Source organism: Shinella lacus (assembly GCF_010994755.1).
Lineage (GTDB): Bacteria > Pseudomonadota > Alphaproteobacteria > Rhizobiales > Rhizobiaceae > Shinella > Shinella lacus.
On record NZ_WHSB02000007.1, the window covers coordinates 111,391 to 222,716 of the forward strand.

108 protein-coding genes and 1 tRNA gene (1 of these 109 running past the window's edge) are annotated in these 111,326 nt (G+C 64.1%); 59 read left to right on the plus strand and 50 right to left on the minus strand.

Going from position 1 to position 111,326, the window contains the following annotated elements; all coding sequences use genetic code 11:
- Positions 1–232: 232 nt before the first annotated feature.
- The 3 genes from GB927_RS19395 to GB927_RS19405 are packed head-to-tail and all read left to right on the plus strand — an operon-like array spanning position 233 to position 3,407.
- Positions 233–1,723 carry a leucyl aminopeptidase gene (locus tag GB927_RS19395; RefSeq protein ID WP_256118855.1) on the plus strand — a complete coding sequence of 497 codons (1,491 nt, stop codon included), beginning with the start codon at positions 233–235 and terminating at the stop codon, positions 1,721–1,723.
- Between the two features lie 7 nt (positions 1,724–1,730).
- Positions 1,731–2,180, plus strand: a complete 450-nt coding sequence (locus tag GB927_RS19400; RefSeq protein WP_256118856.1) for a DNA polymerase III subunit chi — start codon at positions 1,731–1,733, stop codon at positions 2,178–2,180.
- A gap of 18 nt (positions 2,181–2,198) precedes the next feature.
- Entirely contained in the window at positions 2,199–3,407 is a 1,209-nt protein-coding gene (locus tag GB927_RS19405) for a DarT ssDNA thymidine ADP-ribosyltransferase family protein (RefSeq protein WP_256118857.1), read from the plus strand.
- Positions 3,408–3,483: 76 nt separating this feature from the next.
- On the opposite strand, the gene GB927_RS19410 is transcribed toward GB927_RS19405, so the two are convergent.
- Positions 3,484–4,410: a Gfo/Idh/MocA family protein gene (locus GB927_RS19410; RefSeq protein ID WP_256118858.1), complete on the minus strand. Its 927-nt coding sequence runs from the start codon at positions 4,408–4,410 to the stop codon at positions 3,484–3,486.
- A 247-nt stretch (positions 4,411–4,657) separates the two neighbouring features.
- Between GB927_RS19410 and GB927_RS19415 the strand changes: the two genes are divergently transcribed.
- Both GB927_RS19415 and GB927_RS19420 read left to right on the plus strand, forming a co-directional pair.
- The gene (locus GB927_RS19415; RefSeq protein ID WP_256118859.1) at positions 4,658–5,233 is read left to right on the plus strand and encodes a TRAP transporter small permease subunit; all 576 of its coding nucleotides are present in this window, start codon (positions 4,658–4,660) and stop codon (positions 5,231–5,233) included.
- Entirely contained in the window at positions 5,230–7,011 is a 1,782-nt protein-coding gene (locus GB927_RS19420; protein WP_256118860.1) for a TRAP transporter large permease, read from the plus strand. The genes GB927_RS19415 and GB927_RS19420 overlap by 4 nt, the downstream gene beginning before the upstream one ends.
- A gap of 90 nt (positions 7,012–7,101) precedes the next feature.
- Here GB927_RS19420 and GB927_RS19425 read toward each other — a convergent pair whose 3' ends face one another.
- Positions 7,102–8,208 carry a TRAP transporter substrate-binding protein gene (locus GB927_RS19425; protein WP_256118861.1) on the minus strand — a complete coding sequence of 369 codons (1,107 nt, stop codon included), beginning with the start codon at positions 8,206–8,208 and terminating at the stop codon, positions 7,102–7,104.
- A 254-nt stretch (positions 8,209–8,462) separates the two neighbouring features.
- On the opposite strand from GB927_RS19425, the gene GB927_RS19430 reads away from it, so the two are divergent.
- On the plus strand, positions 8,463–9,305 hold the full coding sequence (locus GB927_RS19430) for a GNAT family N-acetyltransferase (protein WP_256118862.1): 843 nt from the start codon (positions 8,463–8,465) through the stop codon (positions 9,303–9,305).
- Positions 9,306–9,311: 6 nt separating this feature from the next.
- Here GB927_RS19430 and GB927_RS19435 read toward each other — a convergent pair whose 3' ends face one another.
- The 5 genes from GB927_RS19435 to GB927_RS19455 all read right to left on the minus strand — a co-directional run bounded on the left by GB927_RS19435 (position 9,312) and on the right by GB927_RS19455 (position 14,432).
- Entirely contained in the window at positions 9,312–10,139 is an 828-nt protein-coding gene (locus GB927_RS19435; RefSeq protein ID WP_256118863.1) for a polysaccharide deacetylase family protein, read from the minus strand.
- An 85-nt stretch (positions 10,140–10,224) separates the two neighbouring features.
- Positions 10,225–12,111 (minus strand): ABC-F family ATP-binding cassette domain-containing protein, encoded by a 1,887-nt coding sequence (locus GB927_RS19440; protein WP_256118864.1) that lies wholly within the window; start codon positions 12,109–12,111, stop codon positions 10,225–10,227.
- Between the two features lie 54 nt (positions 12,112–12,165).
- Positions 12,166–13,245: a GGDEF domain-containing protein gene (locus GB927_RS19445; RefSeq protein ID WP_256118865.1), complete on the minus strand. Its 1,080-nt coding sequence runs from the start codon at positions 13,243–13,245 to the stop codon at positions 12,166–12,168.
- Between the two features lie 194 nt (positions 13,246–13,439).
- Positions 13,440–13,724: a hypothetical protein gene (locus GB927_RS19450; RefSeq protein ID WP_256118866.1), complete on the minus strand. Its 285-nt coding sequence runs from the start codon at positions 13,722–13,724 to the stop codon at positions 13,440–13,442.
- A 198-nt stretch (positions 13,725–13,922) separates the two neighbouring features.
- Complete coding sequence (locus tag GB927_RS19455; protein WP_256118867.1) at positions 13,923–14,432, minus strand: DinB family protein; 510 nt, start codon at positions 14,430–14,432, stop codon at positions 13,923–13,925.
- Positions 14,433–14,566: 134 nt separating this feature from the next.
- Between GB927_RS19455 and GB927_RS19460 the strand changes: the two genes are divergently transcribed.
- Both GB927_RS19460 and ndk read left to right on the plus strand, forming a co-directional pair.
- Positions 14,567–15,268 (plus strand): glutathione S-transferase family protein, encoded by a 702-nt coding sequence (locus GB927_RS19460; RefSeq protein ID WP_256118868.1) that lies wholly within the window; start codon positions 14,567–14,569, stop codon positions 15,266–15,268.
- A gap of 115 nt (positions 15,269–15,383) precedes the next feature.
- Complete coding sequence (gene ndk / locus GB927_RS19465; protein ID WP_050742909.1) at positions 15,384–15,806, plus strand: nucleoside-diphosphate kinase; 423 nt, start codon at positions 15,384–15,386, stop codon at positions 15,804–15,806.
- A gap of 72 nt (positions 15,807–15,878) precedes the next feature.
- Here ndk and GB927_RS19470 read toward each other — a convergent pair whose 3' ends face one another.
- The 3 genes from GB927_RS19470 to GB927_RS19480 form a co-directional block, all read right to left on the minus strand.
- The gene (locus GB927_RS19470) at positions 15,879–17,288 is read right to left on the minus strand and encodes a hypothetical protein (protein ID WP_256118869.1); all 1,410 of its coding nucleotides are present in this window, start codon (positions 17,286–17,288) and stop codon (positions 15,879–15,881) included.
- 62 nt (positions 17,289–17,350) lie between these two features.
- Entirely contained in the window at positions 17,351–17,851 is a 501-nt protein-coding gene (locus GB927_RS19475; protein WP_256118870.1) for a hypothetical protein, read from the minus strand.
- Positions 17,848–18,402 carry a CGNR zinc finger domain-containing protein gene (locus GB927_RS19480; protein ID WP_256118871.1) on the minus strand — a complete coding sequence of 185 codons (555 nt, stop codon included), beginning with the start codon at positions 18,400–18,402 and terminating at the stop codon, positions 17,848–17,850. The genes GB927_RS19475 and GB927_RS19480 overlap by 4 nt, the downstream gene beginning before the upstream one ends.
- Before the next feature lie 66 nt (positions 18,403–18,468).
- Between GB927_RS19480 and GB927_RS19485 the strand changes: the two genes are divergently transcribed.
- Positions 18,469–19,365: a branched-chain amino acid ABC transporter permease gene (locus tag GB927_RS19485; RefSeq protein ID WP_256118873.1), complete on the plus strand. Its 897-nt coding sequence runs from the start codon at positions 18,469–18,471 to the stop codon at positions 19,363–19,365.
- A 63-nt stretch (positions 19,366–19,428) separates the two neighbouring features.
- On the opposite strand, the gene GB927_RS19490 is transcribed toward GB927_RS19485, so the two are convergent.
- The 6 genes from GB927_RS19490 to GB927_RS19515 all read right to left on the minus strand — a co-directional run bounded on the left by GB927_RS19490 (position 19,429) and on the right by GB927_RS19515 (position 24,231).
- Positions 19,429–19,893: a molybdenum cofactor biosynthesis protein MoaE gene (locus GB927_RS19490; RefSeq protein WP_256118874.1), complete on the minus strand. Its 465-nt coding sequence runs from the start codon at positions 19,891–19,893 to the stop codon at positions 19,429–19,431.
- Positions 19,894–19,896: 3 nt separating this feature from the next.
- Positions 19,897–20,151: a molybdopterin converting factor subunit 1 gene (gene moaD, locus GB927_RS19495; protein WP_256118875.1), complete on the minus strand. Its 255-nt coding sequence runs from the start codon at positions 20,149–20,151 to the stop codon at positions 19,897–19,899.
- A 1-nt stretch (position 20,152) separates the two neighbouring features.
- Entirely contained in the window at positions 20,153–20,737 is a 585-nt protein-coding gene (gene pgsA, locus GB927_RS19500; RefSeq protein ID WP_256118876.1) for a CDP-diacylglycerol--glycerol-3-phosphate 3-phosphatidyltransferase, read from the minus strand.
- Positions 20,738–20,880: 143 nt separating this feature from the next.
- Positions 20,881–21,354 carry a hypothetical protein gene (locus GB927_RS19505; protein ID WP_256118877.1) on the minus strand — a complete coding sequence of 158 codons (474 nt, stop codon included), beginning with the start codon at positions 21,352–21,354 and terminating at the stop codon, positions 20,881–20,883.
- A 67-nt stretch (positions 21,355–21,421) separates the two neighbouring features.
- Positions 21,422–23,470 carry an excinuclease ABC subunit UvrC gene (uvrC, locus tag GB927_RS19510; protein ID WP_256118878.1) on the minus strand — a complete coding sequence of 683 codons (2,049 nt, stop codon included), beginning with the start codon at positions 23,468–23,470 and terminating at the stop codon, positions 21,422–21,424.
- Positions 23,467–24,231, minus strand: a complete 765-nt coding sequence (locus GB927_RS19515; RefSeq protein WP_256118879.1) for an SDR family oxidoreductase — start codon at positions 24,229–24,231, stop codon at positions 23,467–23,469. The genes uvrC and GB927_RS19515 overlap by 4 nt, the downstream gene beginning before the upstream one ends.
- Positions 24,232–24,589: 358 nt before the next feature.
- Here GB927_RS19515 and GB927_RS19520 point away from each other — a divergent pair, with 358 nt between their 5' ends.
- The gene (locus GB927_RS19520) at positions 24,590–25,231 is read left to right on the plus strand and encodes an outer membrane protein (protein WP_256118880.1); all 642 of its coding nucleotides are present in this window, start codon (positions 24,590–24,592) and stop codon (positions 25,229–25,231) included.
- A 58-nt stretch (positions 25,232–25,289) separates the two neighbouring features.
- Here GB927_RS19520 and GB927_RS19525 read toward each other — a convergent pair whose 3' ends face one another.
- From GB927_RS19525 to GB927_RS19535, 3 genes are all read right to left on the minus strand, one after another.
- Positions 25,290–25,880, minus strand: coding sequence for a glutathione S-transferase family protein (locus GB927_RS19525; RefSeq protein ID WP_256118881.1), 591 nt, complete (start codon positions 25,878–25,880; stop codon positions 25,290–25,292).
- 14 nt (positions 25,881–25,894) lie between these two features.
- A complete protein-coding gene (locus tag GB927_RS19530; RefSeq protein WP_256118882.1) occupies positions 25,895–26,617 on the minus strand; it encodes a ribonuclease T2 family protein in 723 nt (240 codons plus the stop codon).
- Positions 26,618–26,694: 77 nt separating this feature from the next.
- A complete protein-coding gene (locus tag GB927_RS19535) occupies positions 26,695–27,555 on the minus strand; it encodes a 23S rRNA (adenine(2030)-N(6))-methyltransferase RlmJ (RefSeq protein WP_256118883.1) in 861 nt (286 codons plus the stop codon).
- Positions 27,556–27,612: 57 nt separating this feature from the next.
- On the opposite strand from GB927_RS19535, the gene GB927_RS19540 reads away from it, so the two are divergent.
- The 4 genes from GB927_RS19540 to creD all read left to right on the plus strand — a co-directional run bounded on the left by GB927_RS19540 (position 27,613) and on the right by creD (position 34,274).
- Positions 27,613–29,772, plus strand: a complete 2,160-nt coding sequence (locus GB927_RS19540; protein ID WP_439655516.1) for a molybdopterin-containing oxidoreductase family protein — start codon at positions 27,613–27,615, stop codon at positions 29,770–29,772.
- A 20-nt stretch (positions 29,773–29,792) separates the two neighbouring features.
- Positions 29,793–30,389: an NUDIX domain-containing protein gene (locus tag GB927_RS19545; RefSeq protein ID WP_256118885.1), complete on the plus strand. Its 597-nt coding sequence runs from the start codon at positions 29,793–29,795 to the stop codon at positions 30,387–30,389.
- Between the two features lie 378 nt (positions 30,390–30,767).
- On the plus strand, positions 30,768–32,558 hold the full coding sequence (gene aspS, locus GB927_RS19550) for an aspartate--tRNA ligase (protein WP_256118886.1): 1,791 nt from the start codon (positions 30,768–30,770) through the stop codon (positions 32,556–32,558).
- 279 nt (positions 32,559–32,837) lie between these two features.
- Positions 32,838–34,274 carry a cell envelope integrity protein CreD gene (gene creD / locus GB927_RS19555; protein ID WP_256118887.1) on the plus strand — a complete coding sequence of 479 codons (1,437 nt, stop codon included), beginning with the start codon at positions 32,838–32,840 and terminating at the stop codon, positions 34,272–34,274.
- A 66-nt stretch (positions 34,275–34,340) separates the two neighbouring features.
- Here creD and GB927_RS19560 read toward each other — a convergent pair whose 3' ends face one another.
- The gene (locus tag GB927_RS19560; protein ID WP_256118888.1) at positions 34,341–35,537 is read right to left on the minus strand and encodes an aq_1923 C-terminal domain; all 1,197 of its coding nucleotides are present in this window, start codon (positions 35,535–35,537) and stop codon (positions 34,341–34,343) included.
- Positions 35,538–35,749: 212 nt separating this feature from the next.
- Here GB927_RS19560 and parC point away from each other — a divergent pair, with 212 nt between their 5' ends.
- The gene (gene parC / locus GB927_RS19565; protein WP_256118889.1) at positions 35,750–38,002 is read left to right on the plus strand and encodes a DNA topoisomerase IV subunit A; all 2,253 of its coding nucleotides are present in this window, start codon (positions 35,750–35,752) and stop codon (positions 38,000–38,002) included.
- A gap of 18 nt (positions 38,003–38,020) precedes the next feature.
- On the opposite strand, the gene GB927_RS19570 is transcribed toward parC, so the two are convergent.
- The 3 genes from GB927_RS19570 to GB927_RS19580 form a co-directional block, all read right to left on the minus strand.
- Positions 38,021–38,938 (minus strand): DMT family transporter, encoded by a 918-nt coding sequence (locus tag GB927_RS19570; protein WP_256118890.1) that lies wholly within the window; start codon positions 38,936–38,938, stop codon positions 38,021–38,023.
- Between the two features lie 14 nt (positions 38,939–38,952).
- Positions 38,953–39,723 (minus strand): arginyltransferase, encoded by a 771-nt coding sequence (locus GB927_RS19575; RefSeq protein ID WP_256118891.1) that lies wholly within the window; start codon positions 39,721–39,723, stop codon positions 38,953–38,955.
- 145 nt (positions 39,724–39,868) lie between these two features.
- Complete coding sequence (locus tag GB927_RS19580) at positions 39,869–40,333, minus strand: RDD family protein (RefSeq protein ID WP_256118892.1); 465 nt, start codon at positions 40,331–40,333, stop codon at positions 39,869–39,871.
- A 130-nt stretch (positions 40,334–40,463) separates the two neighbouring features.
- On the opposite strand from GB927_RS19580, the gene GB927_RS19585 reads away from it, so the two are divergent.
- The gene (locus tag GB927_RS19585; protein ID WP_256118893.1) at positions 40,464–40,985 is read left to right on the plus strand and encodes a hypothetical protein; all 522 of its coding nucleotides are present in this window, start codon (positions 40,464–40,466) and stop codon (positions 40,983–40,985) included.
- 35 nt (positions 40,986–41,020) lie between these two features.
- On the opposite strand, the gene hemB is transcribed toward GB927_RS19585, so the two are convergent.
- Positions 41,021–42,037: a porphobilinogen synthase gene (hemB, locus tag GB927_RS19590; RefSeq protein ID WP_256118894.1), complete on the minus strand. Its 1,017-nt coding sequence runs from the start codon at positions 42,035–42,037 to the stop codon at positions 41,021–41,023.
- 155 nt (positions 42,038–42,192) lie between these two features.
- Between hemB and GB927_RS19595 the strand changes: the two genes are divergently transcribed.
- From GB927_RS19595 to GB927_RS19630, 8 genes are all read left to right on the plus strand, one after another.
- Positions 42,193–42,630, plus strand: coding sequence for a DUF6163 family protein (locus GB927_RS19595; RefSeq protein ID WP_256118895.1), 438 nt, complete (start codon positions 42,193–42,195; stop codon positions 42,628–42,630).
- A gap of 130 nt (positions 42,631–42,760) precedes the next feature.
- Positions 42,761–43,273: a transcriptional regulator LdtR gene (gene ldtR, locus GB927_RS19600; RefSeq protein WP_256118896.1), complete on the plus strand. Its 513-nt coding sequence runs from the start codon at positions 42,761–42,763 to the stop codon at positions 43,271–43,273.
- Between the two features lie 289 nt (positions 43,274–43,562).
- Positions 43,563–44,885 (plus strand): L,D-transpeptidase family protein, encoded by a 1,323-nt coding sequence (locus GB927_RS19605; protein ID WP_256118897.1) that lies wholly within the window; start codon positions 43,563–43,565, stop codon positions 44,883–44,885.
- A 193-nt stretch (positions 44,886–45,078) separates the two neighbouring features.
- Positions 45,079–46,377, plus strand: coding sequence for a serine hydroxymethyltransferase (gene glyA, locus GB927_RS19610; protein ID WP_256118898.1), 1,299 nt, complete (start codon positions 45,079–45,081; stop codon positions 46,375–46,377).
- A 66-nt stretch (positions 46,378–46,443) separates the two neighbouring features.
- Positions 46,444–46,923, plus strand: a complete 480-nt coding sequence (nrdR, locus tag GB927_RS19615) for a transcriptional regulator NrdR (RefSeq protein ID WP_256118899.1) — start codon at positions 46,444–46,446, stop codon at positions 46,921–46,923.
- Positions 46,924–48,021: a bifunctional diaminohydroxyphosphoribosylaminopyrimidine deaminase/5-amino-6-(5-phosphoribosylamino)uracil reductase RibD gene (gene ribD, locus GB927_RS19620; protein WP_256118900.1), complete on the plus strand. Its 1,098-nt coding sequence runs from the start codon at positions 46,924–46,926 to the stop codon at positions 48,019–48,021. It begins immediately after the preceding gene.
- Positions 48,021–48,638 (plus strand): riboflavin synthase, encoded by a 618-nt coding sequence (locus GB927_RS19625; protein ID WP_256118901.1) that lies wholly within the window; start codon positions 48,021–48,023, stop codon positions 48,636–48,638. Before ribD ends, GB927_RS19625 begins: the two co-directional genes overlap by 1 nt.
- 132 nt (positions 48,639–48,770) lie before the next feature.
- Positions 48,771–49,907, plus strand: coding sequence for a GGDEF domain-containing protein (locus tag GB927_RS19630; RefSeq protein WP_256118902.1), 1,137 nt, complete (start codon positions 48,771–48,773; stop codon positions 49,905–49,907).
- A 6-nt stretch (positions 49,908–49,913) separates the two neighbouring features.
- Here GB927_RS19630 and GB927_RS19635 read toward each other — a convergent pair whose 3' ends face one another.
- A complete protein-coding gene (locus GB927_RS19635; RefSeq protein WP_256118903.1) occupies positions 49,914–50,417 on the minus strand; it encodes a cupin domain-containing protein in 504 nt (167 codons plus the stop codon).
- Positions 50,418–50,615: 198 nt separating this feature from the next.
- On the opposite strand from GB927_RS19635, the gene ribH reads away from it, so the two are divergent.
- The 4 genes from ribH to GB927_RS19655 all read left to right on the plus strand — a co-directional run bounded on the left by ribH (position 50,616) and on the right by GB927_RS19655 (position 55,129).
- Positions 50,616–51,077 carry a 6,7-dimethyl-8-ribityllumazine synthase gene (gene ribH / locus GB927_RS19640; RefSeq protein ID WP_256118904.1) on the plus strand — a complete coding sequence of 154 codons (462 nt, stop codon included), beginning with the start codon at positions 50,616–50,618 and terminating at the stop codon, positions 51,075–51,077.
- On the plus strand, positions 51,074–51,556 hold the full coding sequence (gene nusB / locus GB927_RS19645; protein WP_256118905.1) for a transcription antitermination factor NusB: 483 nt from the start codon (positions 51,074–51,076) through the stop codon (positions 51,554–51,556). The genes ribH and nusB overlap by 4 nt, the downstream gene beginning before the upstream one ends.
- Positions 51,557–51,570: 14 nt before the next feature.
- Positions 51,571–52,797, plus strand: coding sequence for an MFS transporter (locus GB927_RS19650; RefSeq protein ID WP_256118906.1), 1,227 nt, complete (start codon positions 51,571–51,573; stop codon positions 52,795–52,797).
- 196 nt (positions 52,798–52,993) lie between these two features.
- On the plus strand, positions 52,994–55,129 hold the full coding sequence (locus tag GB927_RS19655) for a sodium-translocating pyrophosphatase (RefSeq protein ID WP_256118907.1): 2,136 nt from the start codon (positions 52,994–52,996) through the stop codon (positions 55,127–55,129).
- 73 nt (positions 55,130–55,202) lie between these two features.
- On the opposite strand, the gene GB927_RS19660 is transcribed toward GB927_RS19655, so the two are convergent.
- Positions 55,203–55,685, minus strand: a complete 483-nt coding sequence (locus GB927_RS19660) for an outer membrane protein assembly factor BamE (RefSeq protein ID WP_256118908.1) — start codon at positions 55,683–55,685, stop codon at positions 55,203–55,205.
- Positions 55,686–55,838: 153 nt separating this feature from the next.
- On the opposite strand from GB927_RS19660, the gene GB927_RS19665 reads away from it, so the two are divergent.
- The 7 genes from GB927_RS19665 (at position 55,839) to GB927_RS19695 (ending at position 60,561) form a co-directional block, all read left to right on the plus strand.
- Positions 55,839–56,393 (plus strand): ubiquinol-cytochrome C chaperone family protein, encoded by a 555-nt coding sequence (locus GB927_RS19665; protein WP_256119080.1) that lies wholly within the window; start codon positions 55,839–55,841, stop codon positions 56,391–56,393.
- Positions 56,394–56,414: 21 nt separating this feature from the next.
- Positions 56,415–56,966 carry a YceD family protein gene (locus GB927_RS19670; protein ID WP_256118909.1) on the plus strand — a complete coding sequence of 184 codons (552 nt, stop codon included), beginning with the start codon at positions 56,415–56,417 and terminating at the stop codon, positions 56,964–56,966.
- A gap of 117 nt (positions 56,967–57,083) precedes the next feature.
- Positions 57,084–58,142 (plus strand): phosphate acyltransferase PlsX, encoded by a 1,059-nt coding sequence (gene plsX / locus GB927_RS19675; protein ID WP_256118910.1) that lies wholly within the window; start codon positions 57,084–57,086, stop codon positions 58,140–58,142.
- A 1-nt stretch (position 58,143) separates the two neighbouring features.
- Positions 58,144–59,115, plus strand: a complete 972-nt coding sequence (locus tag GB927_RS19680; protein WP_256118911.1) for a beta-ketoacyl-ACP synthase III — start codon at positions 58,144–58,146, stop codon at positions 59,113–59,115.
- Between the two features lie 99 nt (positions 59,116–59,214).
- Positions 59,215–59,553: an integration host factor subunit alpha gene (locus tag GB927_RS19685; RefSeq protein ID WP_256118912.1), complete on the plus strand. Its 339-nt coding sequence runs from the start codon at positions 59,215–59,217 to the stop codon at positions 59,551–59,553.
- Between the two features lie 176 nt (positions 59,554–59,729).
- Complete coding sequence (locus GB927_RS19690; RefSeq protein ID WP_256118913.1) at positions 59,730–60,260, plus strand: MerR family transcriptional regulator; 531 nt, start codon at positions 59,730–59,732, stop codon at positions 60,258–60,260.
- Positions 60,261–60,366: 106 nt separating this feature from the next.
- On the plus strand, positions 60,367–60,561 hold the full coding sequence (locus GB927_RS19695; protein WP_256118914.1) for a hypothetical protein: 195 nt from the start codon (positions 60,367–60,369) through the stop codon (positions 60,559–60,561).
- Positions 60,562–60,616: 55 nt separating this feature from the next.
- On the opposite strand, the gene GB927_RS19700 is transcribed toward GB927_RS19695, so the two are convergent.
- Complete coding sequence (locus GB927_RS19700; RefSeq protein ID WP_256118915.1) at positions 60,617–60,829, minus strand: hypothetical protein; 213 nt, start codon at positions 60,827–60,829, stop codon at positions 60,617–60,619.
- Between the two features lie 561 nt (positions 60,830–61,390).
- Here GB927_RS19700 and GB927_RS19705 point away from each other — a divergent pair.
- Positions 61,391–61,467: transfer RNA gene (locus GB927_RS19705), tRNA-Pro, on the plus strand.
- A 119-nt stretch (positions 61,468–61,586) separates the two neighbouring features.
- The gene (locus tag GB927_RS19710) at positions 61,587–61,838 is read left to right on the plus strand and encodes a GlsB/YeaQ/YmgE family stress response membrane protein (RefSeq protein ID WP_256118916.1); all 252 of its coding nucleotides are present in this window, start codon (positions 61,587–61,589) and stop codon (positions 61,836–61,838) included.
- Between the two features lie 58 nt (positions 61,839–61,896).
- Here GB927_RS19710 and GB927_RS19715 read toward each other — a convergent pair whose 3' ends face one another.
- From GB927_RS19715 to GB927_RS19735, 5 genes are all read right to left on the minus strand, one after another.
- On the minus strand, positions 61,897–63,051 hold the full coding sequence (locus tag GB927_RS19715; protein WP_256118917.1) for a glycosyltransferase: 1,155 nt from the start codon (positions 63,049–63,051) through the stop codon (positions 61,897–61,899).
- A complete protein-coding gene (locus GB927_RS19720) occupies positions 63,048–64,289 on the minus strand; it encodes an O-antigen ligase family protein (RefSeq protein ID WP_256118918.1) in 1,242 nt (413 codons plus the stop codon). Before GB927_RS19720 ends, GB927_RS19715 begins: the two co-directional genes overlap by 4 nt.
- Entirely contained in the window at positions 64,286–65,851 is a 1,566-nt protein-coding gene (locus GB927_RS19725) for an undecaprenyl-phosphate glucose phosphotransferase (RefSeq protein WP_256118919.1), read from the minus strand. The genes GB927_RS19720 and GB927_RS19725 overlap by 4 nt, the downstream gene beginning before the upstream one ends.
- Positions 65,852–65,930: 79 nt before the next feature.
- Complete coding sequence (locus GB927_RS19730) at positions 65,931–67,097, minus strand: glycosyltransferase family 4 protein (protein ID WP_256118920.1); 1,167 nt, start codon at positions 67,095–67,097, stop codon at positions 65,931–65,933.
- A gap of 5 nt (positions 67,098–67,102) precedes the next feature.
- On the minus strand, positions 67,103–67,678 hold the full coding sequence (locus tag GB927_RS19735) for a polysaccharide biosynthesis/export family protein (RefSeq protein WP_256118921.1): 576 nt from the start codon (positions 67,676–67,678) through the stop codon (positions 67,103–67,105).
- A 218-nt stretch (positions 67,679–67,896) separates the two neighbouring features.
- Here GB927_RS19735 and GB927_RS19740 point away from each other — a divergent pair, with 218 nt between their 5' ends.
- Positions 67,897–70,170, plus strand: coding sequence for a GumC family protein (locus GB927_RS19740; RefSeq protein WP_256118922.1), 2,274 nt, complete (start codon positions 67,897–67,899; stop codon positions 70,168–70,170).
- 6 nt (positions 70,171–70,176) lie between these two features.
- On the opposite strand, the gene GB927_RS19745 is transcribed toward GB927_RS19740, so the two are convergent.
- Positions 70,177–71,442 carry a GNAT family N-acetyltransferase gene (locus GB927_RS19745; RefSeq protein WP_256118923.1) on the minus strand — a complete coding sequence of 422 codons (1,266 nt, stop codon included), beginning with the start codon at positions 71,440–71,442 and terminating at the stop codon, positions 70,177–70,179.
- Between the two features lie 174 nt (positions 71,443–71,616).
- Between GB927_RS19745 and GB927_RS19750 the strand changes: the two genes are divergently transcribed.
- Positions 71,617–72,063 (plus strand): NUDIX hydrolase, encoded by a 447-nt coding sequence (locus GB927_RS19750; RefSeq protein WP_256118924.1) that lies wholly within the window; start codon positions 71,617–71,619, stop codon positions 72,061–72,063.
- 4 nt (positions 72,064–72,067) lie between these two features.
- Here the strand turns inward: GB927_RS19750 and GB927_RS19755 are convergent, their stop codons facing one another.
- The gene (locus tag GB927_RS19755; RefSeq protein ID WP_256118925.1) at positions 72,068–72,286 is read right to left on the minus strand and encodes a DUF2842 domain-containing protein; all 219 of its coding nucleotides are present in this window, start codon (positions 72,284–72,286) and stop codon (positions 72,068–72,070) included.
- A gap of 111 nt (positions 72,287–72,397) precedes the next feature.
- On the opposite strand from GB927_RS19755, the gene GB927_RS19760 reads away from it, so the two are divergent.
- Positions 72,398–73,477 (plus strand): COX15/CtaA family protein, encoded by a 1,080-nt coding sequence (locus tag GB927_RS19760; protein WP_439655517.1) that lies wholly within the window; start codon positions 72,398–72,400, stop codon positions 73,475–73,477.
- A 12-nt stretch (positions 73,478–73,489) separates the two neighbouring features.
- Here the strand turns inward: GB927_RS19760 and argC are convergent, their stop codons facing one another.
- The 5 genes from argC to GB927_RS19785 all read right to left on the minus strand — a co-directional run bounded on the left by argC (position 73,490) and on the right by GB927_RS19785 (position 77,205).
- Positions 73,490–74,422, minus strand: coding sequence for an N-acetyl-gamma-glutamyl-phosphate reductase (argC, locus tag GB927_RS19765; RefSeq protein ID WP_256118927.1), 933 nt, complete (start codon positions 74,420–74,422; stop codon positions 73,490–73,492).
- A gap of 94 nt (positions 74,423–74,516) precedes the next feature.
- Positions 74,517–75,470 (minus strand): agmatinase, encoded by a 954-nt coding sequence (speB, locus tag GB927_RS19770; protein WP_256118928.1) that lies wholly within the window; start codon positions 75,468–75,470, stop codon positions 74,517–74,519.
- Positions 75,471–75,600: 130 nt separating this feature from the next.
- Positions 75,601–76,077 (minus strand): 30S ribosomal protein S9, encoded by a 477-nt coding sequence (gene rpsI / locus GB927_RS19775; RefSeq protein WP_256118929.1) that lies wholly within the window; start codon positions 76,075–76,077, stop codon positions 75,601–75,603.
- A 2-nt stretch (positions 76,078–76,079) separates the two neighbouring features.
- Entirely contained in the window at positions 76,080–76,544 is a 465-nt protein-coding gene (gene rplM / locus GB927_RS19780; RefSeq protein WP_256118930.1) for a 50S ribosomal protein L13, read from the minus strand.
- Positions 76,545–76,773: 229 nt separating this feature from the next.
- On the minus strand, positions 76,774–77,205 hold the full coding sequence (locus tag GB927_RS19785; protein WP_256118931.1) for a PaaI family thioesterase: 432 nt from the start codon (positions 77,203–77,205) through the stop codon (positions 76,774–76,776).
- 138 nt (positions 77,206–77,343) lie between these two features.
- Between GB927_RS19785 and GB927_RS19790 the strand changes: the two genes are divergently transcribed.
- Complete coding sequence (locus GB927_RS19790) at positions 77,344–78,165, plus strand: enoyl-CoA hydratase (protein WP_256118932.1); 822 nt, start codon at positions 77,344–77,346, stop codon at positions 78,163–78,165.
- A 5-nt stretch (positions 78,166–78,170) separates the two neighbouring features.
- On the opposite strand, the gene GB927_RS19795 is transcribed toward GB927_RS19790, so the two are convergent.
- The gene (locus GB927_RS19795; protein ID WP_256118933.1) at positions 78,171–79,007 is read right to left on the minus strand and encodes an EamA family transporter; all 837 of its coding nucleotides are present in this window, start codon (positions 79,005–79,007) and stop codon (positions 78,171–78,173) included.
- A gap of 251 nt (positions 79,008–79,258) precedes the next feature.
- On the opposite strand from GB927_RS19795, the gene GB927_RS19800 reads away from it, so the two are divergent.
- From GB927_RS19800 to GB927_RS19815, 4 genes are all read left to right on the plus strand, one after another.
- A complete protein-coding gene (locus tag GB927_RS19800) occupies positions 79,259–79,696 on the plus strand; it encodes a CoA-binding protein (protein WP_256118934.1) in 438 nt (145 codons plus the stop codon).
- Positions 79,697–79,764: 68 nt separating this feature from the next.
- Positions 79,765–80,193 (plus strand): CoA-binding protein, encoded by a 429-nt coding sequence (locus GB927_RS19805; protein WP_256118935.1) that lies wholly within the window; start codon positions 79,765–79,767, stop codon positions 80,191–80,193.
- 104 nt (positions 80,194–80,297) lie between these two features.
- Entirely contained in the window at positions 80,298–81,581 is a 1,284-nt protein-coding gene (locus tag GB927_RS19810; protein WP_256118936.1) for an O-acetylhomoserine aminocarboxypropyltransferase, read from the plus strand.
- A 51-nt stretch (positions 81,582–81,632) separates the two neighbouring features.
- Positions 81,633–81,977, plus strand: coding sequence for a cupin domain-containing protein (locus tag GB927_RS19815; protein WP_256118937.1), 345 nt, complete (start codon positions 81,633–81,635; stop codon positions 81,975–81,977).
- Here GB927_RS19815 and GB927_RS19820 read toward each other — a convergent pair.
- Positions 81,974–82,453, minus strand: a complete 480-nt coding sequence (locus GB927_RS19820; protein ID WP_256118938.1) for a MarR family winged helix-turn-helix transcriptional regulator — start codon at positions 82,451–82,453, stop codon at positions 81,974–81,976. The two genes, GB927_RS19815 and GB927_RS19820, sit on opposite strands and share 4 nt — an antisense overlap.
- Before the next feature lie 108 nt (positions 82,454–82,561).
- Here GB927_RS19820 and GB927_RS19825 point away from each other — a divergent pair, with 108 nt between their 5' ends.
- Positions 82,562–83,362: an SDR family NAD(P)-dependent oxidoreductase gene (locus tag GB927_RS19825; protein ID WP_256118939.1), complete on the plus strand. Its 801-nt coding sequence runs from the start codon at positions 82,562–82,564 to the stop codon at positions 83,360–83,362.
- A gap of 148 nt (positions 83,363–83,510) precedes the next feature.
- On the opposite strand, the gene GB927_RS19830 is transcribed toward GB927_RS19825, so the two are convergent.
- On the minus strand, positions 83,511–84,761 hold the full coding sequence (locus GB927_RS19830; RefSeq protein WP_256118940.1) for a cytochrome P450: 1,251 nt from the start codon (positions 84,759–84,761) through the stop codon (positions 83,511–83,513).
- A gap of 98 nt (positions 84,762–84,859) precedes the next feature.
- On the opposite strand from GB927_RS19830, the gene GB927_RS19835 reads away from it, so the two are divergent.
- Positions 84,860–85,108 (plus strand): type II toxin-antitoxin system Phd/YefM family antitoxin, encoded by a 249-nt coding sequence (locus tag GB927_RS19835; protein WP_256118941.1) that lies wholly within the window; start codon positions 84,860–84,862, stop codon positions 85,106–85,108.
- Positions 85,105–85,491, plus strand: coding sequence for a type II toxin-antitoxin system VapC family toxin (locus tag GB927_RS19840; RefSeq protein ID WP_256118942.1), 387 nt, complete (start codon positions 85,105–85,107; stop codon positions 85,489–85,491). Before GB927_RS19835 ends, GB927_RS19840 begins: the two co-directional genes overlap by 4 nt.
- 2 nt (positions 85,492–85,493) lie before the next feature.
- Here the strand turns inward: GB927_RS19840 and ggt are convergent, their stop codons facing one another.
- Positions 85,494–87,248, minus strand: a complete 1,755-nt coding sequence (gene ggt, locus GB927_RS19845; protein WP_256118943.1) for a gamma-glutamyltransferase — start codon at positions 87,246–87,248, stop codon at positions 85,494–85,496.
- Between the two features lie 272 nt (positions 87,249–87,520).
- Here ggt and GB927_RS19850 point away from each other — a divergent pair, with 272 nt between their 5' ends.
- The 6 genes from GB927_RS19850 to GB927_RS19875 all read left to right on the plus strand — a co-directional run bounded on the left by GB927_RS19850 (position 87,521) and on the right by GB927_RS19875 (position 95,893).
- Entirely contained in the window at positions 87,521–88,153 is a 633-nt protein-coding gene (locus tag GB927_RS19850) for an ATP-dependent Clp protease proteolytic subunit (protein WP_256118944.1), read from the plus strand.
- 26 nt (positions 88,154–88,179) lie between these two features.
- Positions 88,180–88,545, plus strand: a complete 366-nt coding sequence (locus tag GB927_RS19855) for an MmcQ/YjbR family DNA-binding protein (protein ID WP_256118945.1) — start codon at positions 88,180–88,182, stop codon at positions 88,543–88,545.
- Between the two features lie 264 nt (positions 88,546–88,809).
- Positions 88,810–90,087, plus strand: a complete 1,278-nt coding sequence (gene clpX, locus GB927_RS19860) for an ATP-dependent Clp protease ATP-binding subunit ClpX (RefSeq protein WP_256118946.1) — start codon at positions 88,810–88,812, stop codon at positions 90,085–90,087.
- A 416-nt stretch (positions 90,088–90,503) separates the two neighbouring features.
- The gene (gene lon, locus GB927_RS19865) at positions 90,504–92,927 is read left to right on the plus strand and encodes an endopeptidase La (protein WP_256118947.1); all 2,424 of its coding nucleotides are present in this window, start codon (positions 90,504–90,506) and stop codon (positions 92,925–92,927) included.
- Between the two features lie 204 nt (positions 92,928–93,131).
- Positions 93,132–93,407 carry a DNA-binding protein HupB gene (gene hupB, locus GB927_RS19870; RefSeq protein ID WP_023516583.1) on the plus strand — a complete coding sequence of 92 codons (276 nt, stop codon included), beginning with the start codon at positions 93,132–93,134 and terminating at the stop codon, positions 93,405–93,407.
- Positions 93,408–93,697: 290 nt separating this feature from the next.
- On the plus strand, positions 93,698–95,893 hold the full coding sequence (locus GB927_RS19875) for an esterase-like activity of phytase family protein (RefSeq protein ID WP_256118948.1): 2,196 nt from the start codon (positions 93,698–93,700) through the stop codon (positions 95,891–95,893).
- Positions 95,894–96,009: 116 nt separating this feature from the next.
- Here the strand turns inward: GB927_RS19875 and GB927_RS19880 are convergent, their stop codons facing one another.
- Positions 96,010–96,471 carry a MarR family winged helix-turn-helix transcriptional regulator gene (locus GB927_RS19880; protein WP_256118949.1) on the minus strand — a complete coding sequence of 154 codons (462 nt, stop codon included), beginning with the start codon at positions 96,469–96,471 and terminating at the stop codon, positions 96,010–96,012.
- Positions 96,472–96,730: 259 nt separating this feature from the next.
- Here GB927_RS19880 and GB927_RS19885 point away from each other — a divergent pair, with 259 nt between their 5' ends.
- From GB927_RS19885 to secD, 4 genes are all read left to right on the plus strand, one after another.
- On the plus strand, positions 96,731–97,999 hold the full coding sequence (locus tag GB927_RS19885; RefSeq protein ID WP_256118950.1) for a metallophosphoesterase family protein: 1,269 nt from the start codon (positions 96,731–96,733) through the stop codon (positions 97,997–97,999).
- Between the two features lie 4 nt (positions 98,000–98,003).
- Positions 98,004–101,474, plus strand: coding sequence for an ATP-binding protein (locus GB927_RS19890; RefSeq protein ID WP_256118951.1), 3,471 nt, complete (start codon positions 98,004–98,006; stop codon positions 101,472–101,474).
- A gap of 144 nt (positions 101,475–101,618) precedes the next feature.
- Positions 101,619–102,041, plus strand: a complete 423-nt coding sequence (locus tag GB927_RS19895) for a hypothetical protein (RefSeq protein ID WP_256118952.1) — start codon at positions 101,619–101,621, stop codon at positions 102,039–102,041.
- Positions 102,042–102,150: 109 nt separating this feature from the next.
- Entirely contained in the window at positions 102,151–104,688 is a 2,538-nt protein-coding gene (gene secD / locus GB927_RS19900) for a protein translocase subunit SecD (RefSeq protein ID WP_256118953.1), read from the plus strand.
- A gap of 36 nt (positions 104,689–104,724) precedes the next feature.
- Here the strand turns inward: secD and GB927_RS19905 are convergent, their stop codons facing one another.
- Positions 104,725–105,849 carry an NAD(P)/FAD-dependent oxidoreductase gene (locus GB927_RS19905; RefSeq protein WP_256118954.1) on the minus strand — a complete coding sequence of 375 codons (1,125 nt, stop codon included), beginning with the start codon at positions 105,847–105,849 and terminating at the stop codon, positions 104,725–104,727.
- Positions 105,850–105,928: 79 nt separating this feature from the next.
- The gene (locus tag GB927_RS19910; protein WP_256118955.1) at positions 105,929–106,885 is read right to left on the minus strand and encodes a LysR family transcriptional regulator; all 957 of its coding nucleotides are present in this window, start codon (positions 106,883–106,885) and stop codon (positions 105,929–105,931) included.
- 99 nt (positions 106,886–106,984) lie between these two features.
- Here GB927_RS19910 and GB927_RS19915 point away from each other — a divergent pair, with 99 nt between their 5' ends.
- On the plus strand, positions 106,985–107,290 hold the full coding sequence (locus GB927_RS19915) for a hypothetical protein (protein WP_256118956.1): 306 nt from the start codon (positions 106,985–106,987) through the stop codon (positions 107,288–107,290).
- A gap of 204 nt (positions 107,291–107,494) precedes the next feature.
- On the opposite strand, the gene GB927_RS19920 is transcribed toward GB927_RS19915, so the two are convergent.
- The 4 genes from GB927_RS19920 to GB927_RS19935 all read right to left on the minus strand — a co-directional run.
- Positions 107,495–108,271 (minus strand): ABC transporter substrate-binding protein, encoded by a 777-nt coding sequence (locus tag GB927_RS19920; RefSeq protein WP_256118957.1) that lies wholly within the window; start codon positions 108,269–108,271, stop codon positions 107,495–107,497.
- 101 nt (positions 108,272–108,372) lie between these two features.
- A complete protein-coding gene (uxuA, locus tag GB927_RS19925) occupies positions 108,373–109,557 on the minus strand; it encodes a mannonate dehydratase (protein WP_256119081.1) in 1,185 nt (394 codons plus the stop codon).
- Between the two features lie 201 nt (positions 109,558–109,758).
- Positions 109,759–110,745, minus strand: a complete 987-nt coding sequence (locus tag GB927_RS19930) for an aldo/keto reductase (protein WP_256118958.1) — start codon at positions 110,743–110,745, stop codon at positions 109,759–109,761.
- 83 nt (positions 110,746–110,828) lie between these two features.
- Positions 110,829–111,326 carry the 3' portion of a HutD/Ves family protein gene (locus GB927_RS19935; protein ID WP_256118959.1) on the minus strand. The gene runs 78 nt beyond the window's last position, so the window shows 498 of its 576 coding nt (coding positions 79–576); its start codon lies beyond the right edge, outside the window; the stop codon is at positions 110,829–110,831.

The following is a 111,326-nucleotide window of genomic DNA, read 5'->3' on the forward strand; positions in this document are numbered from 1 at the left end:
GTGCGGTGGCACCCCTCGGAACAGCCATGGGCATATAAGCTTTCTTCAGGCTGATGCCATAGCCGGGAGTCTCTCCGGCCAAGGAAAATTTATGGCGAACAAGCATGACTAACCATCTGTAAACAAGGTGCCGCATCTTGCCAAGCGCCGCAAAAGCGACAAGGAATTGATGAGATTGGCGGCCGTCTCTTATCGGACGACAGGCCCGCCGGCCACAGATTCGGAGTAAGTCATGGCTTCCAGATTCGACATCGGTTTCGCAAAGACGGCACGCGCCTCGGGCGGTCTTGCGATCCTCCTGCAGATTGCCGACCAGACGGCGGCCGGTCTCGGCGAGGTCGATCCGGAAGGCATCGTCACCCGCGCCGCCGGCGTGGCGAAATTCACCGGCAAGGCGCTGAAGACCCTCGACGTGTTGGCGCCGCATGGCGCACCCGTCGACCGCATCCTGGTTCTCGGCCTCGGCGAGGCGGACAAGCTCGTCGCCCACGACTGGCTGAAAGCCGGTGGTGCCGCAGCCGGCAAGATCGGCCGCGCCGACAAGGCGACGATCTACCTCGATGCGCCGGGCGCCACCGTCACCGCGAAGAACGCCGCCGATTTCGCGCTCGGCATGCAGCTCGGCGCCTACAGCTTCGATATCTACAAGACGAAGAAGGGCGACGACGACGACGCCAAGAACGGCAAGGCCGCCAAGGTGACGATCGTCACCGCCGCCGCCAGCGCCGCCAAGAAGGCAAACGACGTGTCCGACGCCGTCGCGGAGGGCGTGATTCTCGCCCGCAACCTCGTCAACGAGCCGGCCAACGTGCTCGGCCCGGTCGAATTCGCCGAAAAGGCCAAGGCGCTCGAAAAGCTCGGCGTCGAGGTGGAAATCCTCACCGAGCGCGAGATGAAGCGGCTCGGCATGGGCGCGCTGCTCGGCGTGGCGCAGGGCTCCGTACGCCCGCCGCGCCTGGCCGTCATGCACTGGAAGGGCGGCAAGGAGAAGGACCGGCCGGTCGCTTTCATCGGCAAGGGCGTCGTCTTCGATACGGGCGGCATTTCCATCAAGCCGGCCGCCGGCATGGAGGACATGAAGGGCGACATGGGCGGTGCCGCCGCCGTCATCGGCCTGATGCACACGCTCGCCGCCCGCAAGGCCAAGGCGAACGTCGTCGGCATCCTCGGCCTTGTGGAAAACATGCCTGATGGCAACGCCCAGCGCCCCGGCGACATCGTCAAGTCCATGTCCGGCCAGACGATCGAGATCATCAACACGGATGCCGAAGGCCGCCTCGTTTTGTGCGATGCGCTCTGGTATTGCAACGAGACCTTCAAGCCGCAGTTCATGATCAACCTCGCGACGCTCACCGGCGCGATCATGGTGGCGCTCGGCAGCCATCACGCCGGCCTGTTCTCCAACGACGATACGCTCGCCGCGCGCCTCACCGCCGCCGGCCTCTCGACGAACGAGCGCCTGTGGCGCATGCCGCTCGGCCGCGAATACGACAAGATGATCGACAGCAAGTTCGCCGACATGAAGAACACCGGCGGCCGTTATGCCGGCTCGATCACCGCCGCGCAGTTCCTGCACCGCTTCGTCAAGGAGACGCCCTGGGCGCATCTCGACATCGCCGGCACAGCCATGGGCTCGCCGACCGACGAGATCAACCAGTCCTGGGGTTCCGGCTTCGGCGTGCGCCTGCTCGACGAGCTGGTGCGCGCGAATTACGAAAGCTGAGGAGAGGGTGAGCGAAGTCCTCTTCTACCACCTGACCGAATCGAAGCTCGAGGACGCGCTGCCGCCGCTGCTCGACAAGAGCCTCGAACGCGGCTGGCGCGTCGTCGTGCAGACCGGCGACGCGGAGCGCCGCGACGCGCTCGACACGCATCTGTGGACTTTCCGCGAGGACAGTTTCCTACCGCACGGCACCGACGAGCAGGCGTTTCCCGCCGAGCAGCCGGTGCTGCTCACCATGACGGCCGACAACGCCAACGCCGCCACCGTGCGCTTCCTCGTCGCCGGCGCCGAACCGCCGGCGCTCGATCCCTACGACCGCGTCATCTTCATGTTCGATGGCTACGACCAGGCGGAGGTGGAGACCGCGCGCGAGCACTGGAAGCGCCTGAAGGGCGAGGGTCACCAGCTTACCTATTGGCAGCAGAACAGCGACGGGCGCTGGCAGAAGAAGGCCTGACGGCGTCGGGATAAAATGATGTTGTGGTTTATCGCCGGGTTCCTTGTTCTGTGCTGGCTCTGGCACAAAATTTTCGGCGGACGTGCGGACGCCCCGTCAGATACGGAAAAGGACGACGCGTCCGCTGGCGTCATCATCAGTGGCCGAGGTGTCAGCCGTATGATGAACGAGGTCGGGCGCAGCCTGTCCGGAATCCCCGAGGCGGTAAACCGATTCAATGAAATCGCCGCGGTGCTGGATGCGCAGGACAAGGAGAAAAAGCGCAAGGAGCAGAGCTCCTTTGGAAAAACCCTGCGCGACAGGCAGCTTGTCATCGGTGCTGTTCGCGACATCGGCAAGCGCGAGCGTAGAATCCGGAAGGAGATGGACACCGATCCTGAATTCGCCAGCTTGTACGAGTCCAACAAGGCCGAACTGGAAACCATACTTGCTGGACATGCTCCGCCACGGAAAAATCCCGGTCGGGCTGGCCTTGTTCCGGTCCAATACCGGACGTTGCGGTCCTGGTCGATACCGTTTCTCGTGCATTTCACGCGCGTTTCGAACCTTCCGTCGATCCTGGCAAACGGCATCATGCCGGTGGCGTGGCACGCGAAATCGGGCATTGTCCCCGCCGTGAACGATGTCCATAGGTTCGATAGACGAACGAACAGCTCGTCCTTCTCCATCGCCCACCCCAATCACCGCATGCTCTGGAAGTACCGCCAGCTGGATCCAGATGAAGATTGGGTGATCCTGGCTGTCGATCCAGATGTGATCTGGAAGAAGCAATGCGCTTTTTGCGCGCGCAATGCTGCGGAGAAGAGCATTTCCAGCCGGAGCCTCGGTGATCTGACAGGGCGCGCCGCATTCGACAAGATGCTCGGAGTCAACCGGCGCACAGATGCGCTTCCCTACGAACCGGCTGACGATCAGGCAGAGGTCCTGATTTTCGGCGTTGTCGAACCCGAATTGATTACCGGCGCCTTCTTTCTGAAGGACGAGACTAGAGCAAAACTTGACGGATTGTGCGGCGCACGGGCTACGTTCAATGCGGCTGAGAGTGAAGCCTTGTTTTCTTCCCGGTCACATGCAAGACGGCTAACGGGCAACGCTGCGCTGCTGGACGGCTACCAGAAGCTGATGGCGCAGATCGCGGACGATCTGCGCCAGGACCCGGGGCTTGCGACGTATCTGGACGCGGCGCTCGCGGAAATGCTCGACAACCCGGATATCTATTCCGCCTGATGTATGGGGCAGCGGTTCTCCCTCCGCGCTTGCAGTGTCGAGGTCGCACGGCTCTGGTCTGACGACTTGCTTCATTTCAGTCGTGAAACGCCTCGACGAATTTGCGGCGGCCGAGCATGAAGGCGTCGGCGACGTGGCGGAGCGGCGCGAGGTCGACGTCGGATTTCCCGGCCTTCACGATCTCCGCGAAGCGCTTGTAGAGCATCGGATATTCCTGCTCCGGCTCCTCGTGCACCAGCTTGCCGTCGATGGAGAGTTTCGCGCCGCCTTCGGACAGCACCATCTCACCGGCCTCGGTATCGGCGACGATGTCCCAGCTCTGCTTGCCGGTCTGGCGCCAGTCGAAATCGGCCTTGAGGTCGAGGCCCCTGGCGTCGGAGAAGGTGATCGAAGCGGCGATCGGCGCGTCGCGGTTTTCCGGGAATTCCAGCGTGGCGGCGGTGATGAAGACCGGGCGCGGCAGGATATGGGTGACGATCGAGAGCGCGTTGATGCCCGGATCGAAGACGCCGAGGCCGCCGGCCTGCCAGATCCAGTCCTGGTTCGGATGCCAGTGGCGCACGTCTTCCTTCCAGATCACCTGCATCGAGCTGATCGTCGTGCCGGCAAGGAAGCTCCTTGCTGCTTCGACGGCCGGCGCATAACGCGAATGCCAGCTCGCGAAGAGCGAAACGCCCTTGGCGGCGGCAAGCGCTTCGAGGTCGGCGACTTCGGAGAGCGTCGCGCCCGGCGGCTTTTCGAGGAAAACATGTTTGCCGGCCGAAAGCGCCTTCTCCGCCGCCTCGTAGCGATATTGCGGCGGCATGCAGAGCGAGACGGCATCGATTGCCGGGACGGCCGCCAGCATCTCGTCGATCGACTTGAAATTGTCGATTCCGTCCACCGTGCCGTGGCGGCTTGCAGCGGCGATCAGCTTGTAATCGCTGTTCTTGGCGACGGCCGGAAGATGCTGGTCGCGCACGATCTTGCCGACGCCGACGATTGCGAGATTGATCGGGGACATGGCTCCACCCTCATTTGTATGATGATTTGGCGGTGTTGTAGCAGAACCTTCAGCCGGGGCAAGAGTGCCTCCGCACTGACGCTTGCCTATCCTTTGTGCAAGGCCGCCGGGGCGGCCTTCGCCTTTCGTCTAATGCCGGGCCTCAGACCGGGAAAACCCGGCCTCGGACTTGAAACCAGCCTTGAAATCGGCACTCTGGCTATGCTTGGCACAACAGCAATAACACGCCAAGCGGGGAGGAGTTCTCATGAAGACGCTGCTGGTTTTCAGCCGGCTCATCGACACGATTACGGAAAACATCGGGAAAGCCGTTGGCTGGCTGATCCTGATCGCCGTGCTTGTGAGCGCCGGAAATGCCGTTATCCGGAAACTGTTCAATATGTCATCCAACGCCTGGCTTGAGGCGCAATGGTATCTCTTCGGCGGGGCCTTCATGCTCGCTGCCGCCTATACGCTGTCGCAGAACGAGCACATCCGCATCGACGTCGTCTACGGCAAGTTTTCGCGCCGCGTGCAGCACTGGATCGACCTTCTCGGCCATTGCCTGTTCCTGATGCCCTTCGTGCTGCTGATGGTCTATTTCCTCGTGCCCTATGTGCTGATGTCCTATCGCTCGGGTGAGGGCTCCTCCAGCGCCGGCGGCCTGATCGTCTGGCCGGCCAAGGCGATCCTGCTTGCCGGCTTCGTGCTGCTTGCCGCCCAGGGCGTGTCGGAGATCATCAAGAAGATCGCCATCATGAGCGGCGACATGGAGGACCCGACGCCCTACGTGCCGACGCACGCGCCGCTTGACACTACCGTGGCGGAGGAGAAGGGCGCATGATCGAGTTCATTGCGGAAAACCTCGCGCCGATCATGTTCGTGTCGCTGATCGTGTTCCTGCTGCTGGGCTATCCGGTGGCATTTTCGCTTGCGGCAAACGGCCTGCTCTTTTTCATCATCGGCGTGGAGCTCGCGCCGCTGTCCGATTCGATCAACCTGTCCTGGCCGCTGTTGAACGCGATGCCGGAGCGGCTATGGGGGGTGATGTCGAACGACACATTGCTCGCCATCCCATTCTTTACCTTCATGGGGATCGTGCTCGAAAAATCCGGCATGGCGGAAGACCTGCTCGATACGATCGGCCAGCTTTTCGGGCCGATCCGCGGTGGCCTTGCCTATGCGGTGATCTTCGTCGGCGCGCTGCTTGCGGCCACCACCGGCGTCGTCGCCGCCTCGGTCATCGCCATGGGCCTCATCTCTCTGCCCATCATGCTGCGCTACGGTTATGACCGCCGCGTCGCCTCCGGCGTCATTGCGGCGTCCGGCACGCTCGCCCAGATCATCCCGCCGTCGCTCGTGCTGATCGTGCTCGCCGACCAGCTCGGCCGTTCGGTCGGCGACATGTATGCCGGCGCTCTCATCCCGGGCCTGATCCTGACCGCCCTCTACATGGGCTACATCCTGCTGATGAGCTTCCTCAAGCGGGATTCCATGCCGGCCCTGCCGCTAGAGGCGCGCTCGCTCGGCTCCGGCGTGACGTCGCTCATCATCGCGCTGATCGTCGCGGCCGGCTTTGCCTACGCGGCGCATGTCTATCTCTACCCGACACAGGGCCCGAATGCCGACATTCTCGGCGCCACCTGCGGCGTCATCTTCATCTACGTCGTTGCCCTCGTCGATAAGACGATGAATATCAATATGATGTCCCGGCTGGCGCAGCAGGTCATCATCGTGCTGATCCCGCCGCTCGCGCTGATCTTCCTCGTGCTCGGCACCATCTTCCTCGGCATCGCGACGCCGACGGAAGGCGGCGCCATGGGTGCTGTGGGTGCGCTGGTCATGGCGGCTGCCAAGGGCCGGCTCAACATGGAGGTGATGCGTTCGGCACTTGCCGCCACAACGCGCCTTTCCGCCTTCGTGCTGTTCATCCTGATCGGTGCCCGCGTCTTCTCCCTCACATTCTATGGCGTGAACGGGCACCTGTGGGTCGAACACCTCCTGGTCTCACTGCCGGGCGGCGAGACGGGTTTCCTGATCGGGGTGAACATTTTGGTGTTCTTCCTGGCGTTCTTCCTCGATTTCTTCGAGCTCGCCTTCATCATCGTGCCGCTGCTCGCACCCGCGGCCGACAAGCTCGGCATCGACCTCATCTGGTTCGGCGTGCTGCTCGGCATCAACATGCAGACCAGCTTCATGCACCCGCCCTTCGGCTTTGCGCTGTTCTACCTGCGTTCGGTCGCCGCGAAGGTGCCCTATCTGGACAAGGTGACGGGCAAGGTGACCCAGCCGGTAACGACCGGGCAGATCTATTGGGGTGCTGTGCCCTTCGTCTGCATCCAGATCGTCATGGTGGCACTCACCATCATGTTCCCGCAGATGGTCATGCACTACAAGGATACGGGAACCGGCATCGATCCAGCGACGATCAAGATCGAGGTGCCCGGCTTCGGTGCCAATGGTGGGGGCATGACGCTGCCGGACAACGGCGGCGGCCTCGGCCTGCCGGGTGGCTTGCAGCTCCCCGCCGGTAACCCGCTGGAAGGCGGCGAACAGAAGCCGGCTGGTGAAGGTGAGCAGAAGCCCACCAACGATCTTTCGAGCCCGCCATCCTTCAACTGATGTTTTGGGCCGGCGTCAGCCGGCTCTTTCCAAAGAAAAACCCCGGAGCATCGCTGCTCCGGGGTTTTTTGTGCGGTTTCCGCCAGGCGCTTAGAGCTTGTTGCTGCGCTGCTGGATCATCATGAAGGTGTCGTAATTATACTCGGCGATCTGCGCGTTGAGGTAATACTCGCCGCGGAACGCCTTGATCGATTCCCAGATCTTCTTGAAAGTCGGGTTCGAGGCTTCCATCTCGGCATAGACCTCGTTGGCGGCGTCGAAGCAGGCCGACAGGATTTCCTGGCTGAAAGGGCTTAGCTTCGCGCCGGCGGCGACAAGGCGCTTGATGGCCGCCGGGTTCAGGTAGTCGTATTTCTGCAGCATGTTGGCGTCGGTCGCCTGGCAGGCGGTGCGCAGCAGCGACTGGTAGGCCTTCGGCAGGCCGTCGAAGGCCGCCTTGTTGAAGAGGGCGTGAACCGTCGGGCCGCCTTCCCACCAGCCGGGATAGTAGTAGTAGGGTGCGACCTTGAAGAAGCCGAGCTTCTCGTCGTCATAGGGCCCGACCCATTCGGCCGCGTCGATCGTGCCTTTTTCCAGCGCCGGATAAATGTCGCCGCCGGCGATCTGCTGCGGCACGACGCCGAGCTTCTCGACAACCTTGCCGGCGAACCCGCCGATGCGCATCTTCAGGCCGGACATGTCGGCGACGGTCTTGATCTCCTTGCGGAACCAGCCACCCATCTGCACGCCGGTATTGCCGCCCGGGAAGCCGATCAGGCCCTGGGTCGCCAAGAACTCGTTGAACATGTCGATGCCGCCGCCATGGTACTGCCAGGCATTGTGACCGCGGGCATTGAGCGCGAAGGGAACGGCGGCGCCGAGCGCCCAGACCGGGTCCTTGCCCCAGTAATAGTAGGAAACCGTATGGGCGGCTTCGACCGTGCCGGCGGAAGCCGCGTCGGCGGCCTGCAGGCCGGGTACAATTTCACCGGCGGCGAAAACCTGGATCTGGAAATTGCCGTCGGTCGCTTCGGAAACGTATTTCGACAGCACTTCCGCGCCGCCATAGATCGTGTCGAGCGATTTCGGGAACGAGGAGGCAAGGCGCCAGTTGACCTTCGGGTTGCTCTGCGCAAGCGCCGGAGCGGCCAGTACGGTCGCAGCCGCACCGCCCACGCCGGCGACACCGGCCTTCTTGATGAATGAACGACGATCCATAGATTTCCTCCCAATTGCGAGCAGGGTTCCTCTTCCCCACCCTTGTGTCATCGCGCGGAAGCTAACCATGTCGGGTTTGGTGTTTCAAGCCGCAGGCGGAAAGAAGGGTGAATGGGACCCCTACGACTTTCGTCTTACGTGCAGCATTTTGCTATCTGCCTGTTTTTTGAGCGTTTCTTCCTTTTCCTGCATGGTTGACAGCCCTCTTTCCGATTGAAAGATTGGCAGCAACGCGGCAGGGCGAAGGGCAGGGCATGGATATCCAGATTCGCAAGGCCTATCGCGACGAACTGGTCGACATTCTGGATTGGGCGGCCGCGGAAGGCTGGAACCCGGGGCTTGGCGATGCCGGACCCTTCTGGGTGGCTGATCCGGAGGGCTATCTCGTCGCGGAGGCGGAAAAGCGCATGGTGGGGGCGATCTCGCTCGTCCGCTATGGCGCGCATTACGCCTTTCTCGGCTTCTATATCGTGCACAAGGACGTGCGCGGGCAGGGTGTGGGGCTGCGCCTGTGGGAAGCCGCGATGGCGATGGCGGAAGACCGTATAGTCGGCCTCGACGGCGTCGTCGCCCAGCAGGAGAACTATCGCAAGTCCGGCTTCGCCTATGCGCACGCCAATGTGCGTTATGGCGGCCGGATGCAATGCACTGTGCCGAACGACCCGCGGCTGACGCCGGTCTCGCCCGTCCATGTGCCGCTGATCGCCGACTATGATGAACGGTTCAACCCGGCCCGCCGGGAGACCTTCCTGCGCGAATGGCTGAAGGAACAGGAGACACGCCAGAGTTTCGCGCTGCTCCAGGGCACCAAGGTCTCCGGCTACGGCACGATTCGCGCCTGCCGCGAGGGTTTCAAGATCGGCCCGCTGTTCTCCGATACCGATGTCGGCGCCGACCTGCTGTTCCGTGCGCTCGTCGCCAATGTCGGCGGCGGCCGGATCTTCCTCGACATTCCCGCGCCGAACACCGAGGCGAAGGCGCTCTGCGTGCGCCACGGCCTGTCGCCGGTCTTCGAGACGGCGCGTATGTATCGCGGAACGATGCCGGACCTGCCGCTCAACCGCATCTTCGGCATCACGACATTCGAGCTTGGCTGATCTGTCTTAGCCGCCCGCCATGGCGAGCAGATCCGATCCGCCCACGCCCTTGTGGCGCAGCGTCACGACGGAATAGCCCTCGTCCTTCAGCTGCGCGAGCAATGCCGGCAGCACGGCGGCGGTGCGCTTGTGGATGTCGTGCAGCAGGATGATGCCGCGGCCGCGCTTGCGCAGGCCCTCCATGGTCCGGCTCGCGACGGATGCCGGCGAGACTTTGAAATAGTCCTTCGAATCCACGTCCATATCCATGATGATCGTGCCGCGTCGCGAGACCGCGCTACGCAGTGCCGACGTGTCCGACAGATAGGGGAAGCGGAAGAAATCCGGCTGGCGGGCGGTGGCACGCTGCACGGCCTTTTCGCCCTTGCGGATTTCCGCCATCGCCGCCTCGAAGGCGAGATAACGCAGGTTGGCATGGCGATAGGTATGGCTGCCGATCGTATGGCCGCGGGAAACGACCTTGCGGGCGATGGCCGGATAGGCATCCGCCATCTGGCCGACCATCAGGAAGGTCGCCTTGACGCGGTAGGCGTCGAGCGTGGCGAGGATCGCCTCCGTGCGACCCGGCACCGGACCGTCGTCGAAGGTCAAAACGACCTCCTTGTGCCGCAGCTTCAGGTCGGCGAGCGAGGCGACGGCGAGCGTGCGCCCGGCAAGCCCCGTGCGCCCGGCCCAGCGGGCGGGCGACATCGGCACGGGATCATCCGCGTCGAGCACCTTCGCCTGCTTCGCCTCGACGAAGGCGGTCTCGGTGGAGGCGCGCGGTTTGGTCGTGTTGCACCCGGCAAGGAGGGGCAGCAGCGCCAATGCGGCAAGAAGCAGGCGGCAACGCATGGGCGCACTCGGCAAGATGATGATCTTGCAAGCACTTTTGTCCGATCATGGTTAATGAAGCGTTGAGGCGGCGGGCGGAAAGGCCTTATCCCGCCATCGCCTCCTCATATTCGGCCGAAAGCTCCAGCCATTGCTCCTCGGCGTCATGCAGCTTGTCGACCGCCATGGCGCGCAGCTTCGCCTTTTCGGCCGCCTTGGCCGGGCTCTTCTCGTAGAGCACCGGATCCGCAAGCTCCGCATCAAGAAGCTGAATCTGCTTATGCAGCTTTGCCGTCAGGGATTCGATTTCATTGATCTTTTTCTTGAGCGGCGCGTACTGGGCGCGCCGGTCGGCATTCGCCTTGCGCTGGTCGGCCTTGTTCGCCTGCTCGCCGTTGCCGGCCGGTTTTTCCCTGTCGTCCCTCTTGCCGGACTGCACGATGAGGCTGCGATACTCCTCCATGTCGCCGTCGAAGGTTTTGACCGTGCCCTCGTTGACCAGCCACAGCCGGTCGACGGTCGCCTCGATCAGGTGGCGATCGTGCGAGATCAGGATGACGGCACCTTCATAGTCGTTCAGCGCCTCGATCAGCGCGCGGCGGCTGTCGATGTCGAGATGGTTGGTCGGCTCGTCGAGGATCAAGAGGTTCGGCGCATCGAAGGCGGCAAGGCCCATCAGCAAGCGCGCCTTCTCGCCGCCAGACAGGTCCTTGGCGGCCGTCGACATCTTTTCCGTCGCAAGCCCCATCTGCGCAACGCGGGCGCGCACCTTGGCCTCCGTTGCCTCCGGCATCAGCCGGCGCACATGCTCGACCGGCGATTGATCCGGAATGAGGTCATCGAGCTGGTGCTGCGCGAAAAAGCCGATCTTCAGGCCCGGCGCGCGCTTCACCGCGCCCGATTCCGCCTCCAGCCGACCGGAGATGAATTTCGCGAAAGTCGACTTGCCGTTGCCGTTCGAACCGAGCAGCGCGATGCGGTCGTCATTGTCGATGCGCAGGTTGATCTGCTTGAGGATCGGCTGTCCCGGCGTATAGCCGACCGCCCCGCCTTCGATCGCGATGATCGGGGAGGCGGGCTGGCGCTCGGGCTCCGGGAAGGTGATCGGCTGCACATGCGTCTCGATCACGGCGGCGACCGTTCCCATGCGCTCCAGCGCCTTGACGCGGCTCTGCGCCTGCTTGGCCTTGGTGGCCTTGGCCTTGAAGCGGTCGATGAAGCTTTGCAGGTGTTTGCGCGCGGCTTCGTTCTTCGCTTTCGCCTTCATCTGCAACTCGTCGTTCTCGGCCTTCTGCCGCTCGAACTGGTCGTAGGAGCCGCGATAGAAGGTGAGCTTCTGCTGGTCGAGATGCACGATGGCGTTGACGGCGGTGTTCAAGAGGTCGCGGTCGTGGCTGATGATGATGACGGTGTGCGGATAACGCCGCACATAATCCTCCAGCCACAATGTGCCTTCTAGGTCGAGATAGTTGGTCGGTTCGTCGAGCAGCAGCAGGTCCGGCTCGGAGAACAGCACGGCCGCCAGCGCCACGCGCATGCGCCAGCCGCCGGAGAAGCTCTTCGCCGCCTGCTGCTGCGCTTCGTGGTTGAAGCCGAGGCCGGCGAGGATGCTGGCCGCGCGCGATTGCGCCGAATGCGCGCCGATATCGGTGAGCCGCGTCTGGATTTCGGCGATGCGGTGCGGGTCGGTCGCCGTCTCCGCTTCCTTGAGCAGCGCGGCGCGCTCCTTGTCGGCGGCCAGCACGATCTCGATCAGCGGGTCGTCCGTGCCCGGCGCTTCCTGCGCCACCTGGCCGATGCGCGCGTTCTTCGGCAGCGAAATGCTGCCGGCTTCCGAGGCGAACTGGCCGGTGATGATGCGGAAAAGCGTGGACTTGCCGGTGCCGTTGCGGCCGACGAGACCCACCTTCACGCCGCTCGGCAGCGAGAGGGACGCGTTTTCGATGAGGAGACGCCCGGCAATGCGGGCGGTGAGGCCGGAAATCGTGATCATTCCGGGTCTATAGGGCGGGGCGACCAGTCAAGGCAAGGGGTGAGGCGCGCCTCTTCAGGCGGCCGACCCGGAACGATAGCCGCGGCTCGCCCGATCGGCGACTTCCGCGGAGTAAATGCGCAGCGCAATGCCGGTTTCGGCGGCATAGGCGAGCGCCTGGTCGGCCTGCTCATAGAGCATGGCGGGCGCGCTCGCCGAATCGCTGAGCGACACGCCGGCCGTCAGCGTCAGGAAGCCCGCCGGCAGCTCGCGGTCCATGAAGGGGAACGGCTTTTCCGCGACGCGAACGGCGATGCGGCGCGCGATGGTGACCGCGATCTCGCGGCTGACATCCGACAAAAGCAGGCAGAACAGGTCCGGCCCGGTGCGGGCGACGAAATCGTCCTTCTTGACCGAGCGGCGGAAGATGGCGGCAAGCCGCTTCAGCGTCTTTTCCGCCGCACCCGCCGGATGGCTCTCGGCGAACTCCTTGAGCTGCTCGACGCGGAACATCAGGAGCGCCGAGGTGCCCGCCGCTTCGCCCTGGAAGACGCCCTTCATCCGGCCGAGCAGGGCGGCATGGTTGCCGAGGCCTGTCACCGGATCGTGCGTCAGCGCCTCGCGGCTGACGGAGAGGCCGCTGCGCAGCCCGTCGAGATGGGCTTGCAGGTCGTCGATCTTCGTCGCCGCCGAGCGGTCCATGCCAAGGATGTCGCGCACCAGCGAGAGCAGGCGCACCGTGTCGCTGGAGAAATCCGAAATGCCGAGCACCGGATCGGCGCGCATGCGGTCGGCGATTTCCTGCAATTCGTGCAGCGCGACGGCGCGGTCGCGGCGGCTCGTTTCCGCGGTCTGGGAAATCTCCGCAAGCACGCGCACGGCTTCCCCCGCGGCCTGGCCGGCAGCCAGAACATTGTGGCTCGGCAGCGAATGGCGCAGCGCGATCGAATCGAGCGCCGCCTGTTCCGGCGACTTGCCGAGGGCCGCAATCTCGCGCGCCACGCTCGCATTGCCGTTCAACGCCTCGAACAGCAGCTCATAGTTCCGCGGCAGGCCGGAAATGCCGAGATTGGCCATCACATGCGCGATGCGCGCCATGATCGGCGGAACGGCCGGCTGCTGGTCTTTCGGGGCGGGGGAGGCTTTGCTGGTCATGAAACGCCGTCGGCTGGGCGCTGCGGAGATCGCCTGCGCCATGATGATGTCAGTCGGCGTAACTATCGGATTGCACGGTTAATTTTGCGTGTGCTGATAAAGAAATTCAACCGGACTTGACGAAACGCAAGCATCTCTCACGCCTCGTGCGGCCGCATCGCCTGATGCAGCCGCACGAAGGGTGTCGCGTGAATTCAGGCTGTCCGGCGGGCGAGCGGGATAACCCGCATCACCTGCCCGATGACGGTCGCGCGGGTCGGTTCCTTGGCGCGGGCCGGTCGGTTGTGCTGGAGGTCGCGCATGGCGGCGGCGTAGCCTTCCGCACGGGCGTCCTTCAGGGCCACCTCCAGGGTCTTCTCGATCACCGGATAGCATTCTTCCGGCAGGTAGGCATTGGGGGCGTCTGTACCATAGACCCGTGCCATCTTGCAAAGCGTACTACCGAGCAGGGCTGCCCACTCTTCGGTCGTTCTTGCCATTTTTTTTCCCTCTTCCAGGAGAGGTAAGTGCCCTCCTGGTACCCACCCCATGGCAGCGACTATCCCATCACCGAATGCCCGTGCCTGTCACCTGAGTGACAGGGCGGGGCTGCCCTCACAGTCGATGTAGAGCGCTTCCATACCGCATGACTGTATCACTACTATTGCAGGAACCGAAGATACCACTCTCCCTAAAATTTATAGGAATTTCGAGCCCTCGGTCCTCACAAAATAAATCAGGTCCAGCGTAATACTTGAACCGCCCAAAGCCGTCAGCATCCCGTGGCATTGGCCTCTGTGGTGAGTCTGGTGGTTGAAGACGTGGGTCAGTGCGGGGCCGAGCGGGTGGGTGACGATCGTCGGATTGGTCAGCGGGCTGTAGGTGAAATCGGCGGCGATCTTCTCTTCCGTCAACGAATCGATGAAGGCCGCCAGGCGCGCGTCCTCCACCTCCCTTGCCGCCCGCAGGCCGGCGAAATCCTCGTGCAGGATTGTGTCGAGACTGGTCGGCGCGTCGCCGCTGCCGGTGAAACGTTTCAGCCAGATGCGGTCGGCGGTGAGAAGGTGGTTCAGCGTGCGGTGCAGCGAGCCGAAGAAGGCGCCGAGCTCCCGGCGATAGGCGGCATCGTCGAGCTTGCCCACTTCGTCATAGAGTGCGCGGTTGGCCCAGGCATTATAGGCGGCATACATGCGGTAGTGGTCGAGCATCGGGGTCTCCGTGATGTGCCCGGACTATAGCGGAAGCCTGCATCGCCTGCATGAATGCGACCCATGAAATTATCTGATTTGCGTGACGGGCCGCCCTGCGCTCCAATGCGCCGACACCAAACGACGAGGCTTTGATGACCCGCTTGCTATACGCGCTTTCCGGCGCCGACAGGACCCGCCAGTTTTCGCCCCATGTCTGGAAGACGGTATTGTCGCTCGCCCACAAGGGTCTCGACCATGAGACGGTGCCGGTCGGCTTCACCGAGATCCCGGCGATCGAGGGCGGCAGTTCGCCGACCGTGCCGCTGCTGCGCGATGGCGACCGCCTGGTGCGCGACAGTTTCGACATCGCGCTCTATCTCGACGAGGCCTATCCCGACCGGCCGTCGCTGTTCGGCGGCGAGGGCGGCAAGGCGATGGCCCGTTTCATCGAGAACTGGTCGCAATCGACGCTGCACATGGCGGTCACCCGCATCGCCATCCTCGACATCCACAACCTGCTCGGGCCGGCCGACCGGGACTATTTCCGCCGCAGCCGGGAGGAGCGCCTCGGCGCCTCGCTGGAAGACATCGCCGAAGCCGGCAAGGCGGAGATCGAGGGCTTTGCCAAGAAGCTCCAGCCGCTGCGCAACATGCTGAAGATCCAGCCGTTCATCGGCGGCGAAGGCCCGCTTTTCCCGGACTATATCGTCTTCGGCGCGCTGCAATGGCTGCGCACCACGGCGGGCACGAAGGTGCTTGCCGAGGATGATCCGGTGGCGGACTGGTTTGCCCGCTGCCTCGATCTGCACGGCGGCGTCGGCCACCGCGTTGCGGCGGCCCAGGCCGCGGTGTGACGGCTGCATGAAACTTCGGCCCTGACATCGCCAATCGCCGCCACCCCCTTGTTTTGCCGGGCGTTGGCGGCTATGGAACCGCCACTTTCACCGGAAAACCAAGGGAAACGGGAAAATGGCGATTGAACGCACCTTTTCGATGATCAAGCCGGACGCGACCAAGCGCAACCTGACCGGCGCGATCACCAAGATGCTCGAAGACGCGGGTCTGCGCGTCGTGGCCTCCAAGCGCGTCTGGATGAGCAAGCGCGAAGCCGAAGGCTTTTACGCCGTTCACAAGGAACGCCCCTTCTTCGGCGAACTGGTTGAAGGCATGACCTCCGGCCCGACGATCGTCCAGGTTCTCGAAGGCGAGAACGCGATCCTCAAGAACCGCGAAGTCATGGGCGCCACCAACCCGGCAAACGCCGACGAAGGCACGATCCGCAAGACGCATGCCCTGTCGATCGGCGAAAACTCCGTTCATGGCTCCGACGCTCCGGAAACCGCTGCCCAGGAAATCAAGTACTGGTTCTCCGACACCGAAATCGTCGGCTGAATCGCATTGTCCGGCTCCGGCCGGACATGACTGATATGTTTGAAGAACCGGGGCCGAAAGGCTCCGGTTCTTTCATTTCATGGCATCGAACTTGAAGATCGGCTGGCCGGACAAAAGCACCGCTTCGGCCTGGTGATACATGGTGCTGGCGCAGCCGCGGTCGAGCCGCATGGCAAAGTCGGTCGCCATGGCTAGTTTCGCCTCCACCGGTTCTGCCGCGAGCACGACGTCGGCGAGGCGGGCATGATCGCCGGCGGCAAACAGCAGTTCCGCGACGATCGGCGCCTTCAGCGGGTCCTTGGCGAGCGGTGTCAGGGGGGCCGCCTTCAATGCCGCCGCCATCTCCGTCCAGAGCGGCCATTGCGCCTGGAACCTGGCGCTGAGCTCTTCCGGCATCTCCGGCACTGCGGTCGCTTCGCCCTTGAGGAAGGGCGTCAGGGCCTCGACCGCGATGAGGCGGTCGATGACATCGCGCACGGAGAGGCCGTCGGCGGTGCGCAGATAGCGCCCGGCATAGAACGAGATTTCCGTGAGCACCGTATCGACCTTTGCCGGGTCCGCTGCCGTGGCGCGCAGGCTGCGATAGGCAGTCAGCCAGGCGCGGTCCAGCAGGCCCTCCGGCCGGATATCCCCGCCGTCGATCTCCGCCAGAACGGCCTGCGCCGCTTTCTCCGTGTCGGCGATGTCGCCCGTATAGTTCAGGTAGGTCATCAGGAAGTCCCGCTCCGGCTCGCGCGCGGCGACGATGAAGACGGTGTGCACGGATTTCCGCATCGCCTCGGCCTTCGCATCTTGTGCCGGACGCGGCAGGGCCGGATTGCCGACAAACCCCGGCGCCCAGTTCCAGGCCTGCACCAGATCCGCGAGCCTGTCCGGTTTCGAGGCGGCGAAGGTGGCCCAGGCTTTCGGGTCGCGCTGCGAGGCGATGAGGCCGGCCTGTATCAGGAGGAGGCCATGCTTGCCTGCAGCCTCGGCAAGCGCTGCCTTTCGCTCGTCCGGCCAGTCGATGACAGCCGCCACGATGCGCTGGCCGATCGACGCCTGCTGGTCGGCCTTCAGGGCGGCGATCGCGGCGAGCAGCTTTTCCGTATCGCCCTGTTCCAGGACCGCCCGGAGGGTGGAGATGAGCACGCCGAATTGCGGCAGGCCTGCCGGATCGTCGGCAACCGCGGCGAAGCCCTCGCGCCGCGCATCGAGCGCACCGGCAAGGTCGATCGCCTCGCGCACCCCGGCGTCGCGCAGGCCGTGGGCAAGCGTGGTCGCCGCATCCATCGAAAGCCCGCCGTAGCGGATCTTGAGGTAGGCGGCCTCGGCGCCAAAACCGCGCGCCTTCAGCCGCGGCAGCGTTTCCCGCTCGGCGAGCACCGTATCGGAAAGGGCGAGGATGGCGGCCTTGGCCGGGCAGGCGGCTGGTTCCTGCGCGCGGGCCGTGGTGGACATCAGCATGAGGCCGGCGGCGGCCAGGACAGGCAGAACCTTCATGCGCATTGCCTCCCGCGACAAACCGTTTCAGGCGGAACGCATGAGCCTTGGCGAATATTCGCTCAGAACGGGCACGTCGCCATTTCGAAATGCTCCGGCGTCTTGCCGTCCTTGAAAACTTCCGGGTTCTTGTCATAGCCGGGACCGACGACCAGCGCCTTTGCCGGCAGGGCGCTCTGGTCGAGCGTGGAGGTGACCTCGGCCTCAAGGGTTTGCAGCGTCGTGCCGTCCGGCCCCACGACCGAAATCGCCACCTTGTAGGGTTTGCCCTTCTTCACGCAGGAAAGGTCGGGGCTTTCCAGCGCGACACGCTTGAGATTGGCAAAGAGCTTGCGCTCCAGCGTCAGCGGCGCGCCGCCCGCCGGGTTCTCGAACTCGGCCTTCACCACCGATCCCTCCGGCACCGGCGCGATGCGGTCGAGCGTGATCATGTAGGTCGCGTAAGCCAGCCGGTAGTTGAAGACGAACATTTTTCCGGTCAGCTTCAGCGGGTCCGCCCCCGTCTCGCGCTGGCAGGCGGCGAGCATCAGGGGTAGCAGGGCGATCAGCAGAAACCTCTTCATGGCCGTGGCTCCTCGCGGTTGCGGCGATAATGGCGGCTGGCCTTCGCCCGGTTGCCGCAGACGGCCATGTCGCACCAGGCGCGCGACCGGTTGCGGCTGCGATCGAGGAAGAGCCAATGGCAGTTCGGGCAGATTTTCAGCCGCTCGGGCTCCGGCTGCGTCAGCAGCATCAGGGCGGAGCGGGCGGTGGCCGTATCGAGTGCGTGGGGCCGGGTGCCGGAGCGGCGCAGCGTTGCCGAAATGGCGTCGAGCAGGTCGGCCATCAGCGCCGGCTTTCCCGCACCCAGCACTTCGGCGCGAAAATGGCGGTCGATCGCCTCGCGCAGCGCCACCAGCCCGTCGCGGGCGTCTGCACCGACCGGCTCCAGCGCGCCAAACAGCGCGCGCTCCGCGCCATGCCGGTTCGCACCGTCGGGAAAGGCGTCCATCACGGCCGGATCTGCGAAACGGTCGATCCGCCGCCCGGGATCGGCGCGCAGCACGACGGAGTTCGCGACATCGAGGGCGAGCGCGCCGCCGGAAAACCGATGCGGGGTCCAGGAAAAGGTCATGGCGATATTCTAACTGGTAAAAGCAATTTTGCCAGTTATAATTTATCGAACCCGTCCGGAACCGCCATGGCCTATTTCCTCCAGCAGATCGCCAATGCAATGCCCGTCGCCGCGCTCTATGCGGCGCTTGCCTTCGGCTATTCGATCGCCTTTGCCGTGACGCGCCGGGCGGATATCGGCTACGGCGCGCTCTTCGCCTTCGCGGCGCAGATGTTCATCCTGTTTGCGGGTTTCGGCTGGGATCGGCTGTGGCTGGTGCTGCCGGCGGCGCTGGGTTTCGGCGCGGTCGTGGCGCTCCTCTACAGCATCGGCGCCGGCCTGGTCATCGGGCGCTTCGTGATGCGCCCGCTTGCCTTCTCCTCGGACAATACGGTCGTGGTCGCCGCCGTCGGCACCGTGCTGGTGCTGATGGAAACGGCGCGGCTTGCTTCCGATACGCGCAGCCTCTGGCTGCCGCCCTTCCTCAACACGCCGATCGTGTTCTGGGGCGACCCGGCCTTTCCGGTGGCGTTGACAATGCTGCAACTGGCAAATACGGCCGCGATGGTCGCCATCGTCCTTATCGGCCACGTCTTCCTCGCCCGCTCCGCCTGGGGCCGGCGCTGGCGGGCCGTCTCGGAAGACCGGCAGGCGGCGGAACTGTGCGGCGTGGATTCTGCCGGCGTCTACCTCGCTGCCTATGCCATCGCCGCGCTGATCGCCAGCCTCACCGGCATCCTCGCGGTCTCCTACTACGGCAACATGGATTTCGGCGCCGGCCTGGTCTTCGGCGTGAAGGTGCTGTTCATCGCCGCGATCGGCGGGGCAGGGGCGCCCCTGCTTTCGGCGCTCGGCGGCGCGGCCATGGGTTTTGCCGAGACGCTCTGGAGCGCCTATGGCGATTTCCTCTGGCGCGACCTGGTGATCTTTTCCGCGCTGGTGCTGCTGCTGGTGATTTTCCGCCGCGAACGGCCGGTGCCATAGAGTTTGTCAGGGAAAAGTGGGAACCGGTTTTCCCGAAAAGACAAACGAAAACAAAAGAGCCAATTACGCCCACTTCTCCCGCGCCCGGTCGTCGCTCTCCTTGGCATCGACCCAGCCGCCGGTGCGGCCGTCGGCGAAATGTTCCTTCTTCCAGAAGGGGGCGGAGGTCTTTAGGTAATCCATCACGAAGGACGCGCCGTCGAAGGCGGCGTGGCGATGAGGGGCGGTGGCGATGACCAGCACGATGTTTTCGCCCGGCGCGATCTTGCCCACCCGGTGGATGGCGGCGATGCCGAGAAGGGAAAAGCGCGCCACGGCCTCGCGGCAGATGCGCGTGATCTCCGCTTCCGCCATGCCAGGGTAATGTTCGAGTTCCAGTGCGGCGAGCATCCCGCCCTCATCGCGGCAGAGGCCGGTGAAGGTGACGATGGCGCCGGCATCCCCATCACCGGTGAGGCGCGCGGTCTCTGCCGCCGCGTCAAAATCGTCCGTCTGGACGCGCACGATGACCGGAGCGTCGCCGGCCACCGTTCAGCCCCCCGTCATCGGCGGGAAGAGGGCGATCTCGCGGGCACCGGCGATCGGATCGTCGTGCTCGACATGTTCCTGGTTGATCGCGATGCGGATGACGTTCTCGTGCTCCAGCGCATGGGCATAGTCGTCGCCGAGCGTCTTGAGGTGCCGGAGAAGGTCGCCGCCCGTCTTGACGGAGGCGGGCAGGTCGATCTCTTCCTCGCCCTTGCCGATCCGTTCGCGCACCCATGCGAAATAGACGAGCTTCGTCATCTCATTCGTCCACGATGTGCTTCAGGCCGACGCGGAAATAGTCGTAGCCCGTATACATGGTGATGAGCGCCGCGATCCACAGCAGGCTGATGCCGATCTCGGTCGTGTAGGGCAGCACCTTGTCGCCGGCGGGACCGGCCAGCAGGAAGGCGATGGCCAGCATCTGGATGGCCGTCTTCCACTTGGCGATGCGCGTCACCGGCACGCTGACCTTGAGGTCCGCGAGATACTCGCGCAGGCCCGAGACGAGGATCTCGCGGCACAGGATGATGATCGCGGCCCAGATCGTCCATCCGGCGATGGTGCCGTCGGCGGCCATCAGCAGCAGCACGGAGGCAACCAGCAGCTTGTCGGCGATCGGGTCCAGCATGCGGCCGATATTCGACGTCTGGTTCCAGATGCGGGCGAGATAGCCGTCGAGATAGTCGGTGATGGAGGCGACGACGAACAGGCCGAAGGCCGCCCAGCGCGCGAAATCCGACGATTCCAGCCGTCCTTCGATGAAGAAGCACAGCACGATCAGCGGTACGGCCACGATGCGGGCGTAGGTGAGGAGATTCGGGATATTGTATGCGCGGGAAGCCATGGATTCTTCAGTCTCGACTATTTCCGGCTAGATGAGGTCTTTGTGACAGTGCCGTCAACCTTTGTTTCCGGCAATTCTTGGCGAATTTACGGAGCCGGGCCGAATGACGCAGATGTTTGCGAAAAACCGCGCCTTGCGGGTGGTCACGTCGGCGGTTTGCCGTCCGTGGTGAAGCGCGCGGAAAAGGCCTGTCCGTCGGATAGCGTGCCCTCGCAGGAAACCGTCATGGCGCCCTTCATCGGATTGCCGAAGCCGCAGGTGCCCTTTGCCGGGAAGACATCGGGCGTGTCCGGTGTGTCCTTGCGGCTGACGATCACCTTGTCGAGGTCGATCACGTCGCTGTCCGGTGTCGGATTGGCGCCGTCCATGCCGCTGAAGGTGATGATGCGGCTATCCTCCAGCACGAAGTAGAAGCCGACGCGGCCGTTCGGATAGGAGACGTTGAGCAGCTTTTCCGAGCAACTGTCGCTGAACTGCTGTTTTCCCACGACGAGCGCCTCGCAGGTGCCGGTCACGCCCAGCATCTGCGCATCGCCCACCTGGGTCTGCGCAATGGCACCCGTTGCCAGCAGGCAGAGGCCGGCGATGACGGGCAGGCTATGCTTGAAGACGATCATGACGCCTCGCTGTCGATGGAGGAATGCCGTGCCGGCAACCTAACACTCGCCAGCCGGCTCGCAACCGCTATCCCGCCGCATCGTCGTGGAAATGGTTGTAGACGATGCGCGCGACCGATTCCGAAATGCCGGCGACCGCCATCAGGTCCGACATGCCCGCGCGCGATACCGCCTTCGCCGTGCCGAAATGCTGGAGCAAGGCGCGTTTCCGCGTCGGGCCGATGCCGCCGATCTCGTCGAGCGGGTTTTTCACCATCTCCTTCTTGCGCCGCGCCCGGTGCGAGCCGATGGCAAAACGATGGGCCTCGTCGCGCAGGCGCTGCACGAAATAGAGCACGGGATCACGCGGCGGCAGGGAAAAGTCCGCAATGCCGCGCATGAAAAAACGTTCGCGCCCGGCCTCGCGGTCGGCACCCTTGGCGACGCCGATGGCGATGACCTGGTCGGTGATGCCGAGCTCTTCCAGGATGGCGCGCACCGCCGTCATCTGGCCCTGGCCGCCGTCGATGAGGATGACGTCCGGCCAGGCGGGGAAGGGCAGGTCGGCGGCTTCCGCGCCGGTCTCGGCCGCGCGGTCCGGCAGGCCCTCTTCCTTGATGAGGCGCGAGAAGCGCCGGGTCATCACTTCCTTCATCATGCCGAAGTCGTCGCCGGGCGTGATGTCTGTCGATTTGATGTTGAACTTGCGGTACTGCCCCTTCACGAAGCCTTCCGGCCCCGCCACCACCATGCCGCCGACGGCATTGGTGCCCATGATGTGCGAGTTGTCGTAGATCTCGATGCGGCGCGGCACGGTGGGCAGCTTGAAGGTCGCGGCGAAACCGTCGAGCAGGCGCGATTGCGACGCCGTTTCCGCCAGCTTTCGTCCATGCGCCTCGCGGGCATTGGCCACCACATGGTCGACGAGGTCCTTCTTCTCGCCGCGCTGCGGCACGGAGATCGTTACCTTGTAGTTGGACCGCTCGGACAGCGCCTGCGCCAGAAGGTCGATTTCCTCGACCGTTTCGGAGAGCAGGATCTGCCGGGGACAGGGCTTGTCGTCGTAGAACTGGGCGAGGAAGGCGTTCAGCACCTCGCTGCCGGAAAGTTGCGGGTCTGCCTTCGGGAAATAGGCGCGGTTGCCCCAGTTCTGCCCGGTGCGGAAGAAGAACACCTGGATGCAGGACACGCCGCCCTCGTGGTGGATCGCAAAAATGTCCGCCTCTTCCACGCCCGCCGGATTGATGCCCTGGTGGCTCTGCACATGGGAGAGTGCGGCCAGCCGGTCGCGATAGACGGCGGCGCGCTCGAAATCGAGGTCCTCGGCGGCGGCGTTCATGGCTTCGGCCATATGCGCCTTCACCTTCTGGCTTTTGCCGGAAAGAAAGTCCTTCGCCTCCTGCACGAGTTCGCCATAGTCCGCATCGCGGATCTCGTTCGTGCAGGGGCCGGAACAGCGCTTGATCTGGTAGAGCAGGCAGGGCCGCGTGCGGCTTTCGAACACGCTGTCGGTGCAGGTGCGCAGCAGGAAGGCGCGTTGCAGCGAGTTGATCGTGCGGCCGACCGCGCCAGCCGAAGCGAAGGGGCCGAAATAGTCGCCCTTGCGGCTGCGCGCGCCGCGATGCTTGAAGATCGCCGGCGCCCGCGTGTCGCCTGTCAGCAGGATATAGGGGAAGGACTTGTCGTCGCGCAAAAGCACGTTGAAGCGCGGGCGCAGGCGCTTGATGAGGTTGGCTTCCAAGAGCAGCGCCTCGGTCTCCGTGCGCGTCGTCACGAATTCCATGTTCGCCGTCTGGCGAATCATCTGCGTGATGCGGTTGGAATGGCCGCGGCCCTGCGCATAGTTCGTCACGCGCTTCTTCAGGCTGCGCGCCTTGCCGACATAGAGCACGTCGCCATCCGCATTGAACATGCGGTAGACGCCGGGGCTGTTGGGCAGGCGCTTGACGAAGAACTCGATCAGCGCGGCGCCGACGACGCCTTCCGGCACGTCGCCGCCTTCGTTCCAGTCCATGCCGGGTGTCGCGACGGCAGGCGTAATGGCGCCTTCGAGCGGGCTTTCCTGAAGCTCGTCGTCCTCTTCCGTCTCGTTCTCGTCATAGAGGATGCCGCCATCCTCCACCTTCCGGCCATTCATTCCGCTATTCCCCCGACATCGGGTGTTTCCCAGGCGAGATGCTGCCCGCCATCGAGCGCTATCATTTGCCCCGTTATGGATGGCGTGTCGAACAAAAAGCGAACTGTCCGGCCGAATTCCCCAAGCGATGGGCCGCGGCGCAGGATCAATCCCTCGACCTGCGCCTGGAAGGCGGCGTCGTCCTGCCGCTCGTTCGGCAGCGACGGGCCGGGACCGATCGCATTGACGCGCACGCGCGGCGCAAAGCTCTGCGCCATGGTGCGCGTCGCCATCCACAGGGCCGATTTCGAGAGCGTGTAGGAATAATAGCGCGGCGTCGGGTTCCAGACGCGCTGGTCGATGATGTTGACGATCGAGCCCGCGACGCCTTCGGGAAGCTGGCGTACGAAGTCGCGCGCCAGGATCGACGGCGCCTTCACATGCACGGCGAAATGCCGGTCCCACAGCGCATCGTCGAAGGCCTCGACCGTATCGGGCTTGAACAGCGAGGCGTTGTTGACGAGCAGATCGAGCGGGCCGACCGCAGCACGCGCGGCCGCAATGAGTCTGGCCGTCGCCGCTCCGTCCGAGAGGTCGCATTGCACGACGGCTGCCGTCACGCCACGCGCGGTGAGGGCGCCGGCGATCGCGTCCGCCTCGTCGCGGGATTCGTTTGCGTGGATGGCGACGGCAAAGCCGTTCGCCGCGAGATCCTCCACGATGGCCTTGCCGATGCGCTTCGCGCCGCCCGTCACGAGGGCCGTCCTGAGGGGGTTCTTCAAGAAAATCCGTCCTGCCGATTCATTTGTTTAACCGGCCCAAGATATAGACATCCCAGCGCAGGCTTAAACTCCCCCCGACAATTGGTTGCAGAAAAATTAACTGCAAAAGCCACTTCAAAGTAATTTGAAGTATATTTTACCGGTTTTCACACTTCCTGAATTCATGGTTAATAAACTCCCTGTTGTTCAAAAGTCACATCCCATTTGTGCCGTGTCTCTGCCACAATCATTTCACATTTTGGCTCTTTCAATTCCTCAATCTTTATTCAATTTCCCCTCAACCGGGCGGGACTGAATTAGAAATGACGACGCCCGACAGCCTCCCAACAGAGGGCGTCGTTCAGTAAAGGAGAATATCATGCGTACACTCATCGCCACCCTCATCGCTTCGACCGTCTCGATGGTTGCTTTCCAGGCCGCTCACGCAGCCGACGCCATCGACGAAGTACCCCAGGCTCCGGCCGCTGAATATTCCGAGCCGGTCTCGGGCGGCAACTGGGCCGGCGCCTATGCCGGTGGTACGGCAAGCTGGCAGCGCGGTGACTTCAACCGTCAGGGCGATGCCAAGGCAAACGGCCTCGGCGGCGGCGTCTACGGCGGCTACAACATGCAGTCCGGCCAGATCGTCTACGGCGGTGAAGCCGACCTGAACTACTCGGGCGTCGACGCCGAGCGCAACGGCCTGAAGGCCAAGCAGGGGGTCAACGGCTCCATCCGCGGCCGCGTCGGTATCGACCTGAACCCGGTCCTGCTCTACGGCACCGCCGGTGTTGCAGGCACCAACGTCGAGCTGAAGAACGGCGCCGGCAAGGACGACCGCAACATGGTCGGCTGGACCGCCGGTGCGGGTGCCGAAGCCTTCGTGACCAACAACGTCACGGCGCGCGTCGAATACCGCTACAGCGACTACCAGAAGAAGGGCTTCAACCTCGGCGGCGACAAGGTCAAGTCGGGCTTCGAAGACCACAGCGTCCGCGTCGGTCTCGGCGTGAAGTTCTAAGCCTCACGGCTCTGGAATACGGAAAGGCCGGGCGAAAGCCCGGCCTTTTTGTTTGTGCTCAATCCTTGAACTGCGCGAAGTCCGGGAAGACGGCTTCGAAGCGCGACAGGAAGCGCTTCAGCTTCGGGCGGCCGCGCTGCCACTTTCCTTCGAAACGCAACTCGATGTAGCGCAGCATCGCGGCGAGCGCGAAATGGCCGCCATTCGGCTTCTTGCCGAGGCGCGGCATGTTGGCTTCCAGATTGTCGAGCGCGCGCTCGGCCTTCTCCCACTGCCGGTCGATCCACGGCTGGTGGATCTTCTCCTCCGGCCGGAACCGGCGCTCGTAGACGATGGCGAGCAGGCAGTCGCAGATGCCGTCGGCGGTCGCTTCCAGCACGTCCACTTCGGTGCGCTTGGCCGCATTGCGCGGGTAGAGCGAGCCGCGCGTCTGGCGGTCGATATAGTTCATGATCGCGCGGCTGTCGAAGACGGCAAGGCCATCGTCGGTCACCAGCGCCGGGATCTTGCCGAGCGGGTTGGCGGCGAGCAGTTCGGCCGGGTCGGCATTGGTGTCGGTAGCGATCGCTTCGACCGGAAGCCCGGCGAAATGCGCGGCCATGCGCACCTTGGTGGAATAGGGCGAGGTGGTGGAATAGAAGATTTTCATCAGCGGGTCCTGTTTTAGCGGATGGGCGGTTGTTCGATGGATTTGGCGCGGCAGGCCGCGCGGTCGACTTCGGGGCAGGGGCGGAAGGAGAGGTCCGGCGTCATGCAGATGCGCACTTCTTCCAGCCGTCCGTCCTCGCAGGTAATCGCGATGCCCTTGCGGTCGAGCCCGGGATTGGCGGCGGTGAAGGCCTGCTCCATGGCATCGGGCGAAAGGCGCGCGCCGCCGCGTTGCGGCTCTGCCTCCGCTGGAATGCGGACGCGCTCGAACGCCGCGCGGGTGACGGCGAAATAGTCCTTCTGGCTGAGGCCCGAGCAGGAGCCGTGCTTGCGCCATTGGTGGCCGACAAGGCCCATCGAGGGGATGATGTCCAGAACGGTGCGGCCGAGATTGTCCGGCACCCGGTCCAGCTCGCGGGTCCGGCAGAATTCCGGATAGCCGCGGTCGTTCTGCGGCCAGAGCCCGTGCACTATGAAGCCGTTGTTCTCGCCGCGCCGGCACTGCTGGGTCTTGCCGGCGGCATCGTTGCCCGCGCACCAGGTCGGCGACCATGAGAGCGAGAGCACGTAAAAATCGAACCCTTTGCCGAGCGGGATTTTTTGCGCCGGCGTCTTGCGGCTCACTTCCGTCTTCGGCTTCTCGGCAGGCTTCTCCTCGCTGCAAGCGGTAAGCGTCGCCAGGCCGGCAAGGAGCAGGCTTACGGATCGCACAACGGTGGAGAAGTGCGGCCGACTCATCGATCGGTGGCCGCGAGGAAAGGCGTCATGAAAGTCTCCCGGTTCGGCGCGCGATTGTTGCCGCCGAACGGCAAAGGTCAAGAGGCCTTCGTTTCGCCCGCAAGCCAGAAGGCGCGCGCCGAGGCGAAGCGGTCCTGCGCCAGCCGTTCCTTCAGGAAGGGCAGCAGCACGTCGAGTTCCGGCTTCAGCGTGAAGGGCGGATTGACGACGACGAGGCCGGAGCCCGTCAGCCCCGTCGTCTCGCGGTCGCTGCGCACGCTCAGTTCCGCACAGAGCATCTTGGGAATGCCGGTCTCCTTCAGCGCCTTGTGGAAGGCGGCGATGGGCGCGTTCTTCTTCAGCGGATACCACAGGCAATAGACCCCGCCGGGAAAGCGCCGCACGGCCTTTTGCAGCCCGTCGACCAGCCGCTCGTATTCGCCCTCGATCTCGAAGGGCGGGTCGACCAGAACAATGCCGCGCTTTTCCTTCGGCGGCAGGTGCGCGCCAAGCGACAGCCAGCCGTCGAGACGGGTGACGCGGCTCTGGAAATCGCCGTCGAACAGCCGGTGCAGCGTCTCGTAGTCGTCCGGATGCAGTTCCATGGCGGAGAGCCGGTCCTGCGGGCGGAAGAGCTGGCGCACCAGTTTTGGCGAACCCGGATAATAGGTTAGCCCGCCATGCGGATTCAATTCGTGAACGACCTTCAGGTAGGGCGCGAGGATATCCGCCACCGCCGCCGGCATGTCGCCGTCGATGAGCCGGCCGATGCCGTCGAGCCATTCGCCGGTCTTCTGCGCTTCCTCGCTAGAGAGGTCGTAGAGCCCGAGGCCGGCATGGGTATCGAGCACGCGAAACGCCTTGTCCTTGCCCTGCATGTAGAGCACGAGGCGGGCGAGCACGGCATGTTTCAGCACGTCCGCGAAATTGCCGGCGTGGTAGATGTGGCGGTAGTTCATTGTGCGACACCCACGATCATCCGCGCTGATGCGACGATGAATTGTTGCGATGGTAGAATGATTTGCCTTTTGGCACTTTGCGCTCTGCCATATAGAAAAGCCATGAACGTTGCGACCCCCAATCTCGGAAAACCCCGGATCGGCCATTCCGCCTGTCCGCACGACTGTCCCTCCACCTGCGCGCTCGATATCGAGATCGGCGCGGATGGCCGCATGGGCCGCGTCAAGGGCAGCGCCGACAACAGCTACACGGCCGGCGTCATCTGCGCCAAGGTCGCCCGCTACGCCGAGCGCCTCTACCATCCCGACCGCCTGATGAAGCCGATGGTGCGCAAGGGCGAGAAGGGCAGCGGCGACTGGGCCGACATCTCCTGGGAGGCCGCGCTCGACGCGATTGCCGAAGCCTTCGTCAAGGCCGAGCAGGCGCACGGCACGGAGGCCGTCTGGCCTTATTATTATGCCGGCACGATGGGCCAGGTGCAGCGCGATTCCATCGAGCGCCTGCGCCACGCAAAACGTTATTCCGGTTTCTTCGATTCGATCTGCACCAATCCCGCCTGGACCGGCTTCACCATGGGCGCCGGCACGCTGCGCGGTCCTGATCCGCGCGAAATGGCGAAGTCGGACTGCGTGGTGATCTGGGGCACCAATGTCGTCTCGACGCAGGTCAACGTGATGACCCATGCGGTGAAGGCACGCAAGGAGCGCGGCGCCAAGATCGTCGTCATCGATATCTACGACAACCCGACGATGAAAACGGCCGACCTCGCGCTGAAACTGCGGCCGGGCACGGACGCCGCACTCGCCTGTGCCGTCATGCACGTCGCCTTCCGCGACGGTTACGCCGACCGCGCCTATATGGAGAAATTCGCCGACGACCCGGCCGGCCTGGAAGCGCATCTTGCGACGCGCAACCCGGAATGGGCCGCCGCGATCACCGGCCTCACCGTCGAGGAGATCGAAACCTTTGCCGCCCTCGTCGGCCGCACCAAGAAGAGCTTCTTCCGCCTCGGCTACGGTTTCACCCGCAGCCGCAACGGCGCGGTCTCCATGCATGCCGCACTCTCCATCGCAACGGTGCTCGGCTCCTGGCAATATGAAGGCGGCGGCGCCTTCCACAGCAATTCGTCGATCTTCCATCTGCGCAAGAGCGAGCTGATGGGCACGAGGCTCATCGATCCGGATATCCGCGTGCTCGACCAGTCGCAGATCGGCCGCGTGCTGACGGGTGACGCCGTGGCGCTCCGCCATCGCGGCCCGGTCACCGCCATGCTCATCCAGAACACCAATCCGGTGAACGTCGCGCCCGAGCAGCGCCTGGTGAAACAGGGGTTTGAACGCGATGACCTGTTCGTGGCGGTGCACGAGCAGTTCATGACCGATACGGCGAAGCTCGCCGATATCGTCATTCCCGCCACCATGTTCGTCGAACATGACGACCTCTACCGCGGCGGCGGCCATCAGCACATCCTGCTCGGCCCGAAACTCGTCGAGCCGCCCGCCACCGTGCGCACCAATCTCTTCGTCATCGAGGAACTGGCAAAGCGTCTCGGCGTCGACGGGATGCCCGGGTTTGGGCTGTCCGAGCAGGAGCACATCACCCGCATGTTGCCCTATTACGAGATGGATTTCGACGGCCTGAAAGACGAGAAGTGGATCGACTGCCAGCCGGATTTCGAGACCGCGCATTTTTCCAAGGGTTTCGGCTTCCCGGACGGCAAATTCCGCTTCCGCCCGAAATGGATCGACACGCCGGCGCCCAACCGGCCGCCAAAGGCACTCGGCGCCTTCGGCCCGCATGCGGCGCTGCCGGCCTTTCCGGACCATGTCGAACTCATCGAGACGCCGGATGCCGATTACCCGTTCCGCCTCGCCACGTCGCCCGCCCGCATGTTCCTCAACTCCAGCTTTACGGAGACCAAGGGCTCGCGCGAGCGCGAAGGCCGGCCGGAGGTGATGATCCACCCGCAGGATGCGACGGCCGAGGGCATCGCGGAGGGCGATATCGTGCATCTCGGCAATGTCCGCGGCGATATCCGCCTGCACGCGAAGATCACCGATAGCGTCAAGCCCGGCGTCCTGATCGCCGAGGGCATCTGGCCGAATTCCGCCCATCTCGACGGGGAGGGCATCAATGTGCTGACCGGTGCCGATCCCGTAGCACCCTATGGCGGTGCCGCCTTCCACGACAACCGCGTCTGGCTGCGCAAGGCCTGATTCCACCTGAAGGATTTTCCATGACGGCTCCAGCCTCGTCCGCCATCCGCATCGTCGACCAGCAGACCGTCTGGAAGCGCTTCATCCACCTTCGCACCCTCGTCATCGAACAGACCCGCGCCGACGGCCGGGTCGAACGGCTCGACCGCGAGGTGCACGACCACGGCCCGGCGGCCTCGGTGCTGCTGGTCGATCCCGCCCGCCAGTCGCTCATCCTCGTGCGCCAGTTCCGCCCCGGCGCGTTCTTCGGAGGCCATTCCGATGGCTTCCTGCTGGAGGTCCCGGCTGGCCTGCTCGATGATGACGCGCCCGAAGAGGCCGTCGCCCGCGAGGCTATGGAGGAGACCGGTTACGCCGTGCGCGACGTACGCCACCTCTTCGACATCTATTCGAGCCCCGGCACGCTCACGGAACGCGTCGGCTGCTTCGTTGCCCGCATCGATGCCACGAAGCGCGACGGCAAGGGCGGCGGCGTGGACGGCGAGGGGGAGGATATCGAGATCGTCGAAATGCCGATCGACGAGGCCTATGGGCTCGTCGCCACCGGCGGCATTCAGGATGCCAAGACGATCGTGCTGCTGCAATGGCTGATGCTGCATCGGGGCGAGTTTGGCTGAGGGGCGCGGGTGATTCTCGATTGTTGCTTTTGATGTAGCGGCTCGAAACACCCCCCTCTGCCCTGCCGGGCATCTCCCCCACAAGGGGGGAGATCGGCAAGATGTGAGGGCATCGCTCATAAAGAGGCGTCAGATTTGAGCGGAACGCTGCTTAATCCAATCTCCCCCCTTGTGGGGGAGATGCCCGGCAGGGCAGAGGGGGGTGCTTCGCTCTGGCGCTGACACTGGCTGTTTCACACCGGATTGCCCCACTCGCAGATAAGCCACCACCCCGAAAGCCTTGACAAACGGGCGTGGTCATGCGCTTTTCCGCGCGATTTTCATGGTCGCTGCGCCGGGTTCTTCCCGCGCGGCCCTTCAGCATTTCAGGATAGCACGATGCACCGTTACCGCAGCCACACCTGCGCCGCCCTCCGCAAGTCCGACGTCGACGCCACCGTCCGTCTTTCCGGCTGGGTCCACCGCGTTCGAGATCATGGCGGCGTGCTCTTCATCGACCTTCGCGACCATTATGGCATCACCCAGGTCGTCGCCGACCCCGATTCGCCGGCCTTCAAGATGGCCGAAACCGTGCGTGGCGAGTGGGTGATCCGCATCGACGGCCGCGTCAAGGCGCGCACCGAAGATACGATCAACAAGACCATGCCGACCGGCGAGATCGAGCTTTACGCGCAGGAAATCGAGGTTCTCTCGGCCGCCAAGGAACTGCCGCTGCCGGTCTTCGGCGAGCCGGATTATCCGGAAGATGTGCGCCTGAAGTACCGCTTCATCGACCTTCGCCGCGAAACGCTGCACAAGAACATCATCAAGCGCACGCAGATCATCTCCTCCATGCGCAAGGGCATGGGCGAGGCGGGTTTTGCCGAATACACCACGCCGATCCTGACCGCCTCCTCGCCGGAAGGCGCACGCGACTTCCTCGTGCCGTCGCGCGTCCATGAGGGCAAGTTCTTCGCCCTGCCGCAGGCGCCGCAGCAGTACAAGCAGCTTCTCATGGTTGCCGGCTTCGACCGCTACTTCCAGATCGCGCCGTGCTTCCGCGACGAAGACCCGCGTGCCGACCGACTGCCGGGCGAATTCTACCAGCTCGACGTCGAGATGAGCTTCGTTACCCAGGAAGACGTTTGGGACACGATGGAGCCGATGATGACGGCGGTCTTCGAGGAGTTTGCGGACGGCAAGCCGGTGACGAAGCAGTGGCCGCGCATCCCCTATGACGAGGCGATCCGCAAATACGGCTCCGACAAGCCGGACCTGCGCAACCCGATCGTCATGCAGGCCGTGACCGACCATTTCGCCGGCTCCGGCTTCAAGGTCTTCGCGAACATGATTGCGTCGAACCCGAAGGTCCAGGTATGGGCGATCCCGGCCAAGACCGGCGGCTCCCGCGCGTTTTGCGACCGCATGAACGCCTGGGCGCAGTCGACCGGCCAGCCCGGCCTCGGCTACATCTTCTGGCGCAAGGAGGGCGAGAAGCTCGAAGGCGCCGGCCCGCTGGCGAAGAACATCGGCGAAGAGCGCACGGAAGCCGTCCGTCAGCAGCTCGGTCTCGAAGACGGCGACGCTTGCTTCTTCGTCGCCGGCGATCCGGCCAAGTTCTACAAGTTTGCCGGTGAAGCCCGCACGCGCGCCGGCGAGGAGCTGAACCTCGTCGACCGCGACCGTTTCGAATTCTGCTGGATCGTCGACTTCCCGTTCTACGAATACAACGAGGACGAAAAGAAGATCGACTTCGCGCACAACCCCTTCTCCATGCCGCAGGGCGGCATCGAGGCCTTCGACAGCAAGGATCCGCTGGAGCTCAAGGCCTACCAGTACGACGCGGTCTGCAACGGCTTCGAAATCGCCTCGGGCTCGATCCGTAACCAGTCGCCGGACCTGATGGTCAAGGCCTTCGAAAAGGTCGGTCTCAGCCAGGCAGATGTGGAAGAGCGCTTCGGCGGCCTCTATCGTGCGTTCCAGTACGGTGCACCGCCGCACGGCGGCTGCGCCTTTGGTATCGACCGCGTCGTCATGCTGCTCGTCGGCGCGAAGAATCTGCGCGAAATCTCGCTGTTCCCGATGAACCAGCAGGCGCAGGACCTGCTGATGAACGCACCGTCGCCGGCAACGCCGACGCAGCTGCGCGAACTGGCCCTGCGCGTCGTTCCGACGGCGAAGAAGGACTAATCGTAAACCTCTCCTCCGTCATGGTCGGGCTTGACCCGACCATCCAACACTTCGAGCAAGCCGGTGGATCCTCGGGTCGAGCCCGAGGATGACCTGGAGGTGGGATGGATCTTCAGAAAAGGGGCCGGCGGAGACGCCGGCCCTTTCTTTTTGCTAAAAGACGCCACAATGCCGCGAATTCGCCGCCAGTCGATCAGAATTCGGCGCGCAATCAGTCGAAATGCACCCCTAGCGTGAAGTTGCGCCCACAGAGGCGATTCACGACTGGAGGGACTTTTCATGACGACGACCGAAGCGGACGATCCCGTCCCCGCATCATTCCCGCATGCGCAGAGCCCCGAGCCGCGCGGCAACCTCGCCACCTTCCTGCGCTCGCCGGGCGTCAAGTTCATCATGATCGGCATCATCTCCGTGGCGCTGCTCGTGCCGCTGCTTCTCGTCTGGGGCCTGACGGAAGAGCGGGCGCAACGCGCGGCCGATGTCTCGCGCCGCATCGCCAATGGCTGGGGCGGCGACCAGACGATCAACGGTCCCTATCTCGCCGTGCCCTTCTTCGTGCAGCGCAGTCGAGACGTGGATGGCCGCACAATCGTTGATCAGGTAACCGAATGGGCGCTGGTGATGCCGGAGACGCTCGACGTCACGGCGGACCTGAAGACCGAGGAGCGCAAGCTCTCGATCTACACGCTGCCAGTCTATAACGGGGCGCTGACTCTAAAGGGTCGTTTCGGCAAAGGCATCTTGCAGGACCTGACGCAGTTTCCGGGCGAACCGCAGCTCGACCGGGCGTTCCTCGTGCTCAACATCAATGACATTACCGGTATCCGCTCCGATGCCGGCGTGAAGATCGACAATGGCGGGGTGCTGCCCTTCGATCCCGGCATGCGGCAGGTGTCCGCCATGGCGATCGCCGCCGCTGACGGCTACCCGACGCCGCAGACGAATGTCGGCGTGCACCGGGCGATCGAGCGGCCGCTCGTCGAAAACGGCTTCGCCTTCGAGATCGCGCTGTCGCTGAACGGCTCGCGCAGCTTTGCCGTCGCCCCCGCCGGCCAGACGACGAGCTTTGCCGCCAAGGCCGACTGGCCGCATCCGGGCTTCGAGGGCCTATTCCTGCCGGAGCAGAAATCCGTCACCGCGACGAATTTCGAGGCCAAGTGGACGATTCCCTATCTCGCCCGCGGCATCGACCGGGTCGCGGCCGGCTCGACCTTGCCGCTCTCGGGCAGCCTCATGACGATCAACCTCGTGGAGCCCGTGCAGTTCTACCAGGTGATCTCGCGCACGCTGAAATATTCGATCGGCTTCATCTCGCTCGTCTTCCTCGCCGTCTTCGTCGTGGAATTGAAGGGCGGGCGCATGGTGCACTGGATCCAGTATGTGCTGACGGGCCTTGCGCTCATCGTCTTCTACGTGCTGCTGCTGGCGCTTGCCGAACATACCGGCTTCACCATCGCCTATGCGGTGGCGGCGCTCGCGACGACGCTGCTGATCGCCGCCTATCTCGGCAGCGCCACGGGCAGCCGCAAGAACGGCCTGTCGCTCGGCGCCGTGCTGCTCTCGGCCTATGGCGTGATGTATCTGGTGCTGCGCGAGGACGAATACGCGCTGCTCGCCGGCGCGCTCATCTCCTTCGTCACCATCGCCGCGACCATGTATGCGACGCGCCGCGTCGAATGGTCGGCGCCGGTGCCGCAGGCGCTGCCGGCCCGCTGAGGCCGCAAAACAAAAAGCCCGGAGCAGACGCTCCGGGCTTTCTTCACTTTGAGGTTGCCGAAAGGCTTACATTTCCTCGTTGGCCGTCACCGTGACGCCGAGGACCTGCGGGATGGTCTGCGGTGCGCCCATGGCGGCACCCATGATCATCGGGAACGGCACCGGCTCCTTCGGCTCGGCGCTGATCTTCAGGCTCTTCGGGTCGTCGAGATAGGTATTCACGGCGGCCGAGATCTGGTTCTGCAGGTCAGGCATGTTGAGCTGGGCGATCATGATCGGAACCAGGCCCTTCAGCGACTGCGCCATCTGGTCGCCCGAGACACCCTGTTCGCTGCCGGCATAGTCTAGCAGCTTCTTGGTGATCGAGGCATCCTCGAAGGAGAGCGATGCGCTGTTGAAGGTCAGCTGCTGCACGAGGCCCATCATCGCCATGCCCATGGCGGCGTTGGCCTCTTCCTTGTTCGGGTTGGCTTCGGCGGTCTTGATGGCTTCCTGCAGGTTCTTCAGGAAGTCCAGCGTGTAGCCGGAGAATTCCAGCGACAGGTTGAGGCGGCCGATATCCTTGAAGTCGAAGGCATATTCGTCGACTGCGAGCTTGCCGCTGGCGAGCTCCCAGCTACCGGACATGTTGACCTTGCCTTCCAGCGACTGGATGCCGAGCTTGGCAAGCGTGTCCTTGGCCTTGGGGTCCTCGACGGTCGTCAGGTCCGCCTTGAGGTCGTTGAGCGTGGCGTCGAATTCGAGGCCGGCATCGGCGTCCATGCGGGTGATGTTCGCTTCCATGCCGGACATGGAGAAGACTTCCTTGCCCTTGGTCGAGACGCTGACCGGGCCGGCGGTGGCCGATTCGTACATCAGCAGCGATTCGAGCGTGCCGGGAACCACGGTGCCGGGGATCGATACGCCGTTCAGCGCGAGGTCCTTGGCCGAAACGGTTGCTTCTGCCTCCGTGACGTCGATGTCCTGGAATGCGACGGTCTCGATCGTGTAGCCGCCTTCGCCGTCTTCCTCGACGCCTTCCATGGTGATGGTGCCGAGCTTGATCGGCGCTTCGGCGCCCGTCGCCTTCAGCTCGGTGCCTTCCAGCGTCACGGTCGAGCCGTCGACGCCGACATTCGAATAGCCGATGGTAACGCCGCTCGTGGCATAGGTGGCATTCAGCTTCGCCATCAGATCCGCGCCGTCGAGCGCAAATGCGGGGCTTGCCAGGGTGGCGAGCGCAGCGCCGGCGAGAAGGGTGCGGAAATGGGAGGTGCGCATCATAGGTTTGGCTCTCTTTCTGGATTTTTTCGACGGCTGCCTTGCCGTTACCGCTCATAGACGTGCGGCGCGGTGACTATATTCGGGCCGGCGCAACTTTCCATGGCTTTCTCGCCCGCCCGCCGGTTTTCTCCGACAGGCTTTACAAAGCACTATCCACAGCCGGATTGCCCGGATTCCTTGCCGCGAATCGGTCCGCGGGCTAGTCAAGTCCCATGGGACAAAACACCTTGCCGCCGGATGGCGGAGACGACAACATTCTGCCGGTCGACCTCAAGGCGGCGCTGGAAGAGCGCTACCTTGCCTATGCGCTGTCGACCATCACGCAACGCGCGCTGCCGGATGTGCGCGATGGCCTGAAGCCGGTCCATCGCCGCATCATCCATGCGATGAGCGAGATGGGCATCCGCGCCAACTCCTCGTTTAAGAAATGCGCCCGTATCGTCGGCGACGTCATCGGTAAATTCCACCCGCATGGCGACCAGTCGGTCTATGACGCGCTGGTGCGCTTGGCGCAGGATTTCTCGCAGCGCTACCCGATCGTCGATGGGCAGGGCAATTTCGGCAATATCGACGGCGACAACGCCGCCGCCTACCGATACACCGAAGCGCGCATGACGGATGTCGCGACGCTGCTGCTCGACGGTATCGACCAGGACGCCGTCGATTTCCGCCTGACCTACAACGAGGAAGACGAGGAACCGGTCGTCCTGCCGGGCGCCTTCCCGAACCTGCTCGCAAACGGTTCCTCCGGCATCGCCGTCGGCATGGCGACGTCCATTCCCTCGCACAATGTGCATGAACTCTGCGACGCCGCACTGCATCTCATTCGCCATCCCGATGCCGAACTCGAAAAGCTCGTGGAATTCGTGCAGGGACCGGACCTGCCGACCGGCGGCATCATCATCGACAGCCGCGAGAGCATCACCGAAGCCTACCGCACGGGCCGCGGCGGTTTCCGCGTTCGCTCGAAGTGGCAGACGGAAGATCTCGGCCGCGGCGGCTACCAGATCGTCATCACCGAAATCCCCTACCAGGTGCAGAAGTCGCGGCTGATCGAGAAGATCGCCGAGCTGCTGATCGCCCGCAAGCTGCCGCTGCTCGAGGACATCCGCGACGAATCGGCGGAAGACGTGCGCATCGTGCTGGTGCCGAAGAGCCGCACGGTCGATCCGACGATCCTGATGGAATCGATGTTCAAGCTCTCCGAGCTCGAAAGCCGCATTCCGCTCAACATGAACGTGCTGTCGATGGGGCGCGTGCCGCGCGTCATGGGCCTGAAAGAGGTCCTCGTCGAGTGGCTCGCCCACCGGCGTGAAGTGCTCCAGCGCCGTTCGCGCCACCGCCTTGCCGCAATCGATCGCCGCCTCGAAATCCTCGGCGGCTACCTCGTCGCCTATCTCAACCTCGACGAGGTGATCCGCATCATCCGCGAGGAGGACGAGCCGAAGGTCTCCTTGATGGAGACCTTCTCGCTCACGGACGTACAGGCCGAAGCGATCCTGAACATGCGCCTGCGCTCCTTGCGCAAGCTGGAAGAATTCGAGATCCGCACCGAATTCGACACGCTGTCGAAGGAGAAGGCGGAAATCGAGGCGCTGCTCGCCTCCGACGAGAAACAATGGCAGACCGTCGCCTGGGAAATCGGTGAGGTCCGCAAGAAGTTCGCTAAAGCCACCGAGCTCGGCCGCCGCCGCACCCAGTTCGCCAGCGCCCCGGATGCCGATGTCGAGGCCATCCAGCAGGCGATGATCGAGAAGGAGCCGGTCACGGTCGTCATCTCGGAAAAGGGCTGGATCCGCGCGCTGAAGGGCCACATGTCCGATACGTCCGGCCTCCAGTTCAAGGAGGGCGACGCGCTGAAGGTGGCCTTCCCGGCGCAGACCACCGACAAGGTGCTGATCGTGACGACGGGCGGCAAGGTCTATACGCTCGGCGCGGACAAGCTGCCGGGCGGCCGCGGCCATGGCGAACCGCTGCGCATCATGGTCGACATGGAAAACGACCAGGATGTGCTGACGGCCTTCGTGCACGATTCGTCGCGCAAGCTCATCGTCGCCTCGCAGGCCGGCAACGGCTTTATCGTCGCGGAAACCGAGATGGTCGCCAATACCCGCAAGGGCAAGCAGGTGATGAATGTCGGCATGCCGGACGAGGCCAAGCTCGTCGTGCCGGTGCGCGGCGACCACGTCGCCGTCGTCGGCGAAAACCGCAAGCTGCTGGTCTTCCCGCTTTCGCAACTGCCGGAAATGACGCGTGGCAAGGGCGTGCGCCTGCAACGCTATAAGGACGGCGGCGTCTCCGACCTGCGCTGCTTCGCCATTGCCGACGGCCTCACCTGGGACGACAGCGCCGGCCGCAACTTCGTGCGCAGCAAGGACGAACTCGCCGAATGGATCGCCGACCGCGCCACCGCCGGCCGCACCGTGCCGAAGGGTTTCCCGAGAAGCGGCAAGTTCAGCGGATGATCAGCCGGAATAGGAACCTCACCCCGTAAACGGAAACTCCGCCGCCGGGTCGCCTTGCCGGGCGGCGCGGGATTTTGAGCGCATCTGCCAGAGGGAATGGGCTAGAAGCGCGAGGATGAGGATGGAGCCGCCGATGAGGGTTTGCGTGGTGGGGGTTTCGGCGAAGACGATCCAGACCCAGATGGGGGCGAGCACGGTCTCGACCAGGTAGAACATGCCGACTTCCGGCGCCGAGAGGTAGCGCGGACCGGTGGCGAGGCACCAGAAAGCGAGGGGCAGCAGCACCAGGCCGTTGAAGAGGATATAGACCGGTTCGGCGACCGTCAGGCCGCCAGAGGGAAGACAGAACAGCGCGACGATGCCCGAGAGTACGGCGGCGACGAGCGGCACGAAGCCCATGTCGGCGCCGCTTCTGCGGCTGAGCGTCAGGGCGATGGCCAGCAGCAGGGCCGAACAGCCGGCCATCGCATCGCCGAAGACGTTTCCGCTCGAAAGCCCGTCATGCACAATCAGCAGGACGCCGGCGACCATGGCGGCCATGGTCAGGAGCGTCGCGTTGCTCGGCCGCTCGCCGAGGAATATCCACGAGAGGATGGCGGCGAACATCGAGGTGAAGGCGAGGATGAAGACGACATTGGCCGTCGTCGTGTTGAAGACCGCCAGCATGAAGGTCAGCCCGTTGATGCCGTAGACCAGGCCGATCAGCAGGCCGATGCGGCCGGGAATGAGCACCGTCTTGCGGCGGAACACGAAATTCAGGACGGCCCACAGAACGAGCGCCATCACGAAGACCGAGATATTGCGCAGGACGACCATCGACCAGACGTCACCGTCGGCGGAGCGGATCAGCGGGATATCGAAGGAGAGGGCTAGGCCGCCGATGGCGGTGATGAGAAGCCCCTTGCGGTGAAGGGCCGGGTCATTCTTCTGGGACAAGGCGGCAATCGATTCTACGGCTGGGGTTCGCTATTTTCCCCATCATAGCGCTCCCAGCCGCGCGGCATCAGGTGTTCCTGCGGCAAAAACTTTGTTTTGTAGTCCATTTTGCGCGAACCCTTGACCCAATAGCCGAGATAGACATGCGGCAGGCCGAGCGCCTGGGCGCGGCGGATATGGTCGAGGATCATGAAGGTGCCGAGAGAGCGCTCGGCCCGTTCCGGATTGTAGAAGGAATAGACCATCGAAAGGCCGTCGCCCATGCGGTCGGTGAGCGCCACGGCGAGCAGCTCGCCCTGCGGGCGTTCCTGAAGGCCGGAGCCTTCCTCGCGCAGGCGGTATTCGATGATCTTGGTGTGCACATGGGTGTCCTCCACCATCATCGCATAGTCGAGCACCGACATGTCCGACATGCCGCCCTTCTGGTGGCGGGCGTCGAGATAGGTGCGGAACAGCGAATATTGCTCGCTGGAGGGCTCGGCCGGATATTCGTGCGAGATCAGGTCGGCATTCGTCGCCTGCACGCGGCGCATGGAGCGGCGCGGCTCGAACTCGTTGACGAGGATGCGCACGGAAATGCAGGCGCGGCAGGTTTCGCAGGCCGGGCGATAGGCGATGTTCTGCGAGCGGCGGAAGCCGCCCTGGGTCAGGAGGTCGTTCAGCTCCGGCGCGCGTTCACCCACCAGATGGGTAAACACCTTCCTCTCCATCTCCTGCGGCAGATAGGGGCAAGCCGCCGGCGCGGTGAGATAGAACTGCGGAGAGGATGTTGCCTGCGTATTCATCGGCCGTGAGGCGACTCCGTCGTGTGACACTTCTATGCCAATACCATGGCCTAGTTCGAAAAAAGGTCAACTGGCGCATGACCCTTCAAACCGCAATCGGTTTGCGATCATGCGCCGAACGGAGGGTCCTGGCCAGTCCGTTCCCTCAATAGCGGTCGCGGCGGACCACCACGGTGCCGAGCAGCAGGTCGTGCAGCAGGCGCCCGCGATCGGTGAAGAGGCCGACGAGCACGATGAACGGCGTCAGCACCGCATTGCCGATCCAGAACAGCACGAGATGCACGATGGCCGTCAGGAAATCGACCGGCCGGCCGTCAGTGCGGGCAAGTGCGAGACCCATCACGTTCATGCCGGCACTCGCCTGGCTCGGGCCACCCATCGTCAGGCCGAAATAGAGCATGGCGACGATGGCGAAGAGTGCGGGATAGAGGAAGAAGCCGAGGCCGAGCGTCAGGATGCCGAGAAAGAACACGATGACGGCGGCCGGAACCCACAGCAGCGCGACGATCGCATAGTCGATCAGAAACGCAAAGATCCGGCGCGACAGCACGCCGCGATAGGCCTGCCAATCCGTCGTCGGAACCCGCGTTTCATTAAAGTCGGCGCTCATCTCATTGTCTCCCGAATGGAACATGCCTGTTATATGGGGAGGCTTTTTTTGGAAAACAACGGGTGGGTTTTCCGAGGAGTGTCGGGTCTCCAAGAGCTACAAGCCCGCAGTGAAACGCCAGGAGATTCTGATGAAGGAAAATGAGTCAAGACCATGGACGCTCGCTGGCGGCGAGTTTCGCAAGGACGGCCCTTTCTTTTCAGCCGTAGGGCTATTGTTCGGAGTGCTGCAATATGTCGGCTATACGTATTTCGACAAAGAGAACTGGGGTGGCAATCTGCTGCTCGAACACATTCCTTTCTATTCTTTATTTCTCGCAAATCTGTTCCTTTGGGCCGCCAAGGGGATTTGGGAGTGGCAGCGCACCAAGCGTGAGATGCGGCGCATGGAAGCGCTGATCGCGCGCGTGGCCTTTAGGACTGTCGGTTTCGCCTCGGTGAGCGCATCGGTGGTGTTCGGATTTGCCATGGCGCCTGCGCTATGGGGCGCTTACTGGCATGCCTGCATGTTCTTGTTTTGCGGCATCTACCTGTTGTCCCTTGCGGAGATCGCGGCCAACCCTCTGCTTGGAAAGGGTCGCTCCAGGACGTGCTTGCCCGCAATGCTCGTGATCATCACGATCCCATTTACCCTTCAGCTAGGAATGGGCTAAGCCTTCCATGCCGCACTGAGGCGTGAAGTATAGACTCAGCCCTTGCGGGCGAGATGCCGAGCCACATCCATCGCAAAATAGGTCAGGATGCCATCACACCCGGCGCGCTTGAAAGCGAGGAGGGTTTCCAGCATGACGCGTTCGCCGTCGATCCAGCCGTTCATCGCGGCGGCCTTGATCTGGCTGTATTCGCCGGAAACCTGATAGGCGAAGACCGGGAGGCTGAAGGCCTCCTTCATGCGCCAACAGATGTCGAGGTAGGGCAGGCCGGGCTTGACCATCAGCATGTCCGCGCCTTCCTCGACGTCCAGCGCCGCGTCGCGCATCGCTTCGGTGCCATTGGCGGGGTCGATGTAATAGGTCTTCTTGTCGCCCTTCAACAGCCCGCCGGTGCCGATCGCGTCGCGATAGGGACCGTAGAAGGCGGAGGCGAATTTCGTCGCATAGGCCATGATGCCGACATTCTGGTGGCCCGCGGCGTCGAGCGCCTGGCGGATCGCGCCGACCCGGCCGTCCATCATCTCGGACGGCGCGATGATGTCGGAGCCGGCATCGGCCTGGAGCACGGCGGCCTTCGCCACCAGTTCGACCGTCTCGTCGTTGACGATGACGTCGCCGCGCAGCACGCCGTCATGGCCGTGGCTGGTGAAGGGATCGAGCGCGACATCGGTGATGACGCCGATGTTCGGCACCGCCTTCTTGATGGCGCGGGTCGCCTCGTTGATCAGGTTGTCGGCGGCGAGACAGTGGGAGCCCGTCTCGTCGCGCAGGCTCATCTCGATGTTCGGGAAGGTGGCGAGGGCCGGAATGCCGAGGTCGGCGGCCTCCTTGGCGGCTTCCACGAGCCTGTCGATGCTCATGCGGTTGACGCCCGGCATGGCTGCGACCGGATCGACGACGTTGGTGCCCGGCACCACGAAGACCGGCCAGATGAGGTCATCGACCGTCAGGCGGTTTTCCTGCACGAGGCGGCGCGTCCAGTCGGCCTTCCGGTTGCGCCGCATGCGGCGGTGCCCGGTGATCTCGTCGACGATGTTCCTGCTGCCGGTCATGATGTTTCTTCCCTTGCATGGGTCCTTTGCCGCCTCCTTATCACGCAAAAACCATCGATCAAATCGCGAGCGGTGAGGGGGCCTGCGGCATATGGCCGTGCATGACGGATTTTGCGGGCTTTATACCAGCCTACCTTGCCCTTACTGTCCGCGCCATGGTTGCTGATTCTGCCAAGGGCCCGAGATCTAGCCTGACCGAAACGCTGTTCGTGCTGTTCCTGCGGCTCGTGGCGCTCGGCTCGCTGTGGTTCGCGTTGCAATATTGGGCGATGCTGACCGGCGTCTCCTTCAACGGGCAGGGACGCTTCGATCTTCTGCCGCCGGCGTGGAAGGCGGCCTATACGGCGCTGGCCGTCCTGTTCCCGGTCGCGGCCGTCGGGCTCTGGCTCCTGGTGTCCTGGGGGCCGGTGATCTGGCTCATTGCGGCGGCCACCGAAATCGCCATGCACGAGGCCTATCCGTCGATTTTCGGCATCGACCGGCTGCTGGTTTTCATGCATGCGGCAATCGCCATCGTCTTCGTGCTTTTCCGCCTCGCGCTCTTCATCCAGCGCCGCCGCCAGGCCCGCACGGTAAGAACTGATTCACCCTGAGACAGGGTCGCCTTCCGGTAAGGCGCTGTTAAGCCTGCGGTTTAAGTAGAATTTTAGATGCATTCGTTAGGTTCTCACTCAAGGCGGGAAAACAAACCACACCGCCAAACAAAACAGTGAGGCAGTAACCATGAACACCAAGATGAAGCCGCAGCAGGCCCCCGTCGTCGACCCGCAGGAAGACGCGATCCGCAACCTCTATCTGGAATCCCTCCACCTCGTCGAGCGTCTGCACCGTCGCCTGCTCGATGTGATCAAGGACGAGTTCGACCGTGGCGGTCGCTCCGACGTCAACGCCGTCCAGGCGCTGCTCCTTTTCAACATCGGCAATTCGGAACTGACGGCAGGCGAGCTGCGCTCCCGCGGCTACTACCTCGGCTCGAACGTCTCATACAACGTCAAGAAGCTGGTCGACCTCGGCTTCATCAACCACCAGCGCTCGCGCATCGACCGTCGCTCGGTCCGCATCAGCCTGACGGAAAGCGGCCAGGAAATCGCCGAAACCGTCGCCAAGCTCTATGAGCGCCATATCGGCTCGATCCAGAAGGTCGGCGGCATCGGCGAGGGCGAATTCAACCAGATGAACAAGCTGCTCCAGCGCCTGGATCGCTTCTGGAACGACTCGATCCTCTACCGCCTGTAATCGTCGCGCGACAGTTTCGACCTCCTCCCTAAAAGCCGGCCGCGTTCCCTGCGCGTCCGGCTTTTCGCGTTTTGCGGCTGGCACTTGCGGGCCGCCGTGCCCGCCGAGACACGAATTGGCCATATTGCTGTGACACCCGGACAGTGGGGTTTGAGGTATGCGCGGGCGGCAGGGCCGGTTTGCGTTTGTTAACCCTGTTCGTGATAGCTGCATCGGGTATGGACCTTTTGGGTCGCCGTGCCACGTGCACCTCGCCGCCTTTCGCGGCGCTCAGGAGATGGTAGGATAAATGTCTCGCAAAACCGGATTTGATGTGTTCTCGCGCCGCGCATTCCTGCGCTCTGCCGCAACCTTCGGCGCCGCCGCAGTGGCCGGTCAGGCGCTCGCCCAGACGGCGCTCGACGACATCCTCAATGCTCCGCGCCGCGGCAACTGGGACGACCAGTTCGACGCCGAGGCATCGCGCACCGCCACCGCCGTCGTCTCCAACAACCCGATCTTCGGCTCCGGCAGCTCTGGCTACCTGCAGCAGGCGATCATGGATTACCAGAACATCGTGTCGAGCGGCGGCTGGCCGACCATCAACACGCAGCAGAAGCTCGAAATGGGCGTCGCCGACCCGGCCGTGGCGCAGCTGCGCCAGCGCCTGATCATCTCGGGCGACCTGCCGCGCTCCGCCGGCACGAACGGCGCCTTCGATTCCTACGTGGACGGCGCCGTCAAGCGCTTCCAGGCCCGTCACGGCCTGCCGTCCGACGGTGCCGTCGGCGAATATACACTGAAGGCGCTCAACGTTCCGGCCGATACCCGCCTCGGCCAGCTCCAGACGAACCTCGTTCGCCTCCAGGCCATGTCCGGCGACCTCGGCCGCCGTTATGTCATGGTCAACATCCCGGCCGCCTATATCGAGGCCGTCGAGAGCGGCCGCGTCGCCTCGCGCCACACCGCCATCGTGGGCAAGATCGACCGCCAGTCGCCGGTGCTGAACTCCAAGATCTATGAAGTGATCCTCAACCCCTACTGGACCGCGCCGCGCTCGATCATCCAGAAGGACATCATGCCGCTGATGCGCAAGGACCCGACCTACCTGTCGCGCAACTCGATCCGCCTGTTTGACGGCAATGGCGGCGAAGTGTCACCGGAGACGGTCGACTGGAACGCCGAAAAGGCGCCGAACCTGATGTTCCGCCAGGACCCGGGCAAGATCAACGCCATGTCATCGACGAAGATCAACTTCCACAACGAACACCAGGTCTACATGCACGACACGCCCCAGCAGGGCCTGTTCAACAAGCTGATGCGCTTCGAATCGTCGGGCTGCGTGCGCGTGCAGAACGTGCGTGACCTTTCGGTCTGGCTGCTCAAGGACACGCCCGGCTGGTCGCGCTCGCAGATGGAATCGACCATCAAGAGCGGCGTCAACACGCCGATCAAGCTGGCGGAAGAAGTGCCGGTGTTCTTCACCTATATCACCGCCTGGTCGGCCAAGGATCGTGTCGTGCAGTTCCGCGACGATATCTACCAGAAGGACGGCGCCACCGAGCTCGCCCTCCAGACCAACTACAACCAGGAAGGCGGCCAGGCCGTCGACAGCGACCTGTTGCCGCAATAAGGCCATTCGTCGTACTTTTCCAGAGGCCCCGCTTCCGAAAGGAATGCGGGGCCTTGGTGTTTTCAGGCATTTGGCGGCTTGTCGTTTTTGTCTCATAACGCGCGCGGAAATGGCGCAAACCGTGGAGCGGATATTGCCCTTGCCATGCGAGGACGATAAACACCGTGCCACCCACCCTTAAGGAGCCTCGAGGATGAGCAATTCTTCCGCTACCGACGTTTTCTTCACGCGTTCCCTTGCCGATACCGATCCGGAAATTTTCGGCTCCATCCAGAAGGAACTCGGTCGCCAGCGCCACGAGATCGAACTGATCGCCTCGGAAAACATCGTTTCGCGCGCCGTGCTCGAAGCCCAGGGCTCGATCATGACGAACAAGTACGCTGAAGGCTATCCGGGCAAGCGCTATTACGGCGGCTGCCAGTTCGTCGACATCGCCGAGGAACTCGCCATCGAGCGTGCGAAAAAGCTGTTCGGCGTCGATTTCGCCAATGTCCAGCCGAATTCCGGTTCGCAGATGAACCAGGCCGTCTTCCTCGCGCTGCTCCAGCCGGGCGACACCTTCATGGGCCTCGACCTCAATTCGGGCGGCCACCTGACGCATGGTTCGCCGGTCAACATGTCCGGCAAGTGGTTCAACGTCGTGTCCTACGGCGTGCGCGAAGAAGACCACCTGCTCGATATGGACGACGTCGCCGAGAAGGCGCGCAAGAACAAGCCGAAGCTCATCATCGCCGGCGGCACCGCCTATTCTCGCATCTGGGACTGGAAGCGCTTCCGCGAGATCGCCGATGAAGTTGGCGCCTATCTGATGGTCGACATGGCGCACATTGCCGGCCTCGTCGCCGGTGGCCAGCACCCGTCGCCGTTCCCGCATTGCCACGTTGCCACGACCACCACGCACAAGTCGCTGCGCGGCCCGCGCGGCGGCATCGTGCTCACCAACGACGCGGAAATCGCCAAGAAGATCAACTCGGCCGTCTTCCCGGGCCTCCAGGGCGGCCCGCTGATGCACATCATCGCCGCCAAGGCTGTCGCCTTCGGCGAAGCGCTGCAGCCGGAATTCCAGGACTACGCGGCACAGGTCGTCAAGAACGCCAAGGCGCTCGCCGAGACGCTGAAGGCCGGCGGCCTCGACATCGTCTCCGGTGGCACCGACAACCACCTGATGCTGGTCGATCTGCGCAAGAAGAACGCGACCGGCAAGCGCGCGGAAGCCGCTCTCGGCCGCGCCTACGTCACCTGCAACAAGAACGGTATCCCCTTCGACCCGGAAAAGCCCTTCGTCACCTCGGGCGTGCGCCTCGGCACCCCGGCAGGCACGACCCGCGGCTTCAAGGAAGCCGAGTTCCAGGAAATCGGCAACCTGATCGTCGAGGTTCTCGACGGCCTGAAGGTCGCCAATTCCGACGAGGGCAATGCGGCGGTCGAAGCGGCTGTTCGGGAAAAGGTCGTCAAGCTGACGGATCGTTTCCCGATGTACACTTATATGTAAGGCAGCAGTTCCAGGAAAAGTGTCGCGCGGTTTTCCGTCCGGAACTGCGCAAAACAAGGAGACTTCATGCGCTGCCCCTATTGCGGTTCGGAAGATACGCAGGTGAAGGATTCCCGTCCGGCAGAGGACGGGGCCGCCATTCGCCGTCGGCGTATCTGCCCGGATTGCGGCGGTCGGTTCACGACCTTCGAGAGGGTGCAGTTGCGCGAGCTCATGGTCGCCAAGAAGACGGGCCGCAAGGCCCCCTTCGACCGCGACAAGCTGCTTCGATCCTTCGAGATCGCGCTTCGCAAGCGGCCCGTCGACCGGGACCGCATCGAACGCGCGGTCTCGGGCATCGTCCGCCGGCTCGAAAGCTCGGGCGAGACGGAAATTTCGTCCGAAGAGATCGGCCTGCAGGTACTGGAAGCGCTGAAGGCGCTCGATGACGTGGCCTTCGTGCGCTACGCCTCGGTCTATCGCGACTTCTCCCATGTCGATGATTTCGAGAAGATCCTCGCCGAGGTCTCGGCCAAGATCGCCCGCGACCCGGGCGTCGACGGTTAGATGTCCGGCGTTGCCGACGATAACCGGTTCATGGCGGCGGCGCTCCGCCTCTGCCGCCGCAATCTCGGCCTGACTGCTACCAATCCTTCCGTCGCCTGCCTTATCGTCAAGGACGGCGTGATCCTCGGTTCCGCCGTCACAGCACCGGGCGGGCGACCGCATGCCGAAACGCAGGCGCTCGCCGAGGCCGGTGAGGCCGCACGCGGCGCGACCGCCTATGTCACGCTCGAACCCTGTTCGCACCACGGCAAGACGCCGCCCTGCGCCGATGCGCTGATCGCCGCCGGCGTCGCGCGCGTCGTCGTCTCGGTGACCGACCCGGACGAGCGGGTGGCGGGCAGGGGGCTTTCGATGCTGCGCGATGCCGGCATTGCGATCGAGACCGGCGTTCTGGAGGCGGAGGGCCGGGAAGCGCTCGCCGCCTATCTGACGCGGCAGACGAAGAAGCGGCCTTATGTGACTCTGAAACTTGCCGTTTCTGCCGATGGCATGCTCGGCCGGCTCGGTACGGGGCAGGTCGCGATCACCGGACCGGTGTCGCGCGGGCAGGTGCATGTCCTGCGCGCCGAGACCGACGCGATCCTCATTGGCATCGGTACGGCGCTCGCCGACGACCCGGAACTGACCTGCCGCCTGCCGGGGCTCGAAGCCCGTTCGCCGGTGCGCATCGTGCTCGACCCGCGGCTGGAACTGCCGGTGGCCTCGAAGCTTGCGCGCACGGCGCGCGAAGTGCCGGTCATAGCGGTCACGACGAAAGAAAGCGCGCATGATCCCGCCCTTGCCGCCCGGCACGAGACGCTGGAAGCCGAGGGTGTCGAGGTGCTGACCTGCGATCCGCGCCGGCTCGACGCGCTGCTGGCCGCACTCGCCACGCGCGGCATTTCCTCGCTTCTGGTCGAAGGTGGCGCGCGGGCGGTGCGGTCGTTCCTCGACGCAGGCCTCGTCGACCGCATCCTGCTGTTCAACGGCGCCGGCACCATTGGCAAAGACGGGGTCGCATCCCCATTTGTCTCCGGGCGGATGCCGGACGGGTTTTCGCTCCGCCGCACAGCGCATTACGGCGCGGATTGTTTGCAAGAATACGAAAGAGACGATTGATGTTTACCGGCATTGTCACGGATATCGGAACGGTCGAGACGGTCGAGCCCATGAACGCGGGCGTTCGCCTGCGCGTGCGCACCGCCTACGATCCCGCCACCATCGACATGGGCGCCTCGATTGCCCATTCCGGCACCTGCCTCACCGTCACGGCGCTGCCGGAGGAGGGCTCCAATGCCCGCTGGTTCGAGGTTGAGGCCTGGGAAGAGGCGCTGCGGCTGACCACCATCGCCGGCTGGAAGGCCGGAACGAAGATCAATCTCGAACGGTCCCTCAAGATCGGCGACGAGCTTGGTGGCCACATCGTCTCCGGCCATGTCGACGGCAAGGCGGAAATCCTGTCGGTCGAAGCCGAGGGCGACGCCACGCGCTTCCGCATCCGCGCGCCGGAAGGCCTGGAGCGCTTCGTCGCCCCCAAGGGCTCCGTCGCGCTCGACGGCACCTCGCTCACCGTGAACGCCGTCGACGGCGCGGTCTTCGACGTGCTCCTCATCCGCCACACGCTGGAAGTCACCACCTGGGGCGAGCGTACGGCCGGCGATTTCGTCAATTTCGAAGTCGACACCATGGCGCGTTACGCGGCGCGGCTTGCGGAGTTTCCCGCTTCGAAGGCGTGACGGTGGCGTGACACTTTCGATGCCGTTACGCATCGGGACAGCAGGCGTTAAAAATCTGCCGTCCGAAGTAACGATATCGATACCTCTCGCTTCCTAGTGTGCTGGCATCGGACTTTTGGAGACCGTTGCCGCATGGCGCCTGACTACCACACCCTCCTGCTGGCGATCGGGCTTGCGGGCTTCTGCCTGTCGGCGACGCTGTTTGCCTCATGGATGTCGGCGCGTGTCGAGCGGTTCCTCCTGTCCTGGGCGATCGGCATCGGCTGCATCGTGCCGGCAGTGGGGGTCTACAGCCTCTATATCGACGGCGTGAACGTTGCCGTCGGTTGCCTCGCCTTCCTGCTGCAATTCCTGGGTTTCTCCTTCATCTACGGCGCTGCCTACCGGTTCCGCTCCGGCAACACGGCGCGCCTGCGCATCGTGACTTTGTTCCTCGCCTGCTCGGCGGTGGCGCTGCCGCTGCTGATCGCCGGTTATGACGGTCTCGGCTTCATCGCGCTCAACCTTCTGCTGGTTGGATGCCTTACCGCGACGGCCTGGGAATATTGGCGCGCGCGGCAGGAAGCACCGCTGCCGCTCACCGGCATCGTCATCCTCTACCTGCTGACGGCATTCTCCTTCCTGCTCTGCGCCGGCGTGCTCATCCACGACGGCAAGTGGGTGATGGGCCATGCGCCGGAAAACTGGGCGGAAAACCTCAACCTCATCGCCGCGATCATGGGCATTACCGGCATCGGCGCCATGTCGCTCGCCCTCAACCAGTGGCGCGTCGCGGGCAGCCACCAGCGCGCCGCCATGACCGATCCGCTGACCGGCCTGCTCAACCGCCGCGCCCTCTTCGACCGCTACGGCGACATGCCGGTGCGGGAAAACGGCGCCGCGATCGCCTTCGACCTCGACAATTTCAAATCGGTCAACGACCGCCACGGCCATGCGGCCGGCGATGCCGTGCTGACGGCTTTCGCCGATATCCTGCGCGATGCCTGCGGTGCCTCCGCCTGCATCGCCCGCCTCGGTGGCGAGGAATTCATCGTCGTGCTCGACCGTACCCTGCCGGACCGGGCGCAACGCATCGCCGAGCGCATCCGCGAGGATTTTGCCTCAAAACTCATCCCCATCGGCGGGCGCTCCATCACCTGCACCGTCAGCGCCGGCATCGCCTTTGGCAACGAGGAGGGCGTCAGCTTCGATTCCCTGCTCAGCAATGCCGACAAGGCGCTCTACATGTCGAAGCGCAACGGCCGCAACCGCGTCTCGCTCGCCGCCTGAATTTCCTCACGCGCCGGGCTCGCCCTCCCAGTAATCGATGGTTTCGCCAGCGCGCGCCATGGTGCGGAACTCCGTCCTGCCGCCGGTGGCAAGACGCGTCTTGGCCAGGAATTTCCCGGAATCCGGATATTCGCAGATCTCGGTCGCCGCCATGGACGAGATCGACAGGTATTTCAGCGGCACCGTGCCGGTATTGATGATCTGGTGCGCCGTCTCCGCCCCGCCGGCCGGTGCGCCGAGCACATCGCCGGGGCCGACGAGATGCCGCTCGTCGCCGTAACGATAGGTGCCGTGGCCTTCGAGGATGACGAAAAGCTCGTCCTCGACATGGTGGCTGTGAAAGGGACAGCCGGACTTGCCGGGTGGCACCTCACCGTAGCCGATGCCGAGGTCTTTCAGGCCGAGAACCGCGCCAAAGGATGCGTCGCGGGACTCGTAGAGCGAGCCCTGCGTCCAGTGCTCCAGTTCCAGCTTTGCGAGGGTGACGATCGGCGGTTTGCGGGCATCCATTGTTTTCTCCTCTGCCGGCCTTGACATATCGTTCACTTTTTGTTCATGTCTGTCAACCCCGTTCCAAGCGACAAGGCCCATGCCGGGAGCCGAAATCGCCGGGCGGGGCGGAAAACTCTTGCCAAGCATCGCCCGTCGTGGTTTGACCGCCGCCTCTGCCCGCATTTGCGCGGCCTGCCTCCAATTTTCAGGTGATCCATGGCCAACAGCGATAATCCCCATCTCCTCATCGTCGAAGCCCGCTTCTACGATGACATGGCCGATGCGATGCTCGACGGCGCCAAGAACGCCTTGACCACCGCCGGCGCCAGCTACGACGTCGTGACCGTCATGGGCGCGCTCGAAATCCCGGCCGCAATCGCCATGGCGCTTGACGGCATGGAAAACGGCGGCACGTGGTATGATGGTTTCGTGGCACTTGGCATGGTCATCCGTGGCGAGACCTACCATTTCGACATCGTCGCCAACGAATCCAGCCGTGCCCTGATGGACCTCGCCGTCAGCGAGAGCCTGCCGATCGGCAACGGCATCCTGACCGTCGAGAACGACGAGCAGGGCTGGGCGCGGGCGCGCCGGTCGGAAGGCGACAAGGGCGGCTTTGCGGCGCGTGCGGCACTCACGATGATCGAATTGAAGAAGAAACTGGGCGGCGAACAGTGACGACGGACAAGGACCAGCAGCCGGTAAAGCCGGCCAACCAGCGTGGTGCTGCGCGGCTTGCCGCCGTGCAGGCGCTCTACCAGATGGATATCGGCGGCAGCGGCGTGCTCGAGATCGTCGCTGAGTACGAGACCCATCGCCTCGGCCAGGAAATCGACGGCGACACCTATCTGAAGGCGGACGCCTCCTGGTTCCGTTCGATCGTCGCGGGCGTCGTGCGCGACCAGCGCCTGCTCGACCCGATGATCGGCGCAGCGCTGCAGGACGACTGGGCACTCTCGCGGCTCGATTCCACCGTGCGCGCCATTTTGCGTGCGGGCACCTTCGAGCTGAAGGAACGCAAGGACGTGCCGATCGCCGTGATCGTCACGGAATATGTCGAGATCGCCAAGGCCTTCTTCGACGACGAGGAGCCGAAGCTGGTGAATGCAGTGCTCGACCGCATCGCCAAGCAGCTGCGTCCGGATACGCGCAAATAGGTTGGTAGAGTGGCATGAGCACGGGTACGGTCGAAGGTCTTGAGCGGGAACTTTCGGCCGCGCGCCGCAATGTCTTCCTCCTGATGTTCGCACAGGCGCTGCTGGCGTCTGCCGGCCCGATCGCGTTTTCCATCGGCGGGCTTGCCGGCTACAACCTGCTCGGCGCCGACAAGTCGCTCGCGACCGCCCCGCTCACCGCCTTCAATGTCGGCGTGGCGCTCGGTGCGGTGCTCGTCGCCATCGCTGCGCGTCTGCTCGGCCGCACCTATGGCTTCATCGTCGGCGCTCTGCTCGGGGCGGCGGGCGGCCTGATCGCGGCCATCGCGCTCTTCCGCGGCGATTTCTGGCTCTTTTCCTTCGGCTTCGTCTTCATCGGCATTTCCGGCGGTTTTGCGCAGAAGATCCGCTTCGCGGCCGCCGATGCGTCGCCATCCTTCTACAAGCCGCGCGCCATTTCCTGGATTCTCGCCGGCGGCGTCATTTCCGCCGTGCTCGGCCCCCAGGTCGTCATTCTCACCAAGGACATGTTCGAGCCGGTGCTGTTTGCCGGCGCCTTCGTGGCGCTGGCGCCGCTCTGCCTTGCCGCCATCGTGCTCTTCCTGTTCCTGCGCCTGCCGGATCACAAGGCGGCAGCGGTCGCGACCGGCTTGCCCGTCCGGCCGCTCCGCGAAATCGTGCTGACCCAGCGCTTCATGACCGGCATGATCTGCGGCATCTCCTCCTATGCGCTGATGACCTTCATGATGACCGGCGCGCCGCTCGCCATGGTCATCGGCTGCGGTTTCTCGCCGGAGCTCGCGACGCTCGGCATCCAGTGGCATGTGCTCGCCATGTTCGCGCCGAGCTTCTTCACCGGCATGCTGATCCAGCGTTTCGGCACGGAGAAGGTGGTTGCGGCCGGCCTGATCATCCTTATGGCCTGCGCGCTGGTCGCGCATGCGGGCATCGAGCTGTGGAATTTCTGGGGCGCGCTGATCCTGCTCGGCATCGGCTGGAATTTCGGCTTCATCGGCGCCACCGCCATCGTCGCCTCCAGCTACCAGCCGCATGAGGCCGACAAGGTGCAGGGTTTTCACGACATCATCCTGTTCGGCACGGTGGCGCTCGCCTCCTTCTCCTCCGGCAAGGTGTTCAACGCCTATGGCTGGCAGACGATCAACCTGATGTTCTGGCCCATCACCGGCGTCAGCCTGGTCCTTGTGCTTCTCCTGCTGCTGCGCACCCGCCGCGCCCCCGTCTAATCGTTTCGCATCCGATCGGCGCCGAAAAATCCAGCGCACAGCACGGCTTGCCGCAGTGCGGCGGCTTGACGCAGCCGATTCGCAAACGCACTCTGGCCGCGCGCCGGCCCCCGCCTTGTGAGGAGGCAAAACGGGGACGGGCGCGAACCGGCCGCAGGGAGAGGACCCGGCGGTCTCCAAGGAGGACAGAGCGAAAATGACCATATTGTTGGGCGTGATCGCATGCGGGTTGCTTTCGGTGGTTTATGCCATCTGGGCGACGCGGTCGGTGCTTGCCGCCGATCAGGGGAATGCCCGCATGCAGGAAATTGCAGGTTATATCCGGGAAGGGGCGCAGGCCTACCTCACCCGGCAATACAAGACCATTGCCATCGTCGGGGTCGTCGTTTTCGTCGGCACCTGGCTACTGCTTTCCGCAACGGCTGCGATCGGTTTCCTGATCGGCGCCGTGCTGTCGGGTGTCGCCGGCTTCATCGGCATGCACGTTTCCGTGCGGGCCAATGTGCGCACGGCACAGGCCGCATCCGTCAGCCTGTCCTCCGGCCTCGATATTGCCTTCAAGTCGGGCGCGATCACCGGCATGCTGGTGGCGGGCCTCGCCCTTCTCGGCGTCTCGATCTACTACGGTTATCTCACCGCCATCCTCGGCCAGGATCCGGCCTCGCGTGAGGTCATCGATGCGCTGGTGGCGCTCGGCTTCGGCGCCTCGCTGATCTCCATATTCGCCCGTCTCGGCGGCGGCATCTTCACCAAGGGCGCGGATGTCGGCGGCGACCTCGTCGGCAAGGTGGAAGCCGGCATACCGGAAGACGATCCGCGCAACCCGGCAACCATCGCCGACAATGTGGGCGACAATGTCGGCGATTGCGCCGGCATGGCCGCCGACCTGTTCGAGACCTATGCGGTGACCGTCGTCGCCACCATGGTTCTCGCGGCGATCTTCTTCGCCGGCGCCCCGGTTCTCGGCACTGCCATGATCTACCCGCTGGCCATCTGCGGCGCCTGCATCATCACCTCGATCGTCGGCACCTTCTTCGTCAAGCTCGGCTCGAACGGCTCGATCATGGGCGCTCTCTACCGGGGCCTCATCGTCACGGGCGCGTTGTCGATCCTCGGCCTTGCGGCCGCGACGTCGGTCACCGTCGGCTGGGGTGTCGTCGGCACCGTCGCCGGCAAGGAGATCACCGGCACGAACCTCTTCATCTGCGGCCTGCTCGGCCTCGTGGTGACGGCGCTCATCGTGGTGATCACCGAATATTATACCGGCACCAACAAGCGCCCGGTGAATTCGATCGCCCAGGCATCGGTCACCGGCCACGGCACGAACGTCATTCAGGGCCTTGCGGTCTCGCTGGAATCGACGGCACTGCCGGCCATCGTCATCGTCGGCGGCATCATTTCCACCTACCAGCTGGCCGGCCTGTTCGGCACCGGCATCGCGGTCACCGGCATGCTCGGCATTGCCGGCATGATCGTGGCACTCGACGCCTTCGGCCCGGTCACCGACAATGCCGGCGGCATCGCCGAAATGTCGCACCTGCCGCCGGAAGTGCGCAAGTCGACCGACGCGCTCGACGCCGTCGGCAACACGACCAAGGCCGTCACCAAGGGCTATGCGATCGGTTCGGCGGGCCTCGGCGCGCTGGTGCTCTTCGCCGCCTATTCGAACGACCTCGCCTATTTCGCGGCAAACGGCGACAAATATCCGTATTTCGCGGATATGGGGCCGGTTTCCTTCGACCTCTCCAACCCCTACGTCGTCGCCGGCCTGATCTTCGGCGGCCTCATCCCGTACCTTTTCGGCGGCATCGCGATGACCGCCGTCGGCCGTGCGGCTGGCGCCATCGTGGAGGAAGTGCGCAGGCAGTTCCGCGAGAAGCCCGGCATCATGGCCGGCACCGAACGGCCGGACTATGGTCGCGCCGTGGACCTTCTCACGAAGGCGGCGATCCGCGAAATGATCGTGCCCTCGCTGCTGCCGGTGCTGGCGCCGCTCGTCGTCTATTTCGGCGTGCTGCTGATCTCCGGGTCCAAGGCCTCGGCCTTTGCCGCACTTGGCGCGTCGCTGCTCGGCGTCATCGTCAACGGCCTCTTCGTGGCCATTTCCATGACCTCCGGTGGCGGCGCATGGGACAATGCCAAGAAGAGCTTTGAAGACGGTTTCGTCGACAAGGACGGCCAGCGCCACATGAAGGGTTCCGAGGCCCACAAGGCCTCCGTTACTGGCGACACCGTCGGCGACCCCTACAAGGATACGGCAGGCCCGGCCGTCAACCCGGCGATCAAGATCACCAATATCGTTGCACTCCTGCTGCTCGCCGTCCTGGCCTGATCAGCAAGACGCACAAAAGAAAACCCCGGGGAGCGATCCCCGGGGTTTTTGATTCTTGCGATACTGGCAGCGCTTACTTCGGGCCGCCGGTGTTGAAGAAGTTCTGGATTGCCGCACCCGGCGCATTGCCGCCGCCGCCACGCAGTAGCTGGCCGAGGAAGGTGAGCTCGACGCCGCCGGTCGGCGTGACGCGGGAGATCATGTCGAAGACACGGCCGTCCTTCAGCGTGTAATGGGCGAGGCGGTCGACGACGCCTTCCTTGTCGAAATAGACGGCGAGAATGCTCTGCTCGACGACCTTCGGCTTCATGAAGGCGACGGGGCGCGTGCGCTTCTGGGAAATGTAGTAGAAGACTTCGTTGTCGAAGGTCGCGGTCGCAGACGGCGAGCCGAGCGAGAGCAGGACCTGTTCGCGCGACGAGCCGACCGGTGCCAGCGCCAGGGTTTCCTGGTCGACGACATACCCTTGATGCAGCACTTCGCCCGGACCCTGGCAGCCTGCAACAACGGATGCGGAGAGGGTGACGGCAATGGCGGCGTTACGCAACAGCTTCATGTTCAGAGCATCTCTCTTCAACAACATCCCCGGGACTGTGATGGCCGCGCAGCCATTGCAATTCATGCCTGCTTCGGTAAACCAGCTTCGACCGTCATGCAACATGACTTGCGACGGCTCCATTGTTTGAATCGGGCAAAACTAGGCTTTATGATGATTTTCGGCCTGTTCGGCAAAAAAAACGGCAACCGGCGCATCGTCGAAAAACAGTACGCGACGCTGACAAAGGCGGCGCGTCACCCCTATCTCTATGAAGTGCTTGATGTTCCGGACACGGTGATGGGCCGTTTCGAGATGCTGTCGGCCATGCTGATCCTCTACTTCCGGCGCACGCGCAAAAGCGCCACGTCGGGCCAGGAGATCGCCCAGGAGATCGTCGACGCCTTCTTCGAGGACGTCGATCACTCGATTCGCGAGCTCGGCGTCGGCGATGTCGGCGTGCCGAAGCGCATGAAGAAGTTCGCCGGCATGTTCTACGGCCGGCTGGAATCCTACGCCGCGGCGCTCGATTCCGGCGACCGCGAAGCGCTTGCGGCAGCGCTCCGCCGCAACATCCATCCGCAGGCGGGCGAGGGCGCGCCGTCGATGGCGGGGCTTGCCGACTATCTCTTTTCGGCCGAAAAGACGATGACGGCCGTCGGCGAGGACGATATCGAGATCGGTGCACTCGGCGTGGCGGAACCCGGCGAACAAGGACAGACCGCCTGAAGGCGGCGCAAGGACGAGAGAATGAACACAGACGACACGCCGTTTTCCTACCCGGTCAAGGTGGGACACATCTCCGCCAACCCGGTCTCGGTGACGATCGAAGCCGATGAAGAGGAGCGCGCGGGGCTGGCAAGGCTCTGGTCCGTGCTGGAGGTGAAGGCGCTCTCCGCCACCCTCCAGGTGCAGCGCTGGAAGCGCGACGGCGTGCGCCTCAAGGGGCGTGTTGCGGCGGATATCGTGCAGGCCTGCGTCGTGACGCTGGATCCGGTCGAGGCGCATATCGACGAGCCGGTCGATGTCATCTTCGTGCCGGAGGGCTCCAAGCTCGCGCGGCTTCCTCTCGCGACGGAAAGCGGCGAGATGCTGCTCGATCCCGATGGCCCGGACGCGCCGGAAATCTTCTCCGGCGACACGATCGACGCGGGCGTGACCGCCGCCGAACATGTCGCCCTGGCGATCGATCCCTATCCGCGCCGGGCCGACGTCGCCTTTTCCGGCCATATCGAAAGCACCGACAAGGACGACCGGAAGCCTTCGCCCTTCGCCGTTCTCAAGGACTGGAAAAAAGACTGAACGGCTCCATAAGCGCCCGATAATTCAGTTGTGCCCCCGGCGAAAAGCGGTATTTTGACCGAATTCCGCCGCGGCAGGCCTCTGCCCCTGGAAAACAAGAACTAAGGCAAGACACGCGTGGTCAGAATTTCCGTCGACGTCATGGGTGGCGATTTCGGCCCCAAGGTCGCTATCCCAGGCGCAGCCAAGGCTCTCGAGCGCCATCCCGACATCCGCTTCGTGCTTTTCGGCATTTCTGCCGAATGCGAGCCGATCCTGGCGCAATATCCGAAGCTGAAGGCCGCAAGCGTCTTCCATCATTGCGACGTCGCCGTCGCCATGGACGAGAAGCCGAGCCAGGCGCTGCGCCGCGGCCGCGGCAAATCCTCCATGTGGCGGGCGATCGATGCGGTCGCCAAGAACGAGGCCGACGTCGCCGTCTCCGCCGGCAATACCGGCGCGCTGATGGCCATGTCGAAATTCTGCCTGCGCATGATGGCCAATATCGAGCGCCCGGCGATCGCCGGCATCTGGCCGACCCTGAAGGGCGAAAGCATCGTGCTCGATATCGGCGCGACGATCGGCGCGGATGCGGGCCAGCTCTTCGATTTCGCGCTGATGGGCGGCGCCATGGCGCGCGCGCTTTTCGAGATCGACCGGCCGACGCTCGGCCTGCTGAATGTCGGCGTCGAGGAGATCAAGGGCCAGGAAGAGGTGAAAGCCGCCGGCCAGCTCATCCGCGAGGCCAATTTCGACACGATCGACTATTACGGATTCGTGGAAGGCGACGATATCGGTCGCGGCACGGTGGATGTGGTGGTGACGGAAGGCTTTGCAGGCAACATTGCGCTGAAGGCGGCGGAAGGCACGGCGCGGCAGATGGCCGAGTACCTGCGCGCGGCCATGTCGCGCACCTGGCTTGCCAAGCTGGGCTATATTCTCGCCAAAAGCGCCTTCGACCGGGTGCGCGAGAAGATGGACCCGCGCAAGGTCAATGGCGGCGTGTTCCTGGGCCTGAACGGCATCGTCATCAAGAGCCATGGCGGCACGGATGCCGAAGGGTTCGCGGCCGCGGTGGATGTCGGCTACGACATGGCCCGCAACGGCCTCAAGGACAAGATCGAAAAAGATTTGCAGAAGTATCATGCGGGCCGCCCCGTTGAAGGCGCCGCCCAGGGCATGATCGACGAGGTATAGAATGATCCGTTCAGTGGTCCGCGGCTTCGGAATAGCGCTTCCGAAGCGGGTACTCACCAATGCCGAACTTGAAAGCATGGTCGACACGTCCGATGACTGGATCGTGCAGCGCACCGGCATTCGCCAGCGCTACATCGCGGGTGAGGGCGAGACGACCGCCTCGCTCGGCGAGGGCGCTGCGCGCGCGGCCCTCGACAAGGCGGGCCTGACGGCCGCCGACATCGACGTCATCATCGTCGCGACCTCGACGCCGGACAACACCTTCCCGGCGACCGCCGTCAACATCCAGAACCGCCTCGGCATGCATCACGGCTTCGCCTTCGACGTGCAGGCGGTATGTTCCGGTTTCGTCTATGCGGTGACGACCGCCGACGCCTATATCCGCGGCGGTCTGGCCAAACGCGTGCTGGTCATCGGCGCCGAAACCTTCTCGCGCATCCTCGACTGGACCGACCGCACGACCTGCGTGCTCTTCGGCGACGGCGCCGGCGCCATCGTGCTGGAAGCGCAGGAGGGGGCTGGCACCAACCAGGACCGCGGCGTGCTGACGACGCAGCTCCGCTCCGACGGTGCGCACCGCGAAAAGCTCTATGTCGACGGTGGCCCCTCCACGACAGGCACGGTCGGCCATCTGCGCATGGAGGGCCGCGAGGTCTTCAAGCATGCGGTCGGCATGATCACCGACGTGGTTGTCTCGTCCTTCGATGCAACCGGCTTTTCGGCCGACGACATCGACTGGCTGGTGCCGCACCAGGCCAACAAGCGCATCATCGACGGCTCGGCCAAGAAGCTCGGCATTCCGCTGGAAAAGGTCGTCGTCACCGTGGACCTGCACGGCAATACGTCCGCCGCCTCGATCCCGCTGGCGCTGGCGGCTGCTGCCAGCGACGGGCGAATCAAGGAGGGCGACCTCGTGCTTCTGGAGGCGATGGGCGGCGGCTTCACCTGGGGCGCGGTGCTGCTGCGCTGGTAGCTTCACGCCGGCCCGCCGGACCGCTTGACCCGAGGGGGCAAGGACAATACTCTTCCGCCACTTAACCATACGCTTTCAATAGGAAATCGGTGAGGAACGATGAGCGGCAAGACGGTGACACGTGCAGATTTGGCCGAATCGGTTTTCCGGAAGGTCGGCCTTTCAAGGACCGAATCCGCAGAGCTTGTCGAAACCGTGATCGACGAGATCTGCAACGCCATCGTGCGGGGCGAGAGCGTGAAACTCTCTTCCTTCGCGACCTTCCAGGTGCGTGACAAGAACGAGCGCATCGGCCGCAACCCGAAGACCGGCGAGGAAGTGCCGATTTCGCCGCGCCGGGTGATGACCTTCAAGGCCTCCAACGTGCTCAAGCAGCGGGTGCTGAAATCGCATCTGTCGCGCAAGGCCAAGCAGAAACTGGCGTCGCCGGCCTCCTGAAGCGTGCCGCGATAGGTGCGAATCTGGAAGATCGCGACGCGCTTTAGGCGATTTTTCTGCCGATTGCCTGCCGTTCGGCAATTTGAAACTTGAATATCGCCTGGCAACCCGCTGAAATGAATACGATTCGGCAGCGTCGAAGTTTGGCTGCGCCGCGAGCTTTCATCGAGGGTAGAATGGACAAGAGTCCGGACGCGTTCCGCACCATCAGCGAAGTGGCCGACGATCTCGACCTGCCGCAGCATGTTCTGCGTTTCTGGGAGACGCGGTTCACGCAGATCAAGCCGATGAAGCGCGGCGGCGGGCGACGCTATTACCGTCCGGAAGACGTGGACCTGCTGAAGGGCATCCGCCATCTCCTCTACGACCACGGCTACACGATCAAGGGCGTGCAGAAGCTGCTCAAGGTCAACGGCAACCGCTTCGTCGCGGCCATCGCCAGCGGCGATCTGGCAACTGTCGAGGCACTCGCCGCCGCCAGCCACGAAGAACCGCCGCCGCCGAAGGCCGCCAGCGACGAGGACCAGATCGTCGGCCGCGCCAAGGCCCCCGCCAGCCGCCGTTTCTTCTCCTTCGTCGGCGGCACCGACGACCCGCCGGAAATCTCGCTGGGCAAGACCAGCGTCGGCAAGGAAGACCGCGCGCTGCTGCAGGAAGCGCTCTACGACCTGCTGGAATGCAAGCGCCTGCTCGACCAGGTTCGCTGAGCCCGCCAGAAGGCTACTCGGCTGCATCTTGACGGAGTAGCCGAGCGGCAGCGATTGGAACATTGCTGCTGTGGATTGGTTCTCCCTTCGACGAAAGGAGACCAATATGTCCATCGAAAAGACCACACCCACGGACAACGAAATCGAAACGCCACGCGGCCCGCAGGGCACCGGCGGAATTCCCGATCGCAAGCAGGAAGACGGCGTTGTCCCGCCGATCATCAAGCCCGGCGACCAGAGGAACCCGAACGATCCGCCGTTGCCGCTGGTCAGCCCCATCGCTGGCGGCGGGACGTTTTAGCGTCTGCGGGCGGGAGAGGGTGCAAGCATCGCATGTCGCCGCGCGCCGCCCTCCCTCAGTCGCGCTGCTGCGTCGGGTCCCATCCGCGCACGAAGCCCCGGCTAATCGCCGAACGGCTCATTTCAAGCTGGCGTCGCAGATGGGCGCAATCGGCAAGCAGCGTTTCGATGGTCGCCTTGGCATCTCCGTCATGCCAGGCAAGCGCGGCGCTTACGGCATCGTCCTTGCCATCGTTCGTCTTTGCTTCGTACTCGGGAAGCGGTCGCACGTCAGTATTCTCCTGTGATGGCACAGCAAGCAGGCTGGTTTAACGATTTGGGAAAGGCTTCTCACCTTTGTTCCTATTATGTTCTCATTCGCTAACGAGTCAAGCGCGGAGACGGGATTCGGCGGGAGAAAAAGCCCCGCACGATGGCGGGGCAAAACAAGCGTCACGCTTGGCTTTCTGTGACGCGGGGGAGTGCTCGCAAATGACAAGCGAGCGACGACACTCTACGACTTTGGTCTAATCGCGGGAAAGGCCTGATTCAGCCGATTCGGTACGGTTGTGAAAAAAATTGCACTTTTTCGACCCGGGACGACCGTGCGATAAAACCAGCAATAACTATAAAACCAAGGTGGCCATTTCACGGTTGCAACGACGCTGGCCTGTTCGTTAGCTTTGAAAATGCCCGAATGACTCCGGAATGCGCGGCGAACATCGGTGGGATTCGCGGTGGGGCCTTTGGTTCCAAAGCATTCATTCCGGCTCCTCTTGGTCCGTTTTCGCGCTGCGCCTCATTTTTCCTCTTGCATCGAAAACACTGAGACTATAGGGGTTTCGGCGGTCCGGAATGTAGCGCAGCCCGGTAGCGCACTTGACTGGGGGTCAAGGGGTCGTGGGTTCGAATCCCGCCATTCCGACCATTTTCTTCTCCCTGATTTCCTGAGTTTGTAGGTTCCCCACGCGGAACTTTGCGCCCCTGTCCGCGTTGTTCTGCCGCCGGCTCCTTCGCCGGTGCTATCCGGAGCTTGAGGAGACGGGAATGGAAGATGCAGGTATCGGCTGGATCGCGGCCATCATCATCGGCGGCATCGCGGGCTGGCTCGCGGAAATGTTCATGAAGAGCAACATGGGCGTGCTGATGAACATCGTGCTCGGCATCGTCGGCGCGGCTGTGGCCAATCTGCTGCTCGGGTTGATCGGCGTCTCGCTCGGCGGCTGGATCGGTTATCTGATCGCCGGTTTCATCGGCGCCTGCGTCCTCATCGCGATCGCAAGGGCGATCCGGCGGTAGGGTAGCGGCAAGGTTTTTAAAGGGCCGTCTCTCCGAGAGGAGGGGCGGCCTTTTCGTTTCAGGCGATGAGGCCGCGATAGACGGCTTCCGTCTCGCTGATCATGCGGGCCAGGCTGTAGTCGCCGCTGCGGGCGCGGGCAGCGGCGCTGTGGCGGGCGAGGCGGTCTGGATCGCTGAGGCGCAGCATGGCGCCGGCGAGCCGTTTCGGATCGTCGTCGTTTTCCACGAGCACGCCGTTCTCGCCGTCCTTCAGCACCATGGAAGCGCCGCCAACGTCGGTGAGGATCAGCGGCTTGCCAGCGGCGGCGGCTTCCAGCATGACATAGGACATCGCCTCGTAGCGGCTCGGCATGACGAGCACATCGATGGCCGCCATCGCCTGCGGGCCTGTGAAGCCGGTGGTGAGGCGGATGCGCGGGGCATGGTCGGAGGCCTCGACCTGCTTTGCGACCGCACGCTCCGCCTCGCCGGAGCCGATCATCACCAGATGGGCATTCGGCACGCGGCCGGCGAGAAGCTGGAAGGCGGCGACGAGGCGCTCCGGCGCCTTCTGGTGGCAGAGCCGGCCGACGAAGCCGAAGAGCAGGGCGTCATCGGGGATGCCGAGTGCCTGGCGGACCGACTCGCGGGCGTGATCCGGTGGGGTCTCCACGCCGTTGACGACGATCGACAGTTTGTCCCGCGGCATGCCGAGCGCGCGGGCATGGGCATATTCGTCGGCCGAAACGCAGATCAACTTGTCGGTGAAGCCGCGTGCGAGCAGCTTTTCGATCGAGCCATAGACCTTGCGGCCGAGATTGCCGAGACCGGGGTCCATGGTGCGGAAGGCGTGCGGCGTGTAGACCCGCGGGATGTGGCGGCCGGGCAGGCGCAGGCGCGACAGCGCGCCGGCCTTGGAACTGTGGCCGTGCACGATGTCGAACGGCCCGGCGCGGCGCATGACGGCGCGGATCGCCCGCCAGGCATTGAGGTCCGAGGGGCCGGGCGAGCGGGTCATCGCGACGATATGCGTGCCGGCAAGTGCCAGCGACTGCAATTCCTCGACGAAGCGCTCTTCGGCTCTCAGCGGCGAATAGATGGCGTGCACGATATGGCCGCGCGCCTGCATGCCCCGGCAGAGGTCGATGAAATGCCGGCCGGAGCCGCCGCCGCTCGGCTCCAGCACCTGGAGCAGGCGCATCTGCCGCGGGTTCCTGTCCTGTTTGGTGCTCATGGCCGGTCCGATGCGATCTTGCTTGTGTGGCGTGCTTCAAGCGCGAGGCAGCCCCACACGATACCCAGCAGCAGGTAGAAATGGCGCCAGTGGTCCGTGTCAATGACGAAGCCGATCGCGGTGTGGCCGCCGATGGTGATGTAGGCGATCATCAGGTAGGGCTGCCAGGGCCGGTTGCGCAGCAGCGCCTTGAAGCCGGCCCATAACGTCCAGAGGATCAGGGCGAGGTAGCAGACGAAGCCGAGCCAGCCATAGGTGGTGAGCGATTTCAGCCAGATATTGTGCTCGTCTTCCGGAAACATCGTGCTGAACACCATGGGGCCGATGCCGAGCGGCTTTTCCATCGCCATCAGGAAGCCGATGCGATGGCGGTCAAAACGGCCGAGATGGCCGCCGTCATATTCCTGCACGAGCTGGGTGCGGCTGGAGAAGAGGTCGGCAACCTTGTCGAATTGCAGGGCGACGACCAGCGCGAGGATCATCAGGCCGGCGGCGGAGATGCTGAGGATGAGGATTTTGAGGCGGAAGGCGCCGGTGCGCTCCTTCAGGAGCATGACGAAGACAAGCGCCACGACGGAGAAAAGATAGAGCGCCCAGGCCGCGCGCGAGAAGGACAGGAACAGGCCGAGCGCGAGGATCAGCACGCCGGCGACCTTCAGGGGGGCGGCGAGGATGCGGCCGGTGAGCAGCCCGTGCATCAGGTAGAGCGAGGGCGCGACGAGGAAGGGGCCGAAGACGTTCGGGTCCTGGAAGGCGCCCTTGGCGCGGTCGTAGAGCGTGAAGGCTTCGGAACCCGGAAAGGCATGGAAATAGCCGAGGATGCCGAGGAGGGACGTGATGAGGGCGCCGGCCACCCAGGCACGAAAGATGAGGTCGAGCCGCGCGGGCTTTGCCTCGATGATGGCGGCGAAGAAGACGCTGGAGAGCGCCAGGAACAGCGAGACGGCGATATACATCGGCCCGCCGGCAAGGTCGTCCATCACGGTCAGCGACAGCATGCCGCCGACATTGAACAGCACGAGGAGGATGAGCAGCGGCGCGATGTTGCGCGAGATGCGCAGGCCGACGATCGCCCACAGGCCGATGAGGCCGGCCATGAAGACTTCGTAGGGCGCCGGCTCGCTGATGACGAAACCCGACAGGAACACGCCAACCGTCACCAGCATGGAGCCGATGATGCCAACGGCCGCGAGATGCGGCCGGAAGGGCTGGGCGTAGGGTAAGGCCGCGTCGCTCAATACGCGTTTTCCGTATTGAGCAGGCGAAAGGGCGTCAGGAACAGGATCTTCAGGTCGAGCCAGAGCGACCAGTTCTCGATGTAATAGAGGTCGAATTCGGTGCGGAAGCGGATCTTGTCGTCGTGATCGATCTCACCGCGCCAGCCGTTGATCTGCGCCCAGCCGGTGACGCCGGGCTTCACCCTGTGGCGAGCAAAGTAACCCTCGACGACATCGACATATTTGCGGTCGTGCGACTGGGCCTGGATGGCGTGCGGGCGAGGACCGACGAGGGAGAGGTCGCCTCTCAGGGCATTGAAGAACTGCGGCAATTCGTCGATCGAGGACTTGCGCAGGAACCGGCCGACGGGGGTGACGCGCGGGTCGCCCTTCGTCACGGCGGCCTTGGCCGAGGGGTCGGCGAGGTGCGTGTACATCGAGCGGAACTTGTAGACCTCGATGATCTCGTTGTTGAAGCCGTGGCGCTTCTGCTTGAAGATGATCGGGCCTTTCGAGGTGAGTTTCACGGCGATTGCCGCGCCGAGCATCACCGGCCAGAGCAGGGAAAGCGCAAGCAGGCTGAAGAAGATGTCGAAGATGCGCTTGGCGACATTGTCCCAGTCGGCGATCGGCTTGTCGAAGATGTCGAGCATCGGCAGGCTGCCGACCTGCGAATAGCTGCGCGGGCGGAAGCGCAGGCCCTTGGAATGCGCCGCAAGGCGAATATCCACGGGCAGCACCCAGAGCTTCTTGAGCAGCGCCAGAATGCGCGCCTCGGCCGACAGCGGGAGCGAGATGATGAGCATGTCAATGCGCGCGAGCCGCGCGAATTCCACCAGTTCCGCGACATTTCCGAGTTTCGGGTAGCCGGCGATGATCGAGGGCGAGCGGCGCTCGTCGCGGTCGTCGAAGATGCCACAGATGCGGATGTCGTTTTCCGGCTGGTGTTCGAGGGTACGGATGAGCTCTTTGGCCGGTTCGCCACCACCGACGATGACGGCGCGGCGCTCCATGGTGCCGTTGCGCGCCCAGCGGCGTATCGAATAGGCGATGATCTGCCGTTCGAGCACGAGGTAGACGCTACCTGCGGCAAACCACGAGGCGAACCAGACGCGGGAATAGTGATCGCCGGATTTGAAGAAGAAGACGATGAGCGCCATCGTGGCGAACGCGATGGCCCAGGCGGCGAGGATGCGCGGCGTCATGCGCCAGGGTGAGCGCAGCGCCGGCACCTGGTAGGCATCCGCAAGCTGGAGCAGCAGCACGCCGATGGCAGCGCCGCTGACGAGCACCGAAAGGTAGAACACCGTCATGCCCATGCTGACATAGAGAACATGGATGCCGTAGCCGAGCGTCAGCAGCGCTAGGAATTCGACGAGCCGCAGCAGACCGATGATCATGCTGGGCGAATAGGTGTCGGCGCGGAACTGGAGCGCGATCTTCTGGGCGAGCGGATTGAGCTCGACGGTCTTGCCGCCGTCATACTCTTCCGCCGGCGTTCCCGGCGTGATGGTCCTGATCTCGGAGGCTTTCCGCCTCAGGGCTTCCGCATCGAAGGAAACGGGCTTGTCGACATGGTTCATGGCACGCACCTGTGGAGGCTTTGTACCGGAAATAGCACGAAGCCCCTAAGAAACGTTTACGTGGCGTGAGGTGCCAACCTCAGGAAGCGTGCCGATTTCCGCCATTCTGCCGGGCCAGGATCTCGCGGTAGAGGCTGAGCAGCGAGGAGGACATGACGGAGGCGGAAAAGGTTTCCTTGAAGGCGCGCGGCTCCGGCATCACCTTGCGTCGCCAGTCCGGATCGCCCACCGCCTCGGCCATCACGGTCGCCAATGCATCGGGATTGCCGGGCTCGACAAGCGCGATGCTGTCGGGACCGAGCACTTCCGGAATGCCGCCGACGCGGCTGGCGATGACGGGTTTTCGCGCGGCAAGCGCCTCCAGCACGATATAAGGCATGGCCTCGGCGCGTGATGGAACCACAATGTTGCGGGTGAGCGCGAAGGCATCGTGCGCCTTCATGGCGGGCAGCATGCCGATGCGCCGGCCAAGACCGGCGCGCAGCATCATGTCCTCGTATTTCGCCTTGTCCGGCCCGTCGCCGATCATCAGCGCGGACAGCGGCCGGCCGACGCGGCGCTCTGTACGCGCGAAGGCGTCGACGAAGAGATCCGGCCCCTTCAGGTCGCGCAGCATGCCGATATAAAGGAAATCGACGGCGTCCTCGCGCGAATAGACGGGCTCGAAGTCGCGATCGTGAATGCCGTTGTAGATGCGCTCCGTGCGCACGCGCGGTTTTCCCACGCGCGCGGCATAGGCGTCCCGTTCGTAATTACAGACGAAAACGAGCGCATCGCCGAGCGGTTCGAGCAGCCGCTCGGCCGCCAGCACCGCGAAGCCTGTCGCGGTGCGGCGGTCATAGTGCAGGCTGCCGCCATGCGGCGAGTAGAGGCGGGCTACGCGATACCTGTTGACCCGCAGGGCTGAGCCGATGAGACGGGCAATGGCGCCACCCTTGGCGCCGTGCCCGTGCAGGACATCCGGCTGCAAACTTTTTATTTCATGATAGCTTTTCCAGAACGCGCGGATGTCGCCCGGGCTGACCGACCGGCTGATCGGCAGGCGAACGAGGCCGAGTGCCAGATAGGGCCGGATTTCGTCGAAAAGCCCGTCCTCGAAGGTGCTTCCCGTAAGGCTGTCGCAGACGATCCCGACTTCATGGCCTGCCTTCGTGTGGAATTCCGCGAGATCGCGCACATGCCGGAAGATGCCGCCGATGGGGGAGCGGAAACAATGTATGATTCGCAGGGGCCCATCGTCCGCCATGACGATCAGAACAGCCGTTCACGGACATAGATCGTATCACCGGCCAGGACCGGATCGGAGATGGAGACGCGGCCCGTGAGAATCTTGCCGTTGATCTTGCGTGTGACGTCGACATTGCCCTGGTTGGCGCGCGGCGAGAAGCCGCCGGCGACCGCGATGGCGTTCTGGATCGTCATGCCGGCGACATAGCTGTACTGCCCGGCCTGGCCCACTTCGCCCATGATATAGATCGAACGGTAGCGGTCGACCTCGATGGAGACATCGGGATCGCGCAGGTAGCCCTGGCGGAGTTTTGCCGCGATGGCGCCTTCGAGTTCCTGGATCGTCTTGCCGCGCGCGGGCACCGCACCAATGAGCGGGAAGGCGACATAGCCGGCCTGGTCGATCGAATAGGTGTTGGTAAGGCCGGTCTGCTCGAAGACGGTGACGCGCAGGCGGTCGCCGCTGTCGAGCCGGTAGGGCTGGATGGTCGCCTCGTGGAACGCCTTGGGGGCGGGGCGGTAACTGCTGCAGCCCGCGACGGCCGGCACGATGAGTGCCAGCGCGAGCAGCATGCCCTTGTTGATGGTGGCGAATGTCATTCGCTTGAACCCAATCCCGCAAATCAGAAATCTGATCCCCGTTATCGATCCGTTAGGGTTAATGGCTGGTAAAGGCCGCGGCAGGTCGGGTCCGATTTTTTCGTGAAAGAAGCGCGTGAAGGTGAGGGGACAACCGCCGGTAATTAACCCTTGCGTTACCATGTTTGTTTACCGTGCCCGGAAATCGTCGTGTCATCGTCGTGTGGTGGAGTAGGGATATGTCGGGCGTTCACGGAAGCCAGCAGGATGTCGATATCGACCTTGGCGGTCTTTTCGGCGCGATCTGGCGCAACCGCATGCGGGTGCTTCTGGCAACCGTCGCCTGCGCGGGCATTGCCTTTGCCGGCGCAAACCTCATCACGCCCAAATACAAGAGCGAGGCCCGCCTCCTCATCGAAACGCGCGAGCCGGCCTTCACGACGGGCACGGATCGCTCGCAGGGCCGCGAACAGCCGGCCTTCGACGAACTCGGTATCGCCAGCCAGGTGCAGCTCCTGAAATCCGCCGACCTCATCAAGCAGGTCACGCGCAACATGAAGCTGCAGGAGCTGGAGGAGTTCGATCCGACGGCGCAGCCCTCCGCCATTTCCGACCTGCTGGTTCTTTTCGGGCTCAAGAAGAACCCGCTCGATCTCGCACCCGAAGACCGCGTGCTGAAGGAGTTTGCCGAAAAGCTCGTCGTCTACCAGGTCGAGAAGTCGCGCGTCATCGCCATCGAGTTCAGCTCGAAGGACCCGGGCCTTGCCGCGCGGATCCCGAACGAGATGGCCAAGGTCTATCTCTCGCTGCAAAGCGGCGCCAAGCTCGACACCAATTCCGAGGCGACGCGCTGGCTGGAGCCGGAAATCGCCAACTTGCGCGAGAAGGTGCGCGAGGCCGAGCAGAAGGTCGCCGAATACCGCTCGAACTCCGATCTCCTGCCGACGGGCGAAAACTCCACCTTCGCCGTGCGCCAGTTGAACGACATCTCGACGGAACTTGCCCGGGTGCGCGGCGAACGCGCCAATGCGGAAGCGCGCGCCGAAAGCGTGCGCAACGTGCTGACGGCCGGCGGCGCACCGGATACGCTAACCGACGTCGTCGGCTCGCAGATGATACAGCGGCTGAAGGAGAGCGAGGCGCAGATCCAGGGGCAGATCTCCGATCTCTCCACATCGTTGCTGGAAGGCCATCCGCGGCTGAAGGGCCTGCGCTCGCAGCTCGTCGGCATCCGCGGGCAGATCAAGGCGGAGACGCAGAAAATCCTGTCGAGCCTCGAAAACGAGGCGAAGACCGCGCGGCTGCGCGAAACGCAGCTCGTGCAGCAGCTCAACACGGTGAAGGCGGATACCGCGCGCGCCGGCGAAGACGAAGTCGGCCTCAAGGCGCTGGAGCGCGAGGCGACGGCGCAACGGCAATTGCTCGAAACCTATCTCGCCCGCTACCGCGAGGCGACGTCGCGCACCGGCAGCGGCTCGACGCCGGCCGACGCCCGCATCATTTCGGCGGCCGTCGAGCCGACCGAAGTCTCCTTCCCGAAAGTCTTGCCGATCACCATCGTCGGCGCCGCCGCGGGCTTTGCGCTGAGCGCCATCGTCATCCTGCTTGCCGAACTCTTCAGCGGCCGCGCCCTGAAGCCGGTCGGCGTCGTGGCCTATCGCCGCGAGGAGGAGATCGAGCCCGAAATCATGGTGGAGGAGCCGGTCGTCAAGCCGGAACCGGTGGTGCATGCCGAGCCGGTGGTGCGCAAAGAGCAGGTGGTTCACGCCGAGCCGGTAGCCCGGCCGGACTACGGCCCCATCAAGGATGTGCGCGCGCCGGCAAAATCCTTGCTGTCGAGCATTGCGCCTGACGAAGACGAGGTCGAGCCGGAAACCGCCCAGGCCTCGCTGCTCGATACGCCCGGTCTTGCCGATGACGGCGACTTCTCCGTGGCCTCCGTCGCCTGGCATATGATCGAGAACAATGTTTCCGTCGCGATTTCCGTCTCGCCTTCGGGCGACCGCGGATCGACCGCCACCGTCATGCTTGCCCGCCGCATCGCAGAAGAACACCGCAAGACGCTGCTGATCGACCTGACCGGCTCGGCCTGCCCGACGCGCCTGATGGCGCAGTCGACCCATGTGCCCGGCATCACCGACCTTCTCGTCGGCGACGCGGCCTTCGGCGACATCATTCATGGTGACCGGCTGTCCAGCGCGCATATCATCCCGCGCGGCAACGCCAACATCAAACGCGCCATGCGCGGCATCGACCGGCTGGCGATGGTGATCGATTCGCTCGCAGACGCCTATGACACGGTGATCGTGGAATGCGGTCCGGCGGAAGTGGAAGGCGTGCGCCGCCTGACGCGCGGGCAGGAGACGGATATCATCCTCTCCATTCCGGGTGCCGAGGAAGACGAGATCGTCGAACTGATCGGCGCCTTCGGCGAAGCCGGCTACAGCGAGATCGTGCTGATGACGGGCGAGGGCGCGGAGCCGCCACGTTATCCGGGGCGCCGCGCGGCCTAAAAAGCTCTATTCCGCGTCGTCGCCGGCGCGGACGAACTCCGTCTTGCCCGAGCGCATGCGCTGCAGGAAGGAATAGACCTGCGGGTTCTGCTTGATGAGCCGCTTGGCGCCGGCTTTTGCCCGGTGCACGGCCGCAACCATGCTGCCGGCCACCGTCGTCGGCCAGAGCAGGTCGTGCTGCGGCGTCTCGATCGTGCACCAGGAGCGCTTGTAGGGCTGGTCGCCGATGCCGAAATCGAAGAGGCGCACGCCTTCGCCGCATAGTTTGCGGATCGCCAGGTAGAACAGGAATTCGCCGGGGCTGGCATCCGCCGCGATCGTGTCGTCGATCGAGCCGAACTGGCAGATCACATGGTCGCCCTTGCGCGAAAGCCCGGCAATGGCGACGATGCGCCCGTCGTTTTCACCCTTCAGGCGCACGGCATGGATCTGGAGCGGATAGTTGCCGTCCTTGGCCGGCACCGCGATCGCGCGGCGGAAGAAATTGCGGGTTTCCTCGTCGCGAAAGACGTCCGGCAGGCCCATCGTGTCGAAACGCGCGGCCTTCTGGCGGAAGAAGGTTTCGAGCAGGTGGCGGCTTTCCTCGTTCGTGGAGGCGACCACATGTTCATAACCGCCGAGTGTCGCCAGCCGGCGCTCGGAGAGGCGGAATTTCTTGCGGCGGCGTTTTGCGTTGACCTGCGCCAGCGTACGGTCGAAATCGTCGAAAAGCTCGAGCTGGAAGGCGGCGTTCTGGTTCAGAACCGAGGGCAGGTCGGCAAAGGAATTCGTTTCCCCGCGCCAGTTGAGCGGCACCTTTTCCAGCATGAACAGATCGAAATAGCGGGCGAACTGGCTGCGCGCCTGCTCGAAAGCCTGGCGCAGACGCGGCGGGGCGGCGAGGAAGTGGAATTCCTCCGTATAAAGCCCGGTATTGATGTTGCTGAAGGAGGTCGCGAGGAAGCGGGCGGTGCGTACCGGCCCGTGGCGCACGATTTCGAGCGGCAGGATGAGGTGGGTGCGCCCGCCGGAAAAACCTTCGACGATCAGGAGCTTGCAGGCATGGGTCTCCGCCCAGGCGCGGCACCAGTCATAGCTCTGGTGAAGCGAAAGCTTGTTTTCCGCTTCAAGCGCCCGCCAGCGGGTTTCCAGCGATTCCATGCGGTCATGCAGGCGGATCGACAGAGGCACCGTCGAGGGTGTGCGCTCGCCGCCGGCGACGAGGCCCAAATAGCGGCTCGCGAGCTCACGCTCGGACGGCATGATCTGGAAATTGAGTTGCATCGCTCCCATGGCGTCGCCCTTATGCACCCGATGCGGCCGGATCGCCGCACAAACACCATAGGCACCAGACTTGCGGAAATGGTTTAAATCCAGTGGCATCGCCTCGCTTACCCGGGGAAATTGGCAAGCGCGGTTAGCAAGTTCATAACGAAATCCAGCAAAAGCAAAGGGCAGGAGGAAGACATGCAGACATGGCGCCCGCCGCAGAAAATCCATGTGAAGGTGCTGGGCCTCGCCTGGCAGGGCAGCCGGCTGCTCGCCGCGGAAGTGACGCGGGACGACGGCAGCGTGAAGGGCGTTCGCCCGCCCGGCGGCACCGTCGAATTCGGCGAGACGCGGGAGGAGGCGCTGGCGCGCGAGTTCCGCGAGGAGCTCAACTGCGGCATCGCCATCAACGGCCCCTGGACCGTCTTCGAGAATCTCTTCTGGCACGAGGGCGCGCGCGGCCACGAATTCATCTTCGCAGCGCCCATCCGCCTGCTCGACGAAAGCCTCTACCGCCGCCCGGAAATCACGCTGGTCGAGCATGACCGCTCGGTCTGGACGGCGCGGTGGTTCATACCGGATGCCTTGCCGAACGGCTGGGAGCTCTATCCGACCGGCCTCGCCGCCCATATCAAGGCGCGATAGAAGCTTATTCGTCGCGCGGCTTGCCGGGCTTTTCCATCCATTTGATGATCAGCATGGCCGGCAGGATCCAGAGCAGGCCGGTCACCGTGAAATAGATGAGGTGGGTCCACCACGGCGATTCCCCCAAGGTCGCGACGGCGACGGTGGTCGCGATCAGCGCATAGACGAGGACGAGGATGATGATCAGCACGGTGCCGATCAGTTTGCGCAGGCGAGGGGGCATTGGCGGTCTTTCAATTCATAAGCGGCAAGGGCGCGACGGCATGCCGCAAAGGTTCGGGCCTTGTTTTGCACGGCCCGGTCGGGCAAATCAACGCCAAGACAAGGAGCAGTTATGATGACCGCCACCACCGCGACCGCATACCGCAGTGACTACGACACGGACAGGACCGACCGCAACCGCCGCCAGGTGCGCCGGTGGCTCGGCTTCGTGCTGTTCACACTGTTCGTGCTGGTGCTCGTCGGCGGCGCGACGCGGCTCACCGAATCCGGGCTTTCCATCACCGAATGGAAGCCGATCCACGGCGTCATCCCGCCGATCACCGCGGCGGAATGGCAGGAGGAATTCGACCTCTACAAGCGCATTCCGCAATATGAGCAGATCAATAAGGGCATGACCGTCGACGAGTTCAAGACGATCTTCTGGTGGGAATGGGCGCACCGGTTGATCGCGCGCTCCATCGGCTTCGTCTTCGCCGTGCCGCTCGCCTTCTTCTGGCTGACCGGCCGCATCGAGAAGAAGCTGCGCTGGCCGCTCGTCGGGCTTCTGGCGCTCGGCGGTTTCCAGGGCTTCATCGGCTGGTGGATGGTCTCTTCAGGCCTCGCCGACCGCGTCTCCGTCAGCCAGTACCGGCTCGCCACCCACCTCACCATCGCCTGTCTGATCTTCGCCTGGACCACCTGGCTGATGCGCGCGCTCTCGCCGCACAGCGACGATCCGGCCCCGACCACGACCGCGCAGCGCATGGCCGGCATCATCGCCTGCATGGCGATCTTCCAGATCTATCTCGGCGCGCTCGTCGCCGGCCTCGACGCGGGCCTCTCCTACAACACCTGGCCGCTGATGGACGGCGCCGTCGTGCCCGGCGGCCTCTTCCTCCAGCAGCCCTGGTGGATCAACCTCTTCGAAAACCCGAAGACCGTGCAGTTCGTCCACCGCATCGGCGCCTACGTGCTCTTCGCGCTCGTCTTCATCCACATGCTCTCGTCTCTTCGCGCCGCCCCCGAAACCACCCACGCCCGCCGCGCCCTCGTCCTCTTCGCCCTCATCTGTCTCCAGGCAACGATCGGCATCCTGACGCTGGTCTGGCAGGTGCCGCTCGGCTGGGCGCTGGCGCACCAGGGCGGCGCGCTGATCGTGCTGGGTTTTGCGGTCGCGCATTGGCGCGGGTTTGTCGGGGAGTATGAGCGGTAGGAGGGGCGAAACTCAGCCCCGCAGCATCAGATCCATGTTCTGCACCGCAGCCCCCGAAGCGCCCTTGCCGAGATTGTCGAGCAGGGCGACGAGGTTGACGTGGGGGGCGCCGGCGGTACCGAAGACGTAGAGCTTCATGCGGTCGGTGTCGGCGAGTTCCACGGCGTTGACGCGGGGGAGCGCGGCGCTTTCCTTGAGGTCCACGACTTCGACGATGTCCTGGCCGGCGTAGTGCGCGACCAGCGCCTCATGGATGGAGCCCAACGAGGCGTGATCGTTGAGGTCGGCGAGATAGAGCGGCACCTGCACGATCATGCCCTGAGCGAATTTTCCGACCGAGGGCGAGAAGAGGGGGGCGCGCGACAGCATGCCGTGCACCTGCATCTCCGGCACATGCTTGTGCTTCAGCGGCAGGCCGTAGAGGAAGTGGGGCGACGAGATGTGCTCGGGGTGCCCGGCATCTTCCATCTGCGCGATCATCTGCTTGCCGCCGCCGGTGTAGCCGGAGACCGCGTTGACGGTGACCGGATAGTCCTCCGGCAGGATGCCGGCGAGGCGCAGCGGGCGGATGAGGCCGATGGCGCCCGTCGGGTAGCAGCCGGGATTGGCGACGTAGCGGGCGTCCGCGATTTTCTTCGGCTGCGCGCGGTCCATCTCGGCGAAGCCGTAGGCCCAGTCGGGGTGCACGCGGTGCGCGGTCGAAGTGTCGATGATGCGCACGGAATTGTTGCCGGCGACCATGGCGACGGCCTCCTTGGCGGCATCATCCGGCAGGCAGAGGATGGCGACGTCGGCGTCGTTCAGCAGGTCTTCGCGCAGCTTCGCATTGCGCCGCTCGGCTTCCGGAATGGACAGAAGCTCGACATCGTCGCGGCCGGCCATGCGCGTGCGGATCTGCAGGCCCGTCGTGCCGTGTTCGCCATCGATGAAGATCTTCGGTTTCATCTGGAATCCCATCCTGTCAATGCATGCGCCGCGGACCGCCCGCGAGGGTCGGCCCGATATAGCGGCTTGCCTTGTCGCATTCAATGCCGACGGTTCAGCGTCGTTCCGCCAGCTGCGCGGCATGCAGCCCCAGCATGTACATGGCGATGGTCGAGCCCGCGATGGCGGTGATGTCGGCATGGTCATAGGCCGGCGAGACCTCGACGACATCCGAGCCGACCACGTTCAACGCCCCGAGCTTGCGCAGCACCGACAGGATCTTCGCGCTCGACGGGCCGCCGGACACCGGCGTGCCGGTGCCGGGCGCATAGGCCGGGTCGAGGCAGTCGATGTCGAAGGTGAGATAGGTTGCACGGTCGGCGACGTGGTGGACGATCGCGTCGGCCAGTTCACCGGCGGTCATTTCCTCGACCTCGTAGCCGTAGAGGATGCGGATGCCGCAATCCTCCGGCGCATGGGTGCGGATGCCGATCTGGATCGACGTCTCCGCATCGATCAGCCCCTCGCGCACGGCCGTGCCGACGAAGGAACCATGGTCGATGCGCCCCTTTTCGTCCGCCCAGGTATCCTGGTGCGCATCGAACTGGACGAGCGACAGCGGCCCATACTTTTCGGCATGCGCGCGCAGGATCGGCAGCGTGATGAAATGGTCGCCGCCGAGCGTCAGCATATAGGCGCCGGATTTGAGGATCTTCTTCGCCTCGCGCTCGATCGTCGCCGGCGTCTTCTGGTGGTTGCCGTAGTCGAGCAGGCAATCGCCGTAGTCGATGACGGCCATGTCCTCGAAGAGGTCGCGCTCGAAGGGATATTGCGGATCGTTGTCCATGATCGCCGAAGCGCGGCGGATCGCCTGCGGCCCGAAGCGCGTGCCGGGGCGGTTGGAGGTCGCGGCATCGAAGGGAATGCCCCAGACGACCGCGTCGACATCCTTCAGCACCTTCGAATAGCGCCGGCGCATGAAGGAGAGGATGCCGGCATGGGTCGGGTCCGAGGCAGCGCTTTTCAGCGATTTTGCCGTGATGGCGTGGTCGATCGTCTTGTTGGCCATGAAATTCCCTCCGAAATCTGGCGGGACGTTCGCCAATCGCGGGCTTTAAGGCAAGAGGGATTCTACGTGCAGAAAACGAAAAGGCCGGGGCGAACCCCGGCCTTTCCTGAACCCAAAATCGTCCGAGCGATTAACGCTTGGAGAACTGGAACGAACGGCGGGCCTTGGCCTTGCCGTACTTCTTGCGTTCGACGACGCGCGAATCGCGGGTCAGGAAGCCGCCCTTCTTCAGAACCGCGCGCAGGCCCGGCTCGAAGTAGGTCAGCGCCTTGGAGACGCCGTGACGAACGGCACCGGCCTGGCCGGAAAGACCGCCGCCGGCAACGGTGGCAACGATGTCGAACTGGCCGTCACGGGCAGCCGCGATGATCGGCTGCTGCAGGATCATCTGCAGAACCGGGCGGGCGAAGTAGGTCTCGAAAGACTTGCCGTTGACGGTGATCTTGCCGGAGCCCGGCTTGACCCATACGCGGGCGACAGCGTTCTTGCGCTTGCCGGTGGCGTAGGAGCGGCCCTGGGCGTCAACCTTCTTGACGTGAACCGGGGCGGAGGCAGCGGGAGCTGCGGCAGCGACGCCGAGGTCCTTGAGCGAGGAGAGGTCGGCCATGATCAGGCGCTCCTTGTGTTCTTGCTGTTCAGCTTGGCGACGTCGAGGGTGACGGGCTGCTGTGCTTCATGCGGATGGTTGGAGCCGGCATAGACGCGCAGGTTCTTCATCTGGCGACGGCCGAGCGGGCCGCGCGGAACCATGCGTTCGACAGCCTTCTCGAGAACGCGCTCCGGGAAGCGGCCTTCGATGATCTGGCGAGCCGTACGCTCCTTGATGCCACCCGGATAACCGGTGTGCCAGTAATACGTCTTGTCGGAATACTTCTTGCCGGTGAAGACGACCTTCTCAGCGTTGATAACGATGATGTTGTCACCGTCGTCGACGTGGGGGGTGAAGGTGGCCTTATGCTTGCCGCGCAGGCGGTTTGCGATCAGGGTAGCGAGGCGACCGACAACGAGGCCTTCGGCGTCGATGAGGATCCACTTCTTCTCTACCTCGGCGGGCTTCTGTACGAAGGTTCCCATGGGAGTAGCTCTTTCTTTAGGGGTCCCGAAACCTTGCGGCTTTGGGCGCTTTTTGTTGCTTGGTTTGGCGCCTTGCGGACGCCAAAAATCGAAAGCGGCCCCAAAGGACCGCGATCTGGGCGGCTTATAAGCGAGTGCTGCTTGGGCGTCAAGAGACGCGATCCGGGCGGTGCCAAAGATAATATAGCAAAAACAATGACTTGTTTAGGTGGTATTTTGATACCACAAATTATCGCGGTGGAATCGAATAGGTCGCGGTGGCATGCGCCACCAGATCCTCGGCATCCTCGTCGAAAATCGACGCTTCGACAATCGCGAGCCGCTTGCCGAGTTTCAGGACCCGGCAGGTGCAGGAGAGGGGGCCGGGCGTCGGCTTGCGCAGGAAATTGATGTTGAGACTGGTGGTGACGGCGAGCGCCACCGGGCCGATATGCGCCAGCACCGCGCACCAGGCGCCGACATCGGCAAGCGCAAAGAGCGTGGGGCCGGAGATGGTGCCGCCGGGGCGCAGGTGCCGTTCATTCGGCATGAGGCGCATGACGATCGCGCCGGGATGCACCTCCGTCACCTCGAAAACCTTGCCGTCCGTATGAAGCTGCGGAAAGTCGGCTTCGAGGAAGCGGTTCAGCGCCTCCGGGTCCATGATCGGCGTTAGTTTCATCGGCACGTCTCCTGTCTTGTGCGTTTACAGACCGATTTGCCGGCCGCGGCAAGCCCCCTCAAAGTCTATGGCGCCGTGCTTGAAACTGTCTGCTGCGAGGCGTAGGACCGCAAAACCGAACAGCGAGGGAGGCCGGTCATGGCGGATGTGGTGTCGTTCAGGAAAGAGGAGCCGGCCAACCCGGTGCGTGTCGAACGCTTCGAGCCCATCCTCCGGATCACGCTGAACAATCCGCCGGCCAACGCGCTCTCCGTCGCCGTCATGGAGGCGCTCGGCGCGGCGCTCGATGCCGCTGCCGCCGACGAGGCGATCCGCATCGTCATTCTCGCCTCGACGGGAAAAGTCTTTTCCGCCGGCCACGATCTCAAGGAAATGACGGCGCGCCGCGGCGATCCGGACGGCGGCCGCGCCTTCTTCGAGAAGACCATGCGCATGGCCGCCGATCTCATGCTGAAGATCGCCGCGCTGCCGCAGCCCGTGGTGGCCGAGATCGACGGGCTCGCGACAGCCGCCGGCTGCCAGCTCGTCGCAAGCTGCGACCTCGCCATCTGCACCGACACCTCGACCTTCTGCACGCCGGGCGTCAATATCGGCCTGTTCTGCTCGACACCGATGGTCGCCGTCACCCGCGCCGCACACCCCAAGCAGGCGATGGAAATGCTGCTCACCGGCGAGACGATCGACGCCTCGACCGCCAAGGATTTCGGCCTCGTCAACCGCATCGTGCCGCAGCAATATCTGCGTCAGGTGGTCGACAAATACGCCGCCGTCATCGCCTCGAAATCGCCCCAGGCGCTTCGCATCGGCAAAGCCGCCATGCGCGCTCAGGCCGGCCTGCCTCTGCCGGATGCCTATGACGTGGCGGTGGCGACGATGGTCGACAACATGTTCGCCGATGATGCGAAAGAGGGAATCGGCGCCTTTCTCGACAAGCGCATGCCGGAGTGGGGCCGAGACTAGCCGCCTCAAGCCAGCTTCAGCACCAGCACCCCACCTGCAATCACCGCGCCGGCGATGTAGCGCCAGATGCTGGCTTTCTCCTTGAGGATGAAGACAGAGATGAGGAGGGCGAAGAGGATGGCGGTTTCGCGTAGGGCGGCGACGGTCGCGACGGGGGCTTTCGTCATCGCCCACAGCGCGAGGCCGTAGGAGGCGATGGAGCCGCCGCCGCCGAGGAGGCCGCGGATCCAGTTGCGGCGCACATGGTTCCAGACCGGGGCGGCGCCGCGCTGCGAGATCGCCCAGCCGAACAGCAGCATCGGCGGCAGCAGCGACATCCAGAGCGTATAGGAAATGGCATTGCCTGAGGCGCGGGCACCGGCGGCATCCACGAAGGTGTAGCTCGCGATGACGACGGCGTTTGCCAGCGCGAAGACGATGGCGCGTCGGCTGCCGTGCCGCGATTCGAAGGCGAGCGTCAGCACGCCAGCCGAGATGACCAGCACGCCGGCCATGGCTGTGGGCGTCAGGTGCTCGCCGAGCACGAGGCCGCTGGTTGTGGCGACGAGAAGGGGGGCGGCGCCGCGCATCAGCGGATAGACGAGACCGATGTCGCCCGCCCGGTAGGCCGCTGCGACAAGCTGGAAATAGGCGAACTGCAGGACGGCCGACGTCAGGATGAACGGCCAGGCCTCGGGATGCGGGAGCGGCACCAGCCACAGGCAGGCGAGGCCGACCATGCCGCCGCCGAGCGAGACCATGGCGGCATCGAGCGACTTGTCCGTGCCGGATTTGACCAGCGCATTCCAGACCGCATGCAGAGCCGCGCCGAACAGCACGAGAAAAAGGACGTCTAGCGGCAATCTGGGACCTCGGGGGGCGGGCAGGCGGATGGGGAGTTGGCCCCTTCATCTGCGCAAAGCCGGCGATTTGCAATCGGGATTTTCAGCGATTTCAACCCGAGGGAATGACGAAACCCCGAAATGTGATCCGGATTGGCACAATTCGCAGGCTTTTGCGGGCACCCGCCCGGTCGTCTTCTTTAAGGTTCTGCGCTAATATCTGTAATTGGAAGACGTGTGAGAGACGGTCGCCAACGCCGGAGGAGGCAGCGATGAACCACGATCACTATGCCGACAACTATATCCGCCATATCCTCAAATCCGTGCACACCATCGCCGTGCTGGGTGCCTCGCCGAATGACGGCCGCCCGAGCCATGGGGTGATGGGTTTCCTGCTCGGCAAGGGTTATCGCGTCTTTCCGGTGAACCCCGGCCATGCGGGAAAAACCATCCTCGGCCAGACTGTCTACGCCCATCTCTCCGACATCCCCGAGCCGATCGACATGGTCGACGTTTTTCGCGCGGCCAGCCAGTTCGGGGCGGTGGTCGACGAGGTGCTGGCGCTCAGCCCGCTGCCCGCGGTCATCTGGGGCCAGTTCACCGTGCGCGACGATGCGGCGGCGGCGCGTGCCGAAGCCGCCGGCATCCAGGTCGTCATGGATCGCTGCCCGGTGACGGAATATCCGGTGCTGATGCTCAAGGCATCCTGACGGTTGTCAATAATATTGACTTCACGCAGCGTTACCCCAATTCTCCCCGGAGAAGACGGGATAACGCCATGAACCATGATTCCTATCCGGACTATTACATCGCCGACATCCTGCGCTCGACAAAGCTGATCGCGCTCGTCGGCGCCTCGCCGAACCCGGAGCGGCCGAGCCATCGGGTGATGGCCTTCCTGCTGCGCAAGGGCTATCGCGTCATCCCGGTCAATCCCGGCCAGGCCGGCAAGGAAATCCTCGGTCAGCCCGTCGTCGCCCGCCTTGCCGACATCGTCGAGCCGATCGACATGATCGACGTTTTTCGCGCGGCCGATGCGCTGCCGTCCGTCGTCGAGGAGGCCTTGGCGCTCTCTCCTCTGCCGAAGGTCATCTGGGGTCAGCTTTCCGTGCGCCACGATGAGGCTGCCGCCACGGCAGAAGCATCTGGCATCAAGGTGGTGATGGATCGCTGCCCGGCGATCGAATATCCGCGCCTCGTCGCCTGAGATTTCTGGGTCGCAAAACCGATCGTCGCAACGGAAATTCTTTCTTTGACCGGCCCTTATCCCTCTGAAATAGTGCGCCCGACTTCAGCCAGGGAGGCCATTTCATGACGAAGAACAAGCCCGGATTTTCCACGCTCGCCATCCACGCCGGTGCCCAGCCGGACCCGACGACGGGTGCCCGCGCGACGCCGATCTACCAGACCACCAGCTTCGTCTTCAACGATACGGACCACGCCGCCTCGCTCTTCGGCCTGCAGGCCTTCGGCAATATCTATACCCGCATCATGAACCCGACACAGGCCGTGCTCGAAGAGCGCGTGGCAGCGCTCGAAGGCGGCACGGCGGCGCTCGCCGTTGCCTCCGGCCATGCCGCGCAGCTCCTCGTCTTCCACACGATCATGCGCCCTGGCGACAATTTCATCTCGGCCCGCCAGCTCTATGGTGGCTCGGTCAACCAGTTCGGCAATGCCTTCAAGAGCTTCGACTGGCATGTGCGCTGGGCCGATACGAGCGATCTTTTTTCGTTCGAAAGCCAGATCGACGACAAGACCAAGGCGATCTTCATCGAGAGTCTGGCGAACCCCGGCGGCACCTTCGTCGACATCGCCGGCATCGCCGAAGTGGCACACCGCCACGGCCTGCCGCTCATCGTCGACAACACCATGGCGACGCCTTACCTCGTGCGTCCGCTGGAGCATGGTGCCGACATCGTCGTGCATTCGCTGACCAAGTTCATGGGCGGCCACGGCAATTCCATGGGCGGCGTCATCGTCGATGGCGGCACGTTCGACTGGACGGCCTCGGGCAAATATCCGGCGCTTTCCGAGCCGCGCCCGGAATATGCCGGCATGGTGCTGCACGCGACCTTCGGTAACTTCGCCTTCGCGATCGCCTGCCGCGTGCTGGGCCTGCGTGACTTCGGCCCCGCCATCTCGCCCTTCAACGCCTTCCAGATCCTGACCGGCATCGAGACCCTGCCGCTGCGCATGCAGCGCCATTGCGACAATGCGCTCGCCGTCGCCAAATGGCTGAAGGGGCACGAGAAAATCTCCTGGGTCACCTATGCCGGCCTGGACGACGACCCGAACCACGGCGTGCAGCAGCGTTATTCGCCGAAGGGCGCGGGCGCCGTCTTCACCTTCGGCCTGAAGGGCGGTTACGAGTCGGGCAAACGCTTCGTCGAAGGCCTAGAAATGCTCTCGCACCTCGCCAATATCGGCGACACGCGCTCGCTCGTCATCCACCCATCCTCCACGACGCACCGCCAGCTTTCGGAAGAGCAGCAGGTTGCGGCCGGCGCCGGGCCGGATGTCGTGCGCCTGTCGATCGGCATCGAGGACGTCGCCGACATCATCGCGGATATCGAACAGGCGCTGGCCAAAGCCTGATACCTTCCGGGCGGTCTTCCAGGCCGCCCGCATCCTTCCCAAGGAGCAAGCATGAGCAAAGCGCAACCCTTCGACATTTCCGGCATCGTGCCGGAAGAGGGCCGGCCGGCGGCGGACCGGCTGATTTCCGGCGATCCGGTTTTCACGAGCTGGAACATCGAGGAGGCCGAGGGCGGCATCTATTCCGGCATCTGGCAATCGACGCCGGGAAAATGGCGCATCCAGTACGACGAGTGGGAATATTTCCACATCCTCGAAGGCCGTTCGATCGTCACCTCCGACGACGGCGAGATCTTCCACCTCAAGGCCGGCGACCGGCTGATCCTCAGGCCCGGCTTCAAGGGAAGCTGGGAAGTCGTTGAAACGACTCGCAAGGACTACGTCATCCGACTCTAATCGTCGGATTTCTGCTTGGCCGCCCGGAAGGCCTTGGCGAAGTCGGGCGTCGAGATAAGCCCGAGCAGGCTGCGCATCTCGGCCGAACGCTCGGCGCCGAACACGGCGTCGAAGCGCCCCTGCGCGTCATGCCAGAGCGCCAGTGCCTCTTCCTGTTTCTGAGCGCCAAGCGGCGTTAGTCGCGCGCGCTTCACGCGCCCGTCGCGCGCGTCGGGGATGAGTTCGACCAGCCCGTCGCGTGTCAGCGGCTTCAGCGTGTGGCCGAGGGCCGAGAGGTCCATGACCAGCCCCTCCGCCAGCGGCTTCAGGGGCGTGCCGTCCTTGCCGGCAAGCGCGATCTGCGACATCAGCGAAAACTGCGTGCCCTTCAGCCCGCTCGGTTCGACCAGGTCGTCATAGAGCTGGCCGAGCTGCCGCGCGGCGCGACGGATCGCGCTGTTCGTGCAGTGCTGCCAGACGCCGTCGGTTTCGCTCATCTCATACCTCGCTCATCTCTCGATAAAAATCGCGCGGGCCTATTGCAAGCCCGGATAGTGCTCCCGATATAGTGGCATATACCACTAAATTCAAACCGGAGACCTGACATGACCCGCACAACGAACCTTGGAACCGCCCTCGTGACCGGCGCATCCGCCGGCATCGGCGCCACCTATGCCGACCGTCTTGCCCGCCGCGGCTATGATCTCGTGCTCGTCGCCCGCGACGAAGCGCGGCTTGCGGCGCTCGCCGAAAAGCTGAAGGTAGACCATGGCGTCGCCGTCGACGTGCTGCGCGCCGATCTCTCGGCCCCTGCGGATGTCCGCGCCGTCGAACGCCGCATCCGCGACGACGCGGCGATCACGCTGCTCGTCAACAATGCCGGCATCGGCCCGAAGGGCGCGCTGCTCGCGGATGACATCGACTATCTCGACACGATGATCGCCCTGAACGTCACCGCCGCCAACCGCCTCGCCGTGACCGCAGCGCAGGCCTTCGTGGCGCGCAAGAAGGGCACGATCGTCAATATCGCGTCGGCCGTCGCCATCATCCCGGAACTGTTCAACGGCACCTATAGCGGCACCAAGTCCTTCGTGCTCGCCTTCACCCAGTCGCTCGCCCGCGAGCTGGACGGCACCGGCGTGCGCCTCCAGGCCGTGCTGCCGGGCCTGACGCGGACGGAAATCTTCGACCGGGCAGGCGGTTCCGTCGAGGCGCTCGACCAGAGCCGCGTCATGGACGTCGCCGACCTCGTCGACGCCGCCCTTGCCGGCCTCGACCAGGGCGAGCTCGTCACCATCCCCTCGCTGCCGGACAAGGCGGATTGGGAGAAACACGAAGCCACGCGCCAGGCGCTCGGCCCGAACATCTCGCACAACAAGCCCGCCACGCGCTACGCGGCCGCCTAGGACCGATCGGCATTCAGCCCACGCCGGCCTGCAAATGGCGATTTTCCGCGCTTCCGGTGCTCACGTACCGAGAGTACGCTGCGCTCCGGATCACGGAAATTCACCATTTTCGGCACGGCCTGAACTGAATGTCGATCGGTCCTGAGCCTCACCAGGTCAGGTCCAGCGCCTCCAGCCCGTGGAAATGGTAGACATCCTTGACCACGGGTTTTTGAGCGATCTTCAGCCCCGGCAGGCGCTGGAACAGGATCGGCAGGGCAATGTTGAGCTCCAGCCTTGCCAGCGGGGCGCCGATGCAGAAATGGATGCCGGCGCCGAAGGAGAGGTTGGCGCCCTCGTTGCGATCCGGCCTGAAGGCGAGCGGATCGGAAAACTTCTTCGGATCGAGATTGGCGGCGGCGAGGATCATCGCCACCTTGTCGCCGCGGCGGAACTGGATACCGTCGAGCTCGACATCCTCCAAAGCGAAACGATCGAAGATGTGCACCGGCGCGGAGATGCGCAGGCATTCCTCCACCGTGCGCTCCGTCGCCTTGTCGTCCGCGAAGATCACGGACGGGTCGGCGCCGTTTTCGAGAATGCTGCGCACCGCATTGCCGATCTGGTGCACCGTCGCCTCGTGCCCGGCATTGAGCAGCACGATCGTCGTCGAGATCAGCTCGTCTTCAGTGAGCAACTGGCCGCGGTGCTCCGTATGCACCATGTGCGAGAGCAGGTCGTCGCGCGGTTCCGCCCGGCGCTCGGCGATGACGCCGCGCACATAGTCGGAGAATTCCTTCGCCGCATCGTCTGCTGCGATCTCGTCGTCCTGCGTGCGGCCGAACATATACATGCGCACATAGGCATGCGACCATTTCAGGAGCTGCGGCCCCATTTCGTCCGGAATGCCGATCATGCGGGCGATCATCGTCACCGGCAGGATATCGGCGAAGGCCGCCAGCAGCTCGACCTTGCCGTCCTTCTCGAAACGATCGATCGCCTGGTGGCAAAGCGCGGCGATCTCCGGTGTCAGCCGCTCGATCGTGCGCGAGACGAAGGCGCGGTTGACGAGCGTGCGCAGCCGCGTGTGCTCCGGCGGCTCCAGCTCCAGAAGCGACCAGGCCTCCGCCGCATCGAAATGCCTCACATGATCCTGCGGCTCCGGCAGGCCCAGCTCCTCCCGCGTCGCTACATGCAAGATCTGCCGCCCGAACCGGCGGTCGCGCAAAAGCCCGTTCACATGGTCATAGCCGGTGAAATACCAGCGTTTCCGCTCTTCCCAGTAGAAGGTGGGACAGTGCGCATGCAAGGCAGCATAGACCGGATTCGGATCACGGTAGAAAGCGGGATCGCGCGCGTCGAGCGAGACACGGCGGCTGGCGGGATCGATGGAGAGAAAGGGAAAGGGGAGCGTTGTCATGGGGGATCGGTAGCGCATTCCGGTGCCGCGGAAAACTGGAATTTGATTTTCTGTTGGCAGTGGACTAAGTTTACTAAACTAAGTCCACGGAGGTGACGATGCGCGTCGTGAATATTCATGAAGCCAAGACCCATCTTTCGCGCCTCGTCGAACAGGCCGCGGAAGGCGAATCCTTCGTTATCGCCAAGGCGGGGAAACCGATGGTGCGGGTGGTGGCATTGGAGGAGCCGGTAGAGAAAGCCGCTCCGAGCCGTTTCGGATTCCTTCGGGGACAGCTGAAGGTCCCGGACGATTTCGACACGATGGGTCAGGAAGAGATCGAGAAGATGTTTCAGGGCGATAAATGAGACTGCTGATCGACACCCATCTCTTGATCTGGGCCGCCGAAGGGCCTGAGCGCCTGAGCGCCGAGGCCGTCACAATGATGGCCGATCAGGACAATGTCCTGGTCTTCAGCGTCGCGAGCCTTTGGGAAGTCGCGATCAAGCAGACTTTGAACCGGCCCGATTTCTCCGTGGACGCGTCTCTACTCCGGCACGGCCTTGTCCAAAGCGGCTACGAGGAACTGACGATCAATGCCGCCCACGCGATCGCGGTGGCAGGCCTTCCGAGCATTCACAACGATCCATTCGATCGCATGCTGGTCGCCCAGGCGCGAACCGAAGGCCTCCTGCTGCTCACCGCCGATCGGCGTCTGGCATCCTATCCCGGCCCAATCCGGCTCGTCTGACCCTACTGTCCCAAGGCAACCCCTTCGCGCCGCGGATCTGCTGCGCCCTTCAGGCCGTCGGCGGTGAGTTCGATGGCGTGGAGGCCGGAGTTCATGTCGCCGATCTTGACCTCGTAGCCGAGGGCTTTCAGCGGTTCGGCGAGTTTTTCGGCGTCGGTGCCGGCTTCGAGGTCGTAGGGGCCGAAGCGGTTGATGGCATGCGGCATGGCGACGATGGCGCCGACATCCAGGCCCCAGTCGATATAGGCGACGAGCGCCTGCGCGACATAGCCGATGATCTGGCTGCCGCCGGGCGAGCCGATGGCGAGCAGCGGCTTGCCGTCCTTCATGACGATGGTCGGCGACATGGAGGAGCGCGGGCGTTTGCCGGGCTCGACACGGTTGGCGACGGGCATGCCCTCGTCATGGGTCTTGAAGGAGAAGTCGGTCAGTTCGTTGTTGAGCAGGAAGCCGTTGGTCATCAGGCGGGAGCCGAAGCCGTTTTCGATGGTCGTGGTCATCGAGACGACATTGCCGTCCTTGTCGACGATGACGAAATGGCTGGTGGAGGGCAGTTCGATCGCGGCATCGCGGCCGAAGTTGAAGGCGTGGTCCCATTCCGGCTTGCCGGATGTCACGGCGTCATCGGTGAGCGCCTTGTCGCCGTCGAGCAGCTTGGCCCGTTCGCCGAGATAGGTTTTTTCGAGAAGGCCCTTGATTGGCGAAGGCACGAAATCGGTGTCGGCAAGAAAGCGTTCGCGGTCGGCGAAGGCGAGGCGCTGGGCGTCGCCGATCAGCCGCCAGCTTTCCGGATTGTCCTTGCCGAGCGCCTTGAGGTCGAAATTCTCCAGCAGGCCGAGCATCTGGCCGATGGCGACCGCGCCGGAGGAGGGCGGTCCCATGCCGCAGATGTCGAGCGCGCGGTAAGAGACGCAGACGGGCCGCCGCTCCTTGACCTGGTAGTTGGCAAGGTCGGCGAGCGCCAAAACGCCGGCATTCTTGCCCGACATGCGCACCGTATCGACGATCGCCTCGGCGATGGCGCCGGTATAGAAGGCGGGCGCCCCGCCCGCCGCGATGGCGGAGAGCGTTTCGGCATAGGGCTGGTTTTTCAGGATCGTGCCGGCCTTCAGCGGCGCGCCGTCGGCGCCGAAGAAATAGGCTGTCGTCGATTCGAAGGTCTTCAGCTTGTCGCCTTCCGCGGCGATCAGGCTGGCGAGGCGCGGCGAGACGGCAAAGCCGTCGCGGGCGATCTTTTCGGCCGGGGCGAAGAGGTCCTTCCAGGGCGTGCGGCCCCAGCGGTTGTGCGCCTCCTGCATCAGCATGACGGTGCCGGGCGTGCCGACCGAGCGGCCGCCGACGACGGCATCGAAGAATTTGAGGGGCTGGCCCGTCTCATCCAGGAAGAGTTTCGGCGTCGCCTCCATCGGCGCGGTCTCGCGGCCGTCGAGCGTGGTGATGCGCTTCGTGCCGGCGTCGTAATAGACGAGGAAGGCGCCGCCGCCGAGGCCGGAGGATTGCGGCTCGACGAGGCCGAGCACCGTCTGGACGGCGATCATGGCGTCGATGGCGCTGCCGCCGGCGGCAAGGACCTTTTCGCCGGCCTCGGCCGCGAGCGGATGCGCGGCGGCCACCATATGCGCCTTCGCGGTCACGACCTTGGCTGCGGAAAAGCCGGTCGCGCGCTCCGGCGAGACCGTATCGGAGGCCTGCTGGGCGAATGCGCCGGTGGTGGTTGCGAGAAGGAGCCCGAGGGCTGCGATAGATCGTGTCGTCATGACTGTCTCCATCCGTCGGAATGCGGGCGCGGGCGCCGGGAAATGCGGGCAGGGTGACCGGCCGGATTCATCCTTCCTTCACCCTGTCGGCGCTGCACCTGTGGAAATCGCTTTCCTGCGTCGCGCCAGTTAACCCCATTCTGGCATAGAGCGCCGCAAAACGCGCGTCCGTCTTGAAGTCAGATACCCTGACACTCTATGTAGGGAAGAAGAAACTTGCTGATTCCCAACGTTTGCGAAGGGTTTCAGGGCCACACCGATGAAGGATTGATATGAGAAATCCCGTAGATACCGCCATGGCTCTGGTGCCGATGGTCGTCGAGCAGACCAACCGCGGCGAGCGTTCCTACGACATCTATTCGCGTCTCCTCAAGGAGCGTATCATCTTCCTGACGGGTCCCGTCGAAGATCACATCGCCACGCTCGTCTGCGCGCAGCTCCTCTTCCTCGAGGCCGAAAACCCGAAGAAGGAGATCGCGCTCTACATCAATTCGCCGGGCGGCGTCGTCACGTCCGGCATGGCGATCTACGATACGATGCAGTTCATTCGCCCGGCCGTGTCGACGCTCTGCATTGGCCAGGCCGCGTCCATGGGCTCGCTGCTCCTGGCCGCCGGCCACAAGGACATGCGCTTCGCCACGCCGAACGCCCGCATCATGGTTCACCAGCCGTCCGGCGGCTTCTCCGGCCAGGCGTCCGACATCGAGCGCCATGCAAAAGACATCATCAAGATGAAGCGTCGGCTCAACGAGATTTACGTCAAGCACTGCGGCCGCACCTATGAGGAAGTGGAACGGACGCTCGACCGCGACCATTTCATGACGGCCGACGAGGCGAAGGACTGGGGTGTGGTCGACCGCGTCATCACCAGCCGCGAGGCAATCGAGGGCGTGGACGCGTCGTAACATCGGGGTCGGGGACTGCGCGACCCATGACGCTCGACGAGTACAATGCCTTTTGCGCTTCGCTCCCGGCCACGACCCATGTCGTGCAATGGGGCGGGGCGCATGTCTGGAAGGTCGGTGGCAAGGTTTTCGCCATCGCCGGATGGAGCGAGGCTGAACTGCCGGGCGTCACGTTCAAGGTGTCGGAGCTCGCCTTCGATATCCTGCGCGAGCAGCCCGGATGCCGGCCCGCGCCGTATCTCGCCTCACGGGGCATGAAGTGGATACAGCGGCAAACGGGCGAATCAGTGGACGACGCGGCCTTGTGTGACTATCTAAGGGAAAGTCACGGTTTGGTTGCGGCCAAGTTGACGCGCAAGGCGCGCGCAGATCTTGGCTTAATGCGCGGATGAACGCAATCGTGCGATTTGTAATGATCGCGGGGCTTTATCCGCGCAGCAAAGCCGGTAATATTGGCCGTTAATGCTATGTTGATTTGTGACAGCTTAGCATTCGGTGTTTAAACGGGGAATGCGTTGCGACCGGTTGGCGGGCTTGCGCCCGGCCCGGTCAGTGCCCCTGGAGCCTTTGGAGGACGCGAAAGCGCTTCCGGCAAGGCGGTGTGAGTGGTCCGGCCATCTTCCGGGAGATGAACGGCGTGCTGGAAGGAAAGTGATATGAGCAAGGTCAGCGGCAGCAACGGCGGCGACTCCAAGAATACCCTGTATTGCTCTTTCTGCGGAAAGAGCCAGCACGAAGTCCGCAAGCTGATTGCCGGACCGACCGTCTTCATCTGCGATGAATGCGTCGAATTGTGCATGGACATCATCCGCGAAGAGAACAAGACCTCGATGGTCAAGTCCCGTGACGGCGTTCCGACGCCCCAGGACATCATCAAGGTCCTCGACGAATATGTCATCGGCCAGCAGCAGGCCAAACGCATCCTGTCGGTGGCGGTGCACAACCACTACAAGCGCCTGGCGCATGCCGCCAAGGGCTCGGACGTGGAACTGGCGAAGTCGAACATCATGCTGGTCGGCCCGACGGGCTGCGGCAAGACCTATCTCGCCCAGACGCTCGCCCGCATCATCGACGTGCCCTTCACCATGGCCGACGCCACGACGCTGACCGAAGCCGGTTATGTCGGCGAGGACGTGGAAAACATCATCCTGAAGCTTCTTCAGGCGGCCGACTACAATGTCGAGCGTGCGCAGCGCGGCATCGTCTATATCGACGAAGTCGACAAGATCTCGCGCAAGTCCGACAACCCGTCCATCACCCGTGACGTTTCGGGCGAGGGCGTGCAGCAGGCGCTTCTGAAGATCATGGAAGGCACGGTCGCTTCGGTTCCCCCGCAGGGCGGCCGCAAGCATCCGCAGCAGGAATTCCTGCAGGTCGACACGACGAACATCCTGTTCATCTGCGGCGGCGCCTTTGCCGGCCTCGACAAGATCATCTCCGCCCGCGGCGAGAAGACCTCGATCGGCTTCGGCGCGACGGTGCGTTCGCCGGAAGATCGCCGCGTCGGCGAGGTTCTGCGCGAGCTGGAGCCGGAAGACCTGGTGAAGTTCGGCCTCATTCCGGAATTCATCGGCCGTCTGCCCGTCCTGGCGACGCTGGAAGACCTCGACGAGGATGCGCTGATCCAGATCCTGTCCGAGCCGAAGAACGCGCTGATCAAGCAGTACCAGCGCCTGTTCGAGATGGAAGACGTCGAACTGACCTTCCACGAGGACGCGCTGCGCGAGATCGCCAAGAAAGCGATCGTGCGCAAGACCGGTGCCCGCGGCCTGCGCTCGATCATGGAGAAGATCCTGCTCGACACGATGTTCGAGCTGCCGACGCTGGAAGGCGTGCGCGAGGTGGTCATCTCCGACGAGGTGGTCAAGGGTTCGGCCCGTCCGCTCTACATCTACTCGGAGCGCTCCGACGAGAAGGCCAACGTCTCGGCCTGATCGACGCACATCACTGAGAGGAAAGACCCGCCACGGCGGGTCTTTTCGTTTCCGGGTCAACTCGTGACATTTCGTGACTGGTCGCTAGGCCCCGGACGGGGCATGATGTAGTGCCTGCAGCCCTTATAAGACGTTGCGAAACGTCGCGGGCCAAGCGAATATGAAAGACTTTGATTCTGTATCTCGCGTATGCTCCGGCGCATTGCCGGGGGAAGGCCGCAAGTTCCGCGACAGCGCGGAAGACTACACTTCCTTCCGTTGGTTCGTCTGGCCTGGTGCGGGGTGGGGCACTCCGTAGCCGGGCTTGAAAAAGCGTTAACCGAACGCCACTTGTGGATGGAAAAGAACGCCGGCCCGGCGCCCCCAAGCGCCGATTGGACCGGTTCCCGGAAACGGGACGTTTGAAAGGAAATGACATGACGAAAAAGACGTCTGCGCCGCACGAGTCGACGGCCTTCCCGGTCCTGCCCCTGCGCGACATCGTGGTGTTCCCGCACATGATCGTTCCGTTGTTCGTCGGCCGCGAGAAGTCGATCCGCGCGCTCGAAGAGGTGATGGGCACCGACAAGCAGATCATGCTTGCCACCCAGATCAACGCCTCCGACGACGATCCGGAAGTCGACGCTATTTACCGCATCGGCACCGTCGCCAACGTGCTCCAGCTGCTGAAACTGCCCGACGGCACCGTCAAGGTGCTGGTCGAAGGCCGTGCGCGCGCTGAAATCGACGGCTACACCGAACGCGACGAGTTCTACGAGGCGATGGCCCATGTGCTGGTCGAGCCCGACGAGGACCCGGTGGAGATCGAAGCGCTGTCGCGCTCGGTCGTCTCCGAGTTCGAGAACTACGTGAAGCTCAACAAGAAGATTTCGCCCGAAGTCGTCGGTGCCGCGAGCCAGATCGAGGATTACTCGAAGCTCGCCGATACCGTTGCCTCGCACCTTTCCATCAAGATCGTCGAAAAGCAGGAAATGCTGGAGACGACGAGCGTCAAGCTGCGGCTTGAAAAGGCGCTCGGCTTCATGGAAGGCGAGATCTCGGTTCTCCAGGTCGAAAAGCGCATCCGCTCGCGCGTCAAGCGCCAGATGGAGAAGACCCAGCGCGAATATTACCTGAACGAGCAGATGAAGGCGATCCAGAAGGAGCTCGGCGACGGCGAGGACGGCCGCGACGAGATGGCCGAACTGGAAGAAAAGATCGCCAAGGCCAAGCTCTCTAAGGAGGCCCGCGAAAAGGCGGATGCCGAGATGAAGAAGCTGCGCCAGATGAGCCCGATGTCGGCGGAAGCTACCGTCGTGCGCAACTATCTCGACTGGCTGACCGGCATTCCGTGGAACAAGCGGTCGAAGGTCAAGACGGACCTCAACGCCGCGGAAAAGGTCCTCGAAGAGGATCATTTCGGCCTCGACAAGGTCAAGGAACGCATCGTCGAATATCTCGCCGTGCAGGCACGCTCGACCAAGATCAAAGGCCCGATCCTGTGCCTCGTCGGCCCTCCGGGCGTCGGCAAGACCTCGCTTGCGAAATCGATCGCCAAGGCGACCGGCCGCGAATATGTCCGCATGGCGCTTGGCGGCGTGCGTGACGAGGCCGAGATCCGCGGTCACCGCCGCACCTATATCGGCTCGATGCCCGGCAAGGTCATCCAGTCTATGAAGAAGGCGAAGAAGTCCAACCCGCTCTTCCTGCTCGACGAAATCGACAAGATGGGCATGGATTTCCGTGGCGATCCGTCGTCGGCTCTGCTTGAGGTGCTCGATCCGGAACAGAACTCGACCTTCATGGATCACTACCTGGAAGTCGAATACGACCTGTCCAACGTCATGTTCGTGACGACGGCGAACACGCTGAACATTCCGGCGCCCCTGATGGACCGCATGGAAGTGATCCGCATCGCCGGCTACACGGAAGAGGAAAAGCTGGAAATCGCCAAGCGGCACCTGCTGCCCAAGGCGATCCGCGACCACGCGCTGCAGCCGAAGGAATTTTCGGTCACCGACGGCGCGCTGATGGCGGTCGTCCAGCAGTACACCCGCGAGGCGGGCGTGCGTAACCTGGAACGCGAACTGATGAAGCTCGGCCGTAAGGCGGTCACCGAGATCATCAAGGGCAAGTCGGCGAAGGTCGAGGTCACGGCGGAGAACATCCACGACTTCCTCGGCGTTCCGCGCTTCCGCCATGGCGAAGCCGAAGGCGAGGACCAGGTCGGCGTCGTCACGGGTCTTGCCTGGACGGAAGTCGGCGGCGAGCTGCTCACCATCGAAGGCGTCAGCCTTCCAGGTGGCAAGGGCCGCATGACGGTGACCGGCAACCTGAAGGACGTGATGAAGGAATCGATCTCGGCAGCGGCGTCCTACGTCCGCTCGCGCGCCGTCGATTTCGGCATCGAGCCGCCGCGCTTCGACAAGACCGACATCCACGTGCACGTGCCGGAAGGTGCAACGCCGAAGGACGGTCCGTCGGCCGGTATCGCCATGGCGACCGCCATCGTCTCCATCATGACCGGCATCCCGGTCTCGAAGGATATCGCGATGACGGGCGAAGTGACGCTGCGCGGCCGGGTGCTCCCGATCGGCGGCCTGAAGGAAAAGCTGCTCGCAGCGCTTCGCGGCGGCATCAAGAAGGTGCTGATCCCGGAAGAGAACGCCAAGGACCTGGCCGACATTCCGGACAACGTGAAGAACAACATGGAGATCGTTCCGGTCTCCCGCATGGGCGAGGTGATCAAGCATGCGCTCGTTCGCCGGCCCGAGCCGATCGAGTGGGACGGGACCGTCGAGGATACCAAGGTTCCGGCTGTCGAATCGACTGAAGACGGCCTCGGCGCCATCGCGCACTGAGCCTTAACGCTGGGTGAAGCATCCGGTATTTTGGCGCGAAACTGGAAAGACCGGCCCTCGGGCCGGTCTTTTTCGTTGAAAAGCGTGTGTAAACCCCGGATTCTCAGGGGATTGCGACGAAATTTTCTTGCGAGGCGAGGGGCGATGCGTATTCTGCCCCCGACTTGTATGAGTCGTTTCAAACCGTAAGAAAGGGGTGGAAACATGAACAAGAATGAACTCGTATCCGCAGTGGCTGAGAAGTCGGGCCTGTCCAAGACGGACGCAGCATCTGCTGTCGACGCCGTTTTCGAGACGATCCAGGGCGAACTCAAGAACGGCGGCGACGTTCGTCTGGTCGGTTTCGGCAATTTCTCCGTATCGCGTCGTGAAGCTTCGAAGGGCCGCAACCTTTCGACTGGCGCCGAGATCGAGATCCCGGCACGCAACGTGCCGAAGTTCTCGGCCGGCAAGGGGCTGAAGGACGCCGTTAACGGCTGATCCGATGCCGCTGCATGATCCTCGCATCCGTACAGGTGCGGGCAGACATGATGCGGCATCCAGAGTTCTGCTGCGCCCGGGGCGCGTCCTTCGGGGCGCTTGGCGCTGCAGGGCAGAGAGCGGTTGTCCACTCCGCCGCCAATCCTGAGTTTCAGGGTCGGGGCCCGGTTCTTCCGGGCCCCTTTTTATTTCCGGGTGGAGGCGTACAGCCGTCGTTGAATTGTCATCGGCCTGTAACACGAAAGCCTCAGAACCGCCGGGTTCCTTTTGACCGGATCCCGGAGGATTTCATGAAAACCCGTTCGATCACTGCTGCGCTCGCAGCCGTCCTCGCCGCATCGGTAGCTTCTGCCGCCAGCGCCGAGCCTGTATTCAATCGCATTGCATCCTTTGCCGTTGCCGACAACCTGCCGGAAGGCAAGGACAAGGCGACGCCGACCTCTTCGGAAATCATTACAGCGTCCGAAGACGGCAATACGCTCGTCTATTCCGACAGCCCGAACAAGGCGATCGGCTTCATCGACATCACCGACGCCAAGGCTCCGAAGGCCGGCGGTTCGCTGGCCTTCGAAGGCGAGCCGACCTCGGTCACCATCGCGGCCGGCAAGGCGCTCGTCGCTATCAACACGCGCGAAAGCTTCGTCAAGCCGTCGGGCATCCTCGCCCAGGTCGATCTCGCCTCGAAGGCCATCGACACGACCTGCGACCTCGGCGGCCAGCCGGACTCGATCGCGCTCAACAAGGACAAGACGCTCGCCGCGATCGCCATCGAGAACGAGCGCGACGAAGAGGTCAATGACGGCGACATCCCGCAGATGCCGGCCGGCGATCTCGTCATCCTGTCGCTGAAGGACGGCGTCGTCGATTGCGGTTCGATCAAGCATGTCACGCTGACCGGCCTTGCCGACGTTGCCGGTGACGATCCGGAGCCGGAATTCGTCGCCTTCAACAGCCTGGATGAGATTGCCCTCACGCTCCAGGAAAACAACTACATCGCCATCATCGACGGCAAGACCGGCACCGTGAAGACCCACTTCTCCGCCGGCACCGTCAACCTGGAAGGCATCGACACCAAGAAGGACGGCGCCCTCAAGTTCACCGGCGAGATGAAGGATGTCGCCCGCGAGCCCGACGCCGTGAAGTGGCTGGACGACAACCGCTTCGTCGTTGCCAATGAAGGCGACTGGAAGGGTGGCGCACGCGGCTTCACCATCTTCGACAAGACCGGCAAGGTTCTCTACGAGAATGGCGCCGGCCTTGAGCGCGAGATCGCCAAAATCGGCCACTACCCGGACGCGCGCAACAAGAAGGGCATCGAGCCGGAAGGCATGGAAGCCGCCAAGTTCGGCGACGACAACCTGTTCTTCGTGCTGGCCGAGCGTGCCTCGATCGTCGGCGTCTACAAGGACACCGGTGCCGAGCCCGAGCTTCTCCAGCTCCTGCCGTCGGGCATCGGTCCGGAAGGCGCCGTCGCCATTCCGAGCCGCAACCTCTTCGTGACCGCCAACGAGACCGACCTCGTCGAGGACGGCCTTGCCCGCTCGCACGTCATGATCTTCGAGCGTGCGGAAGGCGAAGCGGCCTATCCGCAGATCGTCTCCACCGAAAAGGATGGCGAACTGATCGGCTTCGGCGCGCTTTCGGGCCTGGCTCCGGTCAAGGACCAGGCTGGCCATCTCTACGCCGTCAACGACTCGGTCTACGCCGCGCAGCCGACAATCTTCACGATCGACGCCACCGCGAAGCCGGCCAAGATCACCGACGCGCTGCGCATCACGCGCGCCGGCGCTGCCGCCCAGAAGCTGGACATCGAAGGCCTGGTGCCGGATGGTGAAGGCGGCTTCTGGCTCGCTTCCGAAGGCGATGCCGACAAGCTCTACAGCCACGCCATCATCCACGTGAACGAGAAGGGCGCCATCGAGAAGGAAATCGCCATCCCCGCCGAGCTGCGCGCTGGCGAGAAGCGTTTCGGCTTCGAAGGCATCACCAGCGTCGGCGAAGGCGACGACCTGACGCTTTGGATGGCTGTGCAGCGCGAATGGGGCGATGACGAGAAGGGCTTTGTGAAGCTCGTCTCCTACAAGCCCTCGTCGAAGGAATGGGGCGCCGTGCGCTACCCGCTCGAAACGACGGAAGCCGGCTGGGTCGGCCTTTCCGAAATCACGGCAAACGGCGACTACGCTTACATCATCGAGCGCGACAACCAGATCGGCCAGGCTGCCAAGCTGAAGAAGCTGTACCGCGTGTCGCTTGCCGACCTGAAGCCGGGCAAGATCGGCGGCGAACTGCCGGTCGTCAAGAAGGAGGAGGTTCGTGACCTCATCCCCGACCTGAAGGGTGCCACCAACGGCTACGTCGTCGACAAGGTCGAAGGCTTCACCATCGACGCCGCCGGCAACGGCTACGTCGTGACCGACAATGACGGCGTCGACGACTCTTCCGGTGAGACGCTGTTCTTCGGCATCGGCCCGATGAACGCCATGTAAGAAGCGGATTTCCGGTGCCTCCTCGTGCGGGGGAGGCGCCGGACCCTGCCTGAAAGGGCAAACGAAAAGGCCGGGATCTCGCGATCCCGGCCTTTTTGGTTTGGTTGCCGTCCGGCTTAGCCGACGGCCTGCAAGGGGCGGATGGGGGGAGTGTCGCCGGCCTCGTGCTGGTTCCGGCTGCGCTGCAACTCGTCGGTCTTCTCGCTGAGGCAGCGGATGATTTCCTTGAGCTGCTGCTTCTGCTCTTCCGTGAGGACGGCGAAGATCGCCTCGATCATCTTGTGCTGCGGCTGCTGGGCGGCCGAAATGACGGTGCGGCCCATATCCGTAATGGAGACGATCTTGGCGCGGCGGTCCTTCGGGTCCGGCTCGCGCTTCACCAGCTTGTCACGCTCGAGCCCGTCGATCGCTTCCGTCACCGTGCGCGGTGCGAAACCGAGCGCGCAGGCGATGTCCGTCGAGCGCTGCGGGCCCTGACATTCCAGCAAAAGCAGGAACTTGCTGCGGGCGAGCGACACGCCTTCATCCATCATGCACTCGTTCACCAGGCGGCTGACCTGATGGTAGAGTTTGAACATGCCCTGGGAGATTTCTATCGTGCTAGTCATGAGGTGGAATATAGGTATTATGAGGGACCATGTCAAATGATCGTGAAGTTTTTCGGATAATTTGATCATAGATATTGAACGATGACTGTAAATGCGAACGGTCAGGCAACATGCGTTTTTCGCCTCTCTTCTCTGGCTTTTTCAGGGGAGGGTGATTTCTTTCCTGCATAACCCGGCCCGCGTTGCTGCAAGCATTGACCGGAAAGGGGCCTGAGGCGATTGTCCGGCCATGCCTTTCCGCTTCATTCACACGGCCGACCTCCACCTCGATTCGCCGCTCACCTCGCTCGCGCTCCGAAATGCCGAACTCGGCGATCTCGTGCGCGGCGCGACGCGCAAGGCGCTGGAGCGCATCGTCGACCTCGCCATTTCCGAACGTGTCGACGCCGTCATCGTCGCCGGCGACCTCTATGACGGCTCGCAGACCTCCATGGCGACGGCGCTGTTCCTGATGGGGCAGATGCGGCGGCTGGAGGCGGCCGGTATCGGCGTCTTCCTCATCCGCGGCAATCACGATGCGCAGTCGCAGATCACCCGGGAATTGACCTTCCCGCCGAACGTGCATGTCTTCGACGGCCGCGGGAAGCCGGTGAAGGCCGGGGCGCTTGAAAGCGGCCGCGAAATCCATGTGCATGGCGTCAGCTTCGCCCAGCCGCACGCGCCTGCCTCGCTGCTGCCGACATTCCGCGCGCCGGTGCCGGATGCCGTCAATATCGGCCTCATGCACACCAGCCTCGCCGGCGCCAGCCGCCACGATCCCTACGCCCCGGTTGGCATCGCCGATCTTTCCGCGCACGGTTTCGACTATTGGGCGCTCGGCCATATCCACCAGCGCCGGGTGCATCTGGAAAAGCCGTGGATCGTCATGCCCGGCAATCCGCAGGGCCGCGACATCAACGAGGGCGGGCCGAAGGGCGTGACACTCGCGACGATCGCCGAGGACGGCACGATCACCTGCAAGGAACATCGGGTGGCCGTCGCGGTCTTCGAGCGGCTGTCCGTCGATCTCACCGGCATCGACGAGTGGCCCGGCATGCTCGACCGCGTCGAGACCGTGCTGGGAGAGGCGCGGGTGGCCGCAGAGGGCGCCCATCTCGTCGCACGGCTTGCGCTCACCGGCGCCACGCCGCTCGCCTGGCGCCTGCGCCGGGACGAGGATCTGCTCACCGCCGAATTGCAGAACATCGCTTCGTCGCTCGGCGAATGCTGGATTGAGGCGGTGGAGTTGGCCGTTTCCGTGCCGCTCGCAACCGCCAGTGCCGATGCCGGCCCGCTCACGGAACTGTCGCGCCTGATGCATGAGGACGTGGTGCAGAATCACGCCTATCGCGAGGAACTGCGCGAGACGCTCGCCGACATCCTGCGCCAGTTGCCGAAGGAGGCGCGCAGCCTGCTCGCACCGGACGAGGCGGCGGAAGAGGCGCTCTTGTCCGACCTCGCCTTGCAGGGCTCCGATGCCGTGATCGCCCGCCTCGGCGGCGAAAACGGGAGGGTGTGAGCGCATGCGCCTCGATCGCCTCGACCTCGTCCGCTATGGAAAATTCACCGACCGCAGCCTGGATTTCGGCACCGCGCGGCCCGGCAAGCCGGATTTCCACCTGGTGCACGGCCCCAACGAGGCCGGCAAGTCCACGCTGTTTTCCGCCTATCTCGACCTGCTCTTTGGCATCGAGCGAACGAGCACCTACGGTTTCCTGCATCCCTATGCGCTGATGCGCGTCGGCGGGCAGTTTTCCGTCGGCCTCGAGCGCCACGAAGCCTATCGCCTCAAGCGCAACCAGGCCTCGCTTGTCGCCGCCGATGACCGCCCGCTGCCGGACACGCTCTTTGCCAGCGTGCTCGGCGGCATGGACCGCAACGCCTACCGCACCATGTTCTCGCTCGACGACGAGAGCATCGAAAAGGGCGGCGAGGACATTCTGAAGAGCGAAGGCGAACTCGGCTCCATGCTGTTTTCCGCGAGCTCCGGCCTCTCCGACATGGCGACCGGTCTTGCCGCGCTGAAGGCGGAAGCCGATGAATTCTACCGCCCCTCCGGCCGCAAACATGGCCTCTCCACGCTGAAGGTCGAAATCGAGGCGCTGGCAGCCGAGCGCAAGGCGCTCGACATTGCTGCCCGCGACTACGGCGCGCTGGTGCGCGACCGCGACACCGCCACCCGCCACCACGAGGAGGCCACGGCCGCCCGCACCGAGGCCCGCGCGGCGCTCGCGCAGATCGAGCGCAGCCTCTCGGCGCTGCCCTATCTCCGGCGCCTGCGGGCGCTGCGCACCGAACTCGGCGCCTACGATCTCGGCACGTCGCCACCTGCCACCTGGCGGTCTCTCACGGGCGAACTGGCGCGCGAGGCGACGGAAATCGCCGCGCGGGGAGAGCGCGTCGCAGGCGAGCGCGAACGCTACGAGGATGAGCGCGACGGACTTACGGAAGACGAGGCGGTGCTTGCGGCGGAAGCGGATATTGCCGCACTCGCCGGCTCCGGGCTCGAAGCCCGCTTCCGCACCGCGGTGATGGACCTGTCCGCCCGCGAGGCCGAGCGCGACCGCGTCATCGCCACGATCGGCGGGAGCATCGCCGCGCTCGGCTTGCCGCCGGATGCGGAGCCTGCGGATATCGTGCTGCCGCCCGGCCTTGGCGAAAAACTCGCGGCGCTCCTGTCGCGGCGAACGGCGCTTGTCGAACGCGCCGAAACGGCCCGTCGCGAGCAGACCGAGGCGGAACGGACATTGGCTTCGCTTGGCAGCAAGGCAGGCGCCGTTTCCGATGCGGACGCGGCCAAGAAAGAGGAACTCGCAGCCACCCTCGGCGCCATCCTGCGCGCCGCCCGCTCGGGCGACCTTCTGGCTCGTCTCCGCGAGGCCCGGCGGCTCACGGCGCTTGCCCGGCAGGACGCCGATGGCGCGATGGCGCGTCTTGCCCCATGGTCAGGCACGGCCAAGGCGCTGGAGGGGTTGTCCATCCCGGCGCCCTCGGAATTCGAGGGCCTGCGCAAGCGATACGACGTAGCGGCCGAGGCCTCGCGCCGGCAACAGGAGCAGGTCGCGGCGCTGGAGCTGGAGGTTGCTTCCGCCCGGGCGACGCTGGATGCGCTTCAAAAGGCGACCGGTGCGGCGGGGGAGGAGCACGCCGGCCGCCTGCGGACGATGCGGGACGCAGCGTGGCAAAAGCACCGCGCCACTCTCGACGCCGACACCGCGACCGAGTTCGAGCGCGCCATGCATGACGACGACCGCGCCGGCGAGACGCGCCTGCGCAATGCCGACCGTCTGTCGGAACTGCGGGTGCTTGAACGCACGGTGGCGGAAGGCGGGGCGCGGCTTGATGCGCTCGGTAGCGAAGTGCAGCGTCTGGAACAGGCGAGGGCGGTGGTCGCAGCAGAGATATCTTCGCTCGCCCGGCGCTTCGACCTTTCCGACGAAACCCCGCTGGCGGCGGTGACGGCATGGCTGGAGCGGCGTTCCACGGCGCTGGAAAAGCTCGGCGATCTCGCGCGGCAGACCATCGAAGCCGATCTCGTGGAGAACGACGCCCGCGACCTGCTGACGCGGCTCTCCGCCCTCCTGGGCAGCGAAATCCCCACAGGCACGCCGCTCGACGAGGCGCTGTTCCTTGCCGAAGACCGGCTGGAGGCTTTGAAGTCGGCGCGCACCCAACGGCTCGCCGTCGCGGAGCATCTCGCCCGCGCCAGGACGGATGCGGAGGCGCGCCGGAAGGCGGTGGAGGAAACAACCACGGCACTGGCCGCATGGCAGGAGACCTGGGACCGCGGGATCGCCGGCACCTGGCTCGCCACGGAGCAGGCGCCGGCCGAGCCGGAACGGCTTGCCGCAGCACTCCCCGCCTTGCAGGCGCTCGCCCAGAATGTCGAGCGGCGGCGCGAGTTCGACCACCGCATTACCGGCATGCGCCGCGACCAGCAGGATTACGGCAGCCATGCGCGCCGTCTTGCCGAGCGGCTTGCCGAGCCGTTCGATGCCGAGGATCCGCTCGCAGCCGTGGCCGGCCTTTCCCGGCGGCTGGCCGCGGCCAACGCGGTACACGACCGGCGTGAGGCGATCGACAAGGCGCTGCTGCGCCTCGATGACGAGGAGAAGGTGCTGGAGGAGCGCCGGGCGGTGCTGACGTCGCGGCTTTCCGAAATCTACGCCTTTCTCGGCTGCGACAGCCTCGCGGAAGCGGATCAGCTGCTCGAAGCCTATCGCAAGCGCGACGACATTCTGGGGCGCATCGAGGATGCCGGGCGCGACCTCATGCAGCAGATGCGCGCTGGGACGGTCGATGAGGCGGAGGCTTGGCTTTCGGCGGTCGATGACGACCAGCTTGCGGCGGAGAAGGACGATCTTTCGGTGCGGCTGGAGGAACTCGACCGCGCGGTGCAGGAGCATCATCTGGCGCGGGCGCGGGCGGAGGAGGCGTTGGCCAAGATCGCCGGCAGCGACGAGGCGGCGGTGCTGGAGGAGCGGCGGCGCACGGCGCTGATCGAGCTTGCGGAAAAATCGCGGCGTTACCTCGCGACGCGCGCCGGCATCCTGGCGGCCGAGCAGGCGCTGCGGCTCTATCGCGAGCGCCATCGCAGCGCGATGATGGAGCGCGCTTCGAAGACCTTTCGCGACATCACGGGCGGCGAATATTCCGGGCTTTCGACGGTCCTGGAGAAGGACAGCGAGTTCCTCGTGGTCAATGCCGCCGCCGGTGGCTCGAAGCTGGCGAAAGACCTTTCCAAGGGCACGCGCTTCCAGCTTTACCTGGCGCTGCGCGTTGCGGGGTATCACGAGATCGCCGCCAGCCGCGATATCGTGCCCTTCATCGCCGACGACATCATGGAGACCTTCGACGACCGGCGCGCGCTGAACGCGCTCAAGGTGATGGGCGCCATGGCGACGGGCGGGCAGGTGATCTACCTGACGCACCACCAGCACCTGCGCGATCTCGCGCGCGAAGCCTGCCCTGATGTGGTGATCCATGAATTGTGAGGGCTGAAACGTCTGTCCATCAAGGAACCGTTAACGCCCGGAACTTGACTTGAATGACGGTAAGTGGTTCTTGGCGCACCATCGGCACCGCTGCTTTGCACGGCGCCCCGCGTTGACCAGACGGACGGGCACGAAACGGACGGCATGACGAACAGGACCGGAAAAGAAGCGACCATGTGGGAGCGGGGTTTTGCGCCCGCAGGCTTCCTCGTGCTGCTCTTCACCCTGTTCCTCTCGCAGTTCTCGCTGCCGCAGAACGCCGCCACCGCAGGCCATCCGCAGCGTGCAGCCGCCGAAGGCGGCGTGGCACCATCACCGCTCTCCACCACAGGCGACGAGCTCTGGTTTCCGGCGAGCGGCCATGCCGAACGGCGGGTTGCCAAGGCGAAGACCGGGCTTCCCGAGGGCGACGCGGCCGGCAAGGCGATCGTGCCGAGCGCCGGCCTGCTGCTCTATCCCTTTGAAATCGCCTCGTCAGGGGCATTCTTTGCTGTCGACGATGCTGCGCCGGCTTTGTCCGGCCATGCGGCGTTCCGCAGCCGCGCGCCTCCGGCTTTTGCTGCCTGAGGCCCTTTGGCGTTTCTGACGCCGCGCCATTCGATTGAAATTCCGATCCCAGCGGACGGCGCCGACTGATTCTGTCGCGCCCGTCCGTCAGTTTAAGTGGAACAACCCCATGAAAACCTCCAAATGGGCATTGTTGTTGTACACCGTGATCATCCTGTTCGGGGTGCTCGCGGCCGTGCCCAACGTGCTGACGACTGAACAGCAGGCGACATTCGGGCGCTTTCTGCCCGCCAAGCCCGTCACCCTCGGCCTCGACCTGAAGGGTGGCTCGCATCTCGTGCTGGAAGTCGATTCCGCCGCACTTCGCAAGGCGCGCATGGACGTGCTCTTGAACGATGCGCGCGGCATCCTGCGCACCGCCGGCGAGCGCGCCTCGGCCGCCCGCCTCAGCGGCACGACCCTGACGATCACGCTGGCCGACGAGGCCGCGCTCGACAAGGTCCTGCCGGAAGTGCGCAAGCTTGCCGCACCGACGACGTCGCTCGGCTTCGGTACCGGCTCCTCCGACATCGATGTGGAGACTTCCGGCACCGTCATCACCGTGGCGCTGACGGAAGCCGGCATCAACGAGCGCATGTCGGCAGCCGTCGAGCAGAGCCTTGAAATCATCCGTCGCCGCGTCGACCAGGTCGGCGTCGCCGAACCGCTCATCCAGCGCGTCGGCGGCGACCGCATCCTCGTGCAGCTGCCGGGCCTTCAGGACCCGACGCGCCTGCGCCAGCTGCTCGGCTCGACCGCGCAGATGAGCTTCCACATGGTCGACCAGACCGTGGACCCGAACAGCGTCGCACCGCGCGGCGTGATGATCCTGCCCGGCGCCAACGACCCCGGAAAATATGCCGTGGAAGAGCGCGTGGCGATCTCGGGCGACCGCCTGGCGGACGCCAAGGCCGGCTTCGACCAGCGCACGAACGAGCCGATCGTCTCGTTCAGCTTCGATTCGACCGGTGCCCGCCAGTTCGCGGAAATCACCCAAGCGAATGTCGGAAAACCCTTCGCCATCGTCCTCGACGGCAAGGTCTTGACCGCACCCGTCATCCGCGAGCCGATCATCGGCGGCCAGGGCCAGATTTCCGGCAACTTCAACCCGCAGGAAGCGACCGTGCTTTCGGCGCTGCTGCGCTCCGGCGCGCTGCCGGCACCCCTCACCATCATCGAAGAGCGCACCGTCGGCCCGAACCTCGGCTCCGACTCGATCCGCATGGGCCTCTACACCGGCTTTGCCGGCCTTCTCGCCGTCGTGATCATGATGCAGGTGCTCTATGGCTCCTGGGGTCTCATCGCAAACCTCGGCCTCGTGCTGCATACGATCCTGACGATCGGCTTGCTCGGGCTGCTGGGCTCGACGCTGACCTTGCCCGGCATCGCCGGCATCATCCTCGGCATCGGCATGGCGGTGGACGCCAACATCCTCATCAACGCCCGTATCCGTGAAGAAACGGCGGCGGGCGCCGGCGCCATGAAGGCGCTCGATGTGGGCTTCAACAAGGCCTATGCCACCATCGTCGACGGCAACATGACGACCATGGTCGGCATGATCCTGCTCTTCATGTTCGGCTCCGGCCCGGTGCGCGGCTTCGCCATCACCATGATCATCGGTCTCGCGATCTCGATGTTTACCTCGATCACCTTCGTGCGCCTGCTGATGCGCGAGGTCGTCATCCGCAGCAAGATGAAGAAGATCGACATCCACTCGATGTTCGGCGCGGTGCCGAGCATCCCGACCTTCTCCTTCATGCGCGGCCGCTACATCGCCATCGCCATGTCGGCGTTCATCTCGACAAGCTCGGTCATCCTGTTCTTCACGCCGGGTCTCAACTACGGCATCGACTTCGTCGGCGGCATCCAGGTCGAGGCGACTTCCAAGACGCCGATCGACCTCGCCGTCGTGCGCGAGAAGATGGAGAGCCTGAACCTCGGCGAAGTGGCGCTGCAGGAATTCGGCCAGGGCACCTCCGTGCTCGTGCGCGTGCAGCGTCAGCCGGGCGGCGAAGAGGCGCAGTCCGCGGCCCTCCAGCAGGTCCGCGACGGCGTTGCGGCGGTGATCGCGGATGCGAACTTCGAGCGCACGGAAGTGGTCGGCCCAACGGTCAGCACGGAGCTTGCGCGTTCCGGCTTCCTGGCCGTCGCGCTCGGCATGCTGGCGATCCTGATCTACATCTGGTGGCGCTTCGAATGGCACTTTGCCGTCGGCGCCATCGCGACGCTGATCCTGGACATCACCAAGATGATCGGCTTCTTCTCCCTGATGCAGATCGACTTCAACCTGACGGCCATCGCCGCGGTGTTGACGCTGATCGGTTACTCGGTCAACGACAAGGTGGTGGTGTACGACCGCATGCGCGAGAACATGCGCAAGTACAAGTCGATGCCGTTCTCAGACCTTATCGACCTGTCGATCAACCAGGTGGTCATGCGATGCATCTTCACCTCCGTCGCCGTCGCGGTCTCGCTGCTGCCGATGGCGATCTGGGGTGGCGATACCGTCAAGCCCTTCGCCTGGCCGATGCTGTTCGGCGTCGTGGTCGCGACGACCTCGTCGATCTATATCGGCGGTCCGATCCTGCTCTTCCTCAGCCGCTGGTGGAAGGATCGCGACGCGACACGGGCGCCCGGTTCGGCAACCACGCCGGCAACCGAAGCTTGAAACCGGAACGGGCGCCCTTCAGGCGCCCGTTTCGTTTCAGGGGAAGCGGGCGGGGCTGAAGGTCTCCGCCGTTATGCCCTCGCGGGCCAGCAGTTCTGGCACCGGGTCTCCGGTGAGGAGGGCGGCGGCGAGGCTGCCGAGGGCGGGCGAGGTAAGGATGCCGTATCCGCCCTGTCCGGCGAGCCAGAAGAAGCTCGGCTCGTCCTTGGCGGGGCCTATGACCGGCAGCCGGTCCGGAGAAAAACTGCGCATGCCGGCCCAGCTGCGAAAGACACGGCGCACGCTCAAGGTCGTCGCCTCCTCGACATAGTGGGCGGCATAGGCGACGTCGAGCTCCTCCGGCTGCACGTCCGCCGGTTCGCAGGGCGTTTCGTCGGCGGGCGAGGCGAGCAGGCGGCCGCCCTCGGGCTTAAAGTAGAAAATGTCCTCGACCTCGTTGATCTCCGGCAGGCGGCTGGCGTCGATGCCCTCGGGCAGGTCGACGGTGACCGCCGTGCGGCGATGCGGCACAATGCCGACCGGTGCGACACCGCAGAGCCCCGCGACCGTATCGGCCCAGCCGCCGGCCGCATTCACCAGCGTTCCGGCGGCGATCGTTTCGTCGTTGGTCTCGATCAGCCAACTGCCGCCGACGCGCCGGGCGCCGGCGAACGACCGGCCTTCGAGGATCTGTGCGCCGTGGCGCCGCGCATGGCGGGCATAGGCCTGCAACAGCGCGTCCACCTCGATATCCCAGTAATCCGGGTCGAAATAGGCCGCAGCGGCATAGGCGGGGTCGAGCATTGGCGCGCGGGCGAGCATGGCCGTCGTATCGAGCCATTCCACGGCCACGCCGAGTGCCTTCGCCGCCTCGAAACGGGCGCGCACCAGCGCTTCCTTGCCCTCCGTGCCGAGAATGATGCTGCCCCGGTCGATAAGCAGCGGCACGGCGGCAAACCCCTCCGGCGGCTGCGTGAGGAAAGCATGGCTGGCGCGGGCGAGCGCGTTCACGAGGGGCGCATTGTCGCGCAGCGTGAATTCGGCGGCCGAGCGGCCGGTGCTGTGATAGCCGAGCGCGCCTTCGCGCTCCAGCACGACGACGGAGCGATGCGAGCTCAGGAAATAGGCGAGCGATATGCCGGCAATGCCGCCGCCGATGATTGCGATGTCAAACGTCTGCATGGCCGCCTCCGGTGTGTTGCAGGGACAGGCCTAAGCAAGCTTTCGGCATTCTTCAAATTTATAGAGGTGAAGGTGGATATCAGCCGGATTGATGCGGCTCACCCCAGCGCCACGGCGGCACCTCGGCCATGTGGGTGAGGAACGCGCGCTCGGCCGGATTGAGCGCCGAGCCGGGATTGGTGATGCGGAAGGTTTCGGCCACCGGCAGGTCGTCATAGGGCGGAAGCTGCCAGAGTTCGCCGGCCGTCAGGGCCACGCCGGTGAGGTGCGCCGGCAGCATGCCGATGCCGGCATTGGCCACCACGAGGCGCAGCACCTCCTCCACGTTGAAGGCAAGGGCGCGCACCTGCTGGCCGAAGGAGCCGACGGCGCGCACGGCCGTCACCGGCCCCATATGCGGCCCGCCCAGCACGTCGGCGAGGAAGGAGACATAGGGTTCGCCGCGCAGGTCCTCCAGCCGCGCATCGCGCGCGCCGAACAGCCGGTGCCCGCGGCCGCAATAGAGCGCATAACGCTCGTAGCAGAAGGGCACCTTTTCCAGCCCATCCGGAATGATGCCGTCGGAAAGCCCGAGCGTCGCGACGCCGCGCTCCACCGAGCGGATGACGTCCGTCGTCGTCTCCACCGTCACGCCGACGGTGACGCGCGGATGCAGCCGGAAGAAATCGGCGATGGCCCGGTCCCAGGCGGGGTTCATGGCGTGGCTCACCGAATGGATGGTGATATGGCCGGCAATGTCCTCGCTGGATGGCTGCATCGCCTCCGGCAGCCGCACGATGGCAGTAAAAATGTCGTGGCAGAGCGCATGCAGCCGCTCGCCCGCTTCCGTCAGCTCGAAACGGCCTGGGCTGCGGTCGATCAGCCGGTGGCCGACCGATTGTTCCAGCCGTTTCAGCGCCATGCTGACGGCCGGCTGTTGCAGCAAAAGCCGGTTCGCCGCCCGCGTGATGCTGCCTTCCTCCACCACGACCACGAAGGTGCGCAGCAGGTTCCAGTCGAGATTGTGGGCGAAGCGTTCGAGACGGTTGGTGGGCATGCGTGTAGCTAGGACGGCGGCATGGGAAAAGGCAAGAGCCGAGGCGGACGCCCGCTTTCACAACCCCTGCTGGATAAATGACTACCCCTGGTCGGCGACATGCGCTTTTCGACGGCAATGGCTCGTTTTTACCGGAACCAAAAAGCCCGCAGGCGCATTTTGCCGGTCGAACGAAGGGGAAATTGCCATATGTGGGAACGGTTTAGCACCAGCGGGCTCGCGGGGTCCTATCTCGATGACTTGCTGGCAGACGGCGTGAACGCACGCATGGAATTCCGCCCCAGACGGGCGTTCGATCCCCATCCATTTCTGGTCAGTCTTGACGACGAGGGAGAAGCCGAAGCGTTTTTCACCCGGCCCATCGATGGATCGGCCATCGGGAGGTCGCCCCGTTTCGAGCCTTGATCGCGCAAATGAAAGAGGCGGCCGAAGCCGCCCCGCTTTGGTGACAACCATCACCCACTCACTGCCGTCATCCTCGGGTTTAACCCGAGGATCCACGCGGCACCCGCGGCTGTGGGTGGTCGGGTCAGGCCCGACCATGACGGAGGAGAGTTTGGGCAGACTTTGTCATGAAGCCAAGGCGGCCGAAGCCGCCTCCCGGTCCATTTATTTCATCGTGTAGATGTCGATGGAAAAATACTTGTCGTTGATCTTCTTGTAGGTGCCGTCCTCGCGGATGGCCTTCAGGGCAGTGTTCAGCTTCTCGCGCAGATCGTTGTCGTCCTGGCGCACTGCGATGCCCACGCCTTCGCCAACGAATTTCGGATCGGTGATCGGCGTGCCGACCAGCTCGCAGCAGGCCTTGCCGTCGTCGTTCTTGGTGACCCAGTCGAGCAGCGGGATCATGTCGCCGACCTGCAGGTCGAGGCGGCCGTTCGCCATGTCGAGGTTCACTTCGTCCTGCGTCGGATAGAGCTTGATGTCAGCATCGGGATAGACGGCCGCGACGTAATCGGCCTGCGTGGTGCCGGACTGGGCGCCGATCGTCTTGCCCTTCATGCCCTCATTGGTGAAATCGGTGAGGCCGGCGCCCTTCGGCGCGGCATGCGTCATGGCGGCGAGATAGTAGGGGTCCGTGAAGGAAACCTGCTTCTTGCGCTCCTCGGTGATGAACATCGAGGCGATGATCATGTCGTATTTCTTGGCGACGAGGCCGGGAATGATGCCGTCCCAATCCTGCGCGACGACTTCGCATTCGACCTTCATCTTCTCGCAGAGCGCAAGGCCGATCTGCACGTCGAAGCCATCGAGATTGCCGGCGGAATCCTGGAAGTTGAAGGGCGGATAGGCGCCTTCCGTGCCGATCTTCAGCGTTTGCGCAGAAGCCTGGGCGGAAAGCAGGGTGGAGCCTGCCAGAGCCAGCGCGAGCAGCATTTTTTTCATGGTCGTTCCCCTGTTCTGATTGTGACCGAGGGAACGGTAACGCGGCCCCGCGCATAAACGAAATAGATAGCCCTGATAGTCGCTATCATTTCAGTTTATGTTCACGCGGCCATGAAACGGGAGACGCCGCGCATGACCCCGCGCAGTTCCGCCAGCCCCTTCAGCCGGCCGATCAGCGAGTAGCCGGGATTGATGCGCGCCTTGCCGATATCGTCGGCGAGCAGGTGGCCATGGTCGGGCCGCATGGGAATGCGCCAGTCGGCGCGGCCTTCCGCCTTGCGCCGCGCCTGCTCCTCCAGAAGCGCGACGACGACCTCCACCATGTCGGTCGAGCCATCGAGATGGTCGGCCTCGTGGAAGGAGCCGTCCGGCTCGCGGGTGACGTTGCGCAGGTGGGCGAAATGGATGTTCGGGCCGAATTCGCGCACCATGGCCGGCAGGTCGTTGTCGGCCCTGACACCATAGGAGCCGGTGCAGAAGGTGAGGCCGTTCGCGGTGCTCGGTGCCGCGGCAAGGATCGCGCGGGCATCTTCCGCGCAGGCGACGACGCGCGGCAGGCCGAACAGCGAGAACGGAGGATCATCCGGGTGGATGCACAGCCGGACGCCGACCTCTTCCGCCACCGGCACGATCTCGCGCAGGAAGTCTTGCAGATTGCCGCGCAACGCCTCGGCGTCGATGCCCTGGTATTCCTCCAGCGCCTTGCGGAAGCTATCCCGATCGTAGGAGCGCTCGGTCGCCGGCAGGCCGGCGATGAGGTTGCGCTCGATCGTCGCCACCTGATCGTCGTTGAGCGCGATCAGCCGGTCCTTCGCGGTGCGGATCGCCGCGGGCGTATAATCCTTCTCCGCATCCTTCCGGCGCAGCACCAGCAGGTCGTAGGCTGCGAAATCCACGGCGTCAAAGCGCAGCGCATAGCCGGTGGAGGGCATGCGGTAGAGCAGATCGGTGCGCGTCCAGTCGCAGACGGGCATGAAGTTATAACAGATCGTCCTGATGCCGGCCTTCGCCAGCGCCCGGATCGTATTCTTGTAGGCGCCGATATATTTGCTGCGCTCGGGGCCGGCGATCTTGATCGAATTGTGCACCGGAATGCTCTCGACCACCGACCAGGTCAGGCCCGCGGCCTCGATCGTCGCCTTGTGGGAGAGGATGTCGTCCAGCGGCCAGGCCGAGCCATCATAGATGTGGTGGAGTGCGGAGACGATGCCAGTGGCGCCGGCCTGCTGGATATGGTCGAGGGTCACCGGATCCTTCGGGCCATACCAGCGAAAACATTGTTCCATCATCGTCATTCCTCCAGACCCCAACCCCGGCGGTTGGATCACACGGGCAGGGGGTGCGCAAGGGGCGCGCCTTAAGATGACTCAGTCTCTTCGCAAACCGGATCAACCGCCTGTTCCGACTCCGGTTTTGCGGCCTGCATTGACGGGGCGGATTTCGTCATCGATGCCGGCCTGAAGGCCGGCATCGATGTGGCACAATCTCTACCAGCGCTGGTGCACATGCGGGGCGACGAGGCGGTAGTAGACCTCGCGCGTCGCTTCCATCACGTCTTCCGGAATGGCCGGCAGGCTCGCGGCCCGGGCGTTCGCCTGTGCCTGCTCGGCATTGCGCGCGCCGGGGATGACGACGCTGACGGCATCCGACATCAGGATCCAGCGCAGGGCGAAGGCGGCCATGGTCGTGCCGGCCGGCACCAGCGCGCGGATTTCCTCGACGGCCTGCAAGCCAGTCTCGAAGGGCACGCCGGCAAAGGTCTCGCCGACATCGAAGGATTCGCCGTGGCGGTTGAAGTTGCGGTGGTCATCCGCAGCAAAGGCCGTCTCGCGGGTGATCTTTCCCGAGAGCAGGCCGCTTGCCAGCGGCACGCGCGCGATGATCGCGACGTGGCGGCGGGCGGCTTCCTTGAAGAAGAGCTGTGCCGGGCGCTGGCGGAACATGTTGTAGATGATCTGCACGCTGACGACGCCCGGGAACTCGATCGCCTTCAGCGCTTCCTCGACCTTCTCCACGCTGACGCCGTAATTGGCGATCTTGCCGGCGGCCTTGATCTCTTCCAGCGCCTGGAAGACTTCCGGACGGTAATAGACCTCCGTCGGCGGGCAATGCAGCTGCACGAGGTCGAGGCGCTCGACGCCGAGGTTCTTCAGGCTGCGGTCGATGAAGCCTTCGAGGTTTTCCTTGTTGTAGCCGTCGGCGACATGCGGCGAGAGCCGGCGGCCGGCCTTGGCCGCCACCATCGGGCGCTGGCCGCCGCGTTCCTTCAGCACGTCGGCGATGATTTTTTCCGAACGGCCGTCGCCATAGACGTCGGCGGTGTCGATGAAAGACATGCCGGCGTCGAGCGCGGCATGGAGGGCGGCGCGGCCATCCGCCTCCGTGACGTCACCCCAGGCGCCGCCGATCTGCCAGGCGCCGAAGCCGATATCCGTGGTGGTAAAACCCGTGCGGCCGAATTTGCGATGTCTCATGAAAAAGTCTCCCGACAGATTGATTGTGTCGGGAGGTAGCATTCCGCTGGAACGCGGACAAGGAAATCGCTTCCGTCTATGGCTCAGGCCGGAGTGATTTCTACCAGATAGAAGGCCGCACTTTCGCCGGCCGAGACCACCTCGGCACGCTCCGAGCCATCGAGCACCAGGGCATCCAGCGGCTGGAGGCCGATGAGGCCGTTGGCGGTGGAAACGCCGAGCGGTTCAAGCGCCAGCAGCAGGCGTTCGCCTGATGATTGCGCCAGAGCCAAGGAGCCTTCCGCGACGTGCCGCGCCAGCTTGTGCCGGAAAACGCCACGACGGGTCATGACGTTGAGGTCGGTGATCGGACCGCCGGTGAGGCGCGCCGTGGTGGGCGCATCGGCCGGGAAGGCGAGGGGCGTCGATTGCGGCGTCAGCAGTTTCTCACCGACACCCTCGATGGACAGCGCCATGCCGTCCCCCGAAAGCACCGCCAGCGTGCGGTCGATGCCGGGAAAGACCGAAAACGGTCCGTCGCTCGCCACCGTCGCCATGCTGACGCGCCAGCCGAACGCCGAAAGGTCGGCGCCTTCCGGATG

Bases quoted from the DNA above. Each gene is read 5' to 3' on its own strand.
- GB927_RS19395 (WP_256118855.1), top strand. From the start codon at position 233: ATGGCTTCCAGATTCGACATCGGTTTCGCAAAGACGGCACGCGCCTCG.
- GB927_RS19405 (WP_256118857.1), top strand. From the start codon at position 2,199: ATGTTGTGGTTTATCGCCGGGTTCCTTGTTCTGTGCTGGCTCTGGCAC.
- GB927_RS19410 (WP_256118858.1), bottom strand. From the start codon at position 4,410: ATGTCCCCGATCAATCTCGCAATCGTCGGCGTCGGCAAGATCGTGCGC.
- GB927_RS19415 (WP_256118859.1), top strand. From the start codon at position 4,658: ATGAAGACGCTGCTGGTTTTCAGCCGGCTCATCGACACGATTACGGAA.
- GB927_RS19420 (WP_256118860.1), top strand. From the start codon at position 5,230: ATGATCGAGTTCATTGCGGAAAACCTCGCGCCGATCATGTTCGTGTCG.
- GB927_RS19425 (WP_256118861.1), bottom strand. From the start codon at position 8,208: ATGGATCGTCGTTCATTCATCAAGAAGGCCGGTGTCGCCGGCGTGGGC.
- GB927_RS19430 (WP_256118862.1), top strand. From the start codon at position 8,463: ATGGATATCCAGATTCGCAAGGCCTATCGCGACGAACTGGTCGACATT.
- GB927_RS19435 (WP_256118863.1), bottom strand. From the start codon at position 10,139: ATGCGTTGCCGCCTGCTTCTTGCCGCATTGGCGCTGCTGCCCCTCCTT.
- GB927_RS19440 (WP_256118864.1), bottom strand. From the start codon at position 12,111: ATGATCACGATTTCCGGCCTCACCGCCCGCATTGCCGGGCGTCTCCTC.
- GB927_RS19445 (WP_256118865.1), bottom strand. From the start codon at position 13,245: ATGACCAGCAAAGCCTCCCCCGCCCCGAAAGACCAGCAGCCGGCCGTT.
- GB927_RS19450 (WP_256118866.1), bottom strand. From the start codon at position 13,724: ATGGCAAGAACGACCGAAGAGTGGGCAGCCCTGCTCGGTAGTACGCTT.
- GB927_RS19455 (WP_256118867.1), bottom strand. From the start codon at position 14,432: ATGCTCGACCACTACCGCATGTATGCCGCCTATAATGCCTGGGCCAAC.
- GB927_RS19460 (WP_256118868.1), top strand. From the start codon at position 14,567: ATGACCCGCTTGCTATACGCGCTTTCCGGCGCCGACAGGACCCGCCAG.
- ndk (WP_050742909.1), top strand. From the start codon at position 15,384: ATGGCGATTGAACGCACCTTTTCGATGATCAAGCCGGACGCGACCAAG.
- GB927_RS19470 (WP_256118869.1), bottom strand. From the start codon at position 17,288: ATGAAGGTTCTGCCTGTCCTGGCCGCCGCCGGCCTCATGCTGATGTCC.
- GB927_RS19475 (WP_256118870.1), bottom strand. From the start codon at position 17,851: ATGAAGAGGTTTCTGCTGATCGCCCTGCTACCCCTGATGCTCGCCGCC.
- GB927_RS19480 (WP_256118871.1), bottom strand. From the start codon at position 18,402: ATGACCTTTTCCTGGACCCCGCATCGGTTTTCCGGCGGCGCGCTCGCC.
- GB927_RS19485 (WP_256118873.1), top strand. From the start codon at position 18,469: ATGGCCTATTTCCTCCAGCAGATCGCCAATGCAATGCCCGTCGCCGCG.
- moaD (WP_256118875.1), bottom strand. From the start codon at position 20,151: ATGACGAAGCTCGTCTATTTCGCATGGGTGCGCGAACGGATCGGCAAG.
- pgsA (WP_256118876.1), bottom strand. From the start codon at position 20,737: ATGGCTTCCCGCGCATACAATATCCCGAATCTCCTCACCTACGCCCGC.
- GB927_RS19505 (WP_256118877.1), bottom strand. From the start codon at position 21,354: ATGATCGTCTTCAAGCATAGCCTGCCCGTCATCGCCGGCCTCTGCCTG.
- uvrC (WP_256118878.1), bottom strand. From the start codon at position 23,470: ATGAATGGCCGGAAGGTGGAGGATGGCGGCATCCTCTATGACGAGAAC.
- GB927_RS19520 (WP_256118880.1), top strand. From the start codon at position 24,590: ATGCGTACACTCATCGCCACCCTCATCGCTTCGACCGTCTCGATGGTT.
- GB927_RS19525 (WP_256118881.1), bottom strand. From the start codon at position 25,880: ATGAAAATCTTCTATTCCACCACCTCGCCCTATTCCACCAAGGTGCGC.
- GB927_RS19530 (WP_256118882.1), bottom strand. From the start codon at position 26,617: ATGAGTCGGCCGCACTTCTCCACCGTTGTGCGATCCGTAAGCCTGCTC.
- GB927_RS19535 (WP_256118883.1), bottom strand. From the start codon at position 27,555: ATGAACTACCGCCACATCTACCACGCCGGCAATTTCGCGGACGTGCTG.
- GB927_RS19540 (WP_439655516.1), top strand. From the start codon at position 27,613: ATGATTTGCCTTTTGGCACTTTGCGCTCTGCCATATAGAAAAGCCATG.
- GB927_RS19545 (WP_256118885.1), top strand. From the start codon at position 29,793: ATGACGGCTCCAGCCTCGTCCGCCATCCGCATCGTCGACCAGCAGACC.
- aspS (WP_256118886.1), top strand. From the start codon at position 30,768: ATGCACCGTTACCGCAGCCACACCTGCGCCGCCCTCCGCAAGTCCGAC.
- creD (WP_256118887.1), top strand. From the start codon at position 32,838: ATGACGACGACCGAAGCGGACGATCCCGTCCCCGCATCATTCCCGCAT.
- GB927_RS19560 (WP_256118888.1), bottom strand. From the start codon at position 35,537: ATGATGCGCACCTCCCATTTCCGCACCCTTCTCGCCGGCGCTGCGCTC.
- parC (WP_256118889.1), top strand. From the start codon at position 35,750: ATGGGACAAAACACCTTGCCGCCGGATGGCGGAGACGACAACATTCTG.
- GB927_RS19575 (WP_256118891.1), bottom strand. From the start codon at position 39,723: ATGAATACGCAGGCAACATCCTCTCCGCAGTTCTATCTCACCGCGCCG.
- GB927_RS19580 (WP_256118892.1), bottom strand. From the start codon at position 40,333: ATGAGCGCCGACTTTAATGAAACGCGGGTTCCGACGACGGATTGGCAG.
- GB927_RS19585 (WP_256118893.1), top strand. From the start codon at position 40,464: ATGAAGGAAAATGAGTCAAGACCATGGACGCTCGCTGGCGGCGAGTTT.
- hemB (WP_256118894.1), bottom strand. From the start codon at position 42,037: ATGACCGGCAGCAGGAACATCGTCGACGAGATCACCGGGCACCGCCGC.
- GB927_RS19595 (WP_256118895.1), top strand. From the start codon at position 42,193: ATGGTTGCTGATTCTGCCAAGGGCCCGAGATCTAGCCTGACCGAAACG.
- ldtR (WP_256118896.1), top strand. From the start codon at position 42,761: ATGAACACCAAGATGAAGCCGCAGCAGGCCCCCGTCGTCGACCCGCAG.
- GB927_RS19605 (WP_256118897.1), top strand. From the start codon at position 43,563: ATGTCTCGCAAAACCGGATTTGATGTGTTCTCGCGCCGCGCATTCCTG.
- glyA (WP_256118898.1), top strand. From the start codon at position 45,079: ATGAGCAATTCTTCCGCTACCGACGTTTTCTTCACGCGTTCCCTTGCC.
- nrdR (WP_256118899.1), top strand. From the start codon at position 46,444: ATGCGCTGCCCCTATTGCGGTTCGGAAGATACGCAGGTGAAGGATTCC.
- ribD (WP_256118900.1), top strand. From the start codon at position 46,924: ATGTCCGGCGTTGCCGACGATAACCGGTTCATGGCGGCGGCGCTCCGC.
- GB927_RS19625 (WP_256118901.1), top strand. From the start codon at position 48,021: ATGTTTACCGGCATTGTCACGGATATCGGAACGGTCGAGACGGTCGAG.
- GB927_RS19630 (WP_256118902.1), top strand. From the start codon at position 48,771: ATGGCGCCTGACTACCACACCCTCCTGCTGGCGATCGGGCTTGCGGGC.
- GB927_RS19635 (WP_256118903.1), bottom strand. From the start codon at position 50,417: ATGGATGCCCGCAAACCGCCGATCGTCACCCTCGCAAAGCTGGAACTG.
- ribH (WP_256118904.1), top strand. From the start codon at position 50,616: ATGGCCAACAGCGATAATCCCCATCTCCTCATCGTCGAAGCCCGCTTC.
- GB927_RS19650 (WP_256118906.1), top strand. From the start codon at position 51,571: ATGAGCACGGGTACGGTCGAAGGTCTTGAGCGGGAACTTTCGGCCGCG.
- GB927_RS19655 (WP_256118907.1), top strand. From the start codon at position 52,994: ATGACCATATTGTTGGGCGTGATCGCATGCGGGTTGCTTTCGGTGGTT.
- GB927_RS19660 (WP_256118908.1), bottom strand. From the start codon at position 55,685: ATGAAGCTGTTGCGTAACGCCGCCATTGCCGTCACCCTCTCCGCATCC.
- GB927_RS19665 (WP_256119080.1), top strand. From the start codon at position 55,839: ATGATTTTCGGCCTGTTCGGCAAAAAAAACGGCAACCGGCGCATCGTC.
- GB927_RS19670 (WP_256118909.1), top strand. From the start codon at position 56,415: ATGAACACAGACGACACGCCGTTTTCCTACCCGGTCAAGGTGGGACAC.
- GB927_RS19680 (WP_256118911.1), top strand. From the start codon at position 58,144: ATGATCCGTTCAGTGGTCCGCGGCTTCGGAATAGCGCTTCCGAAGCGG.
- GB927_RS19685 (WP_256118912.1), top strand. From the start codon at position 59,215: ATGAGCGGCAAGACGGTGACACGTGCAGATTTGGCCGAATCGGTTTTC.
- GB927_RS19690 (WP_256118913.1), top strand. From the start codon at position 59,730: ATGGACAAGAGTCCGGACGCGTTCCGCACCATCAGCGAAGTGGCCGAC.
- GB927_RS19695 (WP_256118914.1), top strand. From the start codon at position 60,367: ATGTCCATCGAAAAGACCACACCCACGGACAACGAAATCGAAACGCCA.
- GB927_RS19710 (WP_256118916.1), top strand. From the start codon at position 61,587: ATGGAAGATGCAGGTATCGGCTGGATCGCGGCCATCATCATCGGCGGC.
- GB927_RS19715 (WP_256118917.1), bottom strand. From the start codon at position 63,051: ATGAGCACCAAACAGGACAGGAACCCGCGGCAGATGCGCCTGCTCCAG.
- GB927_RS19725 (WP_256118919.1), bottom strand. From the start codon at position 65,851: ATGAACCATGTCGACAAGCCCGTTTCCTTCGATGCGGAAGCCCTGAGG.
- GB927_RS19730 (WP_256118920.1), bottom strand. From the start codon at position 67,097: ATGGCGGACGATGGGCCCCTGCGAATCATACATTGTTTCCGCTCCCCC.
- GB927_RS19735 (WP_256118921.1), bottom strand. From the start codon at position 67,678: ATGACATTCGCCACCATCAACAAGGGCATGCTGCTCGCGCTGGCACTC.
- GB927_RS19740 (WP_256118922.1), top strand. From the start codon at position 67,897: ATGTCGGGCGTTCACGGAAGCCAGCAGGATGTCGATATCGACCTTGGC.
- GB927_RS19745 (WP_256118923.1), bottom strand. From the start codon at position 71,442: ATGGGAGCGATGCAACTCAATTTCCAGATCATGCCGTCCGAGCGTGAG.
- GB927_RS19750 (WP_256118924.1), top strand. From the start codon at position 71,617: ATGCAGACATGGCGCCCGCCGCAGAAAATCCATGTGAAGGTGCTGGGC.
- GB927_RS19755 (WP_256118925.1), bottom strand. From the start codon at position 72,286: ATGCCCCCTCGCCTGCGCAAACTGATCGGCACCGTGCTGATCATCATC.
- GB927_RS19760 (WP_439655517.1), top strand. From the start codon at position 72,398: ATGATGACCGCCACCACCGCGACCGCATACCGCAGTGACTACGACACG.
- argC (WP_256118927.1), bottom strand. From the start codon at position 74,422: ATGAAACCGAAGATCTTCATCGATGGCGAACACGGCACGACGGGCCTG.
- speB (WP_256118928.1), bottom strand. From the start codon at position 75,470: ATGGCCAACAAGACGATCGACCACGCCATCACGGCAAAATCGCTGAAA.
- rpsI (WP_256118929.1), bottom strand. From the start codon at position 76,077: ATGGCCGACCTCTCCTCGCTCAAGGACCTCGGCGTCGCTGCCGCAGCT.
- rplM (WP_256118930.1), bottom strand. From the start codon at position 76,544: ATGGGAACCTTCGTACAGAAGCCCGCCGAGGTAGAGAAGAAGTGGATC.
- GB927_RS19785 (WP_256118931.1), bottom strand. From the start codon at position 77,205: ATGAAACTAACGCCGATCATGGACCCGGAGGCGCTGAACCGCTTCCTC.
- GB927_RS19790 (WP_256118932.1), top strand. From the start codon at position 77,344: ATGGCGGATGTGGTGTCGTTCAGGAAAGAGGAGCCGGCCAACCCGGTG.
- GB927_RS19800 (WP_256118934.1), top strand. From the start codon at position 79,259: ATGAACCACGATCACTATGCCGACAACTATATCCGCCATATCCTCAAA.
- GB927_RS19805 (WP_256118935.1), top strand. From the start codon at position 79,765: ATGAACCATGATTCCTATCCGGACTATTACATCGCCGACATCCTGCGC.
- GB927_RS19810 (WP_256118936.1), top strand. From the start codon at position 80,298: ATGACGAAGAACAAGCCCGGATTTTCCACGCTCGCCATCCACGCCGGT.
- GB927_RS19815 (WP_256118937.1), top strand. From the start codon at position 81,633: ATGAGCAAAGCGCAACCCTTCGACATTTCCGGCATCGTGCCGGAAGAG.
- GB927_RS19820 (WP_256118938.1), bottom strand. From the start codon at position 82,453: ATGAGCGAAACCGACGGCGTCTGGCAGCACTGCACGAACAGCGCGATC.
- GB927_RS19825 (WP_256118939.1), top strand. From the start codon at position 82,562: ATGACCCGCACAACGAACCTTGGAACCGCCCTCGTGACCGGCGCATCC.
- GB927_RS19830 (WP_256118940.1), bottom strand. From the start codon at position 84,761: ATGACAACGCTCCCCTTTCCCTTTCTCTCCATCGATCCCGCCAGCCGC.
- GB927_RS19835 (WP_256118941.1), top strand. From the start codon at position 84,860: ATGCGCGTCGTGAATATTCATGAAGCCAAGACCCATCTTTCGCGCCTC.
- GB927_RS19840 (WP_256118942.1), top strand. From the start codon at position 85,105: ATGAGACTGCTGATCGACACCCATCTCTTGATCTGGGCCGCCGAAGGG.
- ggt (WP_256118943.1), bottom strand. From the start codon at position 87,248: ATGACGACACGATCTATCGCAGCCCTCGGGCTCCTTCTCGCAACCACC.
- GB927_RS19850 (WP_256118944.1), top strand. From the start codon at position 87,521: ATGAGAAATCCCGTAGATACCGCCATGGCTCTGGTGCCGATGGTCGTC.
- GB927_RS19855 (WP_256118945.1), top strand. From the start codon at position 88,180: ATGACGCTCGACGAGTACAATGCCTTTTGCGCTTCGCTCCCGGCCACG.
- clpX (WP_256118946.1), top strand. From the start codon at position 88,810: ATGAGCAAGGTCAGCGGCAGCAACGGCGGCGACTCCAAGAATACCCTG.
- lon (WP_256118947.1), top strand. From the start codon at position 90,504: ATGACGAAAAAGACGTCTGCGCCGCACGAGTCGACGGCCTTCCCGGTC.
- hupB (WP_023516583.1), top strand. From the start codon at position 93,132: ATGAACAAGAATGAACTCGTATCCGCAGTGGCTGAGAAGTCGGGCCTG.
- GB927_RS19875 (WP_256118948.1), top strand. From the start codon at position 93,698: ATGAAAACCCGTTCGATCACTGCTGCGCTCGCAGCCGTCCTCGCCGCA.
- GB927_RS19880 (WP_256118949.1), bottom strand. From the start codon at position 96,471: ATGTTCAAACTCTACCATCAGGTCAGCCGCCTGGTGAACGAGTGCATG.
- GB927_RS19885 (WP_256118950.1), top strand. From the start codon at position 96,731: ATGCCTTTCCGCTTCATTCACACGGCCGACCTCCACCTCGATTCGCCG.
- GB927_RS19890 (WP_256118951.1), top strand. From the start codon at position 98,004: ATGCGCCTCGATCGCCTCGACCTCGTCCGCTATGGAAAATTCACCGAC.
- GB927_RS19895 (WP_256118952.1), top strand. From the start codon at position 101,619: ATGACGAACAGGACCGGAAAAGAAGCGACCATGTGGGAGCGGGGTTTT.
- secD (WP_256118953.1), top strand. From the start codon at position 102,151: ATGAAAACCTCCAAATGGGCATTGTTGTTGTACACCGTGATCATCCTG.
- GB927_RS19905 (WP_256118954.1), bottom strand. From the start codon at position 105,849: ATGCAGACGTTTGACATCGCAATCATCGGCGGCGGCATTGCCGGCATA.
- GB927_RS19910 (WP_256118955.1), bottom strand. From the start codon at position 106,885: ATGCCCACCAACCGTCTCGAACGCTTCGCCCACAATCTCGACTGGAAC.
- GB927_RS19915 (WP_256118956.1), top strand. From the start codon at position 106,985: ATGCGCTTTTCGACGGCAATGGCTCGTTTTTACCGGAACCAAAAAGCC.
- GB927_RS19920 (WP_256118957.1), bottom strand. From the start codon at position 108,271: ATGAAAAAAATGCTGCTCGCGCTGGCTCTGGCAGGCTCCACCCTGCTT.
- uxuA (WP_256119081.1), bottom strand. From the start codon at position 109,557: ATGGAACAATGTTTTCGCTGGTATGGCCCGAAGGATCCGGTGACCCTC.
- GB927_RS19930 (WP_256118958.1), bottom strand. From the start codon at position 110,745: ATGAGACATCGCAAATTCGGCCGCACGGGTTTTACCACCACGGATATC.